Origin of the sequence: Acinetobacter sp. IK40 (genome assembly GCF_035615075.1) — a bacterium.
GTDB lineage: Bacteria > Pseudomonadota > Gammaproteobacteria > Pseudomonadales > Moraxellaceae > Acinetobacter > Acinetobacter courvalinii.
Genome location: NZ_JANBOE010000003.1, coordinates 173,014 through 288,356 on the forward strand (window position 1 = coordinate 173,014; position 115,343 = coordinate 288,356).

The following is a 115,343-nucleotide window of genomic DNA, read 5'->3' on the forward strand; positions in this document are numbered from 1 at the left end:
GTGGTCATACCCCACATATTCTGCGTGAAGCATTGTCCTGGCATGCCAACTTTGAAGAAACAGGTCATATGTTAGCCCCTGTAGAGATTGCTAAATCTGCTTAAGCTACGCATTTGTTTCTAAAAAGCATGCTTCGGCATGCTTTTTTTATTCTCAGTCTTTCAAATCGTTTGCCGCCCTACTCTCAGCAAGACTGGAAAGGTCACCCGCATCGGCTGCCGGATCAGCAGGATATCCTGTAAATCGGCTAAAGCACTGACCTGCATGTGATCTTGATAATGTTTGACTGCAGACCAAGTATTGAGATAATCCCACAACTGCTGTCCTGTCCAGCATAATTCAATCTGAAACTGCGGCATCGGAATGTCTTGAAAAGGAAATGGGATCGTTTGATAAAGCTCATCAATATAGCGCCGCTCTGCATCCCAGAAGCCGTTTAAGGTCTGGTGGTAAAGCTGTTGCAGCCGGTCATTTAAAAACGCATCCTCAAGCGTTAACAGACCATAACCAATCACTACGAAAAGACCATCTGCTTTGAGGGTTCGTTTCACTTGTGCGTAGAATTTTTCAAAGTCAAACCAGTGAATCGCCTGCGCAACGGTAATTAGGTCAAAATACTGATCGGGGAAACTGCATTGTTCCGCGGCTTGCTGTAAATAGCTGACATTACTCAAGGCTGGCGCCTGATCAAGCTGGTTCTGGCTCAGGTCAGTTGCGATCACCTGTTGAAAATGCGGCGCAATCAGGCGGGTTAATTGTCCTGAACCTGCGCCACAGTCCCATGCACGGTCAAAACCCTTGAGTTGCTGAATTAAGCTGTCTATGAGTAATTGTGGGTAAGTCGGTCGTGCCTGTTGATAAAGTTCACTTTGCGCTGAAAATAAATCCTTCATGCGATGTTATTCTTCAATTCTTCTACTTGGCTTCAATATAACAAACTATTGGCGCAATAAAAAAAGCCCCAAACTTTCGTTTGAGGCTTTTTGAATATGGTGGCGAGACCCAGGATCGAACTGGGGACACACGGATTTTCAATCCGTTGCTCTACCTACTGAGCTATCACGCCAATGGGGTGTATTAAGCCGTATCTCGGCGCAATAGTCAATAATTATCATGAGCTTTTGATTTAATTGCCCATTTTTCACGCAATCAATTTTAAGACAAAAAAAATCCCTGATGGGATCAGGGATTGAAAATACAAATTTATGGTGGCGAGACCCAGGATCGAACTGGGGACACACGGATTTTCAATCCGTTGCTCTACCTACTGAGCTATCACGCCAAAGTGGGCGTATTAAACAATGTTTGTCTAAGCCCGTCAAGCAAATTTGTGGATTTTTCGTTTAAGCGCTTAATTTTGCTGCAAAGCGTGGTTTTAAGGCCAGCTGTTTAGATTTTACCGAGATGCGACAGGCAACGATGGATTGCCCCGCAACCCGGTTCAAACTGTTGCACGCCCTGCGCTTCTTCCATGCGACAGACCTCTTCAACCAGACGTTCCGCCACACCGCGGCCACGATTGGCGGGATGCACCACAATATATTCCAGAACACGGCTTTCACCTTGTCCTGTCGCCCAAATTGCACCTATAATTTTGGTGTTAAATTCAGCAGTGTAAACTGTGGTATATTGCTGTAGATTTTGTTCAAGTTGTTCCATTGCATCTTGCCCGTCGCCAAACTCTGGGCTGGTATCGTAAAGTCGCTCGAGCTGAGTACGAATTCCTGAATCTTCCAGAGAACTGTAAGCATGTACGGTAATAGGCATTGATTAACCCTCCTGAGCAAACTATGATGCTGTCACTTTTTCGTCACAGCGAAACTATTGGTTTTTAATTCAATCATTTTTGACGTTTTTTGAGGAACGTGTCCATGACGCAACGTATCAGTGAAGTGGTAAGAAATACCAACGAAACAAAAATTCGAGTTCGTCTCAATCTCGATGGTACTGGTCAAGGCACACTCAACACTGGAGTTCCATTTTTAGACCATATGATTGATCAAATCAAGCGTCATGGTCTATTTGATATCGATATTCATTGCGATGGCGATCTGGAAATCGATGACCATCATACCGTCGAAGACTGCGGCATCACACTAGGACAAGCCTTTGCACAAGCCTTAGGCGATAAGAAAGGCTTACGTCGTTATGGTCATTTTTATGCACCTTTAGACGAAGCATTGTCTCGTGTAGTAGTAGATTTGTCTGGCCGCCCGGGTTTATTTATGGATATTCCATTTACCCGTGCCCGTATCGGAAGCTTTGATGTTGATTTATTCTCGGAATTTTTCCAGGGCTTTGTCAATCATGCACTGATGACGTTGCATATTGATAACCTGAAAGGCAAAAATAGCCACCATCAGATTGAAAGTGTATTTAAAGCATTGGCACGTGCCTTACGTATGGCCTGTGAAGTTGATCCACGTGCTGAAAATACCATTGCGTCAACCAAAGGTAGCCTGTAATGACCCGTATTGCGTTACTTGATTATGGCATGGGCAATCTGCACTCTGCGGCAAAAGCATTAGAACATGTCGGTGCAACCGTGGATGTAACCAATGATCCTAAACTGATTGCTAAAGCAGACAAGATTGTGTTCCCCGGTGTCGGTGCCATGCGTGACTGCATGCAAGGCATGCGTGAAGCAGGGATTGATGAAGTGGTGCGTCAGGCGGTCTTTAACAAACCAGTTCTGGCAATTTGTGTGGGGATGCAAGCCCTGTTACAAAGCTCGGAAGAAAATGGTGGCGTCGAAGCACTGGGTATTTTTGAAGGCGCGGGAAAACACTTTCCGGCAATCCCGAATCTCAAAGTGCCACATATGGGCTGGAATCAGGTACATCAGCTTGATCCAGAGCATCCCATGTGGAATAACATTGAACAAGATGCCCGCTTCTACTTCGTACATAGCTATTATGTCGAGCCAAGCGATTCGGCAATTATTGCCGCGACCTGTGATTATGGCGTGAACTTCTGTACAGCCATTCATAAAGACAATTTGTTCGCAACACAGTTCCACCCAGAGAAAAGTCATACTGCCGGTTTGCAGTTGCTGAAAAACTTTGTGGAATGGAAAATTTAACTGATCGGACATTAAAAAAATCGCCATATCATGTGGCGATTTTTATTGCCCATAAAAAATAATTCAAACGACGAATAATGATGTTACAGCCCGTTTCTAAGCATTTATCAAACCCATTTAACCCTCAGGGACGTTTTGGCCGATTATCTTATCTGGCATGGCAAACTGTCATTTTCCTGATTATGATTCCGCTAAACATTTACCTCAGCTTTGAAATGTTTGGAATTGGCTTAGATCAGCCACATAAACAGCCTGACTTTTTAGCGTTATTTTTATGGCTAATCCTTGCACTGTTTTTTGTTTATAGCAGTATTATCTTTGCTATTCGACGTCTGCATGACTGTAATCGTTCAGGATGGTTTGTGCTGCTCTTTGCTGTGCCTTATCTGAATCTATTGATGCTTTTGTATCTGTTACTTGCTAAAGGTAATCAGGACTCCAATCAATATGCACCTTTGCACCCGACTGCAACTTGGGAAAAAGTCATGGCCTATATCGGATTGAGCTTAATGTTCATTCTCTCTGTCTTAATGTTTCTTGTTCTCATGAAAAACCATGCGATTTTCCCTTAATCTATGTCTATTATCTTTATCAACCTCTTCAATAAAACAAACTAGATCAAAATTTATATCATTTTTTAATTTACTCTTTATAATTTAGGCGAGTAAAAAATTTAATAACTGCTAAAAACTATTATTTTTGAGGGCTTCATGAATACATCACTACAAACAAATGATTCAAGTTTAAGTGCAAATGGACGTTTTGGACGTTTATCCTATTTAGGCTGGAATATGCTGATTGGAATTGCTTTCTTCTTTATTGGCGTTGTCAGTGCTTTCTTAGTACCGACCATGACCGATACATCTACAGGTTTTCTGACCTATATTTTAGTTGGGCTATTTATCATTATTTATATTGTAGCCTTATATGTAAGTTTTATTTTTACCATCCGTCGTTTACATGACAGGAACCAGACTGGCTGGTTATCACTGCTAATGCTTATCCCATTGGTAAACTTTTTGTTCTTTATTTATTTAAGCTGTGCAAAAGGCGATGTGGGTATTAATAATTATGGCTCACCACGAATGACCCGAGGTTGGGAAAAAGTATTGGCATGGATCTATATTATTTTTATCCCGATCATTATATTGGCTTTGGCTGCGACCGCTATCCCAGCCTATAAAGAATATGTGCAAAGAAGCCAGCAAGCTCAGATTGAGCAACAGATAAATCAAGCTAAATAAATACGTCATGTTTGCTAAGCCAAGTTTCGACTTGGCTTTTTTATTTCAATAAAACCCTTTAAGCTCAGATAAATGACTTGAGTTTTAAATGCAGATGGACACACCTCAACACGCAGCAGTACCTTTGAGCAAGGAACAAATACGTGCCTTAGCTGCCTTTGAAAACCTTGTTTCAGAAAGGATTATTGTCATTCAAACGCTTGAACAATGCCTGACGCTACACGATCAACTCAGTTCCATTGCAGTGTTTGGTTTTGACAGTGAATCGAAACCGACCTTTAAAGTGGGGGAAAAGTCGACCGGACCGCATGTTATCCAGCTTGCAACTCACGATACCGCCTATGTTTTTCAGGTCAGTGCTGAAATTCTGGATTTTTTAAGACCGATTTTAGAAAATGAACAGCAACTGAAAGTCGGCTTTGGTCTCAAGAATGATGCACATATTTTCCGTAGCCGAGGTATCCAGCCTGCATCACTGATTGAACTATCCAAAAGCTTTGGCAGTTTTGGCTATCGCAGCCAGGTCGGTGTACAAACCGCGATTGCCCTGCTTTTCCAGCGTTATCTGGCCAAGAGTAAAAAGATCAGTACCTCAAATTGGGCGGTGAAACATCTTAGTCCACAACAGGTCAGCTATGCCGCAGCGGATGCTTATGCAGCATTGCTGGTATTTGAGCAGCTTTACCGGCAACACCGATTCACACCACAATTACAACAACAAATCATGAAAATACTTGAAGGATCAACAGACAAGGCTTAGAGATTGATCAATACTTTGCTAATATAGGGCACGCTGAACATTCAGAAATGCATTGCGTTATAGGCTAAATCGCCTGTTCTGTCGCAATCGTAGAGGGACGTTCAACAAGCCCTAATAATTTAAACTCTATGATGACGCAAGGAGCGGTGTATGCTAATCATCCCAGCAATTGACCTGAAAGATGGTAAATGTGTCCGTTTAAAACAAGGACGTATGGAAGACGATACTGTTTTCTCTGATGACCCTGTGGCGACTGCACAACATTGGGTGGATGAAGGCGCACGTCGTTTACATTTAGTCGATTTAAATGGTGCTTTTGCCGGCACGCCGATTCATAAACCTGTGGTCGAAGCGATTGTACGGGCACAGCCAGAACTGCCTATCCAGATTGGTGGAGGTATCCGTTCACTTGAAACCATTGAGCATTATTTAGAGGCGGGTGTGTCTTTTGTCATTATCGGCACCAAAGCCGTGAAAGAGCCTGAGTTTGTAGAAGAAGCCTGTAAGCGCTTTGCTGGCCGTATTATTGTCGGTATCGATGCCATGAATGGCATGGTAGCAACCGATGGCTGGGCCAATATTACTGAGGTTAAGGCGACTGATCTAGCCAAACGTTTTGCAGATGCAGGCGTATCCAGCATTGTGTATACCGACATTGCCCGTGATGGCATGATGCAAGGCGTCAACGTTGAGCAGACTGTTAATCTGGCAGATTATTCAGGCTTACCGGTAATCGCATCTGGCGGTGTGACCAATCTGGATGATGTCCGTAACTTAAAAGGCCAGAAAGGTATTTTAGGTGCGATCACAGGCCGCGCCATTTACGAAGGCACCTTAAACCTGCGTGAAGCACAATTATTGCTGGATGAAGACAACCGTCTTTAATCCTGTATAAAAAAAGAAGTTATCTGTCCAGATAACTTCTTTTGATTTAATACAGCACATGACGCATGAATTTTAATGGCTGTGTCCCTCGATTGGCATAACCATAACGAACCGAACTTTCAAATAGAATAGAATCCCCAGCCTGCACAACGCGTGTTTCCTGTTCCAATTCCAGACTTAACTCGCCTTCGAGTACATAAATCAATTCCTGCCAGCCTTGTTGATCTGCTTCGGCATGATAGACCTCTCCGACAGCCAGTGACCAGCTCCATAATTCAACCTGAGTCGAGACGGGAACCGAAGCTAACAGTGTCGCTTGACTGGCGGGCTGATGGCCTTGCCAGGCCAAGGTATTCACAATTGCGGATTCACCGATTTCAGGCGGGCTAACAATACGTTTGAAGTCAATCCCCAGTACCGCTGCTATCGCATCCAGTTTTGCCAGACTAATATTGACCTGACCCGTTTCTAAAGCGGCAATGGTACGGCGACTGACCCCTGCCCGGTCTGCCAGTTGTTGCTGGCTTAAATGACTCAGGTCCCGAAAATGACGGATATTTTTTCCTACATGGCTCAGGACAGCATCGGATTGGCGCATGGGCAACAACATTTAAAAACTAAATCTTGCGCAATATATTGCACAATGTTCTCAAGCAATGCAATATGTGCAGTATATTGCACGTTGCATAGGATTGTTGTTTTGGCCACCTTATCCCAGTCTCCTAAAGCCGCCCAGTTTGCCCTGATTTTTATTACCATGATCTGGGGCGGTACTTTTTTAGCCGTGCAATATGCGCTGAATTTTAGTACCCCGATGTTTTTTGTCGGCTGCCGCTTTGCAGTTGCGGCTTTGGTCATCTTTTTAATCTCGATTAAATCCATGCGCGGCTTAACCTTAAAAGAGAGCTTGGCGGGCACCGCCATAGGCATTGTGATTGCAATTGGTTATGGTACACAGACCATCGGCCTACAAAGCATTTTAAGCAGTGAATCCGCCTTTCTCACTGCACTGTATGTGCCCTTGGTGCCCATTTTAATGTGGCTGATCTTCCAAAAAATACCTTCCGTAATGACTTGGGTCGGTACTGCACTGGCCTTTACTGGCTTGGTGTTGTTAACAGGCAATGGCTTTTCCAGCATTAATTTCAGTTATGGACAAACGCTTACCCTGATCTGTGCCTTTGTGATTGCACTTGAAATTATCCTGATTGGTTATTTTGCCGGGAAAGTTAATCTAAGACGGGTCACGGTGATTCAACTGGCAGTTGCTTCATTATTATCATTTGCCAGTATGCCCTTGGTCGGTGAACACAGTATTCCACCGTTTTCCTGGGGATTGCTGATCATTGCCGTGGCACTCGGCTTAGCCAGTGCGTTGATTCAATTTGTGATGAACTGGGCGCAACGTATGGTCGATCCAACGCGTGCTGCGATTATTTATGCGGGTGAACCGGTTTGGGCCGGTGTCATCGGACGTATTGCCGGTGAACGTTTACCGTTACTGGCATTATTTGGAGGACTACTGGTGGTGCTTGGAGTTTTAGTCAGCGAATTAAAGTTTAAATTCTTTACGAAGAAACCACTGCCAGAGAATAAATAGAGAAAGCAAAGTGCACAACAGTTTTGGTTGAATACAATCTATTGTGCACCTTTCAACAATTAGGCTGGAATTTCCTGCTGATTCCTGGCTAAGGGACTATTGCCAATCTGCCACACATACGGCAATGGTGCTTGATTAACTTCCCAATCTCCAATCACTTTCTGTTTATAGACCAATGGGTTGTGTGATGCGACCACACGGGCATTGCGCCAAAAACGGTCCAGCTGCTTGTCTGTGGAACTGGCCGATGCACCCAAGGCATTAAACAGCTCGCTACTCAAATTCAGTACCAGTTCGGCAATTACCACCTGCCCCTGCGCCGACACTAATTCAGCACGCTGATTAGCATCCAGCTCAGCCTGTTCATCATTTTGAAAATGCTGTAGATAAGCCGCATCTAGTGCTTCAGCAGTACTCAGTGCAATACTTTGAGCTGCATAGGCCTGTGCAGATGCTTTGCCAATTATTTGCAAAATTTGTGCGTCTTCACGTACCAGACTGGCATTACCATGACTATAAATCCGCGTCCGCTGACGCACTTCCTGCTTAAAGGTCTGCACTGCACTTTGTGCAATACCTGCCAAAGTCGCCAGATGAACTACTTGATAAAATGCGGTCTGATATTTAAAGCGGTTTTCAAACACCAGAATGTGATCTCGTTCAATCTCCACATTGTTTAAGGTCAAGGTCCCGCTGCCCGTGGTTTTTTGCCCAAAGCCATCCCAGTCATCCACAATATCAATGCCTTGTGCCTGCGTGGACACCGCAGCAATCACATGCTGATCGGTGGTTTCATCCAAAGCGAACAAGTCAATCCAGTCTGCGAAAATCGTGCCTGTAGAATAATACTTCTGACCATTGATACGGAGTTTTCCGTCCTGCGTTGCCGTAACACGAGTTGCGACATCTCCAATTTCAACTTGACCAATTTCGGTCCATGCATTCCCCACAATCTCACCACGAACAAAGCGTTCAAACCACAGGGTCTGTGCTGCGGTTTTTTGTGCGTTTAAACGGTCTTCGACAAAGGCAAAATGCCCGCGTAAGGCCTGAACTACATTGGAGTCAGCTTGAGCCAGTTCAATCAACAGCTGAAATAATTGCTTTTGCGAAACACCATCACCACCAAAAGCCACAGGCACCCGTACCGCGCCAAAGCCAGCCTGTTTTAACCATTGAACCGGTTCATAGGGCAAGGTTCGGTTCTTTTCCCGTGCTAAAGCACCTTCCGCAATTCGTTCGAAGATAGGACGAAACTTGCCCGCCACCTGTTCATAATGTGCACCCAAGGAGAGATTTTGATTGCTTTGACTGGTCATAATACTACCCCTCTTAGCTCCACGCATGACGTGGCAGTGCCACACCATTCAAATAGTAATTACCCACCAGATTATATTTCCAGCGTACCGGATCATGCAGGGTATGCGTACGGGCATTGCGCCAGTGCCGATCCAGATTCAGCTCGGATAAGGTGGAACGGCTACCCGACAACTCAAATAATTTATTGGCCGCCAAGAGTGCGATTTCAGTGGTTAGTACTTTCGATTCAGCCGTGAGTAAGGTTGCTTCTGTTACGCTGTCTTCGGTTGGATTGGCCAAAGCACGGTCAATCGCCTCACCGGCCAAGGCTAAAACCGCCTCTGCGGCACGCAGTTTAATTTTTAGCTCGCCAATATTGCTAATGGTATAGGGATCTTCACTGGCATGTTCCAGACCTGAATCAATCCAAGGACGGGCAGACTCACGCACATAGCGAATGGTTTCCTCAATCGCCCCACGCGCAATCCCCGCATCGACAGCGGACTGAATAATTTGTGAAATTGCACCTGCTGCTGTGGGACGTTCAAAAGCCTGATGGATCGGCACCACATATTTTAAATCGACCCGAACATGATCGAGCTGCACGCTGCCACTAGCCGTAGTGCGCTGACCAAAACTGCTCCAGTCATTCACAATGGTCAAACCTGGGCTATGTTGTGGTATCAGTGCTGCAAATACTTTGCCCTCGTCACTGACTGCAACCACAGGAATCCAGTGTGCCAATAAAGCGCCTGTGGCAAAAAATTTCTGACCACTGATCAGCGCATAATCCTCTTTAAATTCAATTTTAGTGGTCAAATCCGCGACAGTTTTCGAGTGTTTTTCCGAGAATGCATTGCCTAAACGCTTGCCTTGCAGCACTTGTTCGAAGAAGAACTGCTGCTGCTCCAATGATGCATCCAAACGGATATGCTCTAAAAAGGCCCAATGATTTTGTGCAATCTGCCCTAAAGATGAATCTGCACTGGAAATAATGGTCACGACTTCAGCCAAAGTTTTATAACTCACCCCTGCACCACCAAACTGTTTTGGAATATTAATCCCCCACAGACCCGAGGCGGAGTATTGCTGGATTTCCTGCAGTGGCAGCTTGCGTTCATGGTCACGCTTTGCCGCCTCTTTGGCAAAAGCAGCCGCTATACGATGGGCCACCGCAAGGGCTTCTTGATCTGAAGCAATCACATGTGCGGGCGTATTATTCAAGTAAAAATCTTGCGGAATACTCTGTGCATCTTCCAGTTTTATTTCTATTTTTGAGGTCATTATAAATACTCATTGTTCCAGTTATAAAAATAAACTAGCACTATTTTTATTGCATATTTATAAGTTAAATATAGAAACTAATCTTTTTATTTAAAATAAACTCAAACCATCACTTATTTATTAAAAAAACAACTAAAAATCAAAAACAAACATCTCAACAAGACCGACTATCACGTTAATACCCTTTAACCGAGAAAAAACAAAATAACATTTTGAATTTAATAAAAATAATCATTAAAAATACAGTGCAAAACCCTGTTAAACCTATTCATGATAAAGTTTTATTTTTTTATGATTAATCAATTCAATAGTTTTTAATTAATATCAATAAAAATCTTTAATTTCGTAAAGACCAATGACTAAGCAAATTAGATTTAATGCCTTTGAAATGAACTGTATTGCGCATCAATCGCCTGGATTGTGGCGCCATCCTCAGGATCGCTCGACCGAATATAAAGACCTCGACTACTGGACCGATTTGGCTAAGATTTTGGAACGTGGCAAGTTTGATGGGGTTTTTATTGCCGATGTTTTAGGTATTTATGATGTTTATCATCAATCGGCAGAACATGCACTCACAGGGGCCGTACAGGTTCCGGTAAATGATCCTTTGCAAATTGTGCCTGCGATGGCGGCCGTCACCCAGCATTTGGGCTTTGGCCTGACCACTTCGATTTCTTTTGAACATCCCTATCCTTTTGCACGGCGTATGAGTACCTTGGATCACCTGACCAAAGGGCGTATTGGCTGGAATATTGTGACATCCTATCTGGAAAGCGGTTCCAGGAACTTAGGCCTTAAAACCCAGGTCAGCCATGATCAACGCTATAATATTGCTGACGAATATTTAGAAGTGCTCTACAAGCTCTGGGAAGGTTCATGGGAACAGGATGCGGTGTTACGAGACAAGGAACGGGGGATTTTTGCCGATCATCGCAAAGTCCACCCCATCAATCATCAAGGCCAATATTTTAACGTTCCCGGCATTCATATTTGCGAACCTTCACCACAACGCACCCCTGTACTGTATCAGGCAGGCGCATCCAGTCGTGGACAATTATTTGCCAGCCAAAATGCTGAATGTGTGTTTATTTCTGCACCGACTAAAGCAGCCGTGAAAAAACTGGTGCAAGGTATCCGCTCCAACCTGATTGAACAAGGCAAAGATCCTCATTCGATCTTGATCTACACCATGCTGTCCATCGTGGTGGATGAAACCGATGCAAAAGCCCAAGCAAAATTCCAAGACTATCAAAACTACGCCAGCTATCACGGCGGACTGACTTTGGCATCCGGCTGGTCGGGAGTCGATTTTTCGCAATTCCATGCAGAAGACAAAGTTGAATATATTCATACCAATGCGATTCAGTCGATGCTGGATTCTTACGTAAAAGCCGATCCAAATCGTGTCTGGACCATTGAAGAGATTGCCAAATTTATCAGTATCGGTGGTAATGGCCCAGTTCTGGTGGGCTCAGCGGCCACAGTTGCAGATCAACTTCAGGCATGGATGGAAGAAACCGATATTGATGGCTTTAACCTGGCCTATATTCTGGCGCATCAAACTTTTGAGGATGTGGTGGAGTATCTGGTACCTGAGCTTCAGCAACGCGGAGTTTATCCAACTGAATATCCCGAAGGAACTTTACGCGAAAAGCTGTTTGGGCAAGGCCCACTGCTGCCTGAGCAGCATCGCGGGGCAAGCTATCGCTATCATTGCACAGCGAAAACCAACATCACGATAGAACTCGCTTAGTCGTTGCACTCAACCAAACGAGTTCTGATCGATTAGCCTTGGTACATCGGCTTGTTGTCATTCAAGGCGATCAAACCACGGATGGCACGATAGACGATCCAGATCCATGCCCCAAAAATCACCGCAAAAGCAAAGGTGGTTGCAGAAATAGCCACCCCTGCAAAGGCAGTACCATTATCCCCTGTCAGGAACAGGAACGAGAACGGGATAAAGGCAATAATATTCCAGGCCAGATACCACCAGAAGGTGCGGATTTGCCAGGTAAAGTGGCTTTCAAAAATTGAGCCTTGGACATCACTGCGTTTAACATAGTTGATGATCAAGGCCACAATGGCCAATAAACCTACCGTAAAAATTGCAAGGATATAAAGGATGTACAGGACCAGAGTCAAAGTACGATTCGGATCTTGATCAACGGAATAATTCATTTCTATTTATCTCCAGTGTCAGACTCCGCTTAATATCAATAAAACACATTAAGTGGAGAAATTAACCAACATATCAATAATATATTAAAGACTATGGTACAGAAATAAATCTTCCGAAACGGTTGCTTTTGTGTTTTATGTCTCAGTTTTCGCTGAGCAAGCCAACCGGCGCACCATCCTCCCAAAGCATCCACAATATGCAAGGTCTGCTCGGGAATACGGCGATTCCCGAGTTGCGCCGCCTCTTTGTCCTGCGCATACAGCCAATAACTCACCACATTCATCAAGCTGACAAATAACAGGGTATACGGCGGCAATAATTTGCTAAAGCTGGCGACCAGCATAAAAACAATATAAATCACAATTGCAATCTGCATGGCCGACCACGGTTTAGTAGCGGTTGGCTTTTCAGCTTTGGCTTTATGCTCAAATACTTGCGAGGCTTTTAAATACACGGCTTGCTGAGCGCGATAACGACCGCGCTCATCCAGAATCACCACATACTCCAGCGCACAACCGATAATCGGCCTTGGCCCCGTGCGAGCAAAGTCTTTAATGTGAATAAAAACACGTTGTTTTTTCGGGTCATTGGGTTGGATAAAGCCATAGCCTTTATCATCAAACCACTCCACTAACCGACCTTGATCGCGCATGATATTTTCCTAAGCTGTGATTCGTTGTAAACGGTCTTGCATCATCATGCGCATTTGTAGCGGATCTTTTTGCAAAATATCGTCGCCGGTACGCCCGTGCTCGGCATTTTTCTGCGCCACCTGCAAACGCATGCTCCAGAAACGACATGCCGCCATCGCCAGGAAGATATTTAAACAGGCCAATTCATCCTCAGTCAGCATACGAATTCCTTGATAGGCAGCCAGGAAGGCATCGGCCTTGGCTTGATCGAGATGGGCTTGTGGATAGGCAGTACAGAAGTCATTGATACTGATCGCAATATCAAATAACCATTCATCTTGATTCAATTCATAAAAATCAAGGATACCTTGCAACTGATCACCTTCAAACAAGGTGTTATCTCTAAACAAATCTGAATGAATAAAACCGGTAGGACGATCTGGATGTTGCTGGGTAATCTGTGCAAACTGCTGAAAAACTTGTGCCAATAAAGCCTGATCGTCCGCATTCATTTGTGGCTTAAGCTGTGCGGCCACATCCGACCAGTATTGATGATTACGGTTAAAATCACGTTCTAAAGGAAAGCCCTGCAAGGCCAAATGCAATTTTGCCTGCGCCTGTGCAATCGCCTGAATTTGCGCAATGCTGGCATCTTCAGGATGCTCGCCCATCAAGCGCGGTGCAATTTGTGCCGGCTTATCGGCAATACTATGAATCGCCTGTCCACTGTGCTTTAACGGTACTGCCACAGGCACACCGGCCTGACCCAAACAATCCAGTACAGGCACCAGTTCGCCTGCCCCTTCAGCGTCTAACTCTTCAAACACCGTTAAAACATATTGTTTCTTTGATTGATCCACCAAAAAATAATTGGTGTTTTGAATACCGCCTTGGATTGGAATCAGGTCAATCACTGCTAAACCATAGGGTTCGGCAAAGGCTTGAACTTCTTCTAAACTCAACGGGGTATAAACCGACATGGAAAACCTGCAAAAAATAGCTGTGAAGTTTGATAGAATACCTGTTCCCTCCATGAAGGTGTAGCACCCCTTTCTTTATTGGCGATTTTTTGGAAAATTTTATGCTCGCAAAACGTATTATCCCTTGCTTAGATGTTGATAATGGTCGAGTCGTCAAAGGCGTTCAATTCCTTGATATTCGTGACGCAGGTGACCCTGTCGAAGTGGCGCGTCGTTATAACGAACAAGGCGCCGATGAAATCACCTTTTTAGATATTACTGCTACCCATCATGGACGCGACACCACCTACCGTACCGTAGAACGCATGGCAGAAAGCGTGTTTGTACCGTTAACTGTCGGTGGTGGTGTCCGTAAAGTTGAAGATATCCGTTTATTGCTCAATGCCGGTGCCGATAAAGTCAGTATCAACTCGGCAGCGGTATTTACCCCTGAGTTTGTACAGGAAGCCTCGCAACGCTTTGGTGCTCAATGTATCGTGGTCGCGATTGACGCAAAAAAAACCGGCGAGAACAAGTGGGAAATTTTCACCCACGGTGGCCGTAAGCCGACCGGCATCGATGCGATTGAATGGGCCGTAAAAATGGCCGACTTCGGTGCAGGCGAACTGCTGATTACCAGTATGGATGCCGATGGTACCAAAGCAGGCTATGACATTGCCTTGATGCGCCAGATCAATGACCGTGTCAATATTCCCACCATCGCTTCAGGCGGTGTAGGTAATTTACAGCATTTGGCTGACGGTATTTTAAGAGGTGGTGCAGATGCAGTGCTGGCGGCTTCTATTTTCCACTTTGGTCAACACACCATTCCAGAAGCAAAACAATATCTTGCGGCACAAGGTATTGAAATGCGACTCTGATACATCAGGGATAGAAACATGAACCTCTCTAATGAGAGGTTTTTTATGGAAAGCTTTTTACAGGCAAAAAAATACCTTGCTGGGCAAGGTAAGAAACGGCGTTATATAACGCTAGAGGGTAAAACATACATATCCATTTTGAGCAAAATATAGTCAAATATTTTGTCTGAGCTAAAGTACCGCTAAAATCTGTAGAAATATTGACATTAAAAACCATTTTTATTGACAATTTACGACAAATTTTTTGGTTTTCCCATCATGAATCGCTGACCAAACCCGTATGCTGTTTTATCGGTCGCTTTAAGCCACCGCATCATCGGTTTGATCTTGCGACGGCACTGCTGTGACCAGTTTAGGTTTGTGCTCCACCCATTTTACCGGGAAAACAGCCTCTACTGCTTGAGTCAGTGTTTTAGACAATACTGCGGGCAAACGGAGACCCAATGGATTGGCCTCTTTTAAGTCTGCAGATGAGACCACACGGGTACCCATCACATAATCAAACCATGGTCGGGTCACACACCAGTTGGCATCCTGATTGGAATTCATGTGATGATCATAATGCCAGGGAATGGTTCGTTTGGCCCAATCCGGTTCCAGATGCGCACGTCGGTGTACATAATAATAATTGCCTGCACTATATAGCGCCGCCAGAGACATACCTTTTGAAATGGGATAGAAGGCCACACTGGCAACACCGGCCACCACCGCCAATGACATGATTTCATTACGCGTGCGCCAATGCTCAATACCTTCTACATAACAGTCGTCAGAGAACTGCTGCTTACGCACTTCACGGTGATGGGCCCAGTGCGACTCCATACTTTTCGGCACTGGACTATAGCGTGGCTGACCGGGACGATGTACGCCATGCAAAATGTATTTATGGGCAAACCATTCAAATGCGTTCGCCACTGCCAAGCCTGCGATAAAACCCTTAATCATGGTCTTCTCCCCTATATTTGCTTATTTTTATTCAGCATATAAATTTTGATAGGCGAAGTATTGACGATAGGCTATAGTTATATTGACAAAACACGACAAGCGAACAGGTGGACAGGATGTCACAGCTCAAGCACTATACCGGCTCTGTTTTTGGTGGTTTGGGGCATTTGTTAAAAGCCTATTGTGAAGCAGAACAGATTGCCATTCCGGAACAATTACAGCAGGTTCAAAACCTAGAGCGCTTTGATTATGTGATTTGGCGGGATCTGTTAGAAGATCTAAATCGACTACATCCGAAGAGTGGCCTAGGCTTGGAAATCGCCGCCTATGTGCAGCCCAAACATCTGGGAATTATTGCCTATCTAGCCTTGTCCTGTGAAAATCTGGGCGAAGCTTTAGCGCGTTATCATGACTTTCATCGCCTGATTTATGATGGCAGTCCTTTGGTGGTCGAATTCAATGATCGCTACGCCTCCATCCGCTGGGAAGCGCCTGAACCGCATCCCACCCAACTGACCGATGAAATTGCCATTGCGCTGATGGTGCAATTTCTCAAGCTATTTATGTCCGGTGACGTAATTCAGCTGCATGAAGTGCATTTCGTCAATACTGCACCGAAAAACATCAGCATTTATGAGCAGTATTTCCACTGCAAAGTCCGCTTCGATCAGCCTAAAACACAGTTACTGCTTCCGGTCAGCGAGGCATTTAAACCCTTACGTAGCGGTGATCACACCTTACAGCAACTGTTGTTGCAGCAAGCCCAAGCCTTGCTGGATAAATTGCCCAATTCGACCCAACTGGATCAACGTTTGCAACATGCCATTTTGACCGGCCTGCAAAAAAACCAATATCAGCTCGATTTTATTGCCGAAAAGCTGGGCCTATCCGTGCGCCAATTACAGCGTCATTTACAACAACAACACACGACTTTTCAGCAACGGGTGCAACAGATGCGTTTTATGCTGGCCACTGAATATCTTAAGGATCCGCATCTCAGTTTGCAGGAAATTGCGCTACTGCTGTGTTATTCGGAACAAAGCGCTTTTCAGCGTGCTTTTAAAATCTGGACCGGGCAAACCCCGCAACAGTGGCGAAACAACAACACAATTTACAATTCTTAATAAAATTACCCATGAACTAACGGTTTCACAACTGATCCATTTTTTCACACGTTTTATACAAGAGCCTATATACCTATGTGAAATAGTTCACACTTTTTCACACGGTTGACACATATCCATAATAACGTTTTGGATGCTTGTTTTTTTTATTTTTTAAAACATGTTTGGTGATAACAATGAACAAATATTTAGCAGAATTTCTTGGTACTTTTTGGCTTGTTTTTGGTGGTTGTGGTAGTGCTGTACTTGCAGCAGCATTTCCAGAGCTTGGCATCGGCTTTCTTGGTGTAGCACTTGCTTTTGGTTTAACTGTATTAACAGGCGCGTATGCCTTTGGTCATATTTCAGGTGGTCACTTTAACCCGGCGGTCAGCGTCGGTTTATGGGTCGGCGGGCGTTTTAATGCCAAAGACCTGGTGCCCTATATTATTTCTCAGGTGATTGGTGGTGCGCTTGCGGCATTCGTGCTGTACATCATCGTACAAGGTCAGGCCGGTTTTGCCGGTACAGGCGGCTTCGCCACCAACGGTTATGGCGAACTTTCTCCAAACCACTTCTCTGTGGCTTCAGCATTTCTGATTGAAGTCGTACTCACAGCCTTCTTCCTGATCGTGATCATGGGTGCAACAGACCGTCGTGCACCCGCTGGCTTCGCACCGATTGCAATTGGTTTGGCCCTCACCCTGATCCACTTGATCAGTATTCCAGTGACTAATACTTCTGTGAACCCGGCACGTAGTACTGCGGTGGCTTTATTTGCGGAAACTGCGGCGCTTAGCCAGTTGTGGTTATTCTGGGTTGCGCCAATCATTGGTGCCATCATCGGTGCAGTGATCTATAAAGTTGTGGGCAGCGAGAAAAACTAAGCGCATCACACCGCATAAAAAAAACAGCCTGCATCGGCTGTTTTTTTTATTTATAAAAATGGATTTTCAATGTCCTGTTCCAGTTGACGCTCAATCTGTTCAGGCAGCTCCTGTTTCTCCAAGGCCGCCACCACCTCATTGATAAAGCCTTGTAATGCCTTTGCGGTTTTTAAACCTGCCTGATCTTTGGTGATTTGCAAATTGCCGTACAAGCTCACACAATCCACCTGATTTTCCAGGGTCAGATCATAAATTGCTGACGACTCATCACCATGTTCAAAAGGTTTAAACATCTTTCTCTCTCGTTATTGTTGTCTCTCACCCAACATGAGCCAAGCACGATCACTTTGCAAGCGTTTCTTAGCGCAACATTTGTAAGAAATACTGTACCAAGGCATTGATCAGTTGGTTAATCATGGCCTGTTTGGTCTGTTCATCAATCTGCGGCAACTTACTGCCTGCCGACTCAGTCGATTGTGAGGTAAATTGACGCTGCTGGGCCTGAATAGCATCGGTCTTGGCCTCTTCCGCACACTGACTTTGCCCATCCCAATGTGAATAGCTAATGTCCTTGTTCGGCTTCACCTGTTGCGCAGACAACGGTAACTGATAGACATTGCGTTTCTGCTGCTCGGTCAATTGCGGGAATAAATTAATTCCCAGCTTTTCTTCCAGATAGCAGACACTCACCACTTTAACCTGCAGTGAATTATTATTTGGCGCATAGTAGGCACCAATAATGCCCTGCTTGGGCAAATACACCGCTTTATACACCGCGGTCGGGACAATCACCCCTTTACCAATGGTTTTCAGGCGTTTGCCTTCAAAGATTGGTCCGGTGAGCACATAAGCATCTTTATGCTGTTTGGTGACCATGGAACGTACGGCTTCTTCCAGTTTGCGCCAGACTTCCTGATTATTTTTCGGTGCTTGCGGCACCATATTGGCAAGGGAGAAACTGTCATACTGGGCTGCGGTATTGTTCATGTCTCCGTTAGGTGCCATATGACCACGGTCATAGCCGGAACCACGATAATCCGATAACAACGCGCGATGCGCCAACTGCACCCGGGTTTCTTCATGGAAATTATCTTCACGTTTGATTTTGACACTTAAACGTTCAGGGGTGAGATATTCCGCTGACCACAACGGCGTTTTGGAGATGCCCGAATACATCACATTGAAGTCGTTAAAACACAAGGCATAACTGTCTTTTTTCAGACTGTCCTTGCTCAATAATGGCGGAACATCACGATAGAACGGTTTTAAACAGGCGCCATTACTGGACTGGAACGGAATCAGTTTCGAAATTTTTTCATTGCCAAACGCAATCGCAAAACTTCCCGTCGCGACTGCAGCCAGCACAAGCTTTCCAACATTCTGGCTCAAAAAAGCAAATGGTGTTTTACCCTTTCTGGTTGGTTTCTTCGCCATAACTACATCAAAATCAATATGAACGCGCAGCTTAACAACTCAAAGCCTTGCTGTATATTGGGTTTCAGCCTAGAGCGACATTTTATGTCGCAAATCTGTACACTTGCTCAACAGACAATAAAAAAGGCACTTTAACGTGCCCTTTTTATCGACTTAAACTTAAATTTCGATCTGGCTGCCCAGTTCCACCACACGGTTGGTCGGGATCTGGTAGAAGTCACTGACCGGACTGGTATTACGCTGCATCGAGATAAACAGCTTTTCACGCCATGGTGACATGCCATCACCAACGGTATGCACAATACGGTCTCGCGAAATGAAGAAACTCATTTGCATCATATCGAACTCAAAATCCAGCTGCTTATAGGCCTGTTCCAGCGCGACCGGAATATTCGGCTGGTCCTTGAAACCATAATAGACATAGATGCGATAAAAGTGCTCATCCAGCTTTTCCACTTTTAAGCGGTCGGCTTCAGCCACATACGGAATATCCTGCGTATAGACCGTCACCATCACATTGCGCTCATGCAGCACCTTGTTGTGCTTGATGTTATGCAACATCGCATGCGGCACAATATTCGGGGTACCAGTCAGGAAAATCGCTTCACCTGGCACATATTGGGTTTCTTTGCTCATGCCAATACTTTTAATAAATAATTCAATCGGCAAGGCATTGGTTTCCATGCGGTTATACACGATTTCACGACCACGTTTCCAGGTCATCAGAATGGTATACACCACCACACCTATCAGGATTGGTACCCATCCGCCAGAGAGGATCTTTAATGAGGTTGAACCGACAAAAATCAGATCTATGATCAGGAATGGCACCGCAAACAACGCCACTTTCCATGCAGGCCAACGCCACACGCCATAGGCCAGCGTCGAGATCAGGATGGTACCGCAGAGCATGGTCATGGTCACCGCAACGCCATAGGCACTGGCCAGTTCGGCACTGCTTTCAAACAGCAGAATCAGGATCACCACCGAGATAAACAACACCCAGTTAATGAAAGGCAAATAGATCTGGCCCTGCTCTACATCAGAGGTATGGTGCACGGTGAGACGCGGCAAATAGCGTAACTGCATGGCCTGATTGGCCATCGAGAACACACCGGTAATCACCGCTTGAGAGGCAATCACCGCTGCGGCAGTTGCCAGTCCGATCATCGGGAATAAAGCCCAGTCAGGCACCAGCAGGTAAAACGGGTTTTCAATCGCCTTGGCATCACGCAACAGTAAGGCGCCCTGACCTGCATAGTTGAGCAGCAAGCACGGCAAGACCACGATAAACCAGGCCAGCTTGATCGGCATCCGTCCAAAATGCCCCATATCGGCATAGAGCGCTTCACCACCGGTCATGGTCAGGATCACCGCACCCATGGTAATAAAGGCAACGGTCGGCTGGTCATAGACAAAATGCAGCGCCCAGTAAGGATTGACCATCATCAATACATACGGGGTCTGAATGATGCTCCACAGGCCAATCAGGCCAATGGATGCGAACCATAATAAGGTGATCGGTCCAAAGAATTTGCCCATGGTGGCAGTACCATGTCGTTGCACCATAAACAAAGCGGTTAAAATACCGAGCGCAATCGGGACTAACCAGCGATCCAGAGTGGGTGTGATCAGACTCAGGCCCTCAATCGCCGACAGTACCGAAATGGCTGGCGTAATAATGCCGTCACCAAAGAATAGCGATGCCCCGATAAAGCCCAATGCGATCAGAAAGATTTTATTCTTGTTGCTAAATACATTAGAACGCAGGTTTAACGCCAGCAAAGACATGATCCCGCCTTCGCCATTGTTGTCTGCACGCATGATCATCGACACATATTTAAAACTGATGGTCAGGTTCATGCACCAGAAGATCAGGGACAGGATGCCGAGGATCGATCCTTCACTGATATCCACATGTCCTGTGACAAAGCATTGCCGTATCGCATAGAGCGGACTGGTCCCAATGTCTCCAAATACCACCCCTAATGCTGCCAGCGTCATCGCGGGCAATGCGGCTTTTTTTGCAGTACTTTGCATATTATGTCGCTTCAAACTAAAACGTTATATGGCGCAATCTTATCATTAGCCAAAAAGTTTTTCTGCAAATCTGTTCATCACAACTTGGCAGCCCGCATTTTTTTGGTTACTATCGCACACCTTGGTGAGGTGTCCGAGTGGCTGAAGGAGCACGCCTGGAAAGTGTGTATACGTTTGCGCGTATCGAGGGTTCGAATCCCTCTCTCACCGCCAGAATTTTGATGCATGTGTTTGCATGAAATGAGAAAGCTTAAATCGAAGGATTTAAGCTTTTTTTTGTTTATATCATATTTAGCTTAAGCAAAATTCTCTAAAATTTTAAATAGCTATTTGCAATATAAGGTGGGATTTTCATAAATCTCACCTTATTTTTTTACTCAACAATTCGAATTTTTGCAATCTAAGGTTGAAACTCTTTAAGCAAATCAATTTTAAAATCTGCATTCTAAGGTTGAAAAGCCTGCATTAATTACATAGTATTTAATCATTGCAAAATAAGGTTGAAAATCAAAATGGCTTCTGCTCCAAACAATACTGAATCTACACTGGCAAGTTTTATTTGGAGTAATGCAAATGATCTTTGGGGTGATTTTCCGCATACAGAATTCGGTAAAATCATTTTGCCCTTTACTGTATTAAGACGTTTGGAATGTGTACTTGAGCCAACTAAAAATGTCGTTCTCAATACTTATAACCAATTCAAAGATCAAGGCATGATGATGGATGACATTCTCAAGAATGTGAGTGGGAATCCGTTTTACAATACCTCTAATTATAATTTATCTAATTTAGGTGGAACAAAAACAAAAGCCAACCTAGAAGATTATATTGCTAACTTCTCAGATAACGTCCGTGTCATCTTTGAACAATTTGATTTTGCGAATACGATTAATAAATTAGCCAAAGCCAATTTGCTTTTGCGTATCTGTAATAACTTCGCCACCATTGATTTGCATCCAAGCGTTGTCCCTGACCGTACCATGAGTAATGTCTATGAACATTTGATCGCACGTTTTGGTGCGGAAGTGGGTACAGGATCAGAGGACTTTATGACCCCTCGTGATATTGTGCATTTAGCAGCGACTTTATTGCTTGAGCCTGATAATGATTTGTTTGAGCAAAAACAAGGTTTAATTCGTACCGTGTACGATCAAACCTGTGGTACTTCCGGTTTTTTAACCGATATGATGAACTATGTGGAAAGTTATAAAGATCGATATAGTGTTGCTCCCGTACTTGTACCGTATGGTCAAGAATTAGAACCTCAAACACATGCTGTTGCATTGGGTTCAATGTTACTTAAAAAATTAGAATCAGACCCAAGCCGTGATTTATCACAAAACATTAAACAAGGCAGTACTTTAAGTAATGATCATTTTTCAGGTCAGCGTTTTCACTACCAATGCTCCAACCCGCCTTTTGGTAAAAAATGGGAAAAAGATGCTGCTGTAGTACAACAAGAGCATAATGAAAAAGGTTTTTCAGGGCGTTTTGGTGCTGGTTTGCCAAAGATAAGTGATGGTTCGATGCTGTTCCTACAAAACCTTATTTCTAAGTTAGAAAAGCCTGAAAATGAAGGTGGTCGTGGTGCGATTGTGCTATCAGGTTCACCACTTTTTAATGGTGGTGCGGGTTCGGGTGAATCCGAGATTAGACGTTTTATTTTAGAAAATGATTTTCTTGAAGCGATTGTGGCATTACCGACAGATATTTTCTTCCGTACAACTATTGGTACCTACATTTGGTTGATCTCAAACCGTAAGCCTGAACACCGTAAAGGAAAAGTACAGCTTATTGATGCTACAGGCATGGGTGCAACCATGCGTAAAAATGAAGGTAACAAGCGTAAATTTGTCGATCAAAATTCGATTGATGAAATCACACGTATTTATGCCGACTTCCAAGAAAGCCCGATCAGCAAGATTTTTGACTATACCGACTTTGGCTATCGCAGAGTAAAAGTATTACGTCCGTTACGCATTGATTTAGTTTTTGATGCTGAAAAACTTAACGTATTTAAAGAAGCTAAAGAATTTAGCAAGTTATCAGACAGTGACCAGAGTGTAGTAGTCGCTTATATTGATCAGCAGTTTGGCGACAGCAAAGACTATGCTTGGTTTGAGAATACATTCTTGAAAAATCTGCCCCTCAACAAAGTAAGTAAAGGCTTTAAAAATGCCTTGATCTCTGCGTTTGGGGTGCAAAATCCTGATGCCGATGCCGTTGAAATTAATGGTGAAGTGCAAATGGATAACGACCTCACCGATTATGAAAACATCCCATTAAATCAAGATATTGCTACATATATGGAAAAAGAGGTATTACCTCATGCTCCTGATGCGGTGATTGATACTAGTTATACCGATAGCAAAGACGGTCAAGTCGGTGTAGTGGGTTATGAAATTAACTTTAACCGTTATTTCTATGTGTTTGAGCAGCCACGCCACCCAAATAAGATTATGGCTGAAATTAAAGAGCTGTCTGCCGAAGTCGCACAATTACTTGGGAGGATTTAATCATGCAATTTAAAGAATATCCAAGTTATAAAGCTAGTGGCGTGGAATGGTTAGGTGATGTACCTAACCATTGGAATCTGAAAAGATTTGGTTATATTTTTGATGAAAACAAAAAGAAAAATATTGGTCTAAAAGAAATCAATGTTTTATCTTTAAGTTATGGAAACATAAAAGAAAAGAATATTGATGATAACAAAGGTTTATTGCCTGAATCCTTTGAAACTTATCAAATTATTAAACCGAATGACATTGTTTTCCGTTTTACTGACTTGCAAAATGACAAACGTAGCTTAAGAAGTGCTATATCAAAATATCATGGGATTATTACGTCTGCATATATTTCTGTAACAACTAAGCAAAATGCAGATTTTTATAATTATTTATTTCGAGCGTACGATTTACAGAAAGTATTTTATTCAATGGGCGAAGGTATGCGTCAATCTTTAAAGATGGACGAATTAAATAAAATGCCTGTGGTTTTACCGAACAAGGATGAACAGAAACACATAGTTTCATTCCTCGACACCGAAACTGCCCGAATTAACAACCTCATTAGCAAGCAAGAAAAGTTAATCGAGCTTTTGGAAGAACAGCGTAAGTCGATTATTTCTCATGCTGTAACTAAAGGGTTAAATCCAAATGCACCAATGAAAGATAGTGGTGTGGAATGGTTGGGGAATGTACCTGAGCATTGGGAATTAACACCCATAAAGCATTTGGTAAAAACACAAAAAGGTTTTGCATTTTCTAGTCATCTTTTTAAAGAAGATGACAATGGTATAGGTATAACAAAAGCCTCTGACATTAAAAATGGCTCTATTTTAGAAGCAAGTACTTTTATAGATAAAGATCAGTTTGATGAATATAAAAAATATCAGTTATATACTGACGATATTATTATTAGTACGGTTGGTAGTACACCTGAAGTAAGTAACAGTGCTGTTGGGCAAATTGGATTATTACCTGAAGATTTAGAGGGCTGTTTGTTAAATCAGAATACTGTGATTTTCCGTTCTAAGCCTTTAATTGATCAAGTTTTTCTCTATTATACATTATTGTCAAAAGCATATAGAAATTACTTGGATTTATTCGCACACGGAACGGCAAACCAAGCAAGCTTAAGTATCGTAGATATGCTAGCATTTTCATTACCATTACCACCTAAAAATGAGCAATCAGATATAGTTTTATATATTAAGAAGAAATCATTTGTGATTAATCGACTTATTCATAATCAAAAACAGCTTATTGAAAAACTCAAAGAATATCGCTCATCCATTATCTCCCATGCTGTCACAGGAAAAATTGACGTACGGGAGTTAAGCACATGAATTTTTCACTAAATTGTAAATCTAGCTTTACTTTTGGTCGATCATATTGCATGATTCTTATCAACATACCTGCCATGCCTCTGTTCAAGTTCACTTGTTCACGCACAAATCGGCAGGTTTTTTTTGCCTGAGAAATTGTGATGGTTCAATTCACTAAACAAGCAAAAACTAGCCAAGACCATATCACAACATGGCAACAGCGTGGATTAGTCATTCCTGATCTTGCACGAGCAGACCGTTATCTCAGTTTTATAGGCTACTATCGTTTATCGGCTTATACCATTCCTTTTCAGCAAGCTGTCACAGCCAATTCAAACGTATTGCATCAATTCAAAGCTAATACTACATTTGATGATGTACTCAACCTATATATCTTTGATCGAGAGCTAAGGCTCTTGGTCATGGATGCGATTGAACGTATTGAAGTGGCAATACGGGCACAAATTTGTAATGTACTGTGTCATCAATCGGGTGATGCTTTTTGGTACACCGATGAACAGCATTTTAGTCCGAACTATGCCCACATGCGTTTACTTGCTAGTATTGAACGGCAATTACTGGATGAAAAAAGCCGTTTAGAGCGTGATGAAAAAGCCATTGATAAACGTCCACTTTCGCAAGCTGATAAAGATGCTTTGAAAGACAAGGTTCGTAAAGAAAACTTCTTACGCCACTACTTATCTAAATATGACAGCCCGAAATTACCGCCATCATGGATGATGATCGAAATGCTAACCTGGGGTGAACTGAGCCATCTCTATGTTGGGCTAAAATCCAATCCTGCAAAAAAACAAATTGCCCAGAATTTAGGACTGCATGCCGAAGTCTTGGAGTCGTGGCTGAAAAGTCTCAATGATGTGCGTAACCTATGTGCTCATCATAGCCGACTGTGGAATAAAGAACATGGTCGCAGCATCAAAATTCCAACTTCAAATGCGATTCAATGGTTGCACAACCCTGTGACCTTGAGTAATACCTCAATCCGCTATGAGAAGCGCACCTATATGCTTTTGGTGGCAATGCAAACTTTACTTTATATGATCAGCCCAAATTCTACATGGGCAAAACGACTCAAAGATTTAATTGAGCAGTATCCATCACTATCCAAAGCCAATATGGGAATGCCTGAGCTATGGCATCAAGACCCATTTTGGCAACATGCATTACAACAGAATTAAGAATAAGGGGAATCGCATGAATATATTGTCAGACAAAGCCCATTACGAAAGTCATTTAGAAGCCTACATTGTAGAAAAGCTGCAAGCACAAGGATGGGTGGCAGGACAAAGTAGAAACTATCATACTGAGTATGCGCTCTACCCCGAAGATTTAATCACATGGATTCAAACCACACAGCCTGGAAAATGGGAAAAATTACAAGCCCTCAATGGCGGTAATACTGAGCAACGTATCATTGACCGATTGGATGATGAACTAAATAAAAAAGGCACAATCCATATCTTCCGTAATGGCTTTAGCATGGCGGGTGCAGGCACAATCGACCTTAGTGAGAGTGCACCCGAAGATGGACGCAATCAAGCCGTCATTGACCGCTATAATGCGAATATTCTACGAGTTGTACCTCAACTCAAATATCATCCATCCAAAGATGCAGGCATTTTAGACCTTGTATTTTTTATTAACGGCTTGCCGATGGCAACAGTAGAAATTAAGACCGAGTTTAACCAGTCTTTAGAAGATGCCATTGAACAGTACAAAAATGACCGTAAGCCGATAGACCCAAAAACAAGACGTAAAGAGCCACTACTCACCCCGAAACGTGGTGCAATTGTGCATTTCGCTTTGTCTGAATCTGAAATTGCCATGACCACCGCTTTAGATGGTGAAAGCACTTATTTCTTGCCGTTTAATAAAGGCAATGAAGGTAAAGCAGGCAATCCTCCTGCGAATGCATCCAAAGGTGAAGATTACCCCGTGGCGTATTTTTGGGACTATGTCTGCCAACGTGATAATTGGCTGAAAATTTTCCATAACTTTGTTTATGTGGAAAAGAAAAACAAAGTTGATCTATATGGTAATTGGACAGTACAGGAACGCTTAATTTTTCCACGTTACCACCAGTTTGATGCAGTCAATAAAATCATTGCCGATGTGCAAGACAAAGGCATAGGACTGAATTATCTGTGTGAACATAGTGCAGGCTCAGGTAAAACTTCAACCATCTCTTGGGTGTGTCATTCATTGGTGCGCTTACGTCACAATGACGGTACTCCATTTTATAACTCTGTCATTGTGGTGACAGATAGAACGGTACTAGATGATCAGTTACAGGAAGCGATTCAACAACTCGACCATCAAAAAGGCTTAATTGCTGCCATTAACCGCGATGACAAAGAACATGCAGGAAAATCGAAAAGCAAACAGCTTGAAGATGCCCTATTGTCTAATAAACAGATCATTATTGTAACGATTCAAACCTTTCCACATGTAATGGAAGCGATTCTGACCAATACCAGTTTAAGCGACCGTAATTACGGTATTGTGATTGACGAAGCGCATACCTCTCAAACAGGCTCAACAGCATCAAAACTACAAGCGACTTTAGCGCTACAGTCGGGTGAAGCGATGGCTAACCTGACGATTGAGGAATTGCTTGAGCAGATTCAAAAAGCCCGTGTGCAATCAAAAAATATCAGTCACTTTGCCTTTACTGCCACCCCGAAACACTCGACTAAAATGCTATTTGGGCGTACCAAAAATGGTGAGCCTGCAAGTGATGAAAATTTGCCTGAATCCTTTCATTTGTACCCACAACGCCAAGCGATTGATGAGGGCTTTATTTTAGATGTACTGCAAGGCTACGTGCCTTATAAAACTGCGTTTAAACTGGGCGGTGATGCGGTCGATGATGATAAACGAGTCAATTCTAGAGCAGCAAAGAAAGCCTTAGCTCGTTGGATGACTTTACACGCCACTAACGTCACGCAAAAGGTACAGTTTATTATTCAGCATTTTCACCACAATGTTGCCAATTTACTCAATGGTCAAGCCAAAGCCATGATTGTGACCAGTTCACGACCTGCGGCAGCACGTTATAAAATTGCCTTGGAAAAATATATTGAAGATAACCCTGAATACAGTGCCTATCGTGTTTTGGTGGCATTTTCGGGCAAGCTCACGGGCAAACAGATCAGTCATGAAGCGGATGCTGATATCGAAAGTGGTGCGTTATTTCAAGTCGGTGAAGATAGCGAATTTACCGAAGCCAGTATGAATGCCGATGCTCCTAATTCTGACTTGCGCATTGCCTTTGACCGCCCTGAATATCGCTTAATGGTGGTGGCGAATAAATTCCAAACAGGTTTTGACCAACCTAAACTCTGCGCCATGTACCTTGATAAAGTGATTGCCAATGAGGTTGAAGTGGTACAAACCTTGTCACGTTTAAACCGCACCACGACAGGTAAAGATCAAACCTTCGTCATTGACTTTGTAAATGATCCTGAATGGATTTTAGAGTGCTTTGAAAAATACGATAACGGGGCAAAAATGGTTGATGTGCAAGACCCCAATGTGGTTTATACCATCAAAGATAATATTGAAGAGCTTGATCTGATTACCGAAGATGACTTAGTAGAATTTAAAGCGGCTCGTTTTAAAACTATCCGTGATATTAGCAATCATAATTTTAAAGAAACCACCCATCCTGACCTATTTAAATCGACAGATCGTGTTGCTCGACTGTTTAACCAAAAGCTAAAAATGCTGAAACAGGCGATTGAGCTACAAGAAATAGCGTTCGATCAGGCTAAAGCAGATGGTAATGATGAAGGCGCGGAAAAAGCCGAATTTGAGCGCAAGCAATTGGACGTAGAATTACAAACTTTAATGCGCTTTAAAGGCAATTTAGATAAATTTAGCCGTATCTATTCCTATGTAGCACAGTTGATTGACTTTGGTGATCCTGAACTTGAAAATTTCTCGGCATTTACCAAATTGTTATCTAAACGATTAAATGGACTGTCAACAAAAGAAATTGATATTTCAGGCTTGGTGCTGACTGGCTTTGGTATCTTTAAAAAGAAACTCAAAACCGATGGTGGTGCAGACGCCCCCCAACCATTAGCTCCAATCCAAGGCACAGCCAATGGTGATGTTCAACCCACCAAAATGACCTATCTCAAAGAAATCATCGAGCTTATTACACACATTTTCGGAGATATTTCCACACGTGAAGAACAAGTGGTTTATATCAATCATCTACTCACTATTCTTCGAAAAAATGATGTGGTCATGGCTCAGATTGAAAACAATCCTGAATCTACTGCTTTGCAAGGTAATTTGCCATCAGCAACCAAAGCTGCAATTATTCAGGCACTGACCTCACATCAAGATTTATCGGCATTGTTGCTCAAGACCGATGCTCAAGCAATGCAGAACGTGATCAAGGTGCTGTATAAGTTGCTTAAAGAGGATGAAACTATTGATGTACATCGTCTAATGTAAATGGAGTATTGGCATGATTGATATTCTGCAATTGGATGGCGTTCAACCCATAGATTACCGCAATGAAGATAGCTGTATTGTAATTACCGTACAACCAAGCGGTGATCATTTGGAAACATGTCCTAAATGCGGTGGGCGCTTATATAAGCACGGTCAGCGTATCAATCAGTTTGCTGATACCCCTTTACAGATGCAGCCTGTAAAACTTGAGGTGGTACGGACACGCTATCGCTGTTCTGAATGCAAAAGCATGATCACGCCTCAACTTAGCTTCTTGGATGAAAAGCGTAGAGCGACAAATCGGCTGATTCAACAGGTACGCAAGCATAGTTTAGATAAAACGTTTACACAGCTTGCTGAAGATACTGGTGTAGTCGTGAATACTATTAAAAATATTACTCTCGATTTCGTGGAGGAATTAGAGCGAGATATTAAGTTTGAAACTCCAACGATTATGGGTGTTGATGAACTTAAATTGATGGGGACATATCGCTGTGTCATTACCAACCTTGCTATGAACAGTTTGTATGACATGCTGCCTGAAAGGACTCAAGATACCTTGGTGCCATACTTCGCCAAACTGCCTGATGCAGACAAAGTAGAATGGATTTGCAGTGATATGTGGCGACCCTTGAAAAAATCATTCCATCTGCATCTACCCAATGCCAAGTTGGTCATTGATAAATTTCATGTGGTGAGAATGGCAAGCGTAGCCTTAGATACTGAGCGTAAATCTTTACAAGGTCGTTTGGACCGTGATGCCCGACTGAATATGAAAAAACATTTGCGATGGATATTGCTTAGACGACCAAATTCATTGACCGAAGATCAACAAAGGATTTTAGGAAATTTAGAAAAATGGCATCCTGAATTTAAGGAAGCTTATGATCTCAAAGAACAGTTTTATAATATATATGAAGCAACAACTAAAGTCGATGCGATACAAAAATTTTATGATTGGGAAAGTAATATTCCCAAGCATTTAAAGTCTTTTCGTGACGTTGCTAAAACTGTGAATAATAACTTTGAGGATATATTCACCTACTGGGATGCACCAATTAGAATTACCAATGCTTATACTGAGGGACATAATGGTATTACAAAAGTAGCGAACCGAATGGGGCGTGGCTATACTTTTGAAGTTCTTCGAGCAAAAATGTTATATAACAAAGTAGCTCGATCTATTACAACTTTAACGACTCCATCATCTTCATTAAAACCAAGCAAAGATTATGAAGGCTTAGCTGAATTTCCAACCAAGCAAGAGAAAATTAAGTTGGAATATGGTGCGTATATTCCAACCCTAGTTGAATTGTATGGTGATGATGAATATTTGGATGAAGAGCTAATTTCAACCATATAATGCAAATAGCCTTTTAAATTAAAGATCAATTCGAATTAGTTTAAGAATCTTCTAAAGTCCGATTGGGAAAACTATATTCAAACCTACTGCATTGTCTCTGATTGCAAATAAAGATTGGTGTAAATTCGACTATCGACATCTATAGCATATAGCAGAAAAGAAAAAGCATCTTTTATTTAATATTCAAAATTTAGGAAAAATTAATTCTAACTTTGATAATGTATCTATAAACACATGCTCTTTTTATCAAAATTTTGCTACCCTACCTCTTTTACTTCCCTAGCTTTCACTATGCTCAGTTTATTTGTTTACGGGACTCTAGGACCCAACCGTCCCAATGCCCATATTATGGAAAATATTGGTGGTACATGGGCAGAGGCACATGTATTTGGTACGCTCAAACAACAAGGCTGGGGAGCAGAACTCGGCTTTCCAGGGATTATGCTCGATCAGACGGATAACAAGGTCTCTGGCTTTGTCTTTTTCTCAGACAATCTAGTACAACACTGGCAAGCACTGGATGAATTCGAAGGTGCAGGCTATCAACGTGTGCCTGTTAAAGCCCATTTAAACACAGGCGAAATCATTGATTCCTTTGTTTATGCGCTAAATCATTAAGATGCAACTGGCGAAAATTCCATAGGCCCATTAAATTCATCCGTTTGCTTATTTTTTCGCTTGTTTTTTTAAACAGATTCTGTAGAATTCTCGCCACGTTGCCGGCATAGCTCAGTTGGTAGAGCAACTGACTTGTAATCAGTAGGTCCACAGTTCGAATCCGTGTGCCGGCACCATTTCTCGCTTTATTCTCTTTTCTTCCCCATCATTTTCTCAAAATGCGAAATATCCGGATTTAACAGATCCCATTCATTGGCATGACTCACAAAACATTCTGCTTGTGGTTGATACAGATTTGGATCATCCAGCGTTCCTGCACGAATTGAAATCATCTCCGGTACCAGCTCAGGCAAACCAAACATTTGCGACCCACAAGTTGGGCAAAAAGCTCGGCGAATCGGCTTGCCAGACAATCCCAGAGATTCAAAATATTTCAGTTCGCCTTCAATTTTCAGTTCAGATTGATGAAAGAATGCAATCGGCGCATAGGCACAGCCCGTAGCCTTCTGGCAATCACGACAATGACAATTAAAACGGTAACGTGGCGCGACTTCCGCCTGATAGTTCACCGCCCCGCACAGGCATGAACCTTTATATTGATTTGGCATCTTGTTCTCACTGTTTTACTGCACTGACCTGAATATAACGTACTAATCCATCCTGATAGAGTTTTCGGCACAACTTGGCAGTCATCTCGATTTTGAAATGGGCAAAATCAAAACCATGCTTTTCAGCTTTTCGCGACTCAATATATTGAGCAAAACCCTTTAACACCGGTTCGGAAAAATCCTGAATCTGAATTTCACCAAAACCCTGCTGCGCCAAGGTCTGCTCAAGCTGCTGCTGATCCAGCAGCTGCTGCCAATGCACATCGGCACCTTTTAACAGATAGCGATATTGCTGCTGTTGAAGATATCCACAGTTTGCCCAGTTCTCTGACCACATCAAGGTATGAAATGCGATTCGGCCTTTTGAATTTAAAACCGGGCACACGGCATCGAGAAATGAATTCAAATCACTGTGATAAGCCGCATCGATACACAGCACCGCATCAAATGAATTCAAAAGTGGCAGTGCTTTTAAATTCAAAAAATTTTCACAATAAATTTGCACTTGCGGTAAGTATTTTTGAATTCGTTGTACACAGGCAGATTGGAGTTCAACTGCGCTGAGTTGTTGAATCTGGTATTGCTGTAACCAGTGTAATAGACTCGCTCCTTGTCCACAGCCCAGATCTAAAACACGATCTGTTGATTTGAGTTGTAGCGAAGCAGCGATCTGATCGGCCAGACTTTGGCAAGCCAGCGCATAGTCCTGCTGCTGGTCCTGCCAAAAGCCCAAATTGCTCCAGGCAAGCGCTGCGTCATCTCCGAGATGCCCGGCATCAATGGCATATTTATGCCCGATGACTTTTTCAATCAGTGCCTGCTTGAAGGAGCGCATATTAATAACCGAGTTCGGGTGCAACCTTCACTTTTGGTTTTAGTCCAACAAAAGGTAACGGCGCACCTAAAATTTCAGAAATGTGCATGGCTGAAGTGACAGCCGATTCTAAAATTGGCAAACCATCACATGACCATGAACCACAATAAAACACTTTACGGTTCTGGTCTAAATGACGCTGCTGGATCTGTTTATTCAACGCGACCGTTTCCGAGTCCACCACCGCACGGGTCAGTTTGACCTTGGAAATAATTTTCTTCGGATCAATGTCAATCACCGGACACCAGGTCTGGAACACGGCATTTTTACCGACCAGTGTCGGTTCAATCGAGTTAATCCACACGGTAAATTGCTGACGGGTAAATTTACGGTCCATCATATAGCTGAGTACCGCCCAGTCTTTACGGCGTTGCGGCATCACAATCGGGTCGGTATGAATGACCAGATCACCTTCTTCAAAACGGAATTTTTTCAGCAAGGCAATATCTTCAGCAAACTGCGGCTGTTTCAGGAAACCTTCAATCGCGGGGGTTGGCGTGGCAATCACCACACGGTCAAACAGCTGGCGCTCGCCCTGGTCATTTTCCACCAGCACTTTATCGCCCTGCTCTTCCACTGTCTTCACCGGTGAGCCGCTATGGATCTCAATACCATCAATCAGGCGGCTGACCAGCGCAGGCGTACCGCCTTTCATCCGCAATAAGGCTTCACCTTCGGTCAACTGGCGAATAAATTCCAATAAAGGTTTGGCTGGCCATTCACCAATGGTCTTGGGATGACAGGTACAAATGGTATACAGCACTGGCATCACCGTACCATGCCAGAACACTTCCTCAATATGATATTGATTCATAAATTCGGCTAAGGTAATGTCCTGCTTGTCTGACTTAAAGAATTGGTGTACTGCCGTTTTCAGCTGCAACATGCCCTTGACCAGACGCCAGCCATATTGCTGGATGCCTTTACGGTTATTAATGATCGGGAAGTTACCAATGCGGCTGCGTGAGGTGGTGAGCCAAGTCTCTGTTTTATCTTCAAACAGCCAGCTGCACGCCATAAAAGTGCGTACCGGGAAAGTTTCAATACCTAAGTAGCTGGCCAGACTCAGGGTGTTCTGCCACAGCTTTGGATTCATGACACGCAAAGGTGCATCAATAATGCCACCATCAAAGTCAATACTATGACTATCCATGCCTCGACCTGCGAGCGCTTCGAATATCGTTACTTTATGTCCTGCATCATGTAGGATTCTGGCTGAGGCAAGTCCTGCCATTCCACTGCCAATAATTGCAATATCCAAAATTATGTCCCATCAGTTGATGATTTTTCTTGATTATGACTGATACTCGGGCCAAATACGGTATTAAAAAATACCAGATTCAGCATTTCAGACCGTGTTTTGTTGAATTTCATTGTTCATTTATTGTTACATTTTATCACAATTCTGATTCTGCACTTAAGCCAATGAAACCATTCAAAAAATTACCTTTTAGGCCACAAAACTATACAGAACATTCTTTATTTTTTCATTTTCATGGCTTTAGGGGCTTTGCAAAGCACAAATTTAGCGCTATTCTTTTGATATAAGAACGAGAACAAAGTCACATAATAAGCTGAATAATTATAAGTGACAATAAATTAAAAAAATCAATAGAGGACCCTTATAGCGAAAGCCCGTCACACTTCAAGGTGTGACGGGCTTTCTTACATAGACACTTGATTTAACTGCATAATCAAGCCTCCATCCGGCCAAATTTACCGCTATTGAAATCACGTACAGCTTCAACGATTTCCGCTTTGCTGTTCATGACAAAAGGCCCATAACCTTCAATCGGTTCATTGAGTGGCTGACCGGTCAGGATCAGGAATTTACTGTCCTGTTCGGCCTTGAGGCTAAACTCGATATCTTCACGGCTCAGTACCACCAGGCTCGGCGCTTCAATGCTTTGGTCGTCATTCAAGCTCACTTTTCCAGACAGCAATACCAATAACGTGGTATGGCCTTCGGTCACATAAAAGCTGTGTTGCTGACCCTGTACAATCGTGCCATCCCAGACGTTGACCGGACTAAAGGTAGTCGCGGCGCCATCCACGTCCTGATATTGGCCTGCGATGATGCGCATTTCACTGCCTGCATCATCCAGAGCAATATGCTGAATCTGGTCGGCTTCAATGGCCTGATATTTTGCTGGCGTCATTTTTGAATGTGCAGGCAAATTAACCCACAGTTGTACCATTTCAAACAAGCCGCCCTCGTGGGCAAATTCAGGCGAATGAAATTCCTGATGCAGAATCCCGCCACCGGCCGTCATCCATTGCACATCACCCGCTTTAATGGTTCCGCCACCACCACTAGAGTCTTTATGGGTCACTTCACCTTGGTAAGCAATAGTGACCGTTTCAAAGCCACGATGCGGGTGTGAACCGACTCCATGCTGCGCTGTAGTTGGATCAAAACGATAAGGCGCAGCGTAGTCCAGCAACAAAAATGGACTCAGGCTCTGGCCTAAACGGTCATACGAAAACAGGTTATACACCGGGAAACCATCACCGACCCAGTGCATGTGTTTGTTCTGATACACACCAAGAATTTTCTTCATCTGGTTTCTCCTATAGAGTAGAAGTTCTGCTGTTGGATGCTATTTTACGCCTGCAACAGGGGGGCTTATAGCCTCAGAATGGCAACACATTATTCTATCTATAGGACAATTTAAAAATTAAAAAGCTTATTGAAAGCTAAATATAATCAATCATCCTATTTTTGATATTGTTTGTCTCATTTTTTGTGCTTCATCTGACTTAAAAATTTAACTAGCATAATTTCAAGCAGTACGGACATTCATATTCTTATCCGTCTTCTTCTTTACAACAACATGAGGATACAACAATGGCTAAAGACTATATTCGCCTAGACAAAGACAACGCAGCGGTTCTTTTGGTCGATCACCAGGCTGGCCTACTTTCAATGGTTCGTGATATTGATCCAGACAAATTTAAAAACAATGTGCTGGCCTTGGCAGATGCGGCAAAATATTTCAACTTACCGACGATTTTAACCACCAGCTTTGAAAATGGCCCGAATGGTCCACTGGTGCCTGAACTGAAAGAACTGTTCCCGGATGCGCCTTATATTGCCCGTCCAGGCCAGATCAATGCCTGGGACAATGAAGACTTCGTCAAGGCGGTGAAAGCCACCGGTAAAAAACAATTGATTATTGCCGGTGTGGTGACGGAAGTCTGTGTGGCATTCCCTGCGCTGTCTGCCTTGGCAGAAGACTTTGAAGTGTTTGTGATTACCGATGCTTCAGGTACCTTTAATGCGCTCACTCGTGATGCTGCATGGGATCGCATGTCACAAGCCGGCGCACAGCTGATGACCTGGTTTGGCATGGCCTGTGAACTGCACCGTGACTGGCGCAATGACATCGAAGGTCTAGGAGCTTTATTCTCGAATCACATTCCGGATTACCGCAATTTGATGACCAGCTATTTCACCAACACCGCAGAAAAATAAACCGCCCTATTAAGATCAGGACAGTTAATGCTATCCTGATCTTGTCGTATTTACCGGATCTGCTTTGCCTTGATCAACTCATTTGATGACTTTCATTATTTCTATCTGGTGGTGAAACACGGCGGATTTAGTGCGGCCAGCGAAGCTGAAAATATCAGCAAATCCAAGCTGAGCCGTCGCATCATTGAACTGGAACAGAAGTTTAATGTCAGCCTGATCCAGCGCACCACCCGGCATTTTAAAGTCACCGATTTGGGCCAGGAATTCTATGAAGAATGCTGCAAGGTCATTGCCCAAGTGGAATGTGCCGAGAATGTCTTGCTGAAACAGAAAAATGAACCGCAAGGTACGGTCAAGATCAGTTGCCCACCGTTGATGATGCATTTCCAGATTCGTAAATTACTGAATCAGTTCTTAAAAAACTATCCCAAAGTTGACATCTCTCTGGAACTGACCAGCCGACGTGTCGATGTACTACATGATGATATTGATATCGCGATCCGTACCAGTTTTGAACCGAATCAGGATTCCAGCCTGATTGTCCGTGACGTGATCCGCACCGAACATTGTCTGGTGGCGGCACCAGAATTACTGCAAGGTCAGACCATCCAGCATTATTCAGACTTGCAGCACTATCCGAGCGTGGCCCTAGGTATACAAAAACATCAATATTACTGGCACTTATGTCATGTTAAGCGGGATGAAACGGTGGATGTGCCCTATCAGCCACGGGTCAAAAGTAATGATCTGGCAGGTGTGTATTATGCGGTGCGTGATGGGCTCGGTATTGCAGACTTACCCTACCTGACCGTGCAAGCCGATATTGAAAAAGGCAAACTCATTCATTTACTGCCCGAATGGAAATCCAATCGCGGTACGGTGCAACTGGTGTATGCCTCCCGTAAAGGCCAACGTCTGGTGGTGGAAAAACTGATTGAGACCCTGATGCAGGGCCTGCGTGAATTGGCAAAAACTGACAGCGGCTATTCGTTATAGGACTCTGATTAATACAACACCGAGTTGTGCTGTTTCAGTTCGTCAAACTTTTTGACCAGAAAATCGATCAATAATTTCATTGAGGGCAGCAAGCCGCGTCTGGAGGTATACACCAGATGGATCAGCTCAGGCTTGGGTTGCCATTCAGGCAAGACATGAATCAGGCGCCCTTGTTTGATATCTTCAGCCACCATCAGTTCCGGTAATTTAGCGATACCCAATCCTTGTAAAGTAGCTTCTCTTAATGCTGTTAAATCAGTAGTGGTCAGTCGTGGATGGCACTGTACTTTCAGTTCCTGTTGTTCCTGCGAAAATAATTGCCAATGATATTCAGGTGCAAAAGACTCCATCATCAACACCGGAAACTGGGTCAATTGCTGCGGTTCACTGATCGAATAAAACTGATGTAACAGGTCAGGACTCGCGACAATAAACTGCCGTGCCAGCGCCAGTTCCCGCACAATTAAATCGCTGTCTGGCAAAGGCAAAGTTCGAATCCGTAGCGCCAGATCAAAACGTTCATTGATTAAGTCAACCCGGCGGTTAGTGGCTTCCACATGCAGGCTGATCTTGGGATATAGCTGCAAAAACTCATTCAGCATCTGGCTAATATTGATATGCAATAAATTGGTCGGGCAAGACAGTTTGATCAAGCCGCGAGGTGCAGCGGTTAAAAACTCGATGGCCTCCTCGGCTGCCTCGGCTTCAATCAACATGGCCTTGCAATGCTGATAATAGATTTTACCCACTTCGGTAATCGAGACCTGTCGGGTGGTCCGGTTGATCAGCTTGACCCCGAGACGTTCTTCCAGATCGGCGATGCGGCGACTCAATAAAGACTTGGTGACCATCAGTTCCTGACTGGCGGCAGAAAAGCCACCACAATCGATGACTTTGACAAAGAAATATAAGTCATTTAAATCTTTCATCTTATTTGCTCAACCTGTCAGTATTCAGCAGCATTGTTCTTTTGACATGACAATATATCCTATTATAGATATTTTTCAGTCATCGTCCTGTCTATATTATTAATTATACCCCCTAAGACAAAATGAGGATACAACAATGACAACACCAGCAAATTTCAATGGTCAGGCACCTGTGATTGATGTCAATGATGCCGTAATGCTATTGATCGACCATCAGAGTGGCTTATTCCAGACCGTCGGTGATATGCCCATGCCCGAGTTACGCCAACGTGCTGCTGCCTTGGCCAAGATCGCCAGTCTGGCCAAGATTCCGGTGATCACGACAGCGTCGGTGCCGCAAGGTCCGAATGGGCCGCTGATTCCCGAGATTCATGCCAATGCACCGCATGCGCAATATATCGCCCGTAAAGGTGAAATCAACGCCTGGCACAATCCGGACTTTGTCAATGCAGTCAAAGCAACCGGTCGCAATACCTTAATTATTGCGGGAACCATTACCAGCGTGTGTATGGCTTTCCCTGCGATTAGTGCAGTTGCCGAAGGTTATAAAGTATTTGCCGTGATTGATGCTTCGGGCACCTATAGCAAAATGGCAGAAGAAATTACCTTGGCCCGTGTGGTGCAGGCAGGTGTGGTGCCAATGGATACCGCAGCGGTGGCCTCTGAAATCCAGCGTACCTGGAACCGTGATGATGCACTGGAATGGGCACAGGTCTATACCCAGATTTTCCCGGCCTACCAGTTACTGATCGAAAGCTACAGCAAAGCTCAGGCTGTGGTTCAGAATAATGAAATACTGGACTCGGCCCGCTAAGCCCAGTCAGAATGAAAAAAGCCAGTCATGAATGGGCATGACTGGCTTTTTATCAAACTTGTGCTGTGTAGAGCATTGCTAAACTAAGACATAAAACGTTTTTAGGTCTTATTCAGATAAATCCACACACAGATACTTCATTTCGGTATATTCCTCGATACCGAATTTTGAACCTTCGCGGCCTAAGCCCGACTGTTTCACACCACCAAAAGGTGCAACTTCATTGGAAATCGCACCGGTGTTGATGCCGACCATGCCGTATTCCAGTGCTTCACCGACTCGCCATTGACGGGCTGTACTCTGGGTAAATAAATACGCCGCCAGACCGAACTCGGTATCGTTCGCCATTGCCACCGCTTCGTCTTCGGTTTTAAAACGGAATAAAGCAGCCAGCGGCCCAAAGGTTTCTTCTTTCGACACCTTCATGTCTTGGGTAACGCCCGTCAACACGGTCGGTTCAAAGAATGTTCCACCCAAAGCCGAACGTTGTCCACCAATGCGTAGCGTCGCACCTTTGTCAGTTGCATCGGTAATATGCGACTGAACTTTGGTAATCGCATCTTCATCAATCAACGGTCCTTGGGTTGAACCTTCCTGACGGCCATCGCCCACTTTCAACTTGGACACCGCTTCCACCAGACGATCTGCCAAAGCATCGTAAATGCCATCTTGTACATAGATACGATTGGCACACACGCAGGTCTGGCCGCTATTGCGGTATTTGCTGGCCATAATGCCCTGCACGGCCTGCTCGAGGTTGGCATCATCAAATACCAGTACCGGTGCATTCCCTCCCAATTCCAGCGAAAGCTTTTTAATGGTTGGTGCGCATTGCTGCATCAAAATACGACCGACCTGGGTTGAACCGGTAAAACTGAGCTTCCGCACAATGTCGCTTTCGCATAAAGTCTTGCCGACTTCAATCGCATCACCACTGATATTGATTAAGATATCGGCTGGCAAGCCGGCCTGTAAGGCCAAGACTTCGAGGGCATAAGCGGTTAATGGGGTTTGCTCTGCGGGTTTGACCAGCATGCTACAACCCGCTGCAATTGCAGGTGCTGCCTTACGGGTGATCATTGCCGCAGGGAAATTCCACGGTGTGATGGCCGCCGTTACCCCAATGGCTTGCTTAATCACCAGCAAACGCTGGTTCGGCTGAGTTGAGGTTAACACTTCACCATCAATACGGCGTGCCTGCTCTGCAAACCAGCGAATAAAAGAAGCGGCATAGGCAATTTCACCACGGGCTTCCGCCAGCGGTTTACCCTGTTCGGCGGTTAGAATCTGCGCCAGATTTTCCTTGTGCTCGAGCATCAGGTTGTACCAGCTCAACAATATATCGGCACGCGCCAGTGCAGTTTGCTTTTTCCAGGCTACCTGCGCCTGGGCAGAACGCTGGATCGCCGCATCAACGGCCGCTCGGTCATAGCTTTTGACCCAAGCCAATGTATCGCCAGTTGCTGCATCGTTGACTTCAATATAATCACTGGATGCAGGCTGATTAAATGCAATATCGGGATGTTTTAACAGATACTGCAAATTGTTTTGAATCATGCAGGTTGCTCCATTGCTGTTATGCGCTGTGGATTCAATGCGACAAAACCTTGTTTCAAGATCTCCAGACCTTGACGGAATTGTGCAGTAGGAATGGTTAATGGATATAAGAAACGAATAACGTTACCGTATTTACCGCAAGTCAGGAGTAACAAACCGTTTTCCATTGCATAATTTTGTACAGCTTTTGCTTGCTCAGCCGTTTCCAGTTCAACCGCCACCATCGATCCGAGTGCACGAATATCGGTCACCACCTCACCCGATGCCTGCTGGATCTGTTTAAGCACAGCGACCAGCTCGGCACCCAGTTCATTGGCACGTTCGCACAGCTTTTCTTGCTCAATCGCATCAATCACCGCATGGGCTGCCGCAACCGCAATCGGGTTACCTGCATAAGTTCCGCCCAGACCACCCGGGTTTGGTGCATCCATCACGTCGGCACGTCCCACTACACCTGAAATCGGGAAACCGCCACCCAGGCTTTTTGCCATGGTGATCAGATCGGCTTTGGTCTCGTAATGGTTCATGGCAAACAGTTTACCTGTACGTGCAAAACCGGTTTGGACTTCATCGGCCACCAGTAAAATACCATGCTTGTCACATAAGGCACGTAAACGCTTTAAGAACTCGGCAGGTACCACATTGAAACCGCCTTCACCCTGCACCGGCTCCAGTACAATCGCCGCCACGTCATGCGGGGCAATGTCTTCACTGAAAATATCTTCAACACTGGCAATAGCTGCATCGACGCTGATGCCTTTGGCTGGCACAGGATAACGCGCATGGAACACCCCTGCTGGCATCACTCCGAAATCACGTTTGTACGGCGCTGTTTTACCGGTCATGGCCATGGTCATGAATGAACGGCCATGGAAACCATTACCAAAGGTGATAATGCCATGACGGCCGGTATATGAACGTGCAATTTTCACGGCATTCTCAACCGCCTCGGCACCTGTGGTAAAGAAAGCCGACTTGGCAGCCCCCGCAATCGGCGCGCGTTCATTAATCCGTTCTGCCAAAGCCACATAACTTTCGTAAGGCGTAACCTGATAAGCCGTGTGGGTAAACTTGCTGAGTTGCTCAGTCACCGCGGCCATCACCTTGGGATGACGATGACCGGTATTCAACACTGCAATCCCGCCGGCAAAATCGATAAAGGCATTACCGTCCTTGTCCCAAATGGTGGCATTTTCGGCTTTTGCCGCATACCACTGGCACATCACGCCCACACCACGTGGTGTGGCTTGCTGTTTACGTGCGTTAAGTGCAGAATGTTGATTGTTCATTTAATTCCCTCATATTTTCATCGTCAGTTACAGTGTTGCCCGACATCCAGCTCGTTTTTTTCAGGATGTTTTACCAGGACTGTCTATAGCTGTAATTTCGCGCGTATGAAGGCCAGTGACGAGAGCCACTTTTAAATTGAAGGAGAGAGCCAATTGCGTAGTTTACTTGGAGACCATTTATTACAACGTCTCCAACAGGACATGGAAGGAAAACTACATCAACGCCTATTTCGCTGTTTACGCGGGGCCATTATCGAAGGCGTCATCCAGCCGAAAACCCGCTTGCCTGCTTCACGTGACTTAGCCAGTGAAATTCATGTGTCCCGTAATACGGTGCTTTCGGCCTATGAGCAACTTCAGGCAGAAGGCTATCTGGAGGCACGTACCGGACATGGCACCTGGGTGGCAGAACAGCTTCCTGAAGCCTTTTTAAATACCAAGATCAATAAAAAACAAGCGCCTGTTGCCCAGCAAGAAACCTCCGTTGTACTGTCACAACGTGGCTCAAGTTTATTGGGCTATGCTGCGGCTTCTCCACATCAATGGGGAGCATTTGTCCCGGGTGCTCCTGATGTCACCGAGTTTCCGCATCATATTTTCAGCCGTATTCAGGCCCGTCTCAGCCGTGAACCCGATATTAACCGGCTGATTTATAGCAGCGCCGGTGGCTGTATTGAACTGCGCAGCGCCTTGGCCGACTATCTGCGTGTTGCCCGTTCCGTGCAGTGCGATGCAGACCAGATCATTATTACCGAAGGCATCCATCAGGCCATTGATCTGGTTTCACGGGCGCTCAGTGATATTGGCGATCGTGTCTGGATTGAAGACCCGGCCTATTGGGGCATGCGCAATACCTTAAGGATCAACGGGCTGGATATTCAGGCCATGCCGGTTGATGCCGAAGGGATTATTCCCGAAGAACAGCCAGCCGAACCGCCTAAACTGATTTTTGTGACCCCCTCACATCAATATCCACTCGGTTCACATTTAAGCCTGGACCGAAGAAAACAGCTGATCCAGATCGCCCGTCAACATCACAGCTGGATTGTGGAAGATGACTATGACAGTGAATTCCGCTTCTCTGGCCAGCCTTATCCTTCCCTGCAAGGTCTGGAAAATGATGCGCCTGTGATTTATATGGGCACCTTTAGTAAAACCATTTACCCTTCATTACGGATTGGTTATGTGGTGGTGCCGAAGCCACTATTTTCCCCTTTACGGATTGTAGCAGCGGAATTATATCGGGGTGGGCACCTGCTCGAGCAGAAAGCCTTGGCTGAATTTATTCGTGAAGGCCATTATGAAGCGCATATCCGCCGCATGCGTTTGCTGTATGGTAAACGCCGTGACTATCTGGTGAGCCTGATTAACCGTTATTTGGGACCGGAATTTGTGCATGAATATGATGAGGCAGCCGGCTTGCATCTGGTACTCAAGCTTCCGGCACAATGTGACGATGTCGCGGTTGCCGCTACCGCACTGGAACGTGGCGTCAAGGTACGCGCACTGTCACAATATTATATGCACTCCCATGCCCATGCACAGCGTGGACTGCTAATGGGCTTTGCCTGTGTCAATGAAAAAGATATGGTCATGGCCTTTGGTGTGTTATTGCAATGTCTACGCGAAGCAGGGGTTGCGACCCTGCCTTAAGCACAAATGAAAAATAGAGAATCTCGTTCCCGGGATTCTCTATGGATTTAAACGATGATTCATGCATGTTTAGATCGATTGTTTTTTCTGGATCAGGGCATTGTTGCGGACTTTAGCCTTATTCAGCTTCTGTACCAGCACACCAATCATTACAATCGACAAGGCCAGCATGGAGGTATAGGTCACTTCTTTAAAATAAGTCCCTTCAATCAGCATCACCAGTAGTGATCCAATAATGATAAAAATCACGGCATAAGTAAGCCACGGGAACAGCCACATTTTAAAATCGATCTGTTTGCCTTCACGCTGGTACTTTTTACGCATCCGTAACTGGGAACAGGCAATCGCCAGATACACATATAAAGCCACCGTGCCTGTGGCCATCATCAGCACATCATAAACATTCATGCTTTCAGTTGCGGTTAAATACACGGCAACAACGGCAAATAAACTGGAAAATACCACCCCGATCCATGGACTGCCCTGACGGTTGGTCAGCGCCAGACATTTGGGTGCATCGCCACGCTTGGAGAGCGAAAATAGCATGCGCGAACAGGTGTACAGTGCCGAGTTAAAGCAGCTACATACCGAGGTGAGTACCACGAAATTGACAATATGCCGTGCTTCAGGAATCCCCAGTGCCGTCAAGGTAACGCTATACGTGCCCCAGGTCGGATCTTTTAATAAAGGATTGTCATGCGGAATCAAACAGACCGTGATCAACATGGAGCCGACATAGAACAATAAAATCCGCCAGACCACCGAATTGGATGCTTTGCGGATCTCTTTTTCCGGGCTTTTGGATTCCGCAGCCGCCACCGTGACAATTTCAGCACCGACATAGGCAAACATTACTCCCAATAACGCAGTAATCACTGGTGCAATCCCATTCGGCATAAATTCTTGTTGGAATAATCCGGTTGAACCTGCTTGAGCCAGATCGCCCCACGGCCACAGATGAAAAATGGCTAAACTGCCAATCACCAAAAAGATAATAATCGCTACCACTTTAATCAGGGCAAACCAGAACTCAAATTCACCATAGCTTTTGACATCTTTTAGATTGACCCAGACCAAGGATACAATCACCAGTAGCATATAGCCCCAGATCGGCATAAACGGAAACCAGCTATGCAGAATCTTACCGGCGACATAGGCCTCCCAACCCATCAACAGGGTCCAGAAACACCAGTACAGCCAGCCAATTGAAAACCCGGCCCAACGTCCAATGGCACGATCGGCATAGGTCGAAAATGAACCGCTATCCGGATTCATCACTGCCATTTCACCGAGCATGCGCATGATGAACAGCACCAGTAATCCGCCTAAGGCATAAGCCAGGATAACCGCAGGACCTGCGGCGTAAATGACATTACCGGAACCGACAAATAATGCACCGCCAATCACTCCGGCAATCGAGATCATGGTGAGATGGCGCGACTTTAATCCACTTTGTAAGCCTTGAACTTGTTTGGCTTCGGAACGATCAGGGTGTGCTGTCATTATTGTTCTTCCTTCACTTCAGGCGCATCTTCCGGTCTCAGAACAGTGCATTCTGAAATAGAAAATACCCTCAAAAAATTTAGTCGTTTTGTTCATCATCCATGCCTGGATCTTTCTATGACTAAACCGACGCTTCCGTATGCATACGTCCAATAGATTTAATGTGTCGCTTCGACAGCCAAGAAACGAGAGCCATTTTGAGAATAAAACCGAGGGCCAATTGCAGGATTTCTCCTCACAACCGGGACTTTTTTTAAAGTGTATTTTTAAGGGCGTTCTTGTTTTGGTTTTTAGCAATAAGGCATTGGATTCTTTTCAAGATATGAGCTAACAAGAGGATTTTACGGATAAGTGATGCCGGGAATGAGGCAATAAAAAAGCGAGGTATAACCGAAGTTATCCTCGCTTTTGAACATCTGCTTTGGGCTTAGAACGGTAAGTCGTCGTCTAGATCCGCAGGTGCTGCAGCAGGTTGCGGTGCTGCTTTTGGCGTATTAAAACCATTGCCTGCTTGAGGGCTGCCCGCATAATTACCTTGGTTACCGCCGTTAAAGCCGCCATTCTGGTTGTTATTGTTATAACCCGTGTTCTGGTAGCCACCGCCTTGATTATTATTGTTATTAAAGCGTGGTTGATTAAAATCGCCACCGCTTTGCTCGCCTTGCTGGCGCGTATCCAGCATTTGCATCTGGTCGCCACGGATTTCTGTGCTATAACGTTCCTGACCATTCTGGTCGGTCCATTGACGGGTACGTAATGAACCTTCGATATAGACTTTTGAACCTTTACGCAGATATTGCTGAGCAATTTCACCTAAACGGTTATGCAATACAATACGATGCCATTCCGTTTGCTCTTTACGTTCACCTGTACTCTTGTCCATCCACGACTCACTCGTTGCAATCGAGAACTGAGTAAGCGACCCGCCATTCGGGAAGGTTTTTGTTTCTGGATCTCGTCCTAAAGTACCTACTAAAATAACTTTATTCACACCACGCATTAGCTGTCTTCATCCTATATATTTATATGTTTCACTTTATAAGAGTTATGATCAAATGGCTACCTCTTTGCCAATCAAGTGCGTTAAATCTTGTCGTCCAGCATCATCAATGCACTGTTTATCGACTTTAATATAAGCAACTTGTTGTTCAGGCATCACCACGACTTCTTCAATACCACGAATTGCCAAAAGTTTTGAAGTCCATTCGTCTGTTTGTACCGTCTGAGGTAAAGGCAATACAATTGAGGACAGATATCTTGGCTGTGCCAATCCAAAACTAATCAGCAGCCATATTATAGCAATCCCAGTCAGCACACTCCACCCGAGCGCAGTATTCTGCATCATCAAAAGTTGCCCGCCCAAGGTACCGCCAAAGAAAGCGCCGAGGAACTGGCTGCTGGCATTGACCCCCATCGCAGTCGCTTTCGACTGGATCGGCGCAGCCTTGGACAACCATGACGGCAATAAGGCTTCCATCACGTTAAATGCAATAAAGAACAGGCCTAATCCGGCCAGTAACACGTATTTTGATTCATAGCCAAAAATCAGGATCAACAGGCCGCCAATAATCCCTGCAATGGCAGTGAGAAAAATGCCGCGCATCTTGCGATATTTTTCCGCAATGATAATGCTTGGAAACGCAAAGAACAGACTGATCACTAAGAGCGGCAAATAGACGAATCCGTGCTTCGCCAATGGAATTTGTGCATATTCAATCAACTGTGAAGGCACATAGATAAACATGGCGGTCAGCAACAGATGTAACGCAAACACCGAGACGTGCAAGCGGTTCAATTCACCCATCTGGATGACTTGTTTAAGCTGATTCAGATAGCCCTGCTGGTAGTTTCGATGATGACGGGTGACTTTAGGCACCAACAGCAACATTAAAATGGCCGCCAGTCCCATAATCGTGGTCACAAAGAATAGCCCCGAAATACCGACCAGACTGGTCAGCCACGGCCCCAAACTAAATGCCACCACAAAAGACAGGCCAATACTCATGCCCATCGCAGCCATGGCTTTGGTGCGTTGTTCTTCCCGGGTCACATCTGCCAGTAATGCCATCACCACCGCTGAAACGGCACCGGCACCGGCAATGGCACGACCGATAATCACGCCATAAATGGTGTCCGACAAACCCGCAATTGCCCCACCGATTGCAAACAGCAACAGTCCAAGCACCACCAGCGGTTTACGGCTGAAACGGTCTGCCAGCAAACTAAATGGAATCTGTAAAATTGCCTGGGTTAAGCCATAGACCCCGACTGCAAGACCGATGAGGGCTGGCGTGGCGTATTGATAGGATTGTCCTGCCACTGAAAAGACAGGAATAATCATGAACAAGCCCAACATGCGTAAGGCAAAAATGCTACTTAAGGCAAAGGTTGAACGGCGTTCTAAAGCATTCATTGTTGATAAGACACTATAACGGGCTCAGCGAATTATAAGCCATTCGCCTGCAAAGGTTGTAAGTTAGATCATGAAAATCACAATCTTTCTTCAGGGAAAAATAAAGGAGCGAATATCGCTCCTTTATTTAACATAGCTGTTCAAGCTGAAAACAAGCTTAAGAAGCCTGTTGTTCCCGCTTGCTGTACTGAATCGAAGCAATCACCGCCCAGACAATAAAGGCCACCCCGATCAGGCCAGTCACCACTTCAGGTACATGTAAGCCGGTACCGCTGGCAATCATGATAAAGGCCAAGGCACCAATGGCATAATGTGCGCCATGTTCCAGGAAGATATAAGCATCCAGAGTACCTTTCTCGACCAGATAGATGGTCATCGAACGGACAAAGATCGCACCGATCGCCAGACCGAGCATGATGACCACCACATCGCTGGTAATCGCAAAGGCACCAATCACACCATCAAAACTGAATGAGGCATCCAGCACTTCAAGGTAAAGGAAACCACCAAAACCGGCTTTGACCACACCCGCAGCAGCGCCATTTGAATCATGGGTGACAGCATTCCCCTCATCATCAATTTCAGGTTCGCCACCCAATAAATGACTCAACACCTGAACGCCGATGTACACCACAATCCCCCAGATTCCCGCCATGGTTACCGCCAGGCGCACCGATTCATCGACGTTTGCCGCCATGATGATCATTGCGATCAGGGCAAGGAAAACCGACATCGCAGGCACGCTGGCCAAATGTGCCAGTTTGGCTTCTAACCATTTAAACCAATGGGTTTCTTTGCCGTCGTCAAAGAAGAAATTCAAGAACACCATCAATAGGAACGTACCACCAAAGGCTGAAATTTCCGCATGATGGGCCATTAAACGTTCGGAATAGGTTTTTGGGTCATTGAGGGCCAGTTTTGCCACTTCAATCATGCCCATATCTGCCGTCACGGCCACGATCACTACAGGGAAAATCAAACGCATACCGAATACGGCAATCAGAATCCCTACGGTTAAGAAAATCATTTTCCAGAAATGATCCCAACCACGTAGTACCGAGGCATTTACAACCGCATTATCAAACGATAAAGAGACTTCCATCACCGCCAGAATTGCAGTAATGGTCAAGGCTTTCAGCATGGTGGTTACACCTGCTTCAGGCCCGTGCGTATAGCCCCAGTAGGCCGATAGTGCAAGACACACCACCGTAAAGAAAATTGAGAAACGAAAATGCTTCATGAGCAGCCTTTTATTCAAATAGTCGGGTGATAAAAATGTGTCTATTGTAGGCGAGTTTGCGATGAAATAGACAAAAGATTGTTGCACTTATTTTGAAGAAAATTTTATCTCCGGCAGACTCTGTTATAGTGCTGACAGCATTATTTAGCATGTTTTTTAATAGGTTCAATCCATGACGTTTTCTCAAGATGTATGGCAACGCAATCAAGACTTATATCAAAAAATATTAGCCTTGCCTTTTAATCAGGAACTTGCAGCAGGGACATTAGATCGCAAGGTATTTTGTCACTATGTGATTCAAGATGCGCATTACTTACTGGCCTATGGTCGGGCATTGGCTGTGGCTGCGGCAAAAGCCTATGATGCCGATGATGTGATCCAGTTTTCTGAAGCCGCAAAAATCGCGATTATTGTAGAACGCAGTTTGCATCATGATTTTATGCAGGAGTTTGATGTCAGCAAGGCCGAGTTTGAAAACACACCGCTGACTCTGGCCTGCCATCATTACACTTCCTTCTTAACGGCAACGGCGTGGTCTGAAAGCTATCCTGTCATTTTGGCTGCCTTGCTGCCATGTTTCTGGATTTATGCCGAAGTGGGCAAAGACATTATCAGCCTGTCTGTTGACAATAATCCTTATCAGGCTTGGATCGACACCTATGCGGGTGAAGAATTTAATACGGCCGTACGGAATGTGATTACGACCATAGATAAAGTCGCTGCTCGCTGTGATGCGGATACCCTAGCCAAAATGTATGCCGCCTATACCATGGGGGCAAAACTGGAGTGGTTATTCTGGGATAGTGCTTATCAACAACGTCAATGGTTAGGTCTGGATCAGATAAAACCATAACCAAGGAGGCATGCGCCTCCTTCTTTTATGAGCAAAACTAGTTTCTACGCCATTTGCCCCAGTTCAGAAAAATGGCGGCCCCCAGCAGGGTCAGGAAAATCAGGAATTTGGCTTCAAATCGGGCAATACTGAATTGCTGACGATGACTTTGCTCCTGCAACGATGGCTCAAGCTGTTGGGTATCCAGCGGATGAATGTCCAGCGCCAGTAATTGCGGTGTTTTTTCTGCCTCGCCAATCACCACATAGGCCGCTTTAATTTCGAAGTCCTGTGGGTTGGTTATCCCAAAACTGATTTGGGCAGGTGTGCTGGAGTTGTATTCCGGAATCCAGTCCATAATCCGGCCATATACACGCACATTATCGGTTGTGCCCAAGACCGGATCTTGTATCTTTTTCCCAGTTTGCTCCTCAATCTCATCCACCAGATCTTCAAATTCATGAAAGGAATAGTTCTGGCGGACCGGCAAATGATTAGCGGCCAGATTCACCCGCTCTGTCGGATTGGCAGGATGCGCCTTATTAATCACGCCTTCACCCTTAACCACAAAATCGGCCTGACTATTATTTGAAGCAGATTTGGGTACACCGACCAGATAAAAGGCGGTCCAGAGCTGTGAGCCTGAATTCAGATTTTTCAGCTGCAACTCATACACTTCATCATGATTTAAATTAAAGACCTGATCAAATCCAATAATTTTTGTTTCCTGTGCCATGAGACTTAAACTCAGACACATGCCCCACCCCAGTACCATCAGTTTTCTTAACATTATTATTGCTCATGTGTTCTATGTTATTCATTTTAATTTATTTATTTGATAAACCAGAAGATAATTCCTGACTTTCTTCAGGCAGGATGACCAAAAATGACAGCTTGTAGCATTTTGTTATCCTTAATTCCTAATCTGGCTCAAGGTCAACATGTGCGGATTGCATGCAAGCAGCTCCTGCCCTGAAAAACAGACATAAAAAAGCCCCAATTAAGGGGCTTAGTCGTATATCGTATCGTCCGATATACTGTATGAGGCTCATCTCAAACTGGGAGCATTAAAACATAAATCCATCCCATTGCCTACTGATATCTCTCGGCTAAAAAACATTCACCACAATTAAAGCAATGAATGCGGGGATGGCCTGAATGTAAATAATCTTCTTGCTGGCGGTTAACCCCCCATAGATGCCAGCGATCAGCACACAACCCAAAAAGAAATTGGCGATCGCAATGGCATAGCTCGCAGGTGCCAGTAATGACCAGAATAAACCAGCGGCAAGAAAGCCGTTATACAGCCCCTGATTTTGTGCCATCACTTTGGTGAGCTGTGCTTTTTCCAGACTATTGCCAAAGGCTTTTAAGCCATAGGGTTTGTCCCACAAAAACATTTCCAGCACGAGAATATAGACGTGTAATAAGGCGATAAGTCCAATGAGCAGTTGTCCAAGCATCTGATTATCCTTTTTATAATAACAACATCGGGTTGAACCAGCCGCTCGGCTGGTCATTAATTTATGGCTTCAACAACACTTTACCTTGACGGGCACCCTGTGTGGCTTTGAGCGCTGCCGTTTGAATTTCGTCAAAGCTAAATACGCCTTCAACGGGCAGAATAAGTTTCTTTTGCGCTGCCAGTGTCAGAAGTTCGACAAACAATGCCTTTTTGCGTTCTGCTGGCATTTCTTTGCTCACCACACTGGCCCAGAAACCTTTTACCGTCGCCTGTTTAAAGATCAGGTCACCTGACGAGATCTGCATGGTTTCCCCAGTCATGCTGCCAAAGGAAACCAACAGGCTATTTTCACTCAGCAGATTCAACATTTCACCACTGGCACTGCCACCAATTGAATCCACTCCCGCAATTAAAGGCTGCTCTGCATGGAGGGCTTTGACTTGCGCTTTCCAATCGTCCTGATCCGTTGCCACCACATGCTGGATGCCGAGGGCCTGCATTTCGGCAATTGCATCGCTACGGCGCACCAGATTAATGACTTGCAGACCACGCGCCTGAGCGATCATGGCAACCGTTTTTCCCACCGCACCGTTGGCGGTGTTCTGGATCAGCCATTGATCCGGCTGAATATTGACAAAATCCAGCAGCATCAAGGCACTGATCGGCATACCAATCAATTGAGCGGCCGTTTCATTATCAATGGCATCATTTAAGGGAATGATAGCTTGTGCAGGTGCAATAAAATATTCTGCCCAGCTGCCATACACACCAGCAACGGCTACGCGTTGTCCTAATTTACTTTGATCAACGCCTTCACCTACCGCATCGACCATACCGACCGCTTCACTACCGCCAATGGCAGGAAGGGTTGGCTTATAGCCATAGCTACCACGTACGGTCCAGACATCGTGATTATGTATGGGAGACAGGATGGTTTTAATACGAACTTCGCCGGCTTTCGGTTCAGGTCGCGGCATTTCTGCCAGCTGTAACACCTCAGCAGGTTCACCAAAACTGTGATGGATAATACTTTGCATCTTTTTATTCCTTAATCGGTTGTAACAGCTGTTGTGTGGTTTCTAAAGCCAGATGTAGCGGTGTTTTGTCTTGGGCTAATTTGCTCATCAGGGCTGCACCCAGCCATAACTGATACATCACCTGAGCCGTTTTAAATGGATCCAGATGCATTGGAATGGAGCCTTGTTGTTGCCCTTCTTGCAGTAGCAAGGCCACACGTTGTGTCAGCCGATGCACACCAAGATTGAGAATTTCACGCATGTCCTCGGATAAATCGGCCACCTCTGCACCTAATTTCACAATCAGGCAATTCTCGGCCCAGCTGCCATACACAGGATCATCAATCCAGGCCTGCCATAACGCCATCAAACGTGCATAGGCATCTGCTTCTGTCTGTTGCCAAAGCTGCTCGACCCGGACTTTGTAATCTGCCATGTACTGTTCCAGCAAGGCACAGCCGAAGGCTTCTTTAGAAGCAAAATAATGGTAGAACGACCCTTTCGGAACAGCACAGGTCTTGAGAATTTCTTGCAAGCCCACCCCGACAAAACCTTTACGCAACACCAGTTCAAAACTGGTATCGAGAATATGTTGTCGCGTGGCTTCACTTTTAATTGATCGTTTCATCAGCACACTATAAATTAATATTAGACCAGTCGTCTAGTAATTTGTATATTTTTATTCCTTCCGTGTTGATAAGTCGTAATTTGGCCTAGGGAAAGCTCAAAATACGAGGCATATTACCCACAATAAATGTGAACCAGTTCATTAACCGTCACAATTTGTCGTTTTAATTATTTTTATATCACTTGAACAATTTTAAATCGTTATCATATACATGTTTTCATGTTCAGCTTATTGAGATGTATTTATGAGTCAAAGTCATATCCGTATTCGAGGCGCACGTACCCATAATTTAAAAAACGTGTCGCTCGATATTCCACGTGACAAGTTTGTGGTGATTACGGGACTTTCTGGCTCAGGAAAATCATCCTTGGCCTTTGATACCTTGTATGCCGAAGGTCAGCGCCGTTATGTCGAATCGCTGTCGGCCTATGCACGCCAGTTCCTGTCACAAATGGAAAAGCCGGAAGTCGATTCGATTGAAGGTTTATCGCCTGCGATTGCCATTGAGCAGAAGTCGACCAGTCATAACCCACGTTCGACCGTGGGGACCATTACCGAAATTTACGACTATTTGCGTTTACTCTACGCGCGTGTCGGTACGCCTTACTGCCCTGAACATGACCTACCGATGGTGGCCCAAACCATTTCGGAAATGGTCGATGTAGTCAAGAGTCTGGAAGAAGGCACCGCATTGATGCTGCTTGCACCTGTAGTACGGGAGCGTAAAGGTGAGTACACCCAACTGTTTGAACAGTTACAGGGGCAAGGTTTTGTTCGTGCCCGTGTTGATGGGGAAATCATTGATATCGATACCCCACCCGAGCTGGACAAAAAGAAAAAGCACACCATTGAAGTGGTGGTGGACCGCTTTAAAGTACGTGATGACCTGGGTAACCGGATTGCAGAATCGTTTGAAACTGCACTACGTCTAGGCGGCGATATTGCGGTGTTATCCTGGATGAATGGTGAACATCCGGAACGTGTGTTCTCGGCCAAGCACTCTTGTCCTGAGTGTGATCGTGCCGTGGCTGAACTTGAACCACGCCTGTTCTCATTCAACAACCCATTCGGCGCCTGCCCTGTCTGTGACGGTTTGGGAACACGTAGTCATTTCAGTGCAGATAAACTGATTCCAAATGCTGAGGTTTCGATCAGCCAAGGTGCGATTCGTGGCTGGGACAGACAGCGTCCGTATTACTACACCATGCTGCAAAAAGTTGCGGATCATTTTGGTATCGATCTGGATGAGCCTTGGAACAAACTCGATAAAGATACGCAAAAGAAATTCCTGCAAGGTACAGGCAAAGAGAAAATCGACCTGAGTTATATTGATGAACGTGGTCGTAAGCATACCCGTGTACAAGCCTTTGAAGGGATTTTGCCGCATCTGGAACGTCGCTACCGCGAGACGGAATCGAATTATGTCCGTGATGATCTGGCACAATATCTGTCGAATGCCGCGTGTGATGCTTGTGGCGGTTCACGTTTGAATGAAATTTCCCGTCATGTTCGGGTCAAGGACAAGACCATTGCCCAGATCACCAAGATGTCGATTGGGGATGCGGAAAATTATTATCAGGACCTCAATCTTGAAGGTGCTAAAGGTGAAATCGCCGATAAAATCTTTAAAGAGATCCGTGAGCGTTTACACTTCCTAGTCAGCGTTGGCCTGAATTATTTGAGTTTGGCACGTTCTGCCGAAACCCTTTCAGGCGGTGAAGCCCAACGTATCCGTCTGGCGTCACAGATCGGTGCCGGTCTCATGGGCGTAATGTATGTGCTGGATGAACCGTCAATTGGTCTGCATCAACGTGATAATGATCGCTTACTACAAACCCTGATTCGCCTACGTGATTTGGGAAATACCGTTCTGGTAGTTGAGCATGATGAAGATGCCATCCGTGCCGCTGATCATATTATTGATATTGGCCCGGGCGCAGGGATTCATGGCGGTGCCGTGATTGCCGAAGGGACTTATCAAGAACTGGCAGATCATGCCGACTCACTGACAGGTCAATATCTGTCAGGTAAGTTGAAAATTGAAGTACCGAAACAACGCACCCAGTCTCCTCGTCCGGATGAAGTGATTAAGCTGTCTGGTGCCAGCGGACATAACTTGCAGAATGTTGATCTGACCATTCCATTGGGCATCATGACCTGCGTCACCGGGGTGTCTGGTTCGGGTAAATCAACCTTGATTAACCGGACTTTATTGCCGTTGGCAGCGACGCAACTGAATGGTGCAACCACGCTAACTGCCGAGAAGTTTGACTCGATTGATGGTTTACAGCATCTGGATAAAGTGGTGGATATTGACCAGAGTCCAATTGGGCGTACCCCACGCTCCAACCCTGCCACCTATACCGGTTTATTCACGCCGATTCGTGAGTTATTTGCCCAAACACCGGAAGCCAAAGCGCGTGGTTACAGCGCAGGCCGTTTCTCCTTTAACGTCAAAGGCGGACGCTGTGAAGCCTGTGAAGGTGACGGTATGATCAAGGTGGCGATGCACTTCCTGCCGGATATGTATGTGCCTTGTGATGCTTGTCATGGCAAGCGTTATAACCGTGAGACTTTAGAAGTCGGTTATAAAGGCAAGAACATTTCTGATGTCTTGGAAATGACGGTGGAAGATGCAGCGGAATTCTTTAGTGCTATTCCGGTGATTCATCGTCGTTTAGATACTTTGACTCAAGTGGGCTTGGGCTATATCCGTTTGGGTCAGGCTGCAACTACCCTTTCTGGCGGTGAAGCGCAACGGGTGAAGCTGGCACGTGAGTTGGCAAAACGCGATACAGGTCGAACCTTATATATTCTGGATGAACCGACTACAGGTCTGCATTTCCATGATATTGCCAAGTTACTCGACATCTTGTATGAGCTCCGCAATAAGGGGAATACCATTGTGGTGATCGAGCATAATCTGGATGTGATCAAGACCGCTGACTGGGTGATTGATTTAGGCCCTGAAGGGGGTTCTGGTGGTGGCCAAATCATTGCCGAAGGTACACCTGAACAGGTCGCCGAGGTTGAGATTTCACATACAGGTCGTTTCTTGAAGCCGATGTTGAAATAAACTTAATTGGTTCACTAATAGTGGTGTAAATTTAGGCTGTCTTCGCCCTTCAAGTTTAAATTTACGCCAACTTCCTAAATATTGGACTGGAGCATATTCAAGATTATCAAACAAAGAATGTTGGGTTTTCTGGAGGTTTTCAGCACGCTTTAAACATGCTCTTAACCATGAGTAAGACATTTTCATATAATCAGCAATACTTAAGTACGTATATTTGATAAGTTTAGGTTTAAGACTTTCAAATAAATGAACAAAAGCTAAAGCCATAGAAAAACTATTTTCTTTGATTTGGTGTGTTTCTTTGTTTTGTTGAATGTGCTGATTTTCAGTATCTAAAATTCGTTGCAATGGCTCAGTAGATGCCGGAGAAGATAGGGTTAAAAGGATGGGATTAATTGCCTCGTCTAAATCATTTCTCGTACTGTGATCAAAATTAAAAGCATTTTTAAGTAGACGATCGGCACTGTGGACGAATTTATTCCACATTTTATGTTTTAATTCATCCCAATGTTCATTATTTGCTAAATCAAATTCTCCAGTCCAATGCTCGATAATAAATAAAAAGGCATCTTGAGCGATATCATCGCTTTCACATTGTTTAGAAGCTCGCGCTATCTTTTGCCAGTCTTTGTAATGTTGAGATGAATAAATAGCTTGAGATAATTTATTTTGGTCTTTTGCTAACACAGATAGAGTCTTATATTTTGGATTCTTCTAAGCTAGCAGTTTTAAATTTAGATATAATGACTAAAAAATTACTATTGAAATCAATACTAAATAATCACCCCTCCACTACATTCTTGCCTTTTGCCTTGGCTTTTAACAGCGACTGATCTGCTTTTTCTAACAGGGCTAACCAGCTATTTGCCCCAATCGCAACACCAATACTCACCGAAACCCGAATCTCGTCGGCCATACCCGAAAGTAGAATACCTTGCCCTGCAACCCCTTCACGGATATTTTCCGCAATCGCTTTAGCAGCATCCATCTGAATATTTTCCAGCACAATAAGAAACTCATCACCGCCATAACGCACGATTAGGTCAGAGGTCCGGACATGACGCTTAAGCTGGTCCGCAATCATGCTGATTACCTGATCACCGACAATATGCCCGTACTGATCATTTACAAACTTAAAGTTATCAATATCAATGGCGATCACACAAGTTTGAGACAAACCCTCAGCTTTTGCCTCGAGTGCAGCGATATACTCCTCTAAGGCCAAACGGTTCGCCACACCTGTCAGTACATCAGAGTTCGCAATCTGCTTGAGTTGCAACTCCATGCTGTCGCGCTGTTTCAACATCCCTCTGAGTTTATCAATGGCTTCAAATAATGAAAAAAACTCTTCCTTGTTTTTGCGCATTTGAGTCAGTTCATCCGAGCTACCGGAAAGACGCAGAATCATATTGCGTGCATTGATCAACGGACCAAACACCCTGCGCTTGGCATAAATCATGGTAAAGATGGCAATCAGTAAGGATAAACTGGAAATACACAGGGTAAAGATAAATTGCAGTTTTGCACGCCGGTTTTGTTCGTCTGCAACCGCAATACTGTCGTCCAGAATATAGTTTTGCAAATCCATGACCGTGGTAAATTTACCGACCATCTGATCAGTCAATTCGTTCGCGGTAATAAAGTAGGCCTGATGATTTTTACTTTCATCCAGTAACTGCGAAATAATAGGCAGGCCTTTATCCAGAAACTCTGTTTTTACCCGTAAATACAAACGGACATATTCAGTTGATTTGGACTGTTCAGGCTGAATGGTATCCACCAGCCCCCATAGATAAATGGCTTGATGCTGGGTCTGTAAGGAGCGCGCCCGATTCTCATCGGAAATTTTCTCGTCAAAGGTCACAGGCGCCATAATATTGGAAGCGACTCGCCCGGCCTGATCCCGCATATCTGTTAAAATCAGGATTGAAGTAAAGTAGTTCGACATTTTACTGTTTTTACTTTCAGACAAGACCATTAACCATTTGAGCAACTCTCGGCTTTCATCCCAGACATCAAACATAGACAGGATGGCGCGATCAAACTGGATCGAGGTGCGCTGAGGCGTTGGAGTATTTGCATAAGCATCGACCGTGCTACGCGCCTGCGCCAGTTTGGTCTTGAGGTCGGTATCCAAATCTTCGGCAATCATGCCAAAACCATTTCGTTTTAAAGTCTCAATGGTTTGTTCTATCTGCAGGTCGACGACCTTACGGTATTGTTGTAAGTCCTGACGGTTTTTGGCCAGATCCTGTGGCTGACTCGACATGACTTTATTGGATGGAGCACGTTCCCGTGAAATTTTATTGGCAGTTTTCACCAGGCTACGCAGGCTAATGATCTCGATTAAGGTTTTATTTGTTCTTATATATTCTTGATAACTATTAATAATAAGCGGAATAGACAAATAAGAGATAGAAAAAATAATAACAAGCATGCAGAGAAACAGGCGCCGACTAATTTGCTCAGAACGTAATTTCGAGCTTTTCAAGTGTTGCCCCATTAACACACCTTACACTTTTTCAAAAAATGATCTCGATTGCATTTTCAACAGTGCATAATTTTACCTGAATTTGAAAACCCAGAACCATGATTAAATAAGCTTTTTAGTTAAAAGAACCAAGGTGTGATGAATCTTTGAATATCAATTCTCTGATTTAATCAGCTTATCGAGAATAATTTTTATTTAATCATGTGCTATATAATTTCACTATATTTATAAATCATCTAAATATGCTGCTCCTTTATATTTATATTGCATAAGACCAATCATATTTACAGTAAACTTTTCTGAATGACCTTATCCAGAATAATTTTGGAATTAATACTCATTATCCCTTTAATTTTATTCAGTTTATTTATTATAAACTGTGAAAATTCATTTAAGTCTCTGGCTGCAACATGTAATACATAATTCGAATCCCCCGTAATCACATAGGCATTAATCACTTCTTCACATTGATCAATCTGCTCAAGAAAAAATTTATGATCTGTTTCAGTGAGCTGCACAAGTTTTATTTCAACAATGGCCTCAATTTTAATCCCCAATTTCTCGTAATTAATTTTCGCCTGATATTTTTCAATAATGCCATGGCTTTCCATAATCTTGACCCGACGGTGACAGGCCGAGGGAGAGAGATTGACCAAGTCTGCTAATTCCTGATTGCTGAGGCGCGCATCTCTTTGCAAAAAGTTAATAATTTTGAGGTCAATTGCATCAATATTCATCTTCGTCAATTCTTCTAATAATTTAGCCATATTTGAAATCATATCCGAAAAACTGAATTTTTTTGCTGTTTTTATCGAATAAATCATAAAAAAACAACTGATAAAATCTAAAGATAAAATTTCAAAAATCAGGGATAGAAGCATCATGATTAGCTATCAACAATGTCTGGACTGGGATCAGCAAGATCAACTCAAAGTCTTTAAGGACGAATTCGCCTTACCTGAGAACGTCATTTATCTGGATGGGAATTCATTAGGGGCAAGGCCCAAAAAATCGTTGAACTATGCACAACATATTATTCAGCAACAGTGGGGAGAAGACCTGATCAATAGCTGGAATAAGGCAGACTGGTGGGGACTTCCGACCCGTTTAGGTGATAAGGTCGGTCAACTTATTGGCGCAAAGACCGGTGAAACCGTTATTTCGGACTCGACCACTTTAAATTTGTTTAAAGTCCTTTCTGCCGCAGTCAAGATTCAGGCCGCACAATTCCCACAACGCAAAATTATTGTGGCGGAAAAAGATGCCTTTCCAACCGATATTTATATTATTGAAGGTTTTATTGACCTGATCAATCAAGGCTATCAGGTTGAATTGATTGAAGGTGCCAAGGAGTTAGAACAGGTTCTGGAGAAAGATGTTGCCGTTGTGGTGTTATCACATGTCAATTATCGCACCGGCTACTTCTATGACATGTCCACCATCAACCAGCGCATCCATGCAAAAAAGGCCTTAATCATCTGGGATTTATGTCACTCTGTCGGTGCCGTGCCGATGGATCTCAATCAAACCAGCACTGACTTTGCCATCGGTTGTACCTATAAATATCTGAATGGTGGTCCGGGTTCGCCGGCATTGCTGTGGGTGAATCCCAAACATCGCGATCAATTCTGGCAACCTCTTTCCGGCTGGTGGGGGCATAAAAAACCCTTTGATATGGCTCAACATTATGAACCAGCCAACAATATCCGTCGCTATCTATGTGGTACCCAGCCAATTATCTCGATGAGTCTGATTGAATGTGGGGTGGATATTTTCCTGAAAACCGATATGCAAAAAATTCGTGAAAAATCCCTTCAGTTAACCGATTTGTTGATGGCATTGATCGAACAGGAGTGCTCAGAATTTGGTTTTGAGCTGATCACACCACAAGATCATCAATACCGTGGCAGTCATGTCAGCTACCAGCATCCCCATGGTTATGAAATTATTCAGGCACTGATCGCCCGTGGCGTGATCGGAGACTACCGTGAGCCTGAAGTTCTGCGCTTTGGCATTACCCCGCTTTATCTGGGCTTTGAAGATATCTGGCATGCCGTGCAACATCTCAAGGCAATTATGCAGCAACAAGAATGGAAGAATGAACGCTACTTGGTAAGAAGTGAAGTGACCTGATCTGACACTTTCAGATTGAAGTTCTGGCAAGGAGACGCCAATGGATAATTTTAACAAGATTCAAGCACGTGAAGCAGGTTTACATAAGAAACTCTCCGCCAACCAAATGGCCATGATTGCCATTGGCGGAGCAATTGGTACCGGGCTATTTATGGGCAGTAAATTTGCAATTAGTTTTGCAGGCCCAGCCGTAATTCTCAGTTATGCGATTGGCGGCCTGATTGCCTTTGCACTGATGGCCTGTTTAGCGGAAATGACCGTGCAACATCCGACTTCCGGATCATTTGGTGCCTATGCCGAGCACTATCTCAATCCCATGGCTGGCTTTCTGGTTCGCTATAGTTATTGGGCCTGTATTGTGCTCGCAGTCGGCACAGAAATCACGGCTGTTGCCGACTATATGAAAATGTGGTTTCCACAACTACCCGCCTGGATCTGGATCGTCTTCTTTTCTGGCACCTTGCTCGCAGTCAATGCCTATAGTGTCAAGGCATTTGGACTGGTGGAATACTGGTTTTCTACCATCAAGGTCTTTGCCATTATTGTCTTCATTCTGCTAGCGATCGGTATTCTTACCCAAAATACCCAACAAAGTAGCCATGTGATGGGGAATCTGACCGGTCACGGCGGTTTTTTTCCAAACGGGTTTAGCGGAGTCTGGATGGGTGTGATTATTTCTATTTTCAGCTATCTGAGTATTGAAATGATCGCTGTTGCAGCAGGCGAAGCGGCAAATCCTGAACAAGCAGTCAAGTATGCATTTAAGAGTACTGCCCTGCGCCTAATTCTATTCTATCTGCTGTCATTGTCTTTGATTGTTGCCTTGGTGCCATGGACTGAACTGATCGGACAGAATGCAACCAGTCCTTTCGTCACTGTCATGCGCATTGTCGGTATCCCTTATGCAGATAGTATTCTGAATTTTATCGTTATTGTGGCGGCACTCTCGGCCATGAATAGTATGCTGTATATTTCAACCCGCATGCTATTTAGCCTTTCGCGGGCAGGCGATGCCCCGCAATTGTTTGGTAAAATCCGTCCCAATGGCGTACCGATCAATGCCCTGTTTCTCTCTGCAATGGGGATTGCCGTCGCCAGTGTAGTTTATACCCTTGATCCCGCCTCAGCCTTTCCAATCATGATTGCGCTCTCCATGTTTGGCGCTTTATTTACCTGGGGCAGTATTTTCGTCACGCATATCTTTTTTAGAAGAAACATGGCCAAGAATGGCAGAACATTAAAATTTAAGATCCCGGCCAGTCAACTGATTTCATGGCTCGGTTTATTCAGTATTCTGAGCATTACCCTCACCACCTGGTTTACACAGGAATTTAAATCCACCCTGCAGTTTGGTCTCCCGTTTATTGTGGTGCTCCTGTTTTTTTATACACTGAAACATAGGGCAAAAAAACGCGATCTCGCCTTAAAACCTGAAGTGTCCGAGTAGAAAATCATGCAGCTTTATGACAATTCTCGCACAGTAGCTAATGAGGCAGAGATTTTGGCTGCCTTCCAGCAGCGCAGTAGACTGGCCTATCAACATTTTCCTTGCCTTCAGGAAATCCGATATGCCCAAGCTCCACGATCAACCCTCGATGTCTTCCCCTTGGCGCAGGCGACAACAACGCTGGTCTTTATTCATGGCGGCTATTGGCAATGGTGTGATAAGTCAGATTTTGCCTTTATCGCCACAGATGTACTGGCCAAAGGCATGCAGTGTGTATTGGTCGAATATGAGCTTGCGCCACAAAGCACGATGGCCGAAATCGTCGCACAGGTTAAGCAGGCACTCGACTTTATCCAGCAGCAGCCCTGGATTACGCAGCACGTGCTACTTGTCGGTCATTCCGCAGGTGCGCATTTGGCAGCGCTCTGGATGCAGCATGAGATAGTGACTGAAGCCGTCCTGCTCAGTGGTATTTATGATTTGAGACCGATCCAGCAAACACATCTGAATACGGCATTGAATTTAACAGAACAGGACATTCTTCAATATAGTCCGCTATTACGACAGCATGCTATTTCAAAGCCTTACAGTATTTACTGTGGCGAGCAGGAGCTGGACGAATTAATTTTACAAAGCCAAAATTATTTTCAGCACAGGTCTGGATTAGATCAAGCACAGGTCAGCTTTAAATTACTCGACAAGACCAATCACTACACGATTCTGGATGAATATTTTCAGCACTTATTAAAACCAAAAACTTAAATTGATACATGGATGTTATAACAATGGTTAAGTTTAAACTTCAGTACCAGTGGCTTTTTATTGCTTTAAATTTATTAATTTCACCGCTTAGCCAAGCTGAAATCGAGCTGCTCAAACAAGAGCATATCTTGTCCGATCATGATCAGTTGAGATTGACCAGTAAAGGTAGCATGCGACTACAGGCACTTAATTTTGATCACTACGATGCATCGAATACAGGGCAGAAATATCGCAGAAATGGCTATAGTTCGACGAGCCGTATCTACGTCAATGCGGATTATAAAATCAATGATCAGTTCAACCTGATTGCAGGTTATCAAAACTTTATTAATCCTGCCAAAATTCTGGATTGGCAAGGACATTATCAGAAAAATGACCAGAGCCTAAGCACAGAGCAAGCCTACTTGGGAATCACAAATCCACATTATGGCACTTTAAAATATGGAAAGATTTATAGTGTTTATTACGATGTGGTCGGCAGCAAAACCGACCTTTGGGACTATAGCACCCTGGCCCAGCCTCAAACCTGGAGTCCTTTTGCATATCATGATGGTACTCAGGCAGCGGCGAAAACTTTAAGATATGAGAACAAAATCAACAACATTGATGTATATGCGTCTTATTTATTTAAAGACCATACGACGCTCGGGCCGGTCCGTTATCAACGGCAATCCGGACAGGAAATTGCTGTAGATATTCATTTAAATAAAAACCTAAGCTGGGCCATCTCGGGAAAATATAATCAGGCCCAGCTTCAGTCTGATCTTGAAACAGATCGCTTTTCCCAAACTTTACTTGCTTCTGCCCTGTTTTATTTTGACGGAACCTGGATGCTCTCCGCTGGAGGAGGCTGGTATAAAAACCTTCTTCCTAATTTTGAATTTTCAGCCCATTCCGATTCACTAGAAAAATTTTTAAATACGGAAGCTTATGGACTTGAATACTATGCAGGACATAATTTCGATATTGGCCATGATGGAATCAAATACATTCAGCCTTATGTCATGGGTAATTATTTGAAATATAGCAGTGGCTATAATTTCTCACGTCAGGATCATGGTGTTGGTGTGGCATTGCGCTTTAGCCATGGACTGGGTTTGGATTATGAACGTCTTTTTACCCGAGATACTAGTCATACACCGGATATGCATTTATTTAGATTGCGCTATGAATGGTAATCTCATTCAAAATCGGAGCATAAAAAAATATCGCTTTATAGACTCAATGAGACATATGCCTTTCATTACTTAATCTCCATCTTGCTTTGAACGTCTACACCTAACTTAGTTTCCCCTAGCCTTTGCAATGACAAAGGCTTTGTGATTCTCAATCGAAAAACCCTATCTTAAAAATAAAAATTATCAATTTCACAAATTACTTTCTAAAGAACATAATTTAATCAAGCAGAGAAATTCTTTTATTAGCCAGAAACCCTCAAGGATGTTTTTCTCCCCAATGTAAAACATCCTTTTTCGAACCCAGCTTGATCTTAAAAGCTGGGTCTTTTTTTAATAAAATTTTATTGCCTAATTAAACCGAGCTGTTGCAGGGCCTGATAAACAATGGCTTTACGTGCTTCTGCATGTGCTGCCTTTTTCATTTCCATATTCAGTGAAAATGCAGTGACCTGACCATTGGGTTGTTCTACCCAACCTGTCCACCATCCCACCTGAGGGTTTACATCCATGCCCCATCCACTTTTGGCATAGATTTTGGTGCCCTGAATATCTTCAATCAGCAACATATCTTTAACTTGTTGCTGGGTTGATGAGTCAAATGCAAGTTGTTTTTTCGCCAAGGCATAGGCAAATTTTACTTCCTCCACAGGGGTAATTTCTAAAGGTCCCACTAACCAGAAATTATCCACTTGCGTTCCAATCGACTGATTGCCATACCCGACCCGTTTTACTTCACTAGCCATTAATTCCAGACCGATACGGCGCGCCAGTTCCTGATACACAGGTACAGCCGAAGCCTGCATGGCTTCTGCCAGGGTCAAGTCTTTTTCCCAGCTGGTAAATGCCCGCTTTTGTCCATTCCATTTAAATACTTCATTCGGTGAAGTCTTATGATGCTGGATACCAATCAAGGCATTCAACATTTTAAAGGTGGAAGCCGGAATATAGCGCTGATTGGCCCGGTTAAGCGCATTGCCATATTTTTGAATAGCTTTGCCATCATAGGTGACCAGTACACCGGAGGTCTGGATATTTTCAAATGCACTTGCAATCTGATCTTCAGTCTGTTTCTGCGCGACTAAAGTTTGAACGTGTGGCTGAATATTTTGGCAGCCCAACAGTGTTATTGAGGGCATCACAACTACAGATAGAAAGAGTAATTTTAATTTTTTCGGCATGACTATAAAATTGAACAACACAGAAAGAACCTATGACTATAAGCTTTTTCATTTATCTATACTGTAGCGTTATTTACTAGACAAAATGGGCCATTGCAGACAAAAAAAAGCTCAGCCTTGGGGAAAGCCGAGCTAGTAAAACATTGATGTTTAGAACATCAGAATACTCAAGAAAATGTTATGAGATATTAAAATGCAAATTAGATACCTCTTGTTAATTATTATGTGAATTGCTTCTCGAAAAGTAAAGTTGATTAAATAGATCGGAATTAAATTTCCAATCGTTTTTGCTAATTGGTTATTAAAAATCAGATTTATGAGCTATTTTCGGTTATATTAACCCACCTTGAAAAAACGCAATTTTTTGCCTACCGTTTCGCATAATATCGAAATAAGGTTATTTCAGCTCACGCTTTTAATTACCTTTTTATGACAAAATAAAGCCTTAACTTAACGAAAAAAACGATTATAATAATCGAACAAACCAATCAAACTATTTATTTACGACATACCTATTACATTCTATAAAAACTCAAAATATAAGCTTATCTCCTTGTTAGTTATATACTTTATAAATGGTTGACAACAATTCAATTAAATGTTCACTTTTTAATCGACAACCAGTCACATTTTGAACGTTTATCGGAAGGACGAATTTATTACATTGACTTCATAAATTGTTACAATACAATGGCTGCAAATTTACTCTTTCTTGTTTTAAAGCTGGAAATCATTATGAAAAAACTCGGTTTAGCCACTGCTCTAGTTTTAGCCATGACCGGCGCTCATGCATACCAATTCGAAGTTCAGGGTCAATCTGAATTCATCGAAGCTAAAGACTTAAATGACAAAGACTTTACTGGTGCTGCTAAAGGTACTTACTACTTCAAAAATGTAGATGCATCTAAAGGTCCTTTAGCTGAAGCGGCTTTCTTAAACCAAGCTTCTAATGTTTCTGCTGCATACAACTATGCAAAATTAAGCGGTGATGAGTCAGTAACTGTTAAGAACAACTCTTTCGGTGCGAAAGGTGAAGTTTATCTTCCTACTCCTTATGTACCTGCTTACGCAAGTGCTGCATATAGCCACTCTCAAACTAAGTTTGAAGACGAAAAAGACAATGGCGACCGCTACTCTGTAGAACTTGGTGCTATGGTTTTACCTAACTTCTTGGTTGCTGTAGGTTATACTCGCGTTGCTGACCAAATCGCTTTAGATGCAAACAAAGCTGTTGAAAATGGCGTATTCAGTGCTGTTGCTGATGCAGCAACAATTGGTGATAAACAAGACGTTGTAACTGCACGTACGAAATACGTTGGTAACATCGACGGTACAAACATGGCTATTGGTTTTGAAACTGGCCTTGCATACGGCGAAAACCAAGCTTACGGTTTAAAAACTGATCTTTATGTAACACCACAGTTAAGCGTTGGCGCTTCTTATGCTGAAGCAAACTTTAGCAAAAACCCTGCTAACGATAACTTCTCTCCAATCAAATCTGCTTGGGGCGCGAACGTAAACTACTTCATCACTCCAGCAATTGCTGTTGGTGCTAGCTATGTAAATGCAAATGCATTACATGCAAATGTAGATACGCAAACTGTTGGCGTAAATGCGAAGTTCCGTTTCTAATATTGGATTGTGGTTCTAGCGATAGAACAATAAATTCATAATAAAAAACCAGTTCGAAAGAACTGGTTTTTTATTTTCTGATCTTCAATAAAATTAAAAATCGAATTTGTCATTCAATCTCTTACATCTTCTTGTCTTCAATATTTAAAGCACTGATTGCCAAGACAGCCTGAGTACGGTTCTGTACACCCAATTTACGGAAGATGGCCGTGACATGTGCTTTAATCGTTGCTTCAGAGACTTCCAGTTCATAAGCAATCTGCTTATTCAATAAACCTTCTGCCACCATCATCAACACACGGAACTGCTGTGGTGTCAGTGATTGCAGGCGTTCTGCCAAAGCGGTTTCATCCGCGGCTCTTGGGTCAAAACCGGCATGCGTCGGTAAATTCGGCGGTAACCAGATTTCACCTTCCAGAACATGTTTAATTGCTTCACCAATATGGCTTGGATGTGAAGATTTCGGAATATAGCCCATAGCGCCATGTGCAATGGCACGCTGGATGATTGACACTTCTTCATGGGCTGAAACGATGATAATCGGAATGGCAGGGTATTGTGCACGCACATATACCAAAGCAGAGAAACCGGAAGCACCCGGTAGATTTAAATCCAGTAACACCAGATCAGGTTCCGCACCATGTTCTAAGCGTGCATAGAATTCATCAACATCAGCCGTCTCCTGAATCTGTGCCTGAGGCAAACTATAACGAACCGCTTGAATCAAGGCATGTCTAAAGAGAGGATGGTCGTCTACAATTAAAATATTCATAAGCGCTTAAGCTGTCTGCAAGTACGTCACTGTACGATGTTTATTTAAATTCAATCCGTCTAAGCCTATTTTCAATTAGCGCTGAGGTCAAGCACAAGCATTGATTTATTTCTTTTTCCCGCAAAATAAATCAAATATTGATATAACCCGTTTAAATCCTAGGCAACTCAAAAAATAGTTTAAAAATTCTGAATAGAAACAGCTGATTAAATCCGGAACATTTTAAATGAAGGCGATTACATCGATATATCTATAAAAAAGATAAGCTTGCAGCATTTCCTTATTTTACAGCCCCTATGCCGATATAGATAAATAAATAGCAATTCGAAATGATCTTTTTAGGCAGTTATTATGTCCAATCGCAATACCGTATCGACTCCCCTGAATATTGTTGCTGTTTCTGGTGGTTTAAATAGTCCATCAAAAACTGAAAGTCTGGTTCAGGCCATTTTAGATGAGCTTTCAGAAGCCATTGATATCAAGGTGCATTTTGTCAAACTCAGTGAAATCGGACCATTATTGGGCGGCGCCATTTACCGTAATCAATTGCCGCAACGGGTTCAGGATGATCTGGCAGCTGTCGAAGCAGCAGATGCCCTGATTGTTGGTACACCTGTTTATCGTGCCTCATTTACCGGCCTGTTCAAGCACTTCTTTGACTTTGTCGAACAGACTGCACTGGTGGATGTCCCTGTCCTATTGGCTGCATCAGGAGGCAGTGACCGTCATGCGTTGGTGCTCGAACATCAATTACGCCCCCTCTTTAGCTTCTTTCAGGCACAGACTTTACCAATTGGCGTCTACGCGACAGATCGGGACTTTACCCCTGAATATACGGTCAAAAGTGAGCAACTGGCGGATCGCGTTACTCTGGCTGTTGCCCGTGCTTTACCGATTTTGGAATGGGCACCCGCCAAAGGCCAGCGTGCCGCAGCCATAAAAACCAAAACCGAGCAGGCCAATCAAAACCTGGGCATTAATAAACAGATTGAACAGGCAGAGGTCTTGCCTTCCGCTGCTGTACCGAATCTGGATGTGGCTGAATCACGCCTGCATCCCAAGTCTGCAAAGAATTTAACGCACGTCGCATAAGCCATAGTTTATGGAGGGTACAACGATGACAATAACAACATCTGCAATCAAATTTGCCTATTGGGTTCCCAATGTAAGTGGTGGTCTGGTTGTAAGTAATATCGAGCAACGTACCGACTGGAGTTATGATTATAATGTGCGTCTGGCACAGGCTGCAGAACGAAACGGTTTTGAATATGCGCTGACCCAGATCCGTTTTACCGCGGGATACGGCGCTGAATATCAACATGAATCGGTCAGTTTTAGTCATGCCTTGTTGGCAAAAACTGAAAAGCTCAAAGTCATCGCAGCCATCCTGCCTGGCCCCTGGAAACCCGTACTTGCAGCTAAACAGCTGGCCACCATTGACTATCTGACCCAAGGGCGGATTGCCATTAATGTGGTCAGCGGCTGGTTCCGTGGTGAGTTCGATGCCATTGGCGAACCGTGGCCTGAACATGATCAACGCTATGTACGCTCGGAAGAGTTTATCCGTACCCTCAAAGGTATCTGGACCACAGACAACTATAGTTTTGACGGCAAATATTACCAGTTCCAGAATTACACCCTCAAACCAAAACCACTGCAACAACCCCATATCGAAGTATTTCAAGGCGGTAGCTCGCGTGCTGCGCGTGATATGGCAGCGCGTGTGTCCGACTGGTACTTTACCAATGGCAACAGCGTTGCAGAAATCAAAAAACAGATTGAGGATGTCCGGACAAAAGCCAAACTGGAAAATCGTCAGGTCAAAATTGGCGTCAATGCATTTATTATCGCCCGTGATACTGAAGCAGAAGCCAAAGCAGTGCTGAATGAAATTATTGCTCAGGCCAATGTTGAAGCCGTCAATGCTTTTGGAGACGCCACACGTGAAGCGGGCGCAGCTGCGCCTGAACGTGAAGGCAATTGGGCCAAATCGACCTTTGATGATCTGGTGCAATATAACGATGGCTTTAAAACCAACCTGATTGGCACACCGCAACAGATTGCAGAACGGATTGTGGCCTTAAAACAGGTGGGCGTTGATCTGGTTCTTTCTGGCTTTCTGCATTTTATTGAGGAAGTCGAATATTTCGGCGAGAAAGTCTTACCGCTGGTTCGTCAACTGGAGCAACAACAGGAGACGTTATTGATCGAAAAATCAGCTTAATCTTAAGTAGGAAACAAGAAGAAAAAGAAAAGATAGGGCAAATTCTCTCCCCCAAGACTCGGCTTGGGGTCTTTTATTTTAAGTGGTTGCAATTTCCCGCATCACCGTTTCAACCGAATAACGGCACCATTTGGACAACTGCTCAATGAAATCATTCAACTGCGCAGGATTAAAGTGACTGACAATCATGTAACAGGCATTACCAAGAATCTTGAAGCATTCATCGACCTGATCATATTGTTTGACCAAGTGCTCAACCTCAATAAAGGCCTGCTGATCATTCATAAACAGTTGAATAAACTGCTTGTGTTCATATTGAAGGGCAATGGTGTAATTTTTAATGATGCCAGCATCCATCAATTGGGCAATACGTGCCCCCACAGCTTGCCCTGTACGATGCACCCGCTGGCCAATTTGTTTATGGCTTAACCGTGAATCCTGTTTCAGCAATTCAATAATTTTTAAGTCGATGGGATCAAGTTCAATATTCATTTTTTCATGACGAAAGAAAACCGGCAACAATGCTTTCACCTGAATATAGCCGATTTTTCACGCTTGCCCTACTCTTGTTTTAACTTAACACTGGAAGTAAAACCATGAAACAAGCCCTGCTGATTATCGATGTGCAAAATGATTATTTTAAACATGGCAAAATGGAACTGGTCAATCCAGATCTAGCACTGGCACAAACCAACAAGCTGGAAGATTATTTTATCCAGCACAATTTACCCATTATTTATATCCAACATATTAGCCCGGCCACTGCCAGCTTTTTTCAGGAAAATACTGTCGGTGCTGAACTACATCCACAGTTAAAAGTAAACAATCACTCGATTATCGTGGAAAAGCATGTTCCAAATAGCTTTGTAGAAACCGATCTACAAGCCATTCTTGAACAGCATCAGGTTGAGCAACTGGTGATTACGGGCATGATGACCCATGTATGTATTGATTCGGGCACACGTGCTGCCAAAGAGCTGGGCTATCAACCGATTGTGATTGCAGATGCCACTGCAACCCGTGATCTCGAATATGACGGTAAAACAGTAAAAGCAGCAGATGTCCAAACTGCATTTTTATCGGCACTGAGTTTCTTTGCTACGGTACAAAATACGGCTGATTTTTTAGCACAGCATTAAATAAGATATATAAAAAAAGAGCGTTCGATAACGCTCTTCTTCAATTCAAACATGGTTATCGGTTCGGGTACACCGTTGCAATCAAATGATCCACCACCGCAGGCTCTGCCAGTGTTGAGGTATCACCAAGTGTATCCAGTTCATTGGCAGCAATCTTTCTCAAGATACGGCGCATAATTTTACCTGAACGTGTTTTTGGCAAGGCTGGTGCCCAATGTAAGGCATCAGGAGTGGCAACCGGCCCAAGCACTTTACGCACCCAGTTCACCAACTCCTTACGCAGTTCTTCCGATTCTTCAACATCGGCCTGCAAGGTGACGAAGGTACATATGCCCTGTCCCTTGATCTCATGCGGCATGCCGACCACAGCCGCCTCAGCAACTGCTTCATGGGCAACCAACGCACTCTCGATTTCAGCCGTACCGAGGCGGTGCCCAGAGACGTTAAGCACGTCATCAACACGTCCGGTAATCCAGTAATAGCCATCTTCATCCCGACGCGCGCCATCACCGGTGAAATAATTGCCTTTAAAGGTCGAGAAATAGGCCTCAATAAAGCGTTCAGGGTCGCCCCAAATGGTACGCATCTGGCCCGGCCAAGAATCTTTAATCACCAGATTCCCTTCAGTCGCACCCTCAAGTTCATTGCCTTCACCATCCACCAAGGCAGGTTGCACCCCAAAGAATGGACGTGTCGCTGAACCCGGTTTAAGTGCAGTTGCTCCAGGTAATGGCGAAATCAGGATGCCACCTGTTTCAGTTTGCCACCAGGTATCGACAATTGGACAACGTCCCTCACCGACGACTTCATGGTACCAGTTCCATGCCTCAGGGTTGATCGGCTCCCCGACAGAACCGAGTAAGCGCAAGCTACTGCGATCACTTTCACGCACATAGGCATCACCTTCGCGCATCATGGCACGAATTGCAGTGGGTGCAGTATACAGAATAGTGATGTTGTGCTTATCAATCACATGCCCGATACGCGCCCAGGTCGGATATTGCGGAATGCCTTCAAACATCACGGTTGTGGTGGCATTACTGAGTGGACCATAAAGCAGGTAACTGTGTCCGGTGATCCAGCCCACATCTGCGGTACACCAGTACACATCATCTTCTTTTAAATCAAAGATTTCTCTAAAGGTACTGTTGACATAAACCAGATAACCGCCGGTGGTATGCAACACACCTTTAGGTTTACCGGTCGAACCCGAGGTATACAGAATAAATAATGGATCTTCCGCTTTCATGGGCTCAGGTGGACAATGCTCATCCACTTCCATAATGGCAAGGTGATACCAGATATCACGTGCTGCATTAAACTGAATCGGATTACCGGTACGATGCACCACAATCACATTCTGCACGCTTTCAGTTCCTGCAATCTCTAATGCGGCATCAACATTTTCTTTCAATGGCAGCAACTTGCCCCCACGCATGCCGGCATCGGCAGTAATCACCAGTTTGGCCTGACTGTCTTCAATCCGGCTGGCCAGTGAATCTGGCGAGAAGCCACCGAATACCACACAATGCACTGCACCAATCCGTGCACAGGCCAACATCGCAATTGCGGCTTCTGGCACCATCGGCATATACAGCACCACACGATCGCCTTTGCTGATCCCGTGTTTTTTCAAGACATTGGCAAAGCGGCACACTTCATCATGCAGTTCTACAAAAGAAATGATCTTGTGACGTGATGGGTGATCACCTTCCCAGATAATCGCTGGCTTTAATGGATTATCCTTAAGATGGCGGTCCAAACAGTTTGCAGAGACATTCAGTTCACCATCTGCAAACCATTCGATTTTAAAATTATCTTGCTGAAAACTGGTATTTTTTACCTGAGTAAACGGTTTGATCCAGTCAATATTTTTTGCTTCTTCTGCCCAAAATGCTTCGGGCTGCTCAATCGATTCCTGATAATGTTTGAAATAGTCTGCTTCCGAGATTCTTGCCGTTTCTTTGAATTTATCAGGCACTGGGTAGATTTCTTTCATAGCTTACTTCCTTGGTCTTTTATTTCATATCCTAGATGCTCTCATCTATTCTTCTGGATATGTTTTGTTCTCTTTAGCAGTATGTGCATCATTTACAAGTGCAAACAATGCGGCTTTGGTCGTAGGAATGTTATTCTGTTACGACTAGGGGCTGTTAACATTTCACCTTGCAAGCTAAAGCTCTCAATGCATGGCTGAAGTGTCAACAGTCCCTCATTTATTTTCAAAAATTTACTCAAAATAATTTAAATCTGAACTGCTTGTCTATGCTTTTTCTTTTTAAAATAAGTGATTATTTTGATCATTGCAGCAAGCTTAAAAGATTTAATAAACAAAAAAACAGGATCCACCTATGTTCAACCCCGATACCCCGACCTCATCCCCACCACTAAACGACCATCCGCTGTCGCCAAACGGCCGTTTTAATCGCCTGAGCTATATTGGCTGGTACGGATTACTCAGTCTGCTGTGCATGGCTGCTTTTCTTGGCCTGTTTGCATTTACCGGGCTTTTTAGCATGAATCAGGTCAATATTGATGCTGCGATAATGTCGGCCTTTTCAGGCTTTTCGGTCTTTGCCCTGATCGCATTGTGGTTGGTGGCAATGTATTTCCAAATTGTGTTCTTGATCCGTCGTTTACATGACCTAAATAAAACAGGCTGGCTCAGCCTGCTGATGCTAGTACCTCTGCTGCAGTTCTTTTTTACCTTATATGTGTTACTGGCACCGGGCACGCCACATCGCAATGACTATGGTGAGGTACGTCCATCACGTGGCTGGGAAAAACTGCTGGCCTGGCTCATGATTCTGGTCACAGTATTGATGATGTTTGGCCTGTTTACTTTTGCTTATTATTTTGCCAGTCCAGACCTGTGGGAAGCCCCAACACAAATGATTCAAAATACAACCGATTATTTCTAGAACATAACAAAAGGTAGCGGATAATTAGAGGGATCAGGTCTATGAATTATGCATGCGTATTCGCAAGAAATTCATTATGATTGCTTCCCTCACTGACTCCATCCTTTGCGAAATAGAGATTTTCCTGTGGCAAATGAACAAACAACATTGACTGAAGTGGCAAGAGATACGGGTGAGCTGATTCATCAGGCAGGCACCAAAACCACCCAGACCGTACTCGCTCATACTGAAAAATATCACGATGCCTATACCACGATTGATAAAATCATGGATAGCTTTTGGGAGCGTTTGCCTTATATCGGGATCGCGATTACGGTTTTCGTCATTTTCTGGCTTCTGACCAAATTATTTAAACTGTTTATTCGCAAGACTTTAGAAAATCGCAGCTATACCCGTCAGAATCTGGTGCTGGTCCTGAATCGCGTCGGCAGCACCTTTATTATCTTTTTCGGCTTCCTGATTGCACTGGTCATCGCCATTCCTGGCTTCACCCCCAGCCAGCTGATTGGTGCCTTGGGGATTGGTTCGGTTGCGATTGGTTTTGCCTTTAAGGATATTTTCCAGAACTTGCTGTCAGGTATCCTGATTCTGATCAGTGAACCATTCCGTATTGGCGATGATATTGTGGTCAATGGTCTGGAAGGTAATGTCGAAGATATCCAGATTCGCGCGACTTTTTTACGTTCGCCTGATGGCCGCCGTATCGTGATTCCGAATGCAACCGTCTATACCAGCGCGGTCACAGTCAATAATGCCTACCAGCGCCGTCGTTGCGAATTTGTGGTCGGCATTGGCTATGAAGACGATATGCAAAAGGCCAAGCAGATCATTCTGGATATTCTGGATCGCAACCTGAATGTACTCAGCCAGCCCGGTTTCTCTGTTAATGTCACGGCGCTTGCAGATTTTTCGATTAACCTGACCGTACGCTGGTGGGTCAATACCACCGAAACCTCGACCTCCACCTCAATCAGTGAAATTCAGGAACAGGTGGTTACTGCATTTGACGAGAAAGGTATCTCTATTCCCTACCCGGTACAGGAAGTCAAAGTCTATCGTGGCGATCAATCTGAACAGGCCGATTCCTCAGACAAACAATCGACCTAAAATATTCGATACGGCTGTTTCAGTCCGCAAAATCCGGTTGCCGATGCTCATTGCCTGGCAGCCGTTTTTTTTGAGTAGATCAACCTCATAGGGAATAAATCCACCCTCTGGCCCCACGATCAGGCTACAGCCCTGCTGAATCGCATAAGGCATGTGATGTTCTGCATAGGGATGCGCCACATAAGCAGGTCGCTCGGCATTGATCCAGGTCGGCAAGACATCTTCAACAAAGGGCTTAAAACGTTTATATAATTGGATCTCAGGTGCAATGGTATCGCCTGCCTGCTCCAGACCCAGAGTTACATAATCATCCAGCTGTTGTAAGAATGGTGTTTGCCAGTAACTTTTATCCACCCGATAACTATGAATCAGGCTAATCCGTTCAACACCGATCGTCACGGCATCCATAATGATACGACGCAGGACTTTGGGGCGAGGCAAGGCAAGAATCAAATGCACAGGCAACTTTTCCGGAACGGTTTCTAGCCGAACAGGTTTCACCAGAATGCACTGCTCTGAAATCTCCAACACTTCGCTAAGATAACGCGGTCCTTGGCGGATGCCCACTTTCAAGGTATCGCCAATTTTTAAATCAAGATGCTGCCGTAAATGCTGTAATTGACGGGGGGACTCAATTTTCCATGCATCACTACCAGCAATCTGCTCGGGGTCAAGTAAAACGATATTCATGGCAAAGCGGCTTGTGCTAAATAATGATCAAGTAACTGAATATGTTTTTGTAAGGAACCCTGATTGCGTTGCAACACCTGTTGTGCACGTTCAACTCGTTGCGAGACGTGTACAGAATTCTCCAGACAACTCAATAACTGCTGTACCACCTGCGCTGCATCCTCACCGATCAGGATCGCTTGTTCAGCCACGAACTCATCCACAATCGTTTGAAAATTAAAGTATCGTGGTCCAATCACGGTCGGCACATCCAGCACCATTGGCTCTAAGATATTATGTCCGCCACCTGGCTCATTCAGTGAACCACCAACAAAACAGGCTTGACTCAAGCCATACCACAGCCACATTTCGCCCATGCTGTCAGCAAGAAAGACTTGGGTATCCGCCTGAACCGGCTGTTGTAAACTACGGCGTTGCGTTTTCAAATTTAGACGCTGGCAAACTTGAAACACCTCATCAAAGCGTTCCGGGTGTCGTGGCACCACGATACAGAGTAAATCCGGATTTGAATTTAAATGCGGTTGCAACTGTTGCAACAGGCTTTGTTCTTCAGGCGCATGAGTACTGGCCAGCGTGATGATCTGACGTCCCGACAATGGCCAATCCTGTTTGAGTTGCCGTGCTTGCGCGACAAAATGTTCTGGCGCGGTAATGTCAAATTTAATATTGCCGACCACCTGACTGTTAGCCTGATCAAATCCCAAGCTAACATAACGTTGTTGCGTAGCTTCATCTTGAGCCAGCATCCAGGTCAACTGTTGCAACATGGGCCGGGTTAAACGACGAACTTTAGCGTAACCTTGAGCCGATTTTTCAGAAAGGCGGGCATTTAATAGAATACAAGGAATCTGCTGTTGTTTGGCTTCGGCAATCAGGTTCGGCCAGATTTCGGTTTCAACCAAAGCCAGTATTTTCGGTTGATAACGCTGAAAAAACTGTTTGAGTAAGGGCTTCTGATCCACAGGCAGATACACTGCCTGAAATAAATCCAAATAGGATGCTTTTTGAAACAGTGATTTTGCCCGTGCCTGCCCGGTCTTGGTGGTATTGGTGACCAAAACGGGGTGGCCTAATTTTAAATAATGCTCAATTAAAGGCTGGGCGGCATTGGTTTCCCCCACTGAAACAACATGAAACCAGATTGCACCCGTATTTTTGACGGGCTGGAATGGACCAAAACGCTCAAGACATTCCTGCTGAAACAGTGCATCACTTTCCGCCCGCTGTTTGATTTTCCAACGATATAACGGTTTGAGACACGTCAGTAGAAAGTTATACCAGAACGGGGTTTGCTGTACTGCGTTTTGCTGCGCCATCCGAGACCATAATTGACAATTTGATTCCCGCTCATTATGCGGAATTTAAATAAAAAACTCATGCAATTTTGGTAAATTACATGAGTCATTTGTAGCATTTAATACGGCTTAAGCTTCTAACTTTTCAAATACCGGATAATCGGTATAGCCTTCCGCACCGGCACCATACAGGGTTTGGGGCTGAAGTGGATTTAAAGGCAAATCATGTTGCAAACGATCCAGCAAATCCGGATTGGCAATATACTGTTTACCGAATGAAACCGCATCCGCCTGACCGGTTGCCAGAATACGTTTCGCAGATTCAGCAGTTAGGCCTTCATTGGCAATCCATACGCCTTTAAATTTAGGACGTAATTTTGGCATTAAGCTATCTTCTGCTTCATATTCACGCGTGAAAATAAATCCAATGTTACGCTGATCCAGTTGCTCCACCACATAACCAAAGGTTGCCAACGGATTTTCATCACCCATGTCATGCGAATCACCACGTGGTGCCAAATGGACACCAACACCACCAGCGCCCCATACCTCAATAAAGGCATCGACCACTTGCAATAATAAACGTGCACGATTTTCAATTGGACCGCCGTATTCATCATCACGTTGGTTGGTCGTGCTTTGCAGAAATTGATCGATCAGATAACCATTAGCGGCATGCAATTCAACCCCATCAAAACCAGCAGCTTTTGCCAGTTCAGCCGCATGTTTATATTGCGCGACAATTTCCTGAATTTCTTCATGCGATAAAGCACGTGGGGTTACAAAAGGACGTTTTGGTCGAAGCAGGCTCACTTCACCTGCGGGCTGAATCGCGCTTGGTGCAACAGGCGTATCGCCATCCAGTAAGTCCGGATGTGAAATACGTCCAACATGCCAGAGCTGAACCACAATTTTTGAACCCTGTGCATGCACAGCATCAACAATCTTATGCCATGCCTGAGCCTGTTCTTGCGACCACAGGCCAGGGGTATTGGCATAACCCGCTGCTTTCGGACTGATGACGGTCGCTTCAGTAAGAATTAGGCCCGCATTGGCACGTTGTTGATAATATTCCACCATTAAATCATTCGGAATACGGTGTTCACCACTCCGTGCTCTGGTCAGAGGTGCTAAAACCAGACGGTTTTTAATGGTAAAATCACCTACTTGTAACGCAGAATTTAGTTCAGCCATGATCGCCTCAACTTACACTTGTTGATCTAAAGTGTTTGTTTTAAATGTTCGATATATTGCTGAATCAAAGCTTCATTACGGGTGAAATATGACCATTGCCCATATTTTTCGACCTTAATCAGACCTGCCTGTTGCAATACAGACAAATGATTCGACATGGTCGACTGTGCAACTTTTCCTAAACGTTCGATGTGCCCTGCACATACGCCCCGTTCGAAACTGCCACCACATTCCTGTACCGGTAAAAATTGCTCAGGCTCTTTCAACCATTGCAAAATCTGTCGACGTAATGGATTGGCTAAGGCCTTGCTTATTACATCAATATCCATAGACTCACCACGCTTCTCAACAGGCAAAGCTTTGTTCAGCATCTAAATCCAGTATATCGAAATTTTCAAATATTAATATCCATTTTTTCCGATATTAATATCATGTTTTTTCGATTAACCAGCCTATGCTGAACGAGATTGCCGTTTTAATTGATAAAAACTTATAGACCTTGCTTCAAACTTGCTTCGATAAATTTATCCAGGTCACCATCTAAAACTGCTTTGGTATTAGATGTTTCCACACTGGTACGCAAGTCTTTAATACGTGAATCATCCAGGACATAAGAACGAATCTGGCTGCCCCAGCCAATATCAGATTTCGAATCTTCCAGTGCCTGCGCCGCTTCATTACGTTTGCTCATCTCTAATTCATAGAGTTTGGCACGTAACTGTTTCCAGGCATGGTCACGGTTGGCGTGTTGTGAACGCTGGTTCTGACATGCCACCACAATACCCGTTGGTGCGTGAGTTAAACGAACCGCAGAGTCAGTTTTGTTAATGTGCTGACCACCTGCACCCGATGCACGGTAAGTATCGGTACGGACATCAGAAGGATTAATATCGATTTCGATATTGTCATCAATCTCAGGTGAAATGAACACCGCCGAGAATGACGTATGACGGTTATTGTTACTATCAAATGGTGATTTACGTACTAAACGGTGAACACCACTTTCAGTTCGTAACCAGCCGTAAGCGAACTCGCCATCGACACGAATGGTCGCAGATTTAATCCCTGCCACATCGCCATCCGACACTTCCATCAATTCCGCTTTAAAACCGTGGCGCTCGATCCAGCGCAAGTACATACGCAATAACATCGATGCCCAGTCTTGCGCCTCTGTACCGCCAGAACCTGACTGGATTTCAAGGAAGCAAGGATTTGGATCCATCGGATTGCTAAACATACGGCGGAATTCAAGATTGCCTAAAGCCTGTTCAGCACTGTCTAATTCAGTCTGTACATCGACCAGCAGGCTTTCATCATCTGCTTCAACAGCAAGATCAAGCATCGCTTTGGCATCATCGAGCTGTTCTGCAAGACGATCAAATACACCAATGGTATTTTCTAGGCTGCCCTTTTCTTTCGCGATCGCCTGAGCACGACTTTGGTCATTCCAGATCGCAGGGTCTTCTAATTCTCTTAAAACTTCTTCTAAACGCTCAACCTTTAGATCGTAGTCAAAGATACCCCCGTAGTGTTTGGCTACGATCAGATAAATCTTTCAATTGGACTAAATACGGATTAATTTCCACGCGTGTTTTCTCACAATTTTTTCACTTAATCCGCTATTTTAACATAACTGTTTTGGTCGACACAGCACCCTTATTCTGGCTCAATCTGTTTAAAAAAATAATCTCTAAAGTAAGTTGGGCTGCCGAATCAACGGTATTTTTAGGCCTTAATTTTGATTAAAATTTCTTAACAATTCACTTAAATTAGTCTTTAAAATAGCCAAAAACACAATCTCTACTAAGTTTTAATAATTCAAAACAATTGAAATTTATATTTAAATATCAAAACTTTGCCCTGTCAATTTTACAAGTCCATTACATTTGTACACTCTGCTTACGTTCCTGCGATTGACGCTCCTGTTATTTCAATTAGACTGGTAGTTGTAACAAAACATGTAATTAACATTCATCTGGTTCATTATCTCAAAAGGGGCATAACCATGAAAAAATTAGCAATTGCATCAGCACTATTATCTGCTTTGGCAGTAACAGGCACTGCTCATGCTTATCAAGCTGAAGTTGGTGGTTCTTATAATTATCTTGATCCGGATCACGGCAACAGCGTAAGTAAATTTGGTGTCGATGGAACTTATTATTTCAATCCAGTTCAGACCCGTAATGCACCGCTTGCAGAAGCAGCTTTCTTAAATCGTGCCAGTAATGTTGACGCCCATGTGAATTATGGCGATAACAGTGGGACTAAAGATACACAATATGGTGTAGGTATTGAATACTACGTTCCAAACTCTGATTTCTACCTCAGTGGTGATGTAGGAAGACAGGAACGTGAAATTGACAAAATCAATTACGACCAAAAATTAACGACCTATGCTGCTGAAGTAGGTTATTTACCAGCGCCTGGTTTATTACTTGCTTTAGGTGTGAAAGGTTACGATGAGAAGAATGGTAAAGATGGCGCAGATCCTACCGTTCGTGCGAAATACGTAACACAGGTCGGCGGCAACGATATCAACCTTGAAGCTTATGGCGCTTTTGGTGATCTTGACGAATACCGCGTTAAAGGCGACTACTACCTTGATAAAACTTTAAGCGTAGGTGCTGATTACTACAACAATGATCTAACTGATAAGGATGAATGGGGTATTAATGCCAAGAAATTCTTAAATCAGCAAGTGAGTGTTGAAGGCCGTATTGGTTTCGGCGATAACGATAAAAACTACGGTGTTCGTGCCGCTTATCGTTTCTAATCTCCGCAGGAACAAAGAATCCGCTCAAATGAGCGGATTTTTTATTGTTTTAAATAGGCAATTTGCAGCTGCAGACTGGTATTGCCATTAAAGACATTACGTTCCAGTGTATAGACCAGATCGACATGGCCCAGCATAGGATCAAATTCAAAACGATCTTTGGCATTAAAAGCAATGGCATCGACCGAATGTGGCCCGACCGCCAGTTTCAATTTCAGATGCTGTTCTTTCAACCAGCGATAATCAATGACTTTGAAGCGTCCCTCGAATTGAGGTAATGGAAATTTTTGTCCCCACGGGCCCAGTTGTTCGATCCAGTCCAGTGTTCCCAAATGCAGATCAGCATCGGACAATTCACCATCCGTCCACAAAGTTGCTTGAAATAGATCATCATCCATCTCAGCAATCGACTGGGTAAACACGCTTTTAAACGCCTCAAAATGTTCTTTTTTCAGGGTTAAGCCGGCTGCCGCAGCATGACCACCAAAATGGCTGACCAGATGCGGATACTGCTCAGCCACCTGTTCAATGGTATCGCGAATATGAATACCTTCAATCGAACGTGCTGAACCCTTGATATGCACACCATCTTCATCAGGGGCAAATACCAGACTCGGGCGATGGAACTGTTCCTTTAAGCGCCCTGCCACAATGCCAATCACCCCTTGATGCCATTGTTCATCAAACATCACCAGTGCAGCCGGTAGATGGGTCGTTTCCAGTTGAATATATTGCAGCGCTTGCATTGCCTGCTGCTTCATTTCATTTTCCACCTGACGGCGTTCGATATTCAATTGGTTCAACTGTTGCGCCAGCGGATAAGCTGTTGCCATATCGGCGGCCAGCAGGCATTCAATGCCGATCCGCATGCTTTCCATCCGTCCCGCTGCGTTAATGCGGGGACCAACAACAAAACCTAAATCTTGTGCGCGCAAGCTGGCAGGATCACGCCCGGCAATATCCAGTAAGGCCAAAATGCCAGCACGACACTGCTGTTGCTGAATCCGCTTTAATCCCGCATCAATCAGGATCCGGTTGTTATAATCCAGTGTCGCCACATCGGCATAGGTGCCCAAAGCCACCAGATCCAGATATTGCGTCACTTTAGCGCTACTTTTCCCTTGCTGAGTGCGTGAACTTGCCAATCTTGCCAGCACATAGAAAGCAACCCCGACACCAGCCAGAGCCTTACTGGGAAAGTCACAGCCCAGCTGGTTCGGATTGACCACCGCTTCGGCAACTGGAGTCGGTTTAGTGGTGAGGTGGTGGTCGGTGATGATCACCTGCATGCCTAAGGCTTGAGCGGTTTCCACCCCTGCATGACTGGAAATACCATTATCCACGGTAATCAGAAGCTCAGGCTGATAACTGTGCTGGGCCAACTCGGCAATTGCCGGGGTCAGACCGTAGCCGTACTTAAACCGGTCAGGCACCAGATACTCGACCTTGGCACCCATTTCTTGCAAGACCAGCACCATCAAGGCAGTGCTGGTTGCACCATCCGCATCATAATCCCCAACAATCACGATCTGTCGCTGTTGATCAATGGCTTGATCCATCAACTCAACTGCCGTCTCCAGGCCTTTTAACGCTGGAGGCAATAAATGTTTCAGTTTCAGTTCAAGCTCTTGTTCTGACTGCACGCCCCGTCTGGCCAGAATTTCAGCAATAAAAGCAGGCACGCCCTGAAACTGTTCAGGGCGTGTAATTAAAGGTCTTTTTTGAATTTGCATCTGCGTCATTTATGGCATCAAACGTTGTAGGGCCCAGCGGTCGTCTTGTTTTTCATAACTTAAACGATCATGTAAGCGATTTGGTCGCCCCTGCCAGAACTCATAATAATCCGCCTCTAAGCGGTAACCGCCCCAGAACTCAGGTTTATCCAGCTCAGCCTGGGCTTGACTCTGTAATGCTTGAAAGCGTTGTTGCAGCACTTCACGACTCTCAATCACGCCACTTTGTGGTGTACTGATATGCGCTGCAATCTGACTATCACGTGGACGTTTATGGTAATAGTCGGTCGATTCCTGTTCAGAAATCTTGGCCACCTTGCCACCAATACGGACTTGACGCTCCAGACTCGGCCAATAGAATAACAATTCAGCATAAGGGTTTTCCGCAAGGTCCAATCCTTTCTGACTGTCATAATTGGTATAGAAGTCATAACCCGCTTCTGTGGCACCACGTAACAAAACCGTACGTACATGTGGACGGCCTTGTGCATTTGCGGTGGCTAAAGACATGGCATAAGGTTCGTGCAAATTCGCGGCAAGGGCATGATTAAACCAGTTTAAAAACTGCAAGTGAGGCTGATCGCTCACTTGGGTTTCATGTAATTCACCTTGTTCATAGCTTAAACGCAATTCACTCAGGTCTTTAATCACATCATTCATGCGGGGACTCTCTTAAGCAGCTTGGGCGTGAGCACGGACCGCATCAGCCAAATGGTTCGCCAATGCTTCAACTTCTTGCTGTTGATCGCCTTCCACCATGACACGAATAACAGGTTCAGTGCCTGACTTACGAATCAACAGTCGACCACGGCCTTTGAGTTGCTGCTCTGCTTTTTCAAACTCTGCCACCAGCGCGGGAATCGAATAAGGGTCAATCATGTCCTGTAGACGCACATTGACCAAGACTTGCGGGAACAGTTCAAAGCCTGCAACCAGTTCATGTAAAGCCTTACCTTGTTCCACCATCACGGTTAACACTTGAAGTGCCGCAATGATCGCATCACCAGTGGTACTCTTATCCAGCGTCAGGATATGACCTGAAGGTTCGCCACCTGTGACCCAGTTATTTTCTTCCAAGGCCTGTAATACATAGCGGTCACCGACTTTGGCACGGACAAAGCCAACCTCGGCCTTTTGTAAGGCCAGTTCCAGTGCCATATTGCTCATCACAGTACCCACTACGCCTGCTGGCTTATGGTTTGCCTGTGTCGCAAGGATATAGAGGATGTGGTCACCATCAACCAGTTGACCATTCTTATCAACCATGACCACACGGTCTGCATCGCCATCAAACGCAATCCCCAGATCCGCCTGATGCGCTACTACTGCTTTTTGCAATTGTTCAGGATGGGTTGAACCGCAGTTTTCATTGATATTTAAACCATCTGGCTCATTAAACAGTGGAATAACTTTCGCGCCTAATTCACGGAATACCGATGGCCCAACGCTATAGGCAGCGCCGTTGGCACAATCCACCACGATTTTCAAATTACGCAGGTCGAAATGGTAGGGGAAGGTCGATTTACAAAATTCGATATAGCGACCATTGGCATCTTTGACACGTACGCTTTTACCCAGATTCGCCGTGTCCTCAATGACCAGTTCTTTCTCTAATTCCTGGTTAATCTGATCCTGAAGGGCATCAGGTAATTTCTTGCCTTCACTGGAGAAAAATTTAATCCCGTTATCGAAATATGGATTATGCGATGCTGAAATGACGATACCCGCATGCGCATGTAGTGCACGGGTTAAATGCGCAATCGCTGGTGTTGGCAAAGGACCTAACAGATGCACATAAACACCTGCGGCATTTAAGCCAGCCTGTAGAGCCGCTTCCAGAATATAGCCAGATAAACGGGTATCTTTTCCTAATACCACAATCGGCTTACTTTTAGGATTGTTTCTTTTTAATACTGTTCCTGCGGCAAAACCTAGTTTTAATGCGAACTCTGGGGTAATTGGCATTTGTCCAAACTTGCCTCGAATTCCATCAGTACCAAAATAGCTCATGTTTTACTCACTTTCTTATCTTTTATATGGCCTGTAACCATATCCTTCTTCATCCTGTTCACTTTACACCAAAACAAAAAAAACCGTCAGTACACTGACGGTTTTTCGATCGGCAAAATTACCAAAAATCAACCAACTCGGTAGTTTGGTGCTTCCTTGGTAATGGTTACATCATGCACATGTGATTCAGACATACCTGCTGAAGTAATTTTCACAAATTTCGCATTTTGACGAAGATCTTCAATCACAGATGAACCGGTATAGCCCATTGATGAACGTAAGCCACCCATCATTTGATGAACGATGTTGCCCATTGGGCCTTTATATGGCACGCGGCCTTCAATGCCTTCTGGAACTAATTTCTCAGCACCTGCTTTAGCGTCCTGGAAGTAACGGTCCGCAGAACCAGATACACCGGCCATTGCGCCTAATGAACCCATACCACGGTAAGCTTTGTAGTAACGGCCCTGAAAGAACTCAACCTCACCAGGCGCTTCTTCAGTACCAGCAAGGAGTGAACCGACCATAATCGTACTCGCACCCGCGCCGATCGCTTTCGCCATATCGCCAGAGAAACGGATACCGCCATCTGCAATCAAAGGAATCTGATCTTTCAGTGCATTGGCAACGCTGTCAATCGCCGAAATCTGTGGCATGCCAATACCAGCAACGATACGTGTGGTACAGATTGAACCTGGACCAATACCGACTTTGACCGCATCTGCACCAGCATCAAGCAATGCTAACGCTGCATCACCCGTTGCAATGTTGCCGCCAATCACTTGAACTTGTGGGTAGTTGGCTTTTACCCAACGTACGCGTTCAATCACACCAGCAGAATGACCATGTGCCGTATCAACCACAATTGCATCGACACCCGCCTCAACCAAAGCCTCTACACGGCTTGGAGTTTCAGCACCAGTACCGACTGCAGCGCCGACACGTAAACGGCCTAAATCATCTTTACAGCTGTTTGGATAGCTTTCGGCTTTACGGAAATCAGTCACCGTAATTAGACCTTTCAGCTCATGGTTCTCACCAATCACCAACACTTTTTCAATACGATGCTTTTGAAGCAAAGCTTGGATATTTTCTTTTGATTCACCCTCACGAACAGTCACCAAACGGTCTTGACCGGTCATGATGTTGCTTACAGGCTGTTCAAGATTGGTTTCAAAACGTGTATCACGTCCGGTGACAATACCTACCACTTTGCCGTCTTTTACAACAGGCACGCCGCTAATATTATTGGCCTGGGTAATCGCAATCAGTTCACGCACTGTTGTCTCAGGTGATACAGTGATTGGATCTTTCACCATACCTGCTTCAAATTTTTTCACACGACGGACTTCAGCAGCTTGTGCTGCGATATCCATGTTTTTGTGCAAAATACCTATACCACCGTTTTGCGCCATTGCAATCGCCATACGTGATTCAGTCACGGTATCCATTGCAGCAGAAACGAGAGGGATATTAAGTTGAATTCCGCGAGTTAAACGTGTCTTTAAGGAGACATCTTTTGGGAGAACAGTTGAGTAGGCAGGAAGTAATAAGACATCATCGAAGGTTAACGCTTCTTGAACGATGGTCAGCATAACAATCTCACTGGTAATTTCCGTGAGCTATTATAAACAAATTTCGATGTGATTTTCATTTTCTATGATGAAAATAATTTCAATCGTTGTTTAAAAAGCTTTCAGCTAGAGAGTTTTACCCTTCGAATCAAATACATCCCCTTAGCAAACCTGATCATAATTGTCATTATTTTCAGAGGGCTGCTGGTCAATCGCGACCAGCGGGATCAGGTTATGCGCCAGCCGTGCCTTGTTACAATGCGAATCGGCAATCTGTACTTCCTTGCAACTTGAGCTCCGAACTGAATAGATTGAACAGCTAACTTGCTGCCCCACTTCACCTTGCAAGGCCACACATTTGACTTGTGCCTGATTGGTCCCTTTCATGCATGAGTAGACCGCAGTCAACGGCTCAACCATGTGTTCAGGGATCAGTTCTGCCTCAGCCCAATAGAAAGAAACACGGTAATTTGCACAGCAGGCACCACAACTGACACAGGCATCGGGAGTCGCAATTTGAGACAACATTTTATTAAAATTCTCGTTATCAGATTCAATCCTTGATCCGATAAATCCTAAGAAAATTTATGCCTGCCGACAAGAGTGTCTGATCAATGATTGATGTATTTTCCAGTCATTTTGCAACCCCGGACATTTAGCTCATTTCAGCCGGCAAACTGAACACATATTCATTCATCAGATCTACACCACATTCCAGCGTTTCGATCCAGTCCAGGAACTGATTGATCATCGCTTTACCAACAAAAGCGGTCCCATGCTGAGGCACAATCATTTCAAGATCCATCTGCCGAACCATATTGACCCAGAGACGGATGACTTTATTGGAACACATATAGCGCTGGTGAAAACCTTTCATTTTTTTGATGTGGGCATCAAAGTCAGTAATCGGTAAGCTGGCATCTTCGACAATTGAAGCCCCCATATCACCTGAAAATAAAATTTTTGCAGTCGGATCATAGAACTGGAAATTTCCAACCGAGTGCAGGAAATGCGCAGGCACAGCCACAATCGAAGCTTCACCGAGAGGAATGACTAGCCCTGTATCTGATAGCTCGATCAGGCGCTCCTCCCAATTGCCTTTCATACGGTCACTCATAAAGGCCGAATTCAGATGCGGTAAAAAGCGTGCCCATAACTTGGAAGCCACTACTTTGGCATCGGTATAGACCAGCCAGCGCGGCATCGAGGTAATAATGTCAGGATCTTGATGTGAAGCCATCACATAGTCCAGATTTTTTAGTTTGGTATAACGGTTCAGTTCCATGGTTAAAGGAACATAGGTCAGGTCACCACCCGGATCTAAAACCGCGGCCCGATCATGGTCAATAATTAAAAACTGATTGGCCTGAATGCCTTCCCCTTTGACCAGACTGGTAAAACTGATGCATTTATGTGTGCCATTATCAAATAATATTTGTGACGTTGTGCGCTCGAAACTCATAACTACCCCAGAAAAATTCTTTAAATATGAAATATTTTTTAATTCCATAATAAAATAATGGGATTTAATGCATGTTTCAATCAGAGTTTAGATTTTTATCATTATTTATAAAAAAACCCGTCATGGCTAGACGGGTTTTTTCAGGTTCTAGCTCAATTAGAAGAAATAATGCTGCACTAAGGTTGAGACACCCACCACCAGGAAAATTGCAGCACCAATTTTATGGATCAAGGAAATCGGTAATTTATCTGCCAGCTTATCGCCAATAAACACAGCCGGTGCATTGGCAAGCATCATGCCGAACGTGGTTCCACACATAACCCAGAACACACTGTCAAAACGTGCCGCCAAAGCCACGGTTGCAATCTGGGTTTTATCACCAATTTCAGCCAAGAAGAATAAGATGAAGGTGGCACCAAAAACCCCAAATTTCTGCCATTTATTGATGCTTTCACTTTCATCACCCAATTCATCCGGAATCAGCATCCAGATCGCCATGCCGATAAAGCCTAGGGCGAGAATCCACAACAGGATTTCAGGGCTGAGTACGGTGGTAATCCATTGCCCTAAGACAGCAGAAATACCATGATTAATAGTGGTCGCAAGCAGGATGGCAATCAAGATCGGAACAGGTTTACGGAAACGCGCCGCCAGTAATAATGCCAGCAATTGGGTTTTATCGCCCATTTCAGCAAGGGCAACAATTGATGTGGAGATGAGGAATTCATACATAGTTGAATGCTCTGGCTAGCAAAATATACCGATGACCTACCCCTCCTGCTAGCCAAAATCAAATAGATTGATGCAGAGTGGTAAATCAAAGGTCTTGCCAACAAAAGCACAGCTGAAAAGCTGTTCTTGGTTCTTTGCTATGATGACCATGTTCGGTTGAACAATTATGTTGATCATCACCTCCTTACTTTGCGTAAAGAGCGGCTACTCCCCAATGAAGTAAAGCCATTCTAGCAAACAATAAAATGCTTTTGAATGCTTAAGCCCAAAATTTTTGGTAACTCCAGACCAATAGACGGATCAGCCCCAGAACCAACGCCAGATAGGCACTCAGACCGAGAAAACCAAAACTGCCCCCAGCACTTACCCCACTGACATGCTGTGCCTGATATTCCATGGCCATCACTACGGTCCCGACCAGTACCTCCAGCCCCATAACCGCGTACATGACCCAATCCCAAGGGAAATGCAAGAAACTCACCCATAAGCCCATTAATACAAAAACGATGAGTAATAAGGGTAGCATCACCCGATAAATTATTAACATCCTTGCTCCCTGATCCAAAAAATCGTTATCAATACGCATTTATTTTAGGCAAAAGTATTCTCAAATAAAGCCATATTTTTGTCACCCTAAAAATAGAAAACCCCGCCAAAGCGAGGTTTTCTAAATTCAAACAGTAATTAGATCAATAAGCTACGTATGTCTTTGAGTAACTTGGTCAGCTTATTGGTAAAGCGTGCTGCATCCGCACCGTTAATGACACGATGGTCATAAGACAATGACAATGGCAACATCAAACGTGGATCAAAGTCTTTACCATTCCATACCGGTTGCATGGTTGCAGGTGAAATACCTAGAATCGCAACTTGTGGCCAGTTCACCAATGGCGTAAATGCGGTTCCACCAATACTGCCTAAGCTGGTAATGGTAAAGTTGGCACCTTGTAAATCTTTCGGCGACAATTTGCGGTCACGTGCTTTCTGGCTCAGTTCAGCCAGTTCAGTCGCGATTTGCTTAATTGATTTCTGGTCAGGATTACGTAGTACTGGAACAGTCAAGCCATCTGGGGTCGCAACCGCAATACCCATATGGATTTCGTTACGTAACAATACTGACTTCTGATCATCCGCCAGATGGCCAGCAAAATAAGGCTCTTCTTTCAGCAAGTGTGTGACTGCTTTGGCAATAAAGGCCAAAATGGTTAAGCTCAGACCCTGCTTTTTAAAGCCGTCCTTCAGCTCGCCACGCCATGCTTCAAGCTCGGTGATATCGGCCAAATCAAACTGTGTGACTTGCGGGATAAAGTTATTCAATGACAATTGCGGTACAGACACTTGCTGTAAACGCGTCATGGCTTTCACTTCACCGCCACCAAAGCCACTAAAGTCTGGCAACTTCGGTAAGCCCGACGCTACTGGCGCTGCTTGCGCAGCAGGCGCTGCCTGAGCTGTCGTGAGACGCGCTTTTACATAAGCAAAAACATCGTCTTTCATCACACGACCATGTTCACCTGAAGCCTTCACCTGCCCCAGAATAACACCTAATTCACGTGCCAGTTTACGCACCGCAGGACCTGCATAAACCTTCGCATTTTCAGCTTCTTGTTCTTTGGTCAGCTTTTCTGCTTGCGCTGGCGCATTCGGTGCTACGGTCGCTGTTGTCTGTGGTTTTGCTGGTGCTGCTGGAGTCGCAGGTGCTGCGGCAGGTTGAGCTTTCGCTTCTGCTGGAGCAGCAGCCTGACCGCTCACCTCAATCGTTGCCAAAGCCACGCCTTGACGTACTTCTTGATTGGCAGAGACATGGATCGCTTTCACAATCCCTGCAACCGAGCTTGGCACTTCAACCGATGCCTTATCAGATTCAACCACGCATAGGCTTTGTTGAGCTTCAACACGATCACCAACATTGACCAGAATTTCTGAAACCAGCGCTTTTTCTACACCCAGATCAGGCACTTCAATTTCAACATTACCTGTTGAGGAATTGCTTGCAGCTGGTGCTTCAGTCGTTGTGACTGGCGCTTCTGTTTGAGTTGGGGCAGCTTGCGGTTCCGGTTCCGATGCTGCATGAGCAGCTGTCTTCACCTGAATTAAGACCACACCTTCTTTGATGCTGTCGCCTTCTTTGATCTGGATCGCTTCTACAATCCCCGCAACCGAGCTTGGTACTTCTACCGTCGCCTTGTCCGATTCAACCACAACAATACTTTGTTCTGGTTCAATCTGGTCACCGACTTTGACCAGCACCTCTGCTACCAAGGCTTTTTCTACGCCAATATCTGGAACTTTGACATCCACAACCTGGCTTGCTGTCGCTGTTGGAGCAGCGGCGGGCTGTGCTTTTGTTTCAGCTTCGACAGGTTTTGCTTCTGCTTTTGGCGCTTCCGCTTTCGGTGCTTCGTTCGCAGGTGCTTCCGCAGCAGACTCCGACTCTAGTTCGATCAATGCAACGCCTTCAGTGACTTCATCACCCTGTTGAACCAGAATACTTTTTACAACACCAGCTGCCGTGCTTGGCACTTCAACCGTTGCCTTATCTGACTCTAACACCAGCAGGCTATCGTCAACTGCAACATGGTCGCCTACTTTGATCAGGATTTCTGCAACGAGCGCTTTATCTACGCCAATATCAGGTGCTTGGATTTGCATGATTATTTCCCCTCACCTGTTTGTGTTTCATTGTATTCAGCCACGGCCTGAACTTCCGGATGGGCTTGTGGTGCCCATGCAACTGGACGATCCGTATCTAACTCAAAGTTAGAAATGGCATCTTTCACTAAACGCGCATCAACTTCGCCTTCATCAGCAAGTTTTTTCAATGTCGCAACAACGATATGCGCAGCGTCAACACCAAAGAAACTACGTAAGTTCGCACGTGTATCTGAACGACCGTAACCATCTGTACCTAATGCAACAAATGGACGACCATCTGGAAGATAGGCACGGATTTGTTCGCTATACGCACGCATATGATCTGTTGCAGACACAACGATACCTTCGGTACCACGTAACTGTTTAGATACCCAAGACTCTTTCACTTCTTCAGTCAGTGGGTGTAAACGGTTGTATTCTTCACATGCCATACCGTCACGTGACAACTCATTGAAGCTGGTGACACTCCAAACGTTTGAATGAATCTGGTATTCATCACGTAAGATTTTCGCAGCTTTAATCACTTCACGCAGAATGACACCTGAGCCCATTAATTGAACCGTAGCTTTGTCATCTTTTTCGAACAGGTACATACCACGTTTAATGCCTTCCTCAGCGCCTTCTGGCATTGCCGGATGCTCGTAGTTTTCATTCATTACGGTTAAGTAATAGAACACACGCTCTTGGTTGACATACATACGTTGTAAACCGTCATGTACGATCACAGCCAGTTCATAACCAAAACATGGATCATAAGATACGCAGTTTGGAATCGTGTTTGCCAAGATATGTGAATGACCATCTTGGTGCTGTAAACCTTCACCGTTCAATGTGGTACGGCCAGCAGTCGCGCCCAACAAGAAACCTTGTGCCTGTGCATCACCCGCAGCCCATGCAATGTCGCCAATACGCTGGAAACCGAACATTGAGTAGTACATGTACATTGGAATCATTGGCAAGTTATTGGTTGAATAACTGGTTGCCAACGCAGCCCAAGCGCTCATCGCACCCGCTTCGTTGATCCCTTCTTGCAGCATGTGACCGTCACTTGCTTCACGGTAATGCATTAACTGCTCTTGGTCTTCTGGGGTATATTTTTGACCGTGAGCGGCATAAATACCGAGCTGACGGAACATCCCCTCTAAACCAAATGTACGTGCTTCATCTGGAACGATTGGCACGACGCGGTCTTTAATCGCTTTTTCTTTCAGTAAAGCAGCAATTAAACGCACCATCAACATCGTGGTCGATTGCTCTTTACCACCAGAACCATTTAATACCGCATCAAATACTGATAATTCAGGAATCGCTAAAGTTTCACTCTCTTTACGACGTGCAGGTAGGTAACCGCCTAATGCCTCACGACGCGCCTTCATATACTTCATTTCTGGAGAGTTTTCACTTGGGCGATAGAATGGAAGTTCTTCTAACTTATCGTCTGTAAATGGCAGGTTGAAACGGTCACGTACATATTTCAAAGAGTCGATCTGCATTTTCTTGATTTGGTGAGTTTTGTTCACCGCTTCAATTTCTTCAGACAAACCATAACCTTTAACCGTTTTTGCAAGAATAACGGTTGGTTGACCTTTGGCTTTCATTGCTTCGGCATAGGCAGCAAAAACCTTATACGGGTCATGACCACCACGATTAAGATTGTCGATGTCTTCATCGCTTAAATCTTTGACCAGTTCCGCAGCTTCTGGGTACTTACCAAAGAATTTCTCACGTGTATATGCACCGCCTTTGACTTGATAGCGTTGGTATTCACCATCAACGGTTTCATCCATCACAGCTTTTAAAGCACCAGACTTGTCTTTGGCAAGGAGCGGATCCCAATGACGGCCCCAAACTACCTTAATCACACGCCAGCCCGCACCACGGAATAAAGATTCTAATTCTTGAATGATCTTACCGTTACCACGTACCGGACCATCCAGACGCTGTAAATTACAGTTCACCACCCAAATCAGGTTATCAAGCTTTTCACGACCTGCCAGTGAAATTGCACCCGTGCTCTCTGGTTCATCCATCTCACCATCGCCCAGATAAGCCCAGACTTTACGGTCTTCTTCTTTGATCAGGCCACGATTCATCAGATATTTCTGAATATGTGCCTGATAAATCGACATGATCGGACCAAGACCCATTGAGACGGTCGGGAACTGCCAGTAGTCCGGCATTAAATAGGGATGTGGATAACTAGGTAAACCGTTACCGCCCACTTCACGGCGGAAATTACTGAGCTGCTCTTCATTTAAACGCCCTTCAAGGAAAGAACGCGCATAGATACCCGGGGCACAGTGACCTTGGTAATAAATCATGTCGCCGCCAAAGTTGTTCGAGGCAGCACGGAAGAAATGGTTGAAACCAACATCATACAAGGTTGCAGACGAGGCGAAACTGGCAAGGTGACCACCCAGATCATCCCCAGTCTTGTTCGCACGTAATACCATTGCCAAAGCATTCCAGCGGATCAAAGCGCGGATACGGCGTTCCATATCCTGATCACCTGGCATTGCAGGTTGTTCATCAACTGAAATGGTGTTGAGGTAAGGTGTATTTAAGCGCTGGATTGGCACATGTTTCGCAATTGCCCGTTGATAGAGTTTTTCTAGTAAGAAAGCAGCTCGTTCCGTGCCCATGTGTTGTAATACAGAATCAAATGCTTCTTGCCATTCTTGGGTTTCTTGCGCGTCAGAGTCGCCATAAAACGCCATACAATTCACCTTTTCCCTTAAGTTATTTGTCGACCCTATTTTTATCATGTTTTGCTTTATAAGGGGTATGGCCCTAGCTGAATGGGAAACGCTATATTATTTTCTGACAAAATAGTCATTGACCGAACTGAAACAAAACACATAAAAAATCGCCAATAAAGGCGATTTTCTCTTAACATTTATATACAACTGTTAACAAATTACATTAAGGCAACATTGCGAGGTAAGTTGAAGGGTTTTTACGCTGTCCATCTTTCACAACTTCAAAATGTAAATGCGGACCAGTACAACGACCAGTACAGCCAACATTGGCAATATGCTCACCTGCGCTAACACGATCGCCTGCGTTCACGATTAAACGTGATGCATGGGCATAGCGAGTGATATAACCATTGCCATGATCAATTTCAACATATTGACCATAACCCGTGCCCCAGCCTGATTTGGTCACAACACCAGGACCTGTTGAATAAATCGGTGTACCTGAAGGTGCAGCCAGATCAACCCCTGAATGATGGCGGGTTGAACCGAGTAAAGTACGTGTTCCCCAAGAAGAACTCACGCGACCTTCCTGTAATGGATGGCTGACCAACCAAGAATAACCGGTATTTGCAGAGAACGAAGAAGGCGCATTGTCTTGAGATGAAATCGCTGAACGACCGTATTTCTTTTCGATCGTTGCATTGTTCAATTCAATGGTTTTTTCACGTAATTTAACTGACACATTCGAAATAGCAGGCAGATCCATATCTGCAGAATGAGTATAAGAACCTTGAGCGAGAGTCTTTGATAATTGCTCTAGACGGTCATCACCTGTTGACTGACCAATATTTTGGTAGTCTGCAAAAGCAACCGAAGCAGCTGAAGCAGCCAATGAAAATGCGAGTAAAATACGACGCGTATGATGCATAAAAAACCTCTTGAAACCGTCCTTCAAACGTTCCTTTATCATCTCTTCCTTGATAACAGCTGAACCAAACGCTTAAGATGGACACATTACCTCCGAGGAAGTTCTATGTCTGAGCCTAACAACGTTTTCCAACAGAAAGGACAACACATAAAAACTGGAAACTTAACGTTTCTGACAACGCAAGTTACGCAATGGAAACAACTTACGAAAATTATTCAACCGTTATTGCCCCAACCAGAGCAATGGCAAGTTGTTTGTTATCAACATGGTGTTTTGATCATTACTGGTGAAAATCAGGCCATGATTAGTCAACTCAGCTATTTACAAAGCAACTATGTTGCGCAGTTAGCTCAGCTCGAAGGACTCAAGGAATTACGAAAAATTCAAGTTCGTTTAAGAAACAAAACAGTTGTCTCTCGTGAACCCTCTCCCCCAACAAAAGCACTTACATCAGAGACCCAAGAGCAATTGCGTAGCGCCGCTGAATATGTGAGCGACCCTAAGCTTAGCCAAGCTCTACTACGTTTGGCAAGCAATAAAAAGTAAACTTCATACATTCAGTATCGAAATACATCATTATATTTTGTGACAAAATTCTCAAATTCATTTGTTATAATATAACATAGCCAATAAAAGACAATGACTTATGTCACACTCACATAAGGAATTGGACAATCATTCTCGTTATTAAATGTTACAATTTCATAGCTGCTTGGATCATTTTGAACATTGCGTAATAACTGATTGTTCAGCGCGTGACCCGACTTATAGCCATCAAACTTGGCAATAATCTGGTGACCAAGCAAATATAAGTCACCGACTGCATCTAAAATCTTGTGTCGCACAAACTCGTCGGCGAAACGCAAGCCTTCCTCATTGACCACACCAGTATCATCGACACCAATGGCATTTTCCAGGCTTGCACCCAAGGCCAGATTATTGGCCTTGAGATAATCCAGATCCTTCATGAAACCAAAAGTTCGGGCTTCACTCACTTCATAAACAAAGGTTTCTGTTGAGAAATCAATGGTCGCCGACTGGTATTCTTTGGCAAAGGCGGGATGATCAAAATCAATGGTAAAGTTAAGCTGAAAACCCGAATGAGGCGTGAAAATCGCTTTTTTGTCATCAATTAAAGCTTCGACGGGCTTTAAAATGCGGATAAACTTCTTTGGCGCATCTTGCTCCGCCAACTCACCTTGCATGAGCAGATAGATAAAAGGTCCTGCACTGCCATCCATGATCGGCACTTCAGAAGCAGACACTTCAACAATCAGGTTATCGATACCCAATCCGGCAATCGCACTCATGACATGCTCAATGGTACCCACTTTGATGTCCTCACGCACCAGATTCGAACACATAAATGCTTCTTGAATCAGTAAGGCATTGGCTGGAATATCCACAGGGGGATTTAAGTCGATACGGCGAAAGACAATACCTCCGTCAATATGGTGTGGAACAAAATTGATCAGCACCTTTTGACCACTGTGCAAACCAATCCCGCTCGCTTTCACCACACGCTTGAGAGTACGTTGTTTCAACATGCCATACCAACTTCATTTGCAAAAACCGATATAACTTAGCATATTTTGCCATTTTAAAAAAATAAAAAAGGAGGCAATTGATTGCCTCCTTTCTCTAAATAACTGATTTTATTATTTACGTTGCTGATTTTTCAGATAGTCTTGAATGCTCATTGGCGATGAGCGTGGCGTAGAACTTGCGGTAGCACTTGCTGGAGCGTCTACATTTGCTCGTTTACTAATCGCCGGAACGTCATCTTCATCAACCGGTTGTTGTGCCACTTGAGCAGAACTTACATGCGAAGCAGCAGTCCGTCGTTTCTGGTCCACTTCACTGGCATTACGCGTTAAACCAGTCGCTATAACCGTAACACGAAGTTCATCACGCGCATCGGGATCGAATACCGTACCGTAGAAGATTTCACCTTCATCCAAGTCAACAATCTGGTTCACCACATCGGTAATGATCTCGGTTTCACGCAGGGTAATATCATCACCACCAGTAATGTTAATCAATACACCTTTCGCATTGATAATATTAACATTATCAAGCAATGGGCTACGGATCGCCTGTTCAGCCGCCTGACGGGCACGATCTTCACCACGACCTAAACCAGCACCCATCATGGCATAACCACGCGTACTCATCGCTGTTTTCAAGTCGGCGAAGTCGAGGTTAATATGACCACGATTGACCACAAGGTCAAAAATACTGCGAACTGCGTTCAACAATACATCATCTGCCTTTTTATAGGCATCTTTCATTGAGATATCGCCATAGACGCTGAGTAAGCGCTGGTTCGGAATGATAATCAGTGAATCAACATGTGCTTCTAAAGCATCAATGCCTTTTTCAGCAGACTTTTGACGGCGACGGCCTTCAAAGTTAAATGGGGTTGTCACTACACCAACGGTCAGGATACCCATTTCTTTGGCAACTTCAGCAACAACCGGTGCAGCACCTGTACCAGTACCACCACCCATACCGGCAGTAACGAAGACCATATCAGTACCTTCAAGGTGCTGACGGATCACATCACGGCTTTCTTCAGCGGCGATTTGACCCACTTCTGGATTCGCACCCGCGCCTAAACCACGCGTACTTTGTTCACCCAATTGAATTTTGAATGGCGCGTTCATGCTGTCCAGTGCTTGTTTATCTGTATTGGCACAAACAAACTTGACACCTTGAATATCCGATTGGGCCATGTGTTGCACGGCATTACCACCGCCACCACCCACACCAAATACTGTGAAACGGGCTTGACCGTTGCCATTGTCTAGTTCATCTTCTATAAATTCAAATGAGGCCATGACCTTTAGATTTCCTAATATTAATGGCAGTTACTTCAGCCCGTTACTGCCCTGATTTTTAAACAACTGATGTTTAGGATGCTGTTCAATAATCACCAGATTGTCAAGTACAGTGGCAGATTTAGAACAACTTCCTAACAAATTTTCCCAAAAATAACTACAACTTAAAAAATGGCCTTTAATTTGCTATTTAATGCATTCCAACCATTGGCAACCCGATCAACAAAACTACGATCGCTGGCCTCTTCTGGTTCTTCGACCGTATCCTGCAAATCACTCTGGCTAAACATCAACAAACCTGCTGCAGTAGCATACATTGAACGACGCAATGCCGGTAAGTGCTGATCCTCCGCATATACTTGCAGTGGCGGATTGCCCAGATGCGCAGACACACCGAGCGTACGACGCGCCAAATTCACCATGCCTTCAATTTGACAGGCATCTCCGGTCAGCACCACACCATGATATAAACCATGAATCGCCCCACTATGCTCCAGTTCTTCACGAATTGAAGCAAAGATTTCTTCATAACGCGCAATAATGATTTCTGCAAGCTCAATACGACTGATGGTTTGTGTGCCATCAATGCCTTGCACCTGAATCATATGGTCTGGTTTCACCACACTCAGATCGACGCAACCATGTAAAATCTTGATGCGTTCCGCTTCTTCTGTGGTGGTTTGTAAAACCGCTGCAATATCACGGGTGACATTCTCGCCACCACGTGGCAAGGTCCGCGCTAAAGCCAATCGACCATCCAGATACACTGCAATATTGGTAATGCCTGCGCCAATGTCGACCAGACAAACCCCATATTCTTTTTCATCTTTGAGCAGACTTGCCTCGGCCGTTGCCAGACAAGACACCACCATTTTTTCTACCCCGATATTGGCCCCTTTCATGGCACGATCCAGGTTTTGCATGGTGCTGATCGGCATCATCATCAACTGATAATGGCCTGTCATGCTATGTGCAGACATATTCACCGGATTCTGCACCCATTCAGCCGAATCACCGAGCTCAAAGCCCAATGGCACAGCGCTGGCCAGATAATAATCCGGTGAGACATGACTGGCTTTGGCCAGCTCCAGCGCACGCACCACTTCATTTGTCGTAATAATATGATCGTGGTTGGCGACAGGGGTACGACCTGATGCATAAAAACTTTGTAATTCAGTACTCGGAATAGACACCCATGCGCTATGAATACGGCACTCTGCCATATCCTCTGCTTCGGATACTGCATTTTTAATCGCAGCAATGACCTTGTCCAAGCTGACAATCTTGCCTTTAACCATGCCTCGGTTGCGAGCAGTTGCCATGCCAATGACCTGGATGTTATCCGGTGCATGGACCTTACCAATCAAGACTGAGACTTTATGGGTCCCAATATCAATCGCAACAACTGAGGGAACAGCTTCACTCATTACTTCAATACCATATCTTTAGTGTTGTTTAGGACCACTGCCCTTTATTTTAAGCCACGTATTATGGCTTTGCCTGAATTGCCCCTGCAAGGCTTGTGTCATCAATCGTTACAACTAACTGACCATTCACAATCTTCGGCGGAGCTGCGTTTTTCCATTGAATGGCCAGGCCATTGCGGTAACGCAGATCAATTGCCGTGATTTTAGACCATGCAGGTTTTAGATCTGTCTGTGCCAAATGGCTTAAGCGCTGTAGCTTGTTCATGGTTTGATCCTGATCCACGATAATCCGTAAACCCGAATCAAACTGCATAAACCAGGTCATGCGCTCAGTTAAATACAGTTCTTTTAATCTTAAATTCGCTGGATGAAATAACTGGTTAATTTCATTATAGCGACGCATCATCATTTTGGATTGGCTGGCTGGCCCATGTAACAGTGGCAAATTTGGATGTGCTTGCGGAACCGCTTCACTAAACACCTCACCATTATCACTCAGCAAACGCCCTGTTCCCCAACGTGCAATCGCATGACGCGGCATCACCCGCACCCGAATTGCATTTGGCCAAGCTCGTGATACCACCACACGGTCCACCCAAGAAACCTTTAATGCCTGATCCCGAATCTGCTCTAAATCCGAAGTGAAATAATTATCTTTAATGACAGGATTCAGGTATTTAACTAATTGCTGATTTTCAACTTCAGAATTGGTTCCCACCACCTGCAATTCTGCAACTTTGGCATCGGTCATGACTTTATATAAGCCAAACAGACCTAATGCCAGTACAGCGAATGCAATAACAAGTAATGCCCAGCCCCCCGCATTCACCATCTTTTGTTTAGGCGAAGGCGGTTTCTCGTGAATCGAGCTAATGGCTGGTCGCGTTTTGCGACGCATAGATGCAGGAAGTTGAGCCATAAATAATTAAGCCGGCTGTGCTAAGGTTTGCTCTAAAATCGCAACACAAAGCTGATCGAAATTATAACCAACGGCTTGCGCTGCTTTTGGTACCAGAGAATGACTGGTCATGCCTGGAACGGTATTGACTTCCAGCAACCAGAAATGACCCTGTTCATCCTGCATCGCATCAATACGGCCCCAGCCTTCTGCACCCACGGCCTGGAAAGCACGTAAACACAATGCCTGTAGACTTTTCTCTTCTGACTCGCTGAGACCGCAAGGAATACCATATTCCACATCATTACGCTGATATTTTGCTTCATAGTCATAAAAAGCAACATCTGCGGGTGGTTGTAAACGAATCACCGGTAATGGCTGACCGTTCAGGAATGAAATCGTGAATTCACGACCTGTAATCCATTTTTCCGCCATCACCACTGCATCATGCTGGGTCGCTTTTTCGATCGCAGCGGCAAAGTCTTCGGCTTTTTCAACCTTGCTCATGCCAACGCTTGAGCCTTCATGTACTGGCTTGATAATCACAGGCAAGCCCAATTCAGCAATTACAGGTTCAAGATCGGTATCTTTGGTAATAATGCGGTAAGGCGCAGTCGGTAAATCGCTACCTTGCCAGATCTGCTTGGTTTTGACTTTGTCCATACCAATGGCAGAACCTTGCACGCCAGTCCCGGTATACGGAATATTCAACCATTCCAATACGCCTTGAATCTGGCCATCTTCACCGCCACGACCATGCAACACGATAAAAGCACGATCATAACCGACCAGTTCAGTCACACTACGATCTTGCGGATCAAATGCTTCTGCCTGCACACCCGAACGCAACAATGCGTCTAAAACGGCCTGACCGCTGTCCAATGACACCGCACGCTCAGCCGATTTCCCACCAAATAACACAGCAACTTTGCCGAATTTCGCAGCATTTGACACGTTTATATCCTTAAAACTGTAAAACTTTTAATATTCAAAACACAAAATTATTGGGCATACAAACGATGCTGGGCCAATTCTACCGAAATTGCTCCCACGTTACCCGCGCCTTGTGTTAATAACAGGTCATTAGCTTGTAACACTTTTTGTAAAACGCCTGGTAAATTCCCTTCCACTGGATCAACCAGAATCGGTTCTACTTCACCGCGCAGACGAATACTACGTGCCAAAGCACGGCTATCCGCACCCACAATCGGTTTTTCGCCTGCCGGGTAAACTTCTAATAATAATAACTGGTCGACTTGTGATAACACATCTACAAAGTCATCAAAGCAGTCACGGGTACGGCTAAAACGGTGCGGCTGGAATAACATCACCAAACGGCGGTCGGGATGGCTGGCACGCGCGGCCTTAATGGTTGCTTCAACTTCTTTGGGATGATGACCATAGTCATCTACCAATTTCACCATGCCCTCGCCCACTTCATATTCACCTTGCACTTGGAAGCGACGACCCACACCACTAAAGCCTTCTAAGGCACGACAAATCGCACCATCAGAAACGCCTTCATCAGTTGCTACACCAATCGCAGCAAGCGCATTTAGGACATTATGCAAGCCTGGCTGATTAATAGTGACACGTAAAGGCTCACGATCTTTACGCAATACGGTAAAGTGCGAACGCATGCCTTCCTGCGCCACATCAATGGCACGGATATCGTTACCTTCGTCAAAACCGTAAGTTAAGACCGGACGACCGACACGCGGTAAAATCTCACGAATATTGGCATCATCGCCACAGACCACAGCCAAGCCGTAAAATGGCAGGTTATGCAGGAACTGGATAAAGGTATCTTTTAATTTATCGAAGCTGCCTTCATAAGTGTCCATGTGATCTGCATCGATATTGGTCACAATCGCAGCCATTGGCTGTAAATACAGGAATGAAGCATCCGACTCATCTGCTTCCGCCACGATAAAGCGGCTTTCGCCCAAGGCTGCATTGACCCCGGTACTATTCAGCAAACCACCGATCACATAGGTTGGATCGAGATTTTCTTCCGCCAGCATGGTGGTCAATAAACTGGTAGTGGTGGTTTTGCCATGTGTTCCCGCAACCGCGATACCATGACGGTAACGCATTAACTCACCTAACATTTCTGCACGGCGCACAATCGGGGTACGTTGTTCAATTGCAGCTTTAATCTCTGGATTTTCAGGATCAATTGCTGTCGACACCACCAGTACATTGGCGTTTTTAATATTGTCTGCCGAGTGGCCGATAAACACCTTAATGCCGTTGGCTTCGAGTTGAGCCGTGGTTTTTGAGGCTTTGATATCCGAGCCCGAAATTTTATAACCCTGGTTGCTCAATACCTCGGCGATACCACACATCCCTGCACCCCCAATACCAACAAAGTGGATATTTTTAATACGGCGCATTTCTGGCACTTTAATCAGCTTTTTGGCTTGGTTTGGATTTGTAGGAGACATAGATAAACTCGAATTACAATTTTTTAATCAGATCAACCACATGCTGCGTCGCATCCGGTTGTGCTTGTTGACGTGCTTTAACCGCCATTTCAGAAAGGAGCTGGCGATTGAGCAAGCTGGCAAATAACTCATCTAAAACAGCAGGGGTCATTTCTGTTTGCTGGCAAATCTTTGCAGCGCCTGCATTTGCCAAAAATTTGGCATTTGCAGTCTGGTGATCATCCACCGCAATCGGTAAAGGAACAAAAACCGCTGCCAGACCTGCGGTTGCGACCTCAGTTACCGTTAAAGCACCGGCACGACAAATAATTAAATCAGCTTCACTATAGGCTTTGGCCATATCATGAATAAACGGCTCAACCTGAACCGTTAAATGCTCAGCTGCACCTTGATAGAGGGCACGCGTTGCATCCTGCTTATTTTGACCACATTGATGAAATACATTCAGCGGTACACTGACCTTCTTTAATGCTTCTGGCAAACGCTCATTTAACGCTTGCGCCCCCAATGAACCGCCCACAATTAAAATATTCAGTGGCAATTGTTGCTGTTCACGGGTTTGGTAACGCCATGACGGATTCAAAATCGCAGTGATTTCGGCACGCACAGGATTGCCTGTGGTCACCACTTTATCACTACTTGGGAATGTCTCTGGAAAAGCCTGACATACGGTTGTGGCGATACGTGCCAGTTGGGTATTGGTAAAGCCTGCAATCGCATTCTGTTCATGGATCAACACAGGAATACCCAGCAACCGTGCGGCCAAGCCACCTGGCCCGGCGACATAACCGCCAAAACCAGCGACAGCATCAATTTTCAGCTGCTTCATGTAGCGCATGGCGCTTAAGGTTGCTTTTAAAATTTTAAATGGTGCACTGAGTTTACGGATCAGGCCATTACCGCGTACACCTTGAATATCGATCTGATAAATTGGAATATTTTGATCTTTAAGTAACCGGTTTTCCATTCCTGTCGGGGTCGCCAACCAAGAGACCTGACAGCCCTCTTGTTGCAGTTGTTTGGCAACAGCAAGCGCAGGAAAAACATGTCCACCTGTACCAGCGGCCATCATCATGACATGTTTGGGTTTGTTCTGGGGTGAATTGGTCACGGTTTAATTCTTCAACTCAAAAAAAGGTTATCGTCTATTGTTTTCGAGCGTTATTTTAATCCTAAAGCTTCATTCACGAAAAGCGAATTTCACTTGTTTACAACAGAAAGCTGAGCTTTTTTCGATTGTTTGTTAAAAACTAGAGACCGCCGATATCTAAAAGCCCATTTGCATCCAAAATTCGAGGCAATACAAACGGGCAGTTTGGTCAAAAAATAAGAATTATTTAGTTTTTAGATCCTGCTTCCAGCACGGCAAATAAATCATCCGCAATCGATGTCCCAAATTGTGCATCAATCTCACGGATACAGGTTGGACTGGTCACATTAATTTCAGTTACGTAATTACCAATCACATCCAGACCAACGAAAACCAAGCCTTTTTCACGCAGGAACGGACCAACTTTTGCCGCAATCAATTTATCATTTTCAGTCAGTGGACGCGCCTGACCTAAGCCACCTGCTGCCAGATTACCGCGCACTTCGCCATTTTGCGGAATACGAGCCAGACAATAGGGAACCGGTTCGCCATTGACCATCAAGATACGCTTATCCCCTTCTACAATCTCAGGAATATAACGCTGTGCCATGATCGGACGTGTACCCATTTCCGTGAGCATTTCCAGCGTTGAACCGATATTCACCCCGTCTTGATACAAACGGAAAATCCCCATACCGCCCATACCATCCAGCGGTTTCACAATCACATCACCGTGTTCTTTGATAAATTCACGAATCAGGCTTTGTTGAGACGTCACTAAGGTCGGGACTTGCAGTTCCGGGAATTGGGTGGCAAATAGCTTTTCATTACAGTCACGTAGTGATTGCGGTTTATTGATAATCCACGCACCTTCACGTTCTGCCTGTTCCAGAATATAGGTGGTATAGACAAAGTTCATGTCAAACGGCGGATCTTTACGCATCAATATCACATCGTAATCGGCCAGCGACTCTTTGCGCTGCTCACCCAACTCGTAATAATGATTGTAATCTTCAAATACTTTTAAAGGAGAAATCAGACCAAACGCTTTACCCTGATCGATATATAAATCGTGCTGTAATGCATAACCCAGTTCATGTCCACGACGGCTGGCCGCCCATAACATCGCCATGGTGGAATCTTTTTTAAGATTCACGGTTTCAATCGGGTCCATCACTACCAGTACACGCATAATCTGACGCTCGTATTTTTAATCTTGGCAAAAAGTATAACCAAGTTTGCGGTCAATCGTGAAACAAGTTGTATAAATCTTAAAGATTAAAAAATCTATTTTGTTCAATTAATTACAACATATTAAAAATATTCAGCTTTATCATTTAATTTGTTGAGGAGAAGGAAACCACCAGTTGACTCAACTTATAAACCAGTCATTTCCACTCTCCTTATTTTAAAATTGCTTTAGCCCAGAAGTCGTTGAATATCTTTGGCAATTTTTTCAGGTTTGGTAATCGGCGAATAGCGTTTGACCACCTCACCATTTTGATTAATTAGGAATTTGGTGAAATTCCATTTAATACTTTCACTGCCCAAAATTCCCTTGGCTTCAGAAGTTAAGTATTGATACAGAGGATGTGCGGTTGGACCATTCACATCAATCTTGGCAAACATTGGAAATGACACACCATAATTACGCTGACAGAAGCTGCCGATTTCTTCATTGCTGGATGGATCTTGATTGGCAAATTGGTTACATGGAAAACCGAGAATCACCAACCCTTGTTGTTGATAGTTCTGATATAGCTTTTCCAAGCCCTCAAATTGTGGCGTTAGACCACACTGGCTCGCCGTATTCACCACCAATAACACTTTGCCTTGGTAATCCGCGAGGTTCTTTTGTTCACCTTCTAACAGTTCAGCCTGAAAATCATAAATCTTGCTCATACACATACTCTCATCAATCAAATTGCAGACTTACCCAAAATACGTTGCTTAATCATTCAGCTTGGCTACTTAATATTGCACACAATTATATTGTGCACAAGTTAATTATACACAATGTACTTTTTAAACGATCCAATTTATACTGAATGTTCAACAACCAAGTCGAGGAAAAACATCATGGCTGAAGTTTCATTTTTGGATAATCAGGTATGTTTTGCCATGTATTCCGCGACCAATGCCATGATTCGCCAGTATCGCCCTTTGCTTCAGGAATATGATCTGACCTATCCGCAATTTATTGTATTGCTGGCTTTGTATGAGCAGGACAATGTGATGCTGTCAGAGATTGGACAAAAGACCTTTTTTGATTCGGGAACGCTAACGCCAATTATTAAAAAACTTGAAGAAAAGCAGTTTTTAAAACGTGTGGCAGTTAAAGAAGATGAGCGGATGAAAAAAGTGGTGTTGCTAGAAAAAGCACTGGTTTCAAAAGATGAGATTATCGGTATTCCGTTTAAACTCGCCTGCGCTTTAGGCATGGAGCAGAATGATCTGCTGGCGATTCATAACTTATGCCATCGTTTTTTAAAAGGTTTGGAACAATCTAAACTTGAGAGTCTGGACAATTAAATGCAACAAGCGATTGTGAGCTTTCATCTCGATGAGCAAGGACATTGGGTTGCAGACCTTGCCTGTGGGCATGGGCAACATGTGCGTCATGATCCACCGTGGCAAAATCGCCCTTGGGTGTTGACCGAGCAAGGACGCAAAGAGAAATTAGGAATGATGCTGGAATGTAAGAAGTGTGAGGAGAAAAAGTCTCAATAAGACGTTTTGTACTCAATACTAGCGGAACCTATCTCAATGAGATAATAATGAAATATTACTCCAACAAACCTAACTTTTTATAAATATCCTTGCGTTGGGCAGCATTATTTTGATCACGACCATCTTTTGCATAATTTTTTTCTATAAACACTGCCGCTTGTTTTTCTGACATTGGCTTTTTCATGCTCGAAGCTGCCAATAATATACTATAAAGATTAAAATGATCCTCAGAATATACACAAGAACTATTTACTGTATTGATGATAGTGTTTTGATCCACATCCGGATACATCATTTTAAGTTTCTCAACCGTTTCTTGGATACAGTATTGGTAAAGCATCTGTATCTGATTTGCACCTTGTGTAATTTCAGCCTGTGTTAATATTTTATCGCTAAGTTCAGCTTTCAGAATTGGAGCAATTTGATTATTTTCTGGGAGTGCTGACCACACTAATTGGACAATACTCAGGCCTAAAAAAATGATAAGTAATAATTTAGTTTTTATCATAATGAATAATCAGCCTAAAAAGTAAAGTAATTATATAAGAAAAACACTCAAGCCAGTAGTAATCAAACCAATCTTAGATATAAAGGATTAATAATACAAAAATTCTTTTCTTGGCTCTATATATTATACTCTTGACCTCAAGCCAAATTAAGCTTTTATAATAGCCTCTTATTCTCAGAAATATGGATAGATTAATGAGTTATTCGAACGAGATTTTGATGCCAGTAATGCTAAATACAAATATCTAAAGACTTAGGCCAATCCAGATTGACCTAAGTTTTAAAACAGACAGCAAACCTATCAAGGTGAATAAACTCGCCATACTGTATTGCCAACATCATCCGCAATCAACAAAGCACCGCTTTTATCCTCAGTGAGACCCACAGGCGCACCATATAAAGTTTTTTCATCTTTTGAATAGAAACCTTGAACCACATTAACAGGCTTGCCATTCGGCTTACCCTCTTTAAATGGAATAAAGACCACGTTATAACCATTGAGCGGATCTCTATTCCAACTGCCATGATTACTCACAAATGCGCCATTTTTAAACTGATCAGACAGCTGGGTTGTAGCCGAAGCAAACCATAAACCTAAGGGTGCAACATGAGAACTCAAGGCATAATCAGGTTTAATCGCTTTAGCAACCAGATCTGGACGTTGTGGTCGTACCCGCTCATCCACATGCTGACCAAAATAACTATACGGCCAGCCATAAAATCCTTTTTCCTGTACTGACGTTAAATAATCAGGCACTAGACTGGCACCAATTTCGTCACGTTCATTCACAATCGTCCATAATTTTCCAGTTTCAGGTTCCCATTGCAGTCCGGTTGGATTGCGGATCCCACTGGCAAAAATTCGGCTTGCCCCTGTGGCGACATCAACTTCTAAAACAGTTGCACGGCGATATTCAATCGCTAATCCATTTTCGGTGATATTACTGTTTGAGCCCACACCGACATATAGCTTCTGTCCATCTTTACTGGCCAATAATGCTTTGGTCCAGTGATGATTAACCGTATCCGGCAAATCAGACAGCTCCTCACCCTGATCAGTAATTTGGGTTGCATTCTCGTCATAGTGATATTTCATAATATTATTGGTATTTGCCACATATAGACTATTACCAATCAATTGCACCCCAAATGGAGAATGCAGATGTTCCAGAAACTTATATTTCTTCCACTGGCCATCGGCTTCCAGACGAAGCAAGGTGATTCGATTTCCCCCTTTACCACCTTTGCCTGAAGATTTTTTAACAAAATTAGCAATCACCTGTTTTGGTGCGGTCAGTGGCGCCTCTCCAGGATTGTTCGATTCAACCACCAGAATATCGCCATTCGGCAGGGTATATAACTGACGTGGATGCTCAAGCTGATCAGCAATCTTTTCAATCTTTAAACCTGCTGCAACCACAGGCGTCTGATTGGCTTTCCAGCCTACCCCATTTGGTACTTTTATTGGAGGAACCAGAAAGTTCTTTGCTTCAGGTAATTCCGGATCAGGGCCATATTGTGTTTGCGGGTCAAGGGGTTTTCCACCAGAACAGCCGTATAAACCCATACCCAGCAAAGCTGAAAAGAATAATGTATTTGATCGTTTCACGTTTATTCTCCAATCAGTCTGTTGTGGATATGGGTGGATTGATATAAATAATGCAGTGCAATCAGGACAATAGTCAGGGTCGACAAAATAAGGTTTTCCGGCGCGATGGCAAAGGCATCACGACTATGCACAAAGGCATTGAAGGTCGCTGCAATAATGGCAAAACCATAGAGCCAAAAGCCGACAATATCAGCTTTTCTTTGCTCAACAACGGGCCTAAACCAGACATAAAACAAATTGATCAAGCGTGGAATAATACAGATCAGCAATCCGAATGTAATACACCATGCGGCAGCCTTCGCCCATAATACTTCGGCACTCTGATTATAAAAAATATCAAAAATCCAACCTGCAGCAAAAAAGCCAAAGGGAAGCGGGTTCAACAGCATATAGATGGCATACAGAACACCAGATCTTGGATTGTTTTTTTTCATTCAAACCTCTTACTTTTGATTAGTTATGGATGGTCAATACAACGTAAAAAAATCTCATTATTTATTAAAAACTCAGATAGTATAATTTTCACCCACTATAAAGGGCCTATTCAGGGACTGTCAAAAATGCCATCAAACTTGTTCTTTTTATTTTTTGATTGAAATAATAAAGTGACGATACGTTTACAATAGAAATATACATTTTTTAATTTTTTATTTAACAATAAGGGTCAGAAAAAAATAAAATATTTCATTTTTTTATATTTGCGTAACGTTGTTTTTATTTAGAGTTACAGTTTAGGTTTTTTTATAGCTATAAAATTATCGAGTAATAAATTGTAAAAACAACTCATAATGTTAAATAAAAATGATGATCCTGTAATGTTGTGACCTCTTTTTCTCATTAGCCTTTTAAAGACATTTCTGCTGCTGACATCAACCAAATGATTTATGTTAAAACCATTCTGATCCGTTCAAAGTTTTGAGCCATGGAAAAAAATAGTGGCAAAGAAATGCTTGTCTCTGCTATTAAGCGTGGCTCATCATAGATTGCAGGCACTGTGAAAATCCCGGGTGAGCACTTGATTGCCCTCAGTGTATTAAATCAAGGTTTTCTTATATTAAAGATCTTTAGGCAAGGTTAGACCAAATATTTAGTTTTTATGAATATGCTAAATAACCGACATAAGATGAACCAATTTTTTCAAAATCCATGTGTTCATAAAGCTGTATCGCAGGGTCATTATCTTTATCGACAATCAGGTATGCGATACGCCCACTTTTAATAATTTGATTAACTGCGAACTCGAGTACACGGGTGGCATAGCCTTGTCGACGATATTCAAGAAAAGTATAGGTTCCGCCTATACTGACTAAACGGCTACTTTCAATCCCAAATCGGACGATAGCGACAATTTGACTATCGACTTCATGAACAGCAAGCTTAGCTTGCTGAACCAGTGTCTCCCAATCCGATCTTTCATCCACCGAGCGTTCTTGATTGTATAGATGCTGATATTCCATAAGACGAGGAATGTCGGCTGCAATTGCTAGACGCCCATTTGCCTGTGGGAAACGGCGTGTACAAACCATAATCCACTGATCATACTCTCGTAATATACTCGCTTGATGCCCATGCCCATGCCCATGCCCTAACCTAGAATGTAATAGATCTCGTCCAAACAACGTGGTAACAATACGACGGGGTTGAAATTTCAGGATCTCTGAACAAAGTAATGCAGCGGAGGAGCTCTGCTCCTGAGGCAACCAAAAGCAAGTACCGCCTGGCAAAACCACGGCGACCCCCAAAAGGGCATCTATCTCACTTAAATCATATAATCGTAACAGTTGCCACGGTGCATCAATTGTTTGTGTCTGATCCAAAAAAGCAGTAATCCCCAAAGAATCATGAAAATGCGAATCAAGCCACTCAGAAATGAGCTGGGATTCATTTTGAGAAGTGAAATATCCTTTTATAAGCTTCACACCAGGATTTATCTGCTCACTCTTGTTTTTCACAGATATTTTCTCTCACTGTGGTTAGGATTAATGAGCAACAGGACAAAATATCTTTGAATTCAGGCCAGGCTGTTTCTTTAGAATAAACTAAATATTTCTAATTCTTTATCAAAATATTATTGAACTTTAATGGCTATATAAATAAAGAAAAACAGAGTCATAGCAAACAGTAACCCATTTATTCTACAACCGCCCTTCCCTTTATCTTCAAATAAATTTCGCTACATGTCACAAATATTCATCATAATGTTACATCGTTAAGCGGTAAATTAAGCTCTAGTTTCAAGTCAAAAACTGTACAAATACTCAAGGAAATATTGATATGCAGAAAAAGAATATTGGGATTATATTTGGAGGAAGATCAACCGAACATGAAGTATCTCTACAATCTGCAAGAAATATCGTGGATGCGATAGATAAAGAAAAATTTGATGTGACCTTGATCGGTATCGATAAAAATGGAATATGGCATCTCAATGAAAGTACTCATTTTCTATTAAACTCAGATAATCCCTCACTGATTTCACTACATCAATCAGGACGAAATATCGCATTTATTCCAGGAAAAAATGAGCAGCAGATTATAGAGTTTCAAAACAAGACCCTATCTCAACTGGATGTCATTTTTCCTATCGTTCATGGAACACTGGGAGAAGATGGTTCTTTGCAAGGCTTACTAAGAATGGTGAATTTACCGTTCGTTGGCTCTCAAGTACTCAGTTCCGCGATGTGTATGGATAAAGATATAACAAAAAGATTATTAAGAGATGCAGGTTTAAATATCGCACCATTTATCAAATTAACGAAAAAAGAGAGAAATACAATTAATTTTGACACGGCAAGCGCTCAGCTTGGCTACCCCTTATTTGTAAAACCGGCCAATCAGGGATCTTCTGTGGGTGTCAGTAAAGTCACTTCCCGAGATGAATTTGAGGCGGCCTTAGATACGGCATTCAATTACGACAATAAAATATTGATTGAACAAGGGATTGATGGCAGGGAAATAGAATGTGCCGTTATCGGTAATGACGAACCTTTAGCAAGCGTTTGTGGAGAAATTGAGTTGGAAGATAGCTTCTATTCTTACGACACAAAATATATTAATGACAAAGGGGCAACAGTAACCATCCCCGCAAACATAGCAGATGCAATTAGCGAAAAAATTAGAGAGATATCAATTAAAGCTTATGAAGTTTTAGAGTGTACAGGACTGGCAAGGGTTGATGTTTTTTTAACAAAAAATGGAGAGATATTTATCAATGAAATAAATACTTTACCTGGCTTTACCAATATCAGTATGTTTCCAAAGCTATGGGAAGCGAGCGGACTAAATTATTCTGAGCTGATTACCCGTTTAATAGAATTAGCGATTGAACATTATGAAAATAGCGCACAACTACAAAACACTGTTTCTTTAACCCAAATAGATTAATTGTATTTTCCCACCTCACACCCAATCATAAAAAAGGAAGCCTTCGCTTCCTTTTCTTTTACAGCTAAAACTTAGATGCCATATTTTTCACGATAAGCCTGCATATTGGCCAAAGCGTCTTTTTCGCCTTTGGCATCCAGATAATCCATCAAGTCCTTCATCGTAATTAAGGCATGCACCGGGATTTCGAGTTCTTTTTGTACTTCCTGAATCGCAGAAAGCTCACCTTGACCACGTTCCTGACGATCGAGTGCAACCAATACACCAGCAATTTCAGCACCGGCATTTTTCAAAATGGTCACGACTTCACGAATCGCAGTACCGGCCGTAATCACATCATCAATGATCCAGACTTTTTGACCCGCAACTGAGGCACCCACTAACACGCCACCTTCACCATGATCTTTGGCTTCTTTACGGTTAAAGCCCCACGGTACACTTTTGCCATGAACCTGTGATAAAGCCACCGCGGTTGCTGCCACAAAAGGAATTCCCTTATAGGCTGGACCAAAAATCACACCGACATTGTCACACTGCACCAGTTTGTCGGCATAGCCTTGCGCTAACAAAGACAGTGCTTCACCATCATTGAGCAAACCTGCGTTAAAGAAATAAGGGCTGACACGGCCTGATTTTAAGGTAAACTCACCAAATTTAAGCACTCCACGTGATAATGCGAGTTCGATAAAAGCTTGCGGATGAAATGACACAGGCGTTGTCATATAAGGTGCTCCAAATTCTTCAATTGAGGTTAAACAGACGTATGATACCAAAGGATAGCTATCCAAGTGATGTAAAAATTCTTCGAGTCGTTTCAATTAACGTAAATGGCTTGCGTGCTTCTGTCACCAAAGGCCTGCTCGAATGGTTGGAACAGTCTGGTGCAGATGTGGTGTGTATGCAGGAAAGCCGCATTACCCATGAGCAATGGACCGATAAATTTAAACCTGAAGGATGGTACACCCACTTATTCCCTGCTGAACGCGCAGGTTATGCAGGCACAGCCATTTATAGTCGCCTGCCTTTCGTCTCGGTAACCAACGGCTTGGGTTTTGAACTGGCCGATACCCAAGGCCGTTTTATTACGGCTGAATTTGATTTAGGACTGTCACAAACCGTTCATATTGCCTCGTTATACTTGCCATCAGGATCAAGCGGTGATGAAGCACAGGCACGCAAAGACGTGTTCTTAAAAGAGTACGCGCAAGTACTCAAACAATGGCGCGACGAAAATAAATCCATCATCGTGTGTGGGGACTACAATATCGTGCATAAACGCATCGATATTAAAAACTGGTCAGGGAACCAGAAGTCATCTGGCGTATTGCCGCATGAACGTGCCTGGCTCGATCATATCTATGACGAGCTGGGTTATGTGGACACCTTCCGTGAGGTACGACCTGAAGCAGAGTTGTACTCATGGTGGTCAAATCGCGGTCAGGCGCGTGCGAAAAATGTCGGGTGGCGGATTGACTATCATGCCTGCTCTCCAGACTGGAAAGCACGTACTGCGAATGCATGGGTCTATAAAGAACAATGGTTTAGCGACCATGCACCGGTGATTATCGACTATAAAATACACGAATAAGTGAACACGTGTTCACTTAAACCGCTTCTTTAGCTTACAGAACTTGTCGCTTTTGTGTATTTTTATTTACCAGCTAGAACGGCATTATAGCTTCACGGCACAGGGAAGCGGTCAGGATGACCAGAAAGGGATAGGACGCCGTAGGAAGATAAAATAAACTTGATTCAAGTTTATTTGCATGGATGAGACATTGGACGTTGAAATGAGACCCGCATAATCAGGAAGATTAAATGCGGGTTTTCTCTTTTTTGATATTAGATATTTTCTGTTTATTGTGTCATTCGCCATTTTGCTCAAAAAACATGCGCATTTTGATCATTGCATCACGATTGAACCGCTCTACCGATAAACTTAATAAAAAATTTCAACTGGCGCATCAGCTGCTTTTTACGTTAGGCTTTCATCCATATTTTTCACTCTTTCTAGGGTTTTTTCTCATGTTTAAAATTTATGGCATTAAAAATTGTAATTCAATGAAAAAAGCCTTTGATGCGTTACAGGCAAAAGGCATCAATTACGAGTTCCATGATTACAAGAAACAAGGCATTGATGCCGATACTTTAGCAATCTGGCTGAAAGAAATTGGTGCAGATAAAGTCCTGAATAAAAAAGGCACGACCTGGCGCAAATTAACTGCGGACGAGCAAACACACGCGACCAGCAATGAACATAACCTGATTGAAACACTGATGGCCCAGCCTAGCCTGATTAAGCGTCCTGTATTGCAAACCCCAAACGGCTTTGTGATTGGTTTCGATGAAGCAACCTATCAGGATTTATCCGCTTAAAACCAATAAATCGCAACGATAAAAAAACCGAGTCATCAGACTCGGTTTTCTGTTATTTAAATCTGGCTTAGTTGGTACGAATCCAAGTCTGATTACGACCTAAAGCTGCAACGCCAATATAGCCACGTAATTTCAGCTTTTTGCCGCCATCGAGAATTTCAGCTTTTAACTTATAGGTTTTGCCATTTTTAGGATCGATGATCGAACCTTCATCATAGCTGGTACCGCCTACATTTTTCAGGCCATGTACGATGGTCACGCCTTTCAGCGGTTTGTTGTGATAAGGTCCTTCACACTTAGAGCATGCATTTTCCTGACCTGCCACTAAATATTTTTGAATAGATGCGGTGAGGGTTCCATCCTTTTGCTCAGTAAACTTCACAATCGCCTTCGGCTGTTTCGTTTCATCATCAATGGTTTGCCAAACACTGCCATTCAGCGCATCCGCTGCATTGGCAAAAGTTGTTAAACCGAGCAATCCAAATGCTAGAGCAATTTTCTTCATTTTTGTAATATCCTTAAGGGGTCTTTCAAACTGAAAGTATTGAGAAGTTCAATCAATATTGCAATTCTTGATTATGACTATTTGGTATAACCTGCGTAAGAGTGACATAGCGCACAATTTTTCAGTTTTTATCATGAGGTCTAGGCGCTACTTATATTCAAGAACTTTCTTATTGGTATACCCAACTAACAATATGGAAAAATTATGAAATTTGCTACTGTTTGGAAATATTATTTTACTGAATCTTTACTTAAAGCCACGATTCGGACACCGAGCCAATTTAATCTGGCACCCAATGCTTTACGACCATTACTGGATCAACTCTGTCGCCTATTTCCACACAATCCAACAGTACAAATTCGACCGTTGCGCTTAGCCGGTGTTCGTGGTGAGGAAATTAAAGCGCAAGCTGCGGCAACACAACTGATTTTACATATTCACGGCGGTGCTTTCTTCTTAGGTAGCCTGAATACTCATCGTGCATTGATGACCGATATTGCGGCACGTACGCAAATGCAGGTAATTCATGTTGATTACCCGCTGGCACCGGAACATCCTTTTCCTGAAGCGATTGATGCGATTTTTGATGTTTATCAAGCATTGCTGGTACAAGGGATCAAACCTAAAGATATTATTATCTCGGGGGATTCTTGTGGTGCCAACCTCGCCTTGGCCTTGTGCTTGCGCCTGAAACAGCAACCTGAACTGATGCCAAGCGGTCTGATCCTGATGTCGCCTTATCTGGATTTAACCTTGACCAGTGAATCACTGCGCTTCAACCAGAAACATGATGCCTTGCTCTCGATTGAAGCGTTACAGGCAGGTATCAATCATTATCTGAAAGAGGGCATTCAGGCAGATGATCCACGTGTTTCACCATTATTTGATGATCTGACCGGCTTACCACCAACACTCGTT

The 115,343-nt window shown here is 44.1% G+C and carries 107 protein-coding genes, 4 tRNA genes and 1 riboswitch (2 of these 112 only partly in view); of the genes, 44 read left to right on the plus strand and 67 right to left on the minus strand.

Annotated features, from left to right (window positions below; translation table 11 throughout):
- Window positions 1-104 carry the 3' end of an acetyl-CoA hydrolase/transferase family protein gene (locus MSG93_RS07150; protein WP_005227735.1) on the plus strand. Its footprint begins 1,411 nt before the window's first position, so only the last 104 of its 1,515 coding nucleotides appear in the window; its start codon lies off the left edge, out of view; its stop codon occupies window positions 102-104.
- Window positions 105-161: 57 nt separating this feature from the next.
- Here MSG93_RS07150 and MSG93_RS07155 read toward each other — a convergent pair whose 3' ends face one another.
- From MSG93_RS07155 to MSG93_RS07170, 4 genes are all read right to left on the minus strand, one after another.
- Window positions 162-893, minus strand: coding sequence for a class I SAM-dependent methyltransferase (locus tag MSG93_RS07155; RefSeq protein WP_324621161.1), 732 nt, complete (start codon window positions 891-893; stop codon window positions 162-164).
- A 97-nt stretch (window positions 894-990) separates the two neighbouring features.
- Window positions 991-1,066 (minus strand) — tRNA-Phe (locus tag MSG93_RS07160).
- Window positions 1,067-1,206: 140 nt separating this feature from the next.
- Window positions 1,207-1,282 (minus strand) — tRNA-Phe (locus tag MSG93_RS07165).
- A 107-nt stretch (window positions 1,283-1,389) separates the two neighbouring features.
- Window positions 1,390-1,767 carry a GNAT family N-acetyltransferase gene (locus MSG93_RS07170; protein ID WP_004776129.1) on the minus strand — a complete coding sequence of 126 codons (378 nt, stop codon included), beginning with the start codon at window positions 1,765-1,767 and terminating at the stop codon, window positions 1,390-1,392.
- Between the two features lie 104 nt (window positions 1,768-1,871).
- On the opposite strand from MSG93_RS07170, the gene hisB reads away from it, so the two are divergent.
- The 6 genes from hisB (at window position 1,872) to hisA (ending at window position 5,971) form a co-directional block, all read left to right on the plus strand.
- The gene (hisB, locus tag MSG93_RS07175; RefSeq protein ID WP_004776131.1) at window positions 1,872-2,465 is read left to right on the plus strand and encodes an imidazoleglycerol-phosphate dehydratase HisB; all 594 of its coding nucleotides are present in this window, start codon (window positions 1,872-1,874) and stop codon (window positions 2,463-2,465) included.
- Window positions 2,465-3,082, plus strand: coding sequence for an imidazole glycerol phosphate synthase subunit HisH (gene hisH / locus MSG93_RS07180; protein WP_032868521.1), 618 nt, complete (start codon window positions 2,465-2,467; stop codon window positions 3,080-3,082). Before hisB ends, hisH begins: the two co-directional genes overlap by 1 nt.
- 77 nt (window positions 3,083-3,159) lie before the next feature.
- A complete protein-coding gene (locus MSG93_RS07185) occupies window positions 3,160-3,654 on the plus strand; it encodes a DUF805 domain-containing protein (protein ID WP_005282596.1) in 495 nt (164 codons plus the stop codon).
- A 138-nt stretch (window positions 3,655-3,792) separates the two neighbouring features.
- The gene (locus MSG93_RS07190; protein WP_150954300.1) at window positions 3,793-4,326 is read left to right on the plus strand and encodes a DUF805 domain-containing protein; all 534 of its coding nucleotides are present in this window, start codon (window positions 3,793-3,795) and stop codon (window positions 4,324-4,326) included.
- An 88-nt stretch (window positions 4,327-4,414) separates the two neighbouring features.
- Window positions 4,415-5,086, plus strand: coding sequence for a 3'-5' exonuclease (locus MSG93_RS07195; protein ID WP_324621163.1), 672 nt, complete (start codon window positions 4,415-4,417; stop codon window positions 5,084-5,086).
- Window positions 5,087-5,236: 150 nt separating this feature from the next.
- The gene (gene hisA / locus MSG93_RS07200) at window positions 5,237-5,971 is read left to right on the plus strand and encodes a 1-(5-phosphoribosyl)-5-[(5-phosphoribosylamino)methylideneamino]imidazole-4-carboxamide isomerase (protein ID WP_005282589.1); all 735 of its coding nucleotides are present in this window, start codon (window positions 5,237-5,239) and stop codon (window positions 5,969-5,971) included.
- A 46-nt stretch (window positions 5,972-6,017) separates the two neighbouring features.
- On the opposite strand, the gene MSG93_RS07205 is transcribed toward hisA, so the two are convergent.
- Window positions 6,018-6,569, minus strand: a complete 552-nt coding sequence (locus tag MSG93_RS07205) for an XRE family transcriptional regulator (RefSeq protein WP_324621165.1) — start codon at window positions 6,567-6,569, stop codon at window positions 6,018-6,020.
- Between the two features lie 159 nt (window positions 6,570-6,728).
- Here MSG93_RS07205 and MSG93_RS07210 point away from each other — a divergent pair, with 159 nt between their 5' ends.
- Complete coding sequence (locus MSG93_RS07210) at window positions 6,729-7,571, plus strand: DMT family transporter (RefSeq protein ID WP_420714307.1); 843 nt, start codon at window positions 6,729-6,731, stop codon at window positions 7,569-7,571.
- A 59-nt stretch (window positions 7,572-7,630) separates the two neighbouring features.
- Here the strand turns inward: MSG93_RS07210 and MSG93_RS07215 are convergent, their stop codons facing one another.
- Together MSG93_RS07215 and MSG93_RS07220 are read right to left on the minus strand one after the other, a co-directional pair.
- On the minus strand, window positions 7,631-8,890 hold the full coding sequence (locus MSG93_RS07215; RefSeq protein WP_324621169.1) for a monooxygenase: 1,260 nt from the start codon (window positions 8,888-8,890) through the stop codon (window positions 7,631-7,633).
- Window positions 8,891-8,903: 13 nt separating this feature from the next.
- The gene (locus MSG93_RS07220; protein WP_324621170.1) at window positions 8,904-10,154 is read right to left on the minus strand and encodes an SfnB family sulfur acquisition oxidoreductase; all 1,251 of its coding nucleotides are present in this window, start codon (window positions 10,152-10,154) and stop codon (window positions 8,904-8,906) included.
- A gap of 355 nt (window positions 10,155-10,509) precedes the next feature.
- On the opposite strand from MSG93_RS07220, the gene MSG93_RS07225 reads away from it, so the two are divergent.
- A complete protein-coding gene (locus MSG93_RS07225) occupies window positions 10,510-11,910 on the plus strand; it encodes an LLM class flavin-dependent oxidoreductase (RefSeq protein WP_324621172.1) in 1,401 nt (466 codons plus the stop codon).
- 32 nt (window positions 11,911-11,942) lie between these two features.
- On the opposite strand, the gene MSG93_RS07230 is transcribed toward MSG93_RS07225, so the two are convergent.
- The 3 genes from MSG93_RS07230 to MSG93_RS07240 are packed head-to-tail and all read right to left on the minus strand — an operon-like array spanning window position 11,943 to window position 13,951.
- Window positions 11,943-12,338: a DUF4870 family protein gene (locus MSG93_RS07230; protein ID WP_005227764.1), complete on the minus strand. Its 396-nt coding sequence runs from the start codon at window positions 12,336-12,338 to the stop codon at window positions 11,943-11,945.
- 35 nt (window positions 12,339-12,373) lie between these two features.
- A complete protein-coding gene (locus MSG93_RS07235) occupies window positions 12,374-12,991 on the minus strand; it encodes a DUF1294 domain-containing protein (RefSeq protein WP_324621174.1) in 618 nt (205 codons plus the stop codon).
- A gap of 9 nt (window positions 12,992-13,000) precedes the next feature.
- Window positions 13,001-13,951 carry a homoserine kinase gene (locus MSG93_RS07240; protein ID WP_032873571.1) on the minus strand — a complete coding sequence of 317 codons (951 nt, stop codon included), beginning with the start codon at window positions 13,949-13,951 and terminating at the stop codon, window positions 13,001-13,003.
- Window positions 13,952-14,052: 101 nt separating this feature from the next.
- On the opposite strand from MSG93_RS07240, the gene hisF reads away from it, so the two are divergent.
- A complete protein-coding gene (gene hisF / locus MSG93_RS07245) occupies window positions 14,053-14,811 on the plus strand; it encodes an imidazole glycerol phosphate synthase subunit HisF (protein WP_324621177.1) in 759 nt (252 codons plus the stop codon).
- Between the two features lie 300 nt (window positions 14,812-15,111).
- Here the strand turns inward: hisF and MSG93_RS07250 are convergent, their stop codons facing one another.
- Window positions 15,112-15,756, minus strand: coding sequence for a sterol desaturase family protein (locus MSG93_RS07250; protein WP_005227771.1), 645 nt, complete (start codon window positions 15,754-15,756; stop codon window positions 15,112-15,114).
- Between the two features lie 116 nt (window positions 15,757-15,872).
- On the opposite strand from MSG93_RS07250, the gene MSG93_RS07255 reads away from it, so the two are divergent.
- Window positions 15,873-16,880, plus strand: coding sequence for an AraC family transcriptional regulator (locus MSG93_RS07255; protein ID WP_324621180.1), 1,008 nt, complete (start codon window positions 15,873-15,875; stop codon window positions 16,878-16,880).
- Window positions 16,881-17,056: 176 nt separating this feature from the next.
- On the plus strand, window positions 17,057-17,746 hold the full coding sequence (gene aqpZ, locus MSG93_RS07260) for an aquaporin Z (protein WP_005227775.1): 690 nt from the start codon (window positions 17,057-17,059) through the stop codon (window positions 17,744-17,746).
- 50 nt (window positions 17,747-17,796) lie between these two features.
- Here aqpZ and MSG93_RS07265 read toward each other — a convergent pair whose 3' ends face one another.
- The 3 genes from MSG93_RS07265 to MSG93_RS07275 form a co-directional block, all read right to left on the minus strand.
- A complete protein-coding gene (locus tag MSG93_RS07265) occupies window positions 17,797-18,039 on the minus strand; it encodes a hypothetical protein (protein ID WP_005227777.1) in 243 nt (80 codons plus the stop codon).
- A 67-nt stretch (window positions 18,040-18,106) separates the two neighbouring features.
- On the minus strand, window positions 18,107-19,180 hold the full coding sequence (locus MSG93_RS07270; protein WP_324621184.1) for a DNA/RNA non-specific endonuclease: 1,074 nt from the start codon (window positions 19,178-19,180) through the stop codon (window positions 18,107-18,109).
- 159 nt (window positions 19,181-19,339) lie between these two features.
- A complete protein-coding gene (locus tag MSG93_RS07275) occupies window positions 19,340-21,220 on the minus strand; it encodes a potassium transporter Kup (RefSeq protein ID WP_005227781.1) in 1,881 nt (626 codons plus the stop codon).
- 123 nt (window positions 21,221-21,343) lie between these two features.
- Here MSG93_RS07275 and MSG93_RS07280 point away from each other — a divergent pair.
- The 8 genes from MSG93_RS07280 (at window position 21,344) to MSG93_RS07315 (ending at window position 31,691) form a co-directional block, all read left to right on the plus strand.
- Window positions 21,344-21,433 (plus strand) — tRNA-Ser (locus MSG93_RS07280).
- 299 nt (window positions 21,434-21,732) lie between these two features.
- Window positions 21,733-23,736 carry a class I SAM-dependent DNA methyltransferase gene (locus tag MSG93_RS07285; RefSeq protein ID WP_324621185.1) on the plus strand — a complete coding sequence of 668 codons (2,004 nt, stop codon included), beginning with the start codon at window positions 21,733-21,735 and terminating at the stop codon, window positions 23,734-23,736.
- A 2-nt stretch (window positions 23,737-23,738) separates the two neighbouring features.
- On the plus strand, window positions 23,739-25,067 hold the full coding sequence (locus MSG93_RS07290) for a restriction endonuclease subunit S (RefSeq protein WP_324621186.1): 1,329 nt from the start codon (window positions 23,739-23,741) through the stop codon (window positions 25,065-25,067).
- Window positions 25,068-25,207: 140 nt separating this feature from the next.
- Window positions 25,208-26,245 carry an Abi family protein gene (locus MSG93_RS07295; protein WP_324621187.1) on the plus strand — a complete coding sequence of 346 codons (1,038 nt, stop codon included), beginning with the start codon at window positions 25,208-25,210 and terminating at the stop codon, window positions 26,243-26,245.
- 16 nt (window positions 26,246-26,261) lie between these two features.
- Window positions 26,262-29,534, plus strand: a complete 3,273-nt coding sequence (locus MSG93_RS07300) for a type I restriction endonuclease subunit R (protein WP_324621188.1) — start codon at window positions 26,262-26,264, stop codon at window positions 29,532-29,534.
- A gap of 13 nt (window positions 29,535-29,547) precedes the next feature.
- Window positions 29,548-30,897: an ISL3 family transposase gene (locus MSG93_RS07305; RefSeq protein WP_324621189.1), complete on the plus strand. Its 1,350-nt coding sequence runs from the start codon at window positions 29,548-29,550 to the stop codon at window positions 30,895-30,897.
- A gap of 291 nt (window positions 30,898-31,188) precedes the next feature.
- Window positions 31,189-31,515 carry a gamma-glutamylcyclotransferase family protein gene (locus tag MSG93_RS07310; RefSeq protein ID WP_324621191.1) on the plus strand — a complete coding sequence of 109 codons (327 nt, stop codon included), beginning with the start codon at window positions 31,189-31,191 and terminating at the stop codon, window positions 31,513-31,515.
- A gap of 100 nt (window positions 31,516-31,615) precedes the next feature.
- Window positions 31,616-31,691 (plus strand) — tRNA-Thr (locus MSG93_RS07315).
- A 9-nt stretch (window positions 31,692-31,700) separates the two neighbouring features.
- Here the strand turns inward: MSG93_RS07315 and MSG93_RS07320 are convergent.
- From MSG93_RS07320 to MSG93_RS07335, 4 genes are all read right to left on the minus strand, one after another.
- On the minus strand, window positions 31,701-32,123 hold the full coding sequence (locus tag MSG93_RS07320) for a GFA family protein (protein WP_324621193.1): 423 nt from the start codon (window positions 32,121-32,123) through the stop codon (window positions 31,701-31,703).
- A gap of 7 nt (window positions 32,124-32,130) precedes the next feature.
- Window positions 32,131-32,958 carry a class I SAM-dependent methyltransferase gene (locus MSG93_RS07325; RefSeq protein ID WP_324621195.1) on the minus strand — a complete coding sequence of 276 codons (828 nt, stop codon included), beginning with the start codon at window positions 32,956-32,958 and terminating at the stop codon, window positions 32,131-32,133.
- Between the two features lies 1 nt (window position 32,959).
- Window positions 32,960-34,258 carry an FAD-dependent oxidoreductase gene (locus MSG93_RS07330; protein WP_005282532.1) on the minus strand — a complete coding sequence of 433 codons (1,299 nt, stop codon included), beginning with the start codon at window positions 34,256-34,258 and terminating at the stop codon, window positions 32,960-32,962.
- A gap of 433 nt (window positions 34,259-34,691) precedes the next feature.
- Window positions 34,692-35,558, minus strand: a complete 867-nt coding sequence (locus MSG93_RS07335) for a pirin family protein (protein WP_324621197.1) — start codon at window positions 35,556-35,558, stop codon at window positions 34,692-34,694.
- 287 nt (window positions 35,559-35,845) lie between these two features.
- Here MSG93_RS07335 and ycaC point away from each other — a divergent pair, with 287 nt between their 5' ends.
- Both ycaC and MSG93_RS07345 read left to right on the plus strand, forming a co-directional pair.
- On the plus strand, window positions 35,846-36,472 hold the full coding sequence (ycaC, locus tag MSG93_RS07340) for an isochorismate family cysteine hydrolase YcaC (RefSeq protein ID WP_324621198.1): 627 nt from the start codon (window positions 35,846-35,848) through the stop codon (window positions 36,470-36,472).
- 69 nt (window positions 36,473-36,541) lie between these two features.
- Window positions 36,542-37,468, plus strand: a complete 927-nt coding sequence (locus MSG93_RS07345; RefSeq protein ID WP_324621200.1) for a LysR substrate-binding domain-containing protein — start codon at window positions 36,542-36,544, stop codon at window positions 37,466-37,468.
- A gap of 8 nt (window positions 37,469-37,476) precedes the next feature.
- On the opposite strand, the gene MSG93_RS07350 is transcribed toward MSG93_RS07345, so the two are convergent.
- A complete protein-coding gene (locus tag MSG93_RS07350; protein WP_324621201.1) occupies window positions 37,477-38,397 on the minus strand; it encodes a LysR substrate-binding domain-containing protein in 921 nt (306 codons plus the stop codon).
- A 136-nt stretch (window positions 38,398-38,533) separates the two neighbouring features.
- Between MSG93_RS07350 and MSG93_RS07355 the strand changes: the two genes are divergently transcribed.
- Complete coding sequence (locus tag MSG93_RS07355; protein ID WP_005282519.1) at window positions 38,534-39,211, plus strand: hydrolase; 678 nt, start codon at window positions 38,534-38,536, stop codon at window positions 39,209-39,211.
- Between the two features lie 108 nt (window positions 39,212-39,319).
- Here the strand turns inward: MSG93_RS07355 and MSG93_RS07360 are convergent, their stop codons facing one another.
- Together MSG93_RS07360 and gabT are read right to left on the minus strand one after the other, a co-directional pair.
- Entirely contained in the window at window positions 39,320-40,768 is a 1,449-nt protein-coding gene (locus MSG93_RS07360) for an NAD-dependent succinate-semialdehyde dehydrogenase (protein ID WP_324621203.1), read from the minus strand.
- The gene (gene gabT / locus MSG93_RS07365; protein ID WP_324621204.1) at window positions 40,765-42,057 is read right to left on the minus strand and encodes a 4-aminobutyrate--2-oxoglutarate transaminase; all 1,293 of its coding nucleotides are present in this window, start codon (window positions 42,055-42,057) and stop codon (window positions 40,765-40,767) included. Before gabT ends, MSG93_RS07360 begins: the two co-directional genes overlap by 4 nt.
- Before the next feature lie 153 nt (window positions 42,058-42,210).
- On the opposite strand from gabT, the gene MSG93_RS07370 reads away from it, so the two are divergent.
- Window positions 42,211-43,710: a PLP-dependent aminotransferase family protein gene (locus MSG93_RS07370; protein WP_005282511.1), complete on the plus strand. Its 1,500-nt coding sequence runs from the start codon at window positions 42,211-42,213 to the stop codon at window positions 43,708-43,710.
- A gap of 69 nt (window positions 43,711-43,779) precedes the next feature.
- Here the strand turns inward: MSG93_RS07370 and MSG93_RS07375 are convergent, their stop codons facing one another.
- The 4 genes from MSG93_RS07375 to MSG93_RS07390 form a co-directional block, all read right to left on the minus strand.
- Entirely contained in the window at window positions 43,780-45,213 is a 1,434-nt protein-coding gene (locus MSG93_RS07375; RefSeq protein ID WP_324621205.1) for an amino acid permease, read from the minus strand.
- 427 nt (window positions 45,214-45,640) lie between these two features.
- A complete protein-coding gene (gene ssb / locus MSG93_RS07380) occupies window positions 45,641-46,213 on the minus strand; it encodes a single-stranded DNA-binding protein (protein WP_005227828.1) in 573 nt (190 codons plus the stop codon).
- Between the two features lie 51 nt (window positions 46,214-46,264).
- A complete protein-coding gene (locus MSG93_RS07385) occupies window positions 46,265-47,626 on the minus strand; it encodes an MFS transporter (protein WP_005282505.1) in 1,362 nt (453 codons plus the stop codon).
- A gap of 157 nt (window positions 47,627-47,783) precedes the next feature.
- Window positions 47,784-48,866: a DUF475 domain-containing protein gene (locus tag MSG93_RS07390; RefSeq protein ID WP_202740383.1), complete on the minus strand. Its 1,083-nt coding sequence runs from the start codon at window positions 48,864-48,866 to the stop codon at window positions 47,784-47,786.
- Window positions 48,867-49,038: 172 nt separating this feature from the next.
- Here MSG93_RS07390 and tenA point away from each other — a divergent pair, with 172 nt between their 5' ends.
- Entirely contained in the window at window positions 49,039-49,719 is a 681-nt protein-coding gene (gene tenA, locus MSG93_RS07395) for a thiaminase II (protein ID WP_324621206.1), read from the plus strand.
- A gap of 37 nt (window positions 49,720-49,756) precedes the next feature.
- Here the strand turns inward: tenA and MSG93_RS07400 are convergent, their stop codons facing one another.
- The 4 genes from MSG93_RS07400 to MSG93_RS07415 all read right to left on the minus strand — a co-directional run bounded on the left by MSG93_RS07400 (window position 49,757) and on the right by MSG93_RS07415 (window position 52,807).
- On the minus strand, window positions 49,757-50,488 hold the full coding sequence (locus MSG93_RS07400; protein ID WP_324621207.1) for a hypothetical protein: 732 nt from the start codon (window positions 50,486-50,488) through the stop codon (window positions 49,757-49,759).
- A gap of 319 nt (window positions 50,489-50,807) precedes the next feature.
- The gene (locus MSG93_RS07405) at window positions 50,808-51,161 is read right to left on the minus strand and encodes a DUF1304 domain-containing protein (RefSeq protein ID WP_032873527.1); all 354 of its coding nucleotides are present in this window, start codon (window positions 51,159-51,161) and stop codon (window positions 50,808-50,810) included.
- Window positions 51,162-51,222: 61 nt separating this feature from the next.
- Window positions 51,223-52,200 (minus strand): zinc-binding dehydrogenase, encoded by a 978-nt coding sequence (locus MSG93_RS07410; RefSeq protein WP_324621210.1) that lies wholly within the window; start codon window positions 52,198-52,200, stop codon window positions 51,223-51,225.
- Between the two features lie 4 nt (window positions 52,201-52,204).
- Complete coding sequence (locus tag MSG93_RS07415) at window positions 52,205-52,807, minus strand: TetR/AcrR family transcriptional regulator (protein ID WP_324621211.1); 603 nt, start codon at window positions 52,805-52,807, stop codon at window positions 52,205-52,207.
- A 244-nt stretch (window positions 52,808-53,051) separates the two neighbouring features.
- Here MSG93_RS07415 and uvrA point away from each other — a divergent pair, with 244 nt between their 5' ends.
- Complete coding sequence (uvrA, locus tag MSG93_RS07420; protein ID WP_005282485.1) at window positions 53,052-55,883, plus strand: excinuclease ABC subunit UvrA; 2,832 nt, start codon at window positions 53,052-53,054, stop codon at window positions 55,881-55,883.
- Here uvrA and MSG93_RS07425 read toward each other — a convergent pair.
- From MSG93_RS07425 to gigD, 3 genes are all read right to left on the minus strand, one after another.
- On the minus strand, window positions 55,845-56,570 hold the full coding sequence (locus MSG93_RS07425) for a hypothetical protein (protein ID WP_324621212.1): 726 nt from the start codon (window positions 56,568-56,570) through the stop codon (window positions 55,845-55,847). The genes uvrA and MSG93_RS07425 overlap by 39 nt on opposite strands.
- Before the next feature lie 94 nt (window positions 56,571-56,664).
- On the minus strand, window positions 56,665-58,386 hold the full coding sequence (locus tag MSG93_RS07430; protein WP_324621213.1) for a GGDEF domain-containing protein: 1,722 nt from the start codon (window positions 58,384-58,386) through the stop codon (window positions 56,665-56,667).
- A gap of 272 nt (window positions 58,387-58,658) precedes the next feature.
- Window positions 58,659-59,111: an Lrp/AsnC family transcriptional regulator GigD gene (gene gigD, locus MSG93_RS07435; RefSeq protein ID WP_032873854.1), complete on the minus strand. Its 453-nt coding sequence runs from the start codon at window positions 59,109-59,111 to the stop codon at window positions 58,659-58,661.
- Between the two features lie 145 nt (window positions 59,112-59,256).
- Here gigD and kynU point away from each other — a divergent pair, with 145 nt between their 5' ends.
- The 4 genes from kynU to MSG93_RS07455 are packed head-to-tail and all read left to right on the plus strand — an operon-like array spanning window position 59,257 to window position 63,894.
- Window positions 59,257-60,507, plus strand: a complete 1,251-nt coding sequence (kynU, locus tag MSG93_RS07440; protein ID WP_324621214.1) for a kynureninase — start codon at window positions 59,257-59,259, stop codon at window positions 60,505-60,507.
- A gap of 40 nt (window positions 60,508-60,547) precedes the next feature.
- A complete protein-coding gene (locus tag MSG93_RS07445) occupies window positions 60,548-61,954 on the plus strand; it encodes an amino acid permease (RefSeq protein WP_324621215.1) in 1,407 nt (468 codons plus the stop codon).
- 6 nt (window positions 61,955-61,960) lie between these two features.
- A complete protein-coding gene (locus MSG93_RS07450) occupies window positions 61,961-62,716 on the plus strand; it encodes an alpha/beta hydrolase (protein WP_324621216.1) in 756 nt (251 codons plus the stop codon).
- A gap of 23 nt (window positions 62,717-62,739) precedes the next feature.
- Window positions 62,740-63,894, plus strand: coding sequence for a porin (locus MSG93_RS07455; RefSeq protein WP_005282464.1), 1,155 nt, complete (start codon window positions 62,740-62,742; stop codon window positions 63,892-63,894).
- A gap of 341 nt (window positions 63,895-64,235) precedes the next feature.
- Here the strand turns inward: MSG93_RS07455 and blaOXA are convergent, their stop codons facing one another.
- Window positions 64,236-65,072 (minus strand): OXA-294 family class D beta-lactamase, encoded by an 837-nt coding sequence (gene blaOXA, locus MSG93_RS07460; RefSeq protein WP_324621217.1) that lies wholly within the window; start codon window positions 65,070-65,072, stop codon window positions 64,236-64,238.
- Window positions 65,073-65,807: 735 nt separating this feature from the next.
- On the opposite strand from blaOXA, the gene omp33-36 reads away from it, so the two are divergent.
- Window positions 65,808-66,704, plus strand: coding sequence for a porin Omp33-36 (gene omp33-36 / locus MSG93_RS07465; RefSeq protein WP_262765912.1), 897 nt, complete (start codon window positions 65,808-65,810; stop codon window positions 66,702-66,704).
- 121 nt (window positions 66,705-66,825) lie between these two features.
- On the opposite strand, the gene MSG93_RS07470 is transcribed toward omp33-36, so the two are convergent.
- Window positions 66,826-67,476: a response regulator gene (locus MSG93_RS07470; RefSeq protein ID WP_005227861.1), complete on the minus strand. Its 651-nt coding sequence runs from the start codon at window positions 67,474-67,476 to the stop codon at window positions 66,826-66,828.
- Between the two features lie 351 nt (window positions 67,477-67,827).
- On the opposite strand from MSG93_RS07470, the gene msuE reads away from it, so the two are divergent.
- Window positions 67,828-68,568, plus strand: coding sequence for an FMN reductase (gene msuE / locus MSG93_RS07475; RefSeq protein ID WP_005282455.1), 741 nt, complete (start codon window positions 67,828-67,830; stop codon window positions 68,566-68,568).
- A gap of 25 nt (window positions 68,569-68,593) precedes the next feature.
- Window positions 68,594-69,700 (plus strand): dimethylsulfone monooxygenase SfnG, encoded by a 1,107-nt coding sequence (gene sfnG, locus MSG93_RS07480; RefSeq protein ID WP_005227866.1) that lies wholly within the window; start codon window positions 68,594-68,596, stop codon window positions 69,698-69,700.
- A gap of 78 nt (window positions 69,701-69,778) precedes the next feature.
- Here sfnG and MSG93_RS07485 read toward each other — a convergent pair whose 3' ends face one another.
- A complete protein-coding gene (locus MSG93_RS07485; protein ID WP_032868735.1) occupies window positions 69,779-70,192 on the minus strand; it encodes an Lrp/AsnC family transcriptional regulator in 414 nt (137 codons plus the stop codon).
- A gap of 104 nt (window positions 70,193-70,296) precedes the next feature.
- Here MSG93_RS07485 and MSG93_RS07490 point away from each other — a divergent pair, with 104 nt between their 5' ends.
- Window positions 70,297-70,839 (plus strand): cysteine hydrolase family protein, encoded by a 543-nt coding sequence (locus MSG93_RS07490; RefSeq protein WP_324621219.1) that lies wholly within the window; start codon window positions 70,297-70,299, stop codon window positions 70,837-70,839.
- Between the two features lie 55 nt (window positions 70,840-70,894).
- Here MSG93_RS07490 and acs read toward each other — a convergent pair whose 3' ends face one another.
- Complete coding sequence (gene acs / locus MSG93_RS07495; protein ID WP_324621220.1) at window positions 70,895-72,838, minus strand: acetate--CoA ligase; 1,944 nt, start codon at window positions 72,836-72,838, stop codon at window positions 70,895-70,897.
- A gap of 352 nt (window positions 72,839-73,190) precedes the next feature.
- Between acs and MSG93_RS07500 the strand changes: the two genes are divergently transcribed.
- Both MSG93_RS07500 and MSG93_RS07505 read left to right on the plus strand, forming a co-directional pair.
- Window positions 73,191-73,760 carry a DUF805 domain-containing protein gene (locus MSG93_RS07500; RefSeq protein ID WP_005227871.1) on the plus strand — a complete coding sequence of 190 codons (570 nt, stop codon included), beginning with the start codon at window positions 73,191-73,193 and terminating at the stop codon, window positions 73,758-73,760.
- Between the two features lie 126 nt (window positions 73,761-73,886).
- Window positions 73,887-74,867, plus strand: a complete 981-nt coding sequence (locus tag MSG93_RS07505; RefSeq protein ID WP_032868458.1) for a mechanosensitive ion channel family protein — start codon at window positions 73,887-73,889, stop codon at window positions 74,865-74,867.
- On the opposite strand, the gene MSG93_RS07510 is transcribed toward MSG93_RS07505, so the two are convergent.
- The 5 genes from MSG93_RS07510 to prfB form a co-directional block, all read right to left on the minus strand.
- The gene (locus MSG93_RS07510; RefSeq protein ID WP_324621221.1) at window positions 74,847-75,557 is read right to left on the minus strand and encodes a 16S rRNA (uracil(1498)-N(3))-methyltransferase; all 711 of its coding nucleotides are present in this window, start codon (window positions 75,555-75,557) and stop codon (window positions 74,847-74,849) included. The two genes, MSG93_RS07505 and MSG93_RS07510, sit on opposite strands and share 21 nt — an antisense overlap.
- Window positions 75,554-76,873, minus strand: coding sequence for a 3-deoxy-D-manno-octulosonic acid transferase (locus MSG93_RS07515; protein ID WP_324621223.1), 1,320 nt, complete (start codon window positions 76,871-76,873; stop codon window positions 75,554-75,556). Before MSG93_RS07515 ends, MSG93_RS07510 begins: the two co-directional genes overlap by 4 nt.
- 108 nt (window positions 76,874-76,981) lie before the next feature.
- Window positions 76,982-78,046, minus strand: coding sequence for an alkene reductase (locus tag MSG93_RS07520; RefSeq protein WP_324621224.1), 1,065 nt, complete (start codon window positions 78,044-78,046; stop codon window positions 76,982-76,984).
- Window positions 78,047-78,072: 26 nt separating this feature from the next.
- Window positions 78,073-78,375 carry an ArsR/SmtB family transcription factor gene (locus MSG93_RS07525; protein ID WP_005403396.1) on the minus strand — a complete coding sequence of 101 codons (303 nt, stop codon included), beginning with the start codon at window positions 78,373-78,375 and terminating at the stop codon, window positions 78,073-78,075.
- Between the two features lie 161 nt (window positions 78,376-78,536).
- Window positions 78,537-79,632, minus strand: a protein-coding gene (gene prfB / locus MSG93_RS07530) for a peptide chain release factor 2 (RefSeq protein WP_126687562.1) whose coding sequence is annotated in 2 segments (ribosomal slippage) — window positions 78,537-79,559 and window positions 79,561-79,632 — 1,095 coding nt in all. Because the reading frame shifts where the segments join, the coding sequence is not laid out codon by codon here.
- 419 nt (window positions 79,633-80,051) lie between these two features.
- Between prfB and MSG93_RS07535 the strand changes: the two genes are divergently transcribed.
- Window positions 80,052-80,819, plus strand: coding sequence for a putative porin (locus MSG93_RS07535; protein ID WP_005227880.1), 768 nt, complete (start codon window positions 80,052-80,054; stop codon window positions 80,817-80,819).
- 41 nt (window positions 80,820-80,860) lie between these two features.
- Here the strand turns inward: MSG93_RS07535 and recJ are convergent, their stop codons facing one another.
- The 11 genes from recJ to MSG93_RS07590 all read right to left on the minus strand — a co-directional run bounded on the left by recJ (window position 80,861) and on the right by MSG93_RS07590 (window position 94,612).
- Window positions 80,861-82,561 carry a single-stranded-DNA-specific exonuclease RecJ gene (gene recJ / locus MSG93_RS07540; RefSeq protein ID WP_324621227.1) on the minus strand — a complete coding sequence of 567 codons (1,701 nt, stop codon included), beginning with the start codon at window positions 82,559-82,561 and terminating at the stop codon, window positions 80,861-80,863.
- Window positions 82,562-83,212: a pyridoxamine 5'-phosphate oxidase gene (gene pdxH, locus MSG93_RS07545; protein ID WP_324621228.1), complete on the minus strand. Its 651-nt coding sequence runs from the start codon at window positions 83,210-83,212 to the stop codon at window positions 82,562-82,564.
- Between the two features lie 12 nt (window positions 83,213-83,224).
- On the minus strand, window positions 83,225-84,562 hold the full coding sequence (glmM, locus tag MSG93_RS07550; protein ID WP_262765592.1) for a phosphoglucosamine mutase: 1,338 nt from the start codon (window positions 84,560-84,562) through the stop codon (window positions 83,225-83,227).
- A gap of 128 nt (window positions 84,563-84,690) precedes the next feature.
- A complete protein-coding gene (gene guaB, locus MSG93_RS07555; protein ID WP_005227887.1) occupies window positions 84,691-86,157 on the minus strand; it encodes an IMP dehydrogenase in 1,467 nt (488 codons plus the stop codon).
- Window positions 86,158-86,298: 141 nt separating this feature from the next.
- A complete protein-coding gene (locus tag MSG93_RS07560; protein WP_324621229.1) occupies window positions 86,299-86,664 on the minus strand; it encodes a YkgJ family cysteine cluster protein in 366 nt (121 codons plus the stop codon).
- Between the two features lie 127 nt (window positions 86,665-86,791).
- On the minus strand, window positions 86,792-87,598 hold the full coding sequence (locus MSG93_RS07565; RefSeq protein ID WP_324621230.1) for an MBL fold metallo-hydrolase: 807 nt from the start codon (window positions 87,596-87,598) through the stop codon (window positions 86,792-86,794).
- A gap of 156 nt (window positions 87,599-87,754) precedes the next feature.
- A complete protein-coding gene (locus MSG93_RS07570) occupies window positions 87,755-88,330 on the minus strand; it encodes a TMEM165/GDT1 family protein (RefSeq protein ID WP_005227893.1) in 576 nt (191 codons plus the stop codon).
- Between the two features lie 84 nt (window positions 88,331-88,414).
- Window positions 88,415-88,555: riboswitch (yybP-ykoY riboswitch) on the minus strand.
- A gap of 34 nt (window positions 88,556-88,589) precedes the next feature.
- A complete protein-coding gene (locus tag MSG93_RS07575; RefSeq protein WP_324621231.1) occupies window positions 88,590-88,877 on the minus strand; it encodes a hypothetical protein in 288 nt (95 codons plus the stop codon).
- Between the two features lie 137 nt (window positions 88,878-89,014).
- On the minus strand, window positions 89,015-90,982 hold the full coding sequence (locus tag MSG93_RS07580; RefSeq protein ID WP_324621232.1) for a 2-oxo acid dehydrogenase subunit E2: 1,968 nt from the start codon (window positions 90,980-90,982) through the stop codon (window positions 89,015-89,017).
- A gap of 2 nt (window positions 90,983-90,984) precedes the next feature.
- Entirely contained in the window at window positions 90,985-93,702 is a 2,718-nt protein-coding gene (gene aceE / locus MSG93_RS07585) for a pyruvate dehydrogenase (acetyl-transferring), homodimeric type (protein ID WP_005227899.1), read from the minus strand.
- A gap of 205 nt (window positions 93,703-93,907) precedes the next feature.
- On the minus strand, window positions 93,908-94,612 hold the full coding sequence (locus MSG93_RS07590) for a M23 family metallopeptidase (protein ID WP_324621233.1): 705 nt from the start codon (window positions 94,610-94,612) through the stop codon (window positions 93,908-93,910).
- 105 nt (window positions 94,613-94,717) lie between these two features.
- On the opposite strand from MSG93_RS07590, the gene MSG93_RS07595 reads away from it, so the two are divergent.
- Window positions 94,718-95,158 carry a DciA family protein gene (locus tag MSG93_RS07595; protein ID WP_005227903.1) on the plus strand — a complete coding sequence of 147 codons (441 nt, stop codon included), beginning with the start codon at window positions 94,718-94,720 and terminating at the stop codon, window positions 95,156-95,158.
- Between the two features lie 98 nt (window positions 95,159-95,256).
- Here the strand turns inward: MSG93_RS07595 and lpxC are convergent, their stop codons facing one another.
- The 9 genes from lpxC to MSG93_RS07640 form a co-directional block, all read right to left on the minus strand.
- A complete protein-coding gene (gene lpxC / locus MSG93_RS07600; protein WP_005282399.1) occupies window positions 95,257-96,159 on the minus strand; it encodes a UDP-3-O-acyl-N-acetylglucosamine deacetylase in 903 nt (300 codons plus the stop codon).
- 111 nt (window positions 96,160-96,270) lie between these two features.
- Window positions 96,271-97,452: a cell division protein FtsZ gene (gene ftsZ / locus MSG93_RS07605; RefSeq protein WP_005227906.1), complete on the minus strand. Its 1,182-nt coding sequence runs from the start codon at window positions 97,450-97,452 to the stop codon at window positions 96,271-96,273.
- A 164-nt stretch (window positions 97,453-97,616) separates the two neighbouring features.
- The gene (gene ftsA / locus MSG93_RS07610) at window positions 97,617-98,879 is read right to left on the minus strand and encodes a cell division protein FtsA (RefSeq protein WP_005282397.1); all 1,263 of its coding nucleotides are present in this window, start codon (window positions 98,877-98,879) and stop codon (window positions 97,617-97,619) included.
- Window positions 98,880-98,940: 61 nt separating this feature from the next.
- Window positions 98,941-99,798, minus strand: a complete 858-nt coding sequence (locus MSG93_RS07615; protein ID WP_005282394.1) for a cell division protein FtsQ/DivIB — start codon at window positions 99,796-99,798, stop codon at window positions 98,941-98,943.
- Window positions 99,799-99,804: 6 nt separating this feature from the next.
- On the minus strand, window positions 99,805-100,731 hold the full coding sequence (locus MSG93_RS07620; RefSeq protein WP_005282391.1) for a D-alanine--D-alanine ligase: 927 nt from the start codon (window positions 100,729-100,731) through the stop codon (window positions 99,805-99,807).
- Window positions 100,732-100,778: 47 nt separating this feature from the next.
- Entirely contained in the window at window positions 100,779-102,224 is a 1,446-nt protein-coding gene (gene murC / locus MSG93_RS07625; protein WP_005227915.1) for a UDP-N-acetylmuramate--L-alanine ligase, read from the minus strand.
- Between the two features lie 13 nt (window positions 102,225-102,237).
- Complete coding sequence (murG, locus tag MSG93_RS07630; RefSeq protein ID WP_081401586.1) at window positions 102,238-103,335, minus strand: undecaprenyldiphospho-muramoylpentapeptide beta-N-acetylglucosaminyltransferase; 1,098 nt, start codon at window positions 103,333-103,335, stop codon at window positions 102,238-102,240.
- A gap of 226 nt (window positions 103,336-103,561) precedes the next feature.
- Window positions 103,562-104,506 carry a glutathione synthase gene (gene gshB, locus MSG93_RS07635; protein WP_150954183.1) on the minus strand — a complete coding sequence of 315 codons (945 nt, stop codon included), beginning with the start codon at window positions 104,504-104,506 and terminating at the stop codon, window positions 103,562-103,564.
- Between the two features lie 227 nt (window positions 104,507-104,733).
- A complete protein-coding gene (locus MSG93_RS07640; protein ID WP_005282385.1) occupies window positions 104,734-105,216 on the minus strand; it encodes a glutathione peroxidase in 483 nt (160 codons plus the stop codon).
- A gap of 177 nt (window positions 105,217-105,393) precedes the next feature.
- Between MSG93_RS07640 and MSG93_RS07645 the strand changes: the two genes are divergently transcribed.
- Both MSG93_RS07645 and MSG93_RS07650 read left to right on the plus strand, forming a co-directional pair.
- Window positions 105,394-105,846 (plus strand): MarR family winged helix-turn-helix transcriptional regulator, encoded by a 453-nt coding sequence (locus MSG93_RS07645; RefSeq protein WP_005282383.1) that lies wholly within the window; start codon window positions 105,394-105,396, stop codon window positions 105,844-105,846.
- Entirely contained in the window at window positions 105,847-106,044 is a 198-nt protein-coding gene (locus tag MSG93_RS07650; protein ID WP_005282381.1) for a DUF3565 domain-containing protein, read from the plus strand.
- Window positions 106,045-106,099: 55 nt separating this feature from the next.
- Here the strand turns inward: MSG93_RS07650 and MSG93_RS07655 are convergent, their stop codons facing one another.
- The 4 genes from MSG93_RS07655 to MSG93_RS07670 all read right to left on the minus strand — a co-directional run bounded on the left by MSG93_RS07655 (window position 106,100) and on the right by MSG93_RS07670 (window position 110,112).
- The gene (locus tag MSG93_RS07655; protein ID WP_324621235.1) at window positions 106,100-106,552 is read right to left on the minus strand and encodes a hypothetical protein; all 453 of its coding nucleotides are present in this window, start codon (window positions 106,550-106,552) and stop codon (window positions 106,100-106,102) included.
- A gap of 300 nt (window positions 106,553-106,852) precedes the next feature.
- Entirely contained in the window at window positions 106,853-108,160 is a 1,308-nt protein-coding gene (locus MSG93_RS07660) for a PQQ-dependent sugar dehydrogenase (protein WP_005282379.1), read from the minus strand.
- 2 nt (window positions 108,161-108,162) lie between these two features.
- Window positions 108,163-108,594: a hypothetical protein gene (locus MSG93_RS07665; protein WP_005282377.1), complete on the minus strand. Its 432-nt coding sequence runs from the start codon at window positions 108,592-108,594 to the stop codon at window positions 108,163-108,165.
- Window positions 108,595-109,254: 660 nt separating this feature from the next.
- Entirely contained in the window at window positions 109,255-110,112 is an 858-nt protein-coding gene (locus tag MSG93_RS07670; protein WP_324621237.1) for a GNAT family N-acetyltransferase, read from the minus strand.
- 322 nt (window positions 110,113-110,434) lie between these two features.
- Between MSG93_RS07670 and ddlA the strand changes: the two genes are divergently transcribed.
- Window positions 110,435-111,544 (plus strand): D-alanine--D-alanine ligase, encoded by a 1,110-nt coding sequence (ddlA, locus tag MSG93_RS07675; protein ID WP_324621239.1) that lies wholly within the window; start codon window positions 110,435-110,437, stop codon window positions 111,542-111,544.
- Window positions 111,545-111,615: 71 nt separating this feature from the next.
- Here the strand turns inward: ddlA and pyrE are convergent, their stop codons facing one another.
- Complete coding sequence (gene pyrE / locus MSG93_RS07680) at window positions 111,616-112,266, minus strand: orotate phosphoribosyltransferase (protein ID WP_005209496.1); 651 nt, start codon at window positions 112,264-112,266, stop codon at window positions 111,616-111,618.
- Window positions 112,267-112,307: 41 nt separating this feature from the next.
- On the opposite strand from pyrE, the gene MSG93_RS07685 reads away from it, so the two are divergent.
- Window positions 112,308-113,132 (plus strand): exodeoxyribonuclease III, encoded by an 825-nt coding sequence (locus MSG93_RS07685; protein WP_324621243.1) that lies wholly within the window; start codon window positions 112,308-112,310, stop codon window positions 113,130-113,132.
- Between the two features lie 437 nt (window positions 113,133-113,569).
- Window positions 113,570-113,920, plus strand: a complete 351-nt coding sequence (locus MSG93_RS07690; RefSeq protein ID WP_032868428.1) for an arsenate reductase — start codon at window positions 113,570-113,572, stop codon at window positions 113,918-113,920.
- 67 nt (window positions 113,921-113,987) lie between these two features.
- Here the strand turns inward: MSG93_RS07690 and MSG93_RS07695 are convergent, their stop codons facing one another.
- On the minus strand, window positions 113,988-114,425 hold the full coding sequence (locus MSG93_RS07695; RefSeq protein WP_005227959.1) for a DUF2147 domain-containing protein: 438 nt from the start codon (window positions 114,423-114,425) through the stop codon (window positions 113,988-113,990).
- Window positions 114,426-114,629: 204 nt separating this feature from the next.
- Between MSG93_RS07695 and MSG93_RS07700 the strand changes: the two genes are divergently transcribed.
- A protein-coding gene (locus MSG93_RS07700; protein WP_005227960.1) for an alpha/beta hydrolase crosses the window boundary here: on the plus strand, window positions 114,630-115,343 show its 5' portion. It continues 198 nt past the right edge of the window; the window shows 714 of its 912 coding nt (coding positions 1-714); the start codon lies at window positions 114,630-114,632; the stop codon falls past the right edge of the window.

Excerpts from the sequence above, each read along its gene's own strand:
- MSG93_RS07225 (WP_324621172.1), top strand. The coding sequence starts at position 10,510 with ATGACTAAGCAAATTAGATTTAATGCCTTTGAAATGAACTGTATTGCG.
- hisB (WP_004776131.1), top strand. The coding sequence starts at position 1,872 with ATGACGCAACGTATCAGTGAAGTGGTAAGAAATACCAACGAAACAAAA.
- MSG93_RS07570 (WP_005227893.1), bottom strand. The coding sequence starts at position 88,330 with ATGTATGAATTCCTCATCTCCACATCAATTGTTGCCCTTGCTGAAATG.
- MSG93_RS07355 (WP_005282519.1), top strand. The coding sequence starts at position 38,534 with ATGACAACACCAGCAAATTTCAATGGTCAGGCACCTGTGATTGATGTC.
- MSG93_RS07560 (WP_324621229.1), bottom strand. The coding sequence starts at position 86,664 with ATGTTGTCTCAAATTGCGACTCCCGATGCCTGTGTCAGTTGTGGTGCC.
- MSG93_RS07195 (WP_324621163.1), top strand. The coding sequence starts at position 4,415 with ATGCAGATGGACACACCTCAACACGCAGCAGTACCTTTGAGCAAGGAA.
- MSG93_RS07350 (WP_324621201.1), bottom strand. The coding sequence starts at position 38,397 with ATGAAAGATTTAAATGACTTATATTTCTTTGTCAAAGTCATCGATTGT.
- MSG93_RS07255 (WP_324621180.1), top strand. The coding sequence starts at position 15,873 with ATGTCACAGCTCAAGCACTATACCGGCTCTGTTTTTGGTGGTTTGGGG.
- MSG93_RS07645 (WP_005282383.1), top strand. The coding sequence starts at position 105,394 with ATGGCTGAAGTTTCATTTTTGGATAATCAGGTATGTTTTGCCATGTAT.
- MSG93_RS07390 (WP_202740383.1), bottom strand. The coding sequence starts at position 48,866 with ATGAAGCATTTTCGTTTCTCAATTTTCTTTACGGTGGTGTGTCTTGCA.
- uvrA (WP_005282485.1), top strand. The coding sequence starts at position 53,052 with ATGAGTCAAAGTCATATCCGTATTCGAGGCGCACGTACCCATAATTTA.
- MSG93_RS07695 (WP_005227959.1), bottom strand. The coding sequence starts at position 114,425 with ATGAAGAAAATTGCTCTAGCATTTGGATTGCTCGGTTTAACAACTTTT.
- hisH (WP_032868521.1), top strand. The coding sequence starts at position 2,465 with ATGACCCGTATTGCGTTACTTGATTATGGCATGGGCAATCTGCACTCT.
- MSG93_RS07310 (WP_324621191.1), top strand. The coding sequence starts at position 31,189 with ATGCTCAGTTTATTTGTTTACGGGACTCTAGGACCCAACCGTCCCAAT.
- pyrE (WP_005209496.1), bottom strand. The coding sequence starts at position 112,266 with ATGACAACGCCTGTGTCATTTCATCCGCAAGCTTTTATCGAACTCGCA.
- MSG93_RS07400 (WP_324621207.1), bottom strand. The coding sequence starts at position 50,488 with ATGTTAAGAAAACTGATGGTACTGGGGTGGGGCATGTGTCTGAGTTTA.
- MSG93_RS07565 (WP_324621230.1), bottom strand. The coding sequence starts at position 87,598 with ATGAGTTTCGAGCGCACAACGTCACAAATATTATTTGATAATGGCACA.
- blaOXA (WP_324621217.1), bottom strand. The coding sequence starts at position 65,072 with ATGCCGAAAAAATTAAAATTACTCTTTCTATCTGTAGTTGTGATGCCC.
- MSG93_RS07270 (WP_324621184.1), bottom strand. The coding sequence starts at position 19,180 with ATGGCGAAGAAACCAACCAGAAAGGGTAAAACACCATTTGCTTTTTTG.
- MSG93_RS07320 (WP_324621193.1), bottom strand. The coding sequence starts at position 32,123 with ATGCCAAATCAATATAAAGGTTCATGCCTGTGCGGGGCGGTGAACTAT.
- glmM (WP_262765592.1), bottom strand. The coding sequence starts at position 84,562 with ATGAGCTATTTTGGTACTGATGGAATTCGAGGCAAGTTTGGACAAATG.
- ssb (WP_005227828.1), bottom strand. The coding sequence starts at position 46,213 with ATGCGTGGTGTGAATAAAGTTATTTTAGTAGGTACTTTAGGACGAGAT.
- MSG93_RS07185 (WP_005282596.1), top strand. The coding sequence starts at position 3,160 with ATGATGTTACAGCCCGTTTCTAAGCATTTATCAAACCCATTTAACCCT.
- MSG93_RS07515 (WP_324621223.1), bottom strand. The coding sequence starts at position 76,873 with ATGGCGCAGCAAAACGCAGTACAGCAAACCCCGTTCTGGTATAACTTT.
- ycaC (WP_324621198.1), top strand. The coding sequence starts at position 35,846 with ATGGCTAAAGACTATATTCGCCTAGACAAAGACAACGCAGCGGTTCTT.
- MSG93_RS07410 (WP_324621210.1), bottom strand. The coding sequence starts at position 52,200 with ATGCAAAGTATTATCCATCACAGTTTTGGTGAACCTGCTGAGGTGTTA.
- MSG93_RS07415 (WP_324621211.1), bottom strand. The coding sequence starts at position 52,807 with ATGAAACGATCAATTAAAAGTGAAGCCACGCGACAACATATTCTCGAT.
- MSG93_RS07575 (WP_324621231.1), bottom strand. The coding sequence starts at position 88,877 with ATGTTAATAATTTATCGGGTGATGCTACCCTTATTACTCATCGTTTTT.
- murC (WP_005227915.1), bottom strand. The coding sequence starts at position 102,224 with ATGTCTCCTACAAATCCAAACCAAGCCAAAAAGCTGATTAAAGTGCCA.
- MSG93_RS07525 (WP_005403396.1), bottom strand. The coding sequence starts at position 78,375 with ATGGATATTGATGTAATAAGCAAGGCCTTAGCCAATCCATTACGTCGA.
- gshB (WP_150954183.1), bottom strand. The coding sequence starts at position 104,506 with ATGCGTGTACTGGTAGTGATGGACCCGATTGAAACCGTGAATCTTAAA.
- MSG93_RS07215 (WP_324621169.1), bottom strand. The coding sequence starts at position 8,890 with ATGACCAGTCAAAGCAATCAAAATCTCTCCTTGGGTGCACATTATGAA.
- MSG93_RS07295 (WP_324621187.1), top strand. The coding sequence starts at position 25,208 with ATGGTTCAATTCACTAAACAAGCAAAAACTAGCCAAGACCATATCACA.
- aceE (WP_005227899.1), bottom strand. The coding sequence starts at position 93,702 with ATGGCGTTTTATGGCGACTCTGACGCGCAAGAAACCCAAGAATGGCAA.
- MSG93_RS07580 (WP_324621232.1), bottom strand. The coding sequence starts at position 90,982 with ATGCAAATCCAAGCACCTGATATTGGCGTAGATAAAGCGCTCGTTGCA.
- gabT (WP_324621204.1), bottom strand. The coding sequence starts at position 42,057 with ATGAACAATCAACATTCTGCACTTAACGCACGTAAACAGCAAGCCACA.
- ftsA (WP_005282397.1), bottom strand. The coding sequence starts at position 98,879 with ATGAGTGAAGCTGTTCCCTCAGTTGTTGCGATTGATATTGGGACCCAT.
- MSG93_RS07300 (WP_324621188.1), top strand. The coding sequence starts at position 26,262 with ATGAATATATTGTCAGACAAAGCCCATTACGAAAGTCATTTAGAAGCC.
- sfnG (WP_005227866.1), top strand. The coding sequence starts at position 68,594 with ATGACAATAACAACATCTGCAATCAAATTTGCCTATTGGGTTCCCAAT.
- pdxH (WP_324621228.1), bottom strand. The coding sequence starts at position 83,212 with ATGAATGATGTGATTAAAGACCTGAGTGAATTGCGTTTAAGCTATGAA.
- MSG93_RS07285 (WP_324621185.1), top strand. The coding sequence starts at position 21,733 with ATGGCTTCTGCTCCAAACAATACTGAATCTACACTGGCAAGTTTTATT.
- MSG93_RS07430 (WP_324621213.1), bottom strand. The coding sequence starts at position 58,386 with ATGGGGCAACACTTGAAAAGCTCGAAATTACGTTCTGAGCAAATTAGT.
- MSG93_RS07155 (WP_324621161.1), bottom strand. The coding sequence starts at position 893 with ATGAAGGATTTATTTTCAGCGCAAAGTGAACTTTATCAACAGGCACGA.
- MSG93_RS07665 (WP_005282377.1), bottom strand. The coding sequence starts at position 108,594 with ATGAAAAAAAACAATCCAAGATCTGGTGTTCTGTATGCCATCTATATG.
- MSG93_RS07450 (WP_324621216.1), top strand. The coding sequence starts at position 61,961 with ATGCAGCTTTATGACAATTCTCGCACAGTAGCTAATGAGGCAGAGATT.
- MSG93_RS07520 (WP_324621224.1), bottom strand. The coding sequence starts at position 78,046 with ATGGCTGAACTAAATTCTGCGTTACAAGTAGGTGATTTTACCATTAAA.
- MSG93_RS07490 (WP_324621219.1), top strand. The coding sequence starts at position 70,297 with ATGAAACAAGCCCTGCTGATTATCGATGTGCAAAATGATTATTTTAAA.
- MSG93_RS07640 (WP_005282385.1), bottom strand. The coding sequence starts at position 105,216 with ATGAGCAAGATTTATGATTTTCAGGCTGAACTGTTAGAAGGTGAACAA.
- MSG93_RS07375 (WP_324621205.1), bottom strand. The coding sequence starts at position 45,213 with ATGACAGCACACCCTGATCGTTCCGAAGCCAAACAAGTTCAAGGCTTA.
- MSG93_RS07685 (WP_324621243.1), top strand. The coding sequence starts at position 112,308 with ATGATACCAAAGGATAGCTATCCAAGTGATGTAAAAATTCTTCGAGTC.
- MSG93_RS07510 (WP_324621221.1), bottom strand. The coding sequence starts at position 75,557 with ATGAATATCGTTTTACTTGACCCCGAGCAGATTGCTGGTAGTGATGCA.
- MSG93_RS07220 (WP_324621170.1), bottom strand. The coding sequence starts at position 10,154 with ATGACCTCAAAAATAGAAATAAAACTGGAAGATGCACAGAGTATTCCG.
- MSG93_RS07230 (WP_005227764.1), bottom strand. The coding sequence starts at position 12,338 with ATGAATTATTCCGTTGATCAAGATCCGAATCGTACTTTGACTCTGGTC.
- MSG93_RS07240 (WP_032873571.1), bottom strand. The coding sequence starts at position 13,951 with ATGTCGGTTTATACCCCGTTGAGTTTAGAAGAAGTTCAAGCCTTTGCC.
- MSG93_RS07250 (WP_005227771.1), bottom strand. The coding sequence starts at position 15,756 with ATGATTAAGGGTTTTATCGCAGGCTTGGCAGTGGCGAACGCATTTGAA.
- gigD (WP_032873854.1), bottom strand. The coding sequence starts at position 59,111 with ATGAATATTGATGCAATTGACCTCAAAATTATTAACTTTTTGCAAAGA.
- MSG93_RS07655 (WP_324621235.1), bottom strand. The coding sequence starts at position 106,552 with ATGATAAAAACTAAATTATTACTTATCATTTTTTTAGGCCTGAGTATT.
- MSG93_RS07650 (WP_005282381.1), top strand. The coding sequence starts at position 105,847 with ATGCAACAAGCGATTGTGAGCTTTCATCTCGATGAGCAAGGACATTGG.
- MSG93_RS07275 (WP_005227781.1), bottom strand. The coding sequence starts at position 21,220 with ATGCAAAGTACTGCAAAAAAAGCCGCATTGCCCGCGATGACGCTGGCA.
- MSG93_RS07690 (WP_032868428.1), top strand. The coding sequence starts at position 113,570 with ATGTTTAAAATTTATGGCATTAAAAATTGTAATTCAATGAAAAAAGCC.
- MSG93_RS07405 (WP_032873527.1), bottom strand. The coding sequence starts at position 51,161 with ATGCTTGGACAACTGCTCATTGGACTTATCGCCTTATTACACGTCTAT.
- tenA (WP_324621206.1), top strand. The coding sequence starts at position 49,039 with ATGACGTTTTCTCAAGATGTATGGCAACGCAATCAAGACTTATATCAA.
- MSG93_RS07470 (WP_005227861.1), bottom strand. The coding sequence starts at position 67,476 with ATGAATATTTTAATTGTAGACGACCATCCTCTCTTTAGACATGCCTTG.
- MSG93_RS07170 (WP_004776129.1), bottom strand. The coding sequence starts at position 1,767 with ATGCCTATTACCGTACATGCTTACAGTTCTCTGGAAGATTCAGGAATT.
- ftsZ (WP_005227906.1), bottom strand. The coding sequence starts at position 97,452 with ATGGCCTCATTTGAATTTATAGAAGATGAACTAGACAATGGCAACGGT.
- MSG93_RS07265 (WP_005227777.1), bottom strand. The coding sequence starts at position 18,039 with ATGTTTAAACCTTTTGAACATGGTGATGAGTCGTCAGCAATTTATGAT.
- MSG93_RS07535 (WP_005227880.1), top strand. The coding sequence starts at position 80,052 with ATGAAAAAATTAGCAATTGCATCAGCACTATTATCTGCTTTGGCAGTA.
- MSG93_RS07385 (WP_005282505.1), bottom strand. The coding sequence starts at position 47,626 with ATGAATGCTTTAGAACGCCGTTCAACCTTTGCCTTAAGTAGCATTTTT.
- MSG93_RS07360 (WP_324621203.1), bottom strand. The coding sequence starts at position 40,768 with ATGATTCAAAACAATTTGCAGTATCTGTTAAAACATCCCGATATTGCA.
- MSG93_RS07190 (WP_150954300.1), top strand. The coding sequence starts at position 3,793 with ATGAATACATCACTACAAACAAATGATTCAAGTTTAAGTGCAAATGGA.
- hisF (WP_324621177.1), top strand. The coding sequence starts at position 14,053 with ATGCTCGCAAAACGTATTATCCCTTGCTTAGATGTTGATAATGGTCGA.
- guaB (WP_005227887.1), bottom strand. The coding sequence starts at position 86,157 with ATGCTGACCATCGTTCAAGAAGCGTTAACCTTCGATGATGTCTTATTA.
- MSG93_RS07445 (WP_324621215.1), top strand. The coding sequence starts at position 60,548 with ATGGATAATTTTAACAAGATTCAAGCACGTGAAGCAGGTTTACATAAG.
- acs (WP_324621220.1), bottom strand. The coding sequence starts at position 72,838 with ATGAAAGAAATCTACCCAGTGCCTGATAAATTCAAAGAAACGGCAAGA.
- ddlA (WP_324621239.1), top strand. The coding sequence starts at position 110,435 with ATGCAGAAAAAGAATATTGGGATTATATTTGGAGGAAGATCAACCGAA.
- kynU (WP_324621214.1), top strand. The coding sequence starts at position 59,257 with ATGATTAGCTATCAACAATGTCTGGACTGGGATCAGCAAGATCAACTC.
- MSG93_RS07455 (WP_005282464.1), top strand. The coding sequence starts at position 62,740 with ATGGTTAAGTTTAAACTTCAGTACCAGTGGCTTTTTATTGCTTTAAAT.
- MSG93_RS07205 (WP_324621165.1), bottom strand. The coding sequence starts at position 6,569 with ATGCGCCAATCCGATGCTGTCCTGAGCCATGTAGGAAAAAATATCCGT.
- aqpZ (WP_005227775.1), top strand. The coding sequence starts at position 17,057 with ATGAACAAATATTTAGCAGAATTTCTTGGTACTTTTTGGCTTGTTTTT.
- MSG93_RS07500 (WP_005227871.1), top strand. The coding sequence starts at position 73,191 with ATGTTCAACCCCGATACCCCGACCTCATCCCCACCACTAAACGACCAT.
- MSG93_RS07595 (WP_005227903.1), top strand. The coding sequence starts at position 94,718 with ATGTCTGAGCCTAACAACGTTTTCCAACAGAAAGGACAACACATAAAA.
- MSG93_RS07235 (WP_324621174.1), bottom strand. The coding sequence starts at position 12,991 with ATGCGCGATCAAGGTCGGTTAGTGGAGTGGTTTGATGATAAAGGCTAT.
- MSG93_RS07485 (WP_032868735.1), bottom strand. The coding sequence starts at position 70,192 with ATGAATATTGAACTTGATCCCATCGACTTAAAAATTATTGAATTGCTG.
- omp33-36 (WP_262765912.1), top strand. The coding sequence starts at position 65,808 with ATGAAAAAACTCGGTTTAGCCACTGCTCTAGTTTTAGCCATGACCGGC.
- MSG93_RS07325 (WP_324621195.1), bottom strand. The coding sequence starts at position 32,958 with ATGCGCTCCTTCAAGCAGGCACTGATTGAAAAAGTCATCGGGCATAAA.
- hisA (WP_005282589.1), top strand. The coding sequence starts at position 5,237 with ATGCTAATCATCCCAGCAATTGACCTGAAAGATGGTAAATGTGTCCGT.
- msuE (WP_005282455.1), top strand. The coding sequence starts at position 67,828 with ATGTCCAATCGCAATACCGTATCGACTCCCCTGAATATTGTTGCTGTT.
- lpxC (WP_005282399.1), bottom strand. The coding sequence starts at position 96,159 with ATGTTGAAACAACGTACTCTCAAGCGTGTGGTGAAAGCGAGCGGGATT.
- MSG93_RS07615 (WP_005282394.1), bottom strand. The coding sequence starts at position 99,798 with ATGGCTCAACTTCCTGCATCTATGCGTCGCAAAACGCGACCAGCCATT.
- recJ (WP_324621227.1), bottom strand. The coding sequence starts at position 82,561 with ATGACGCAGATGCAAATTCAAAAAAGACCTTTAATTACACGCCCTGAA.
- MSG93_RS07590 (WP_324621233.1), bottom strand. The coding sequence starts at position 94,612 with ATGCATCATACGCGTCGTATTTTACTCGCATTTTCATTGGCTGCTTCA.
- MSG93_RS07290 (WP_324621186.1), top strand. The coding sequence starts at position 23,739 with ATGCAATTTAAAGAATATCCAAGTTATAAAGCTAGTGGCGTGGAATGG.
- MSG93_RS07210 (WP_420714307.1), top strand. The coding sequence starts at position 6,729 with ATGATCTGGGGCGGTACTTTTTTAGCCGTGCAATATGCGCTGAATTTT.
- MSG93_RS07305 (WP_324621189.1), top strand. The coding sequence starts at position 29,548 with ATGATTGATATTCTGCAATTGGATGGCGTTCAACCCATAGATTACCGC.
- MSG93_RS07335 (WP_324621197.1), bottom strand. The coding sequence starts at position 35,558 with ATGAAGAAAATTCTTGGTGTGTATCAGAACAAACACATGCACTGGGTC.